The organism is Halomonas sp. McD50-4 (genome assembly GCF_022348135.1).
Lineage (GTDB): Bacteria > Pseudomonadota > Gammaproteobacteria > Pseudomonadales > Halomonadaceae > Vreelandella > Vreelandella piezotolerans.
Genome location: NZ_JAKRFG010000006.1, coordinates 112,376 through 226,571 on the forward strand (window position 1 = coordinate 112,376; position 114,196 = coordinate 226,571).

At 59.3% G+C, this 114,196-nt stretch carries 103 protein-coding genes and 2 pseudogenes (2 of these 105 cut by a window edge); 56 read left to right on the forward strand and 49 right to left on the reverse strand.

Annotated elements, in window-relative coordinates; all coding sequences use genetic code 11:
- Both MHM85_RS09420 and MHM85_RS09425 read right to left on the reverse strand, forming a co-directional pair.
- Positions 1 to 323, reverse strand: partial view of an EAL domain-containing protein gene (locus MHM85_RS09420; protein WP_219862215.1) — the 5' end (the start) only. Its footprint begins 2,167 nt before the window's first position; 323 of the gene's 2,490 nt are visible here — the first part of the coding sequence; it begins with the start codon at positions 321 to 323; the stop codon falls past the left edge of the window.
- A gap of 135 nt (positions 324 to 458) precedes the next feature.
- Positions 459 to 1,100, reverse strand: coding sequence for a nucleotidyltransferase family protein (locus MHM85_RS09425; protein WP_239285783.1), 642 nt, complete (start codon positions 1,098 to 1,100; stop codon positions 459 to 461).
- 164 nt (positions 1,101 to 1,264) lie between these two features.
- Between MHM85_RS09425 and MHM85_RS09430 the strand changes: the two genes are divergently transcribed.
- Genes MHM85_RS09430 through paoC form a run of 3 tightly spaced genes read left to right on the forward strand, consistent with a single transcriptional unit; the run spans position 1,265 to position 4,965 of the window.
- Positions 1,265 to 1,831, forward strand: coding sequence for a 2Fe-2S iron-sulfur cluster-binding protein (locus MHM85_RS09430; protein WP_219862212.1), 567 nt, complete (start codon positions 1,265 to 1,267; stop codon positions 1,829 to 1,831).
- Complete coding sequence (locus tag MHM85_RS09435; protein ID WP_219862210.1) at positions 1,828 to 2,778, forward strand: xanthine dehydrogenase family protein subunit M; 951 nt, start codon at positions 1,828 to 1,830, stop codon at positions 2,776 to 2,778. Before MHM85_RS09430 ends, MHM85_RS09435 begins: the two co-directional genes overlap by 4 nt.
- A gap of 3 nt (positions 2,779 to 2,781) precedes the next feature.
- Positions 2,782 to 4,965: an aldehyde oxidoreductase molybdenum-binding subunit PaoC gene (paoC, locus tag MHM85_RS09440; RefSeq protein WP_219862208.1), complete on the forward strand. Its 2,184-nt coding sequence runs from the start codon at positions 2,782 to 2,784 to the stop codon at positions 4,963 to 4,965.
- A 37-nt stretch (positions 4,966 to 5,002) separates the two neighbouring features.
- Here paoC and MHM85_RS09445 read toward each other — a convergent pair whose 3' ends face one another.
- Positions 5,003 to 5,419, reverse strand: coding sequence for a PaaI family thioesterase (locus MHM85_RS09445; RefSeq protein ID WP_219862206.1), 417 nt, complete (start codon positions 5,417 to 5,419; stop codon positions 5,003 to 5,005).
- Positions 5,420 to 5,663: 244 nt separating this feature from the next.
- Positions 5,664 to 7,838, reverse strand: coding sequence for a malate synthase G (locus MHM85_RS09450; RefSeq protein ID WP_153843514.1), 2,175 nt, complete (start codon positions 7,836 to 7,838; stop codon positions 5,664 to 5,666).
- A gap of 219 nt (positions 7,839 to 8,057) precedes the next feature.
- On the opposite strand from MHM85_RS09450, the gene MHM85_RS09455 reads away from it, so the two are divergent.
- Both MHM85_RS09455 and MHM85_RS09460 read left to right on the forward strand, forming a co-directional pair.
- Entirely contained in the window at positions 8,058 to 9,026 is a 969-nt protein-coding gene (locus MHM85_RS09455; protein WP_153843513.1) for an alpha/beta hydrolase, read from the forward strand.
- Positions 9,027 to 9,045: 19 nt separating this feature from the next.
- Positions 9,046 to 9,633 carry an NAD(P)H-dependent oxidoreductase gene (locus MHM85_RS09460; RefSeq protein WP_219862204.1) on the forward strand — a complete coding sequence of 196 codons (588 nt, stop codon included), beginning with the start codon at positions 9,046 to 9,048 and terminating at the stop codon, positions 9,631 to 9,633.
- A gap of 9 nt (positions 9,634 to 9,642) precedes the next feature.
- Here the strand turns inward: MHM85_RS09460 and MHM85_RS09465 are convergent.
- Positions 9,643 to 10,305: pseudogene (locus tag MHM85_RS09465) on the reverse strand (ATP-binding protein); the annotation flags it as partial.
- A 141-nt stretch (positions 10,306 to 10,446) separates the two neighbouring features.
- On the opposite strand from MHM85_RS09465, the gene MHM85_RS09470 reads away from it, so the two are divergent.
- The 4 genes from MHM85_RS09470 (at position 10,447) to MHM85_RS09485 (ending at position 16,441) form a co-directional block, all read left to right on the forward strand.
- Entirely contained in the window at positions 10,447 to 11,127 is a 681-nt protein-coding gene (locus MHM85_RS09470) for a heteromeric transposase endonuclease subunit TnsA (protein WP_022521280.1), read from the forward strand.
- Complete coding sequence (locus MHM85_RS09475; protein WP_016916422.1) at positions 11,120 to 13,048, forward strand: Mu transposase C-terminal domain-containing protein; 1,929 nt, start codon at positions 11,120 to 11,122, stop codon at positions 13,046 to 13,048. The genes MHM85_RS09470 and MHM85_RS09475 overlap by 8 nt, the downstream gene beginning before the upstream one ends.
- A 65-nt stretch (positions 13,049 to 13,113) precedes the next feature.
- Complete coding sequence (locus tag MHM85_RS09480) at positions 13,114 to 13,929, forward strand: TniB family NTP-binding protein (RefSeq protein ID WP_231125623.1); 816 nt, start codon at positions 13,114 to 13,116, stop codon at positions 13,927 to 13,929.
- Positions 13,930 to 15,535: 1,606 nt separating this feature from the next.
- Positions 15,536 to 16,441: a hypothetical protein gene (locus MHM85_RS09485; RefSeq protein ID WP_016916423.1), complete on the forward strand. Its 906-nt coding sequence runs from the start codon at positions 15,536 to 15,538 to the stop codon at positions 16,439 to 16,441.
- 126 nt (positions 16,442 to 16,567) lie between these two features.
- On the opposite strand, the gene MHM85_RS09490 is transcribed toward MHM85_RS09485, so the two are convergent.
- From MHM85_RS09490 to MHM85_RS09505, 4 genes are all read right to left on the reverse strand, one after another.
- Positions 16,568 to 17,551: a L,D-transpeptidase family protein gene (locus MHM85_RS09490; protein ID WP_227408090.1), complete on the reverse strand. Its 984-nt coding sequence runs from the start codon at positions 17,549 to 17,551 to the stop codon at positions 16,568 to 16,570.
- A 113-nt stretch (positions 17,552 to 17,664) separates the two neighbouring features.
- Positions 17,665 to 19,197 carry an apolipoprotein N-acyltransferase gene (gene lnt, locus MHM85_RS09495; protein WP_016916425.1) on the reverse strand — a complete coding sequence of 511 codons (1,533 nt, stop codon included), beginning with the start codon at positions 19,195 to 19,197 and terminating at the stop codon, positions 17,665 to 17,667.
- 4 nt (positions 19,198 to 19,201) lie between these two features.
- Positions 19,202 to 19,705: a signal peptidase II gene (gene lspA / locus MHM85_RS09500; RefSeq protein ID WP_016916426.1), complete on the reverse strand. Its 504-nt coding sequence runs from the start codon at positions 19,703 to 19,705 to the stop codon at positions 19,202 to 19,204.
- Entirely contained in the window at positions 19,702 to 21,888 is a 2,187-nt protein-coding gene (locus tag MHM85_RS09505; protein ID WP_027965783.1) for a heavy metal translocating P-type ATPase, read from the reverse strand. The genes lspA and MHM85_RS09505 overlap by 4 nt, the downstream gene beginning before the upstream one ends.
- Before the next feature lie 86 nt (positions 21,889 to 21,974).
- Here MHM85_RS09505 and MHM85_RS09510 point away from each other — a divergent pair, with 86 nt between their 5' ends.
- Positions 21,975 to 22,433 carry a helix-turn-helix domain-containing protein gene (locus MHM85_RS09510; protein WP_082051477.1) on the forward strand — a complete coding sequence of 153 codons (459 nt, stop codon included), beginning with the start codon at positions 21,975 to 21,977 and terminating at the stop codon, positions 22,431 to 22,433.
- A 28-nt stretch (positions 22,434 to 22,461) separates the two neighbouring features.
- Here the strand turns inward: MHM85_RS09510 and MHM85_RS09515 are convergent, their stop codons facing one another.
- The 4 genes from MHM85_RS09515 to MHM85_RS09530 form a co-directional block, all read right to left on the reverse strand.
- Positions 22,462 to 23,244, reverse strand: coding sequence for a ZIP family metal transporter (locus MHM85_RS09515; protein ID WP_239285786.1), 783 nt, complete (start codon positions 23,242 to 23,244; stop codon positions 22,462 to 22,464).
- 112 nt (positions 23,245 to 23,356) lie between these two features.
- The gene (locus MHM85_RS09520) at positions 23,357 to 24,346 is read right to left on the reverse strand and encodes a M23 family metallopeptidase (protein WP_239285788.1); all 990 of its coding nucleotides are present in this window, start codon (positions 24,344 to 24,346) and stop codon (positions 23,357 to 23,359) included.
- Positions 24,346 to 25,023, reverse strand: coding sequence for a thioredoxin domain-containing protein (locus MHM85_RS09525; protein WP_127062887.1), 678 nt, complete (start codon positions 25,021 to 25,023; stop codon positions 24,346 to 24,348). Before MHM85_RS09525 ends, MHM85_RS09520 begins: the two co-directional genes overlap by 1 nt.
- 112 nt (positions 25,024 to 25,135) lie before the next feature.
- On the reverse strand, positions 25,136 to 26,050 hold the full coding sequence (locus MHM85_RS09530; RefSeq protein ID WP_239285789.1) for a cation diffusion facilitator family transporter: 915 nt from the start codon (positions 26,048 to 26,050) through the stop codon (positions 25,136 to 25,138).
- Between the two features lie 204 nt (positions 26,051 to 26,254).
- On the opposite strand from MHM85_RS09530, the gene MHM85_RS09535 reads away from it, so the two are divergent.
- Positions 26,255 to 27,175, forward strand: coding sequence for a bile acid:sodium symporter family protein (locus MHM85_RS09535; RefSeq protein ID WP_239285791.1), 921 nt, complete (start codon positions 26,255 to 26,257; stop codon positions 27,173 to 27,175).
- A 110-nt stretch (positions 27,176 to 27,285) separates the two neighbouring features.
- Here MHM85_RS09535 and MHM85_RS09540 read toward each other — a convergent pair whose 3' ends face one another.
- The 6 genes and pseudogenes from MHM85_RS09540 to MHM85_RS09565 form a co-directional block, all read right to left on the reverse strand.
- Positions 27,286 to 29,055: a hypothetical protein gene (locus MHM85_RS09540; RefSeq protein ID WP_239285793.1), complete on the reverse strand. Its 1,770-nt coding sequence runs from the start codon at positions 29,053 to 29,055 to the stop codon at positions 27,286 to 27,288.
- 80 nt (positions 29,056 to 29,135) lie between these two features.
- Positions 29,136 to 29,984, reverse strand: a pseudogene (locus MHM85_RS09545) (magnesium chelatase domain-containing protein); the annotation flags it as partial.
- Between the two features lie 117 nt (positions 29,985 to 30,101).
- Entirely contained in the window at positions 30,102 to 30,971 is an 870-nt protein-coding gene (locus MHM85_RS09550) for an ABC transporter substrate-binding protein (RefSeq protein WP_139526013.1), read from the reverse strand.
- Positions 30,972 to 31,089: 118 nt separating this feature from the next.
- Positions 31,090 to 33,186, reverse strand: coding sequence for a TonB-dependent siderophore receptor (locus tag MHM85_RS09555; RefSeq protein WP_139526012.1), 2,097 nt, complete (start codon positions 33,184 to 33,186; stop codon positions 31,090 to 31,092).
- 137 nt (positions 33,187 to 33,323) lie between these two features.
- Positions 33,324 to 34,259: an AraC family transcriptional regulator gene (locus MHM85_RS09560; protein WP_139526011.1), complete on the reverse strand. Its 936-nt coding sequence runs from the start codon at positions 34,257 to 34,259 to the stop codon at positions 33,324 to 33,326.
- Between the two features lie 134 nt (positions 34,260 to 34,393).
- On the reverse strand, positions 34,394 to 34,750 hold the full coding sequence (locus tag MHM85_RS09565; RefSeq protein ID WP_219862197.1) for an accessory factor UbiK family protein: 357 nt from the start codon (positions 34,748 to 34,750) through the stop codon (positions 34,394 to 34,396).
- Positions 34,751 to 35,108: 358 nt separating this feature from the next.
- On the opposite strand from MHM85_RS09565, the gene MHM85_RS09570 reads away from it, so the two are divergent.
- From MHM85_RS09570 to MHM85_RS09580, 3 genes are all read left to right on the forward strand, one after another.
- Complete coding sequence (locus tag MHM85_RS09570) at positions 35,109 to 35,447, forward strand: P-II family nitrogen regulator (RefSeq protein WP_058579766.1); 339 nt, start codon at positions 35,109 to 35,111, stop codon at positions 35,445 to 35,447.
- Positions 35,448 to 35,534: 87 nt separating this feature from the next.
- Positions 35,535 to 36,782 (forward strand): ammonium transporter, encoded by a 1,248-nt coding sequence (locus MHM85_RS09575; protein WP_139526009.1) that lies wholly within the window; start codon positions 35,535 to 35,537, stop codon positions 36,780 to 36,782.
- Between the two features lie 263 nt (positions 36,783 to 37,045).
- Complete coding sequence (locus MHM85_RS09580) at positions 37,046 to 37,384, forward strand: P-II family nitrogen regulator (RefSeq protein WP_139526008.1); 339 nt, start codon at positions 37,046 to 37,048, stop codon at positions 37,382 to 37,384.
- Between the two features lie 178 nt (positions 37,385 to 37,562).
- Here MHM85_RS09580 and MHM85_RS09585 read toward each other — a convergent pair whose 3' ends face one another.
- Positions 37,563 to 38,339 carry a ferredoxin--NADP reductase gene (locus MHM85_RS09585; RefSeq protein ID WP_139526007.1) on the reverse strand — a complete coding sequence of 259 codons (777 nt, stop codon included), beginning with the start codon at positions 38,337 to 38,339 and terminating at the stop codon, positions 37,563 to 37,565.
- Between the two features lie 192 nt (positions 38,340 to 38,531).
- Here MHM85_RS09585 and MHM85_RS09590 point away from each other — a divergent pair, with 192 nt between their 5' ends.
- Positions 38,532 to 39,458 carry a LysR family transcriptional regulator gene (locus tag MHM85_RS09590; RefSeq protein ID WP_044629892.1) on the forward strand — a complete coding sequence of 309 codons (927 nt, stop codon included), beginning with the start codon at positions 38,532 to 38,534 and terminating at the stop codon, positions 39,456 to 39,458.
- 3 nt (positions 39,459 to 39,461) lie between these two features.
- On the opposite strand, the gene MHM85_RS09595 is transcribed toward MHM85_RS09590, so the two are convergent.
- The 7 genes from MHM85_RS09595 to phnD form a co-directional block, all read right to left on the reverse strand.
- Complete coding sequence (locus MHM85_RS09595; RefSeq protein ID WP_239285795.1) at positions 39,462 to 41,567, reverse strand: methyl-accepting chemotaxis protein; 2,106 nt, start codon at positions 41,565 to 41,567, stop codon at positions 39,462 to 39,464.
- 143 nt (positions 41,568 to 41,710) lie between these two features.
- Positions 41,711 to 43,579, reverse strand: coding sequence for a methyl-accepting chemotaxis protein (locus tag MHM85_RS09600; RefSeq protein ID WP_139526005.1), 1,869 nt, complete (start codon positions 43,577 to 43,579; stop codon positions 41,711 to 41,713).
- Between the two features lie 102 nt (positions 43,580 to 43,681).
- Positions 43,682 to 44,113, reverse strand: a complete 432-nt coding sequence (locus MHM85_RS09605; protein ID WP_139526245.1) for a host attachment protein — start codon at positions 44,111 to 44,113, stop codon at positions 43,682 to 43,684.
- 91 nt (positions 44,114 to 44,204) lie between these two features.
- Positions 44,205 to 45,014 carry a phosphonate ABC transporter, permease protein PhnE gene (gene phnE, locus MHM85_RS09610; protein ID WP_139526004.1) on the reverse strand — a complete coding sequence of 270 codons (810 nt, stop codon included), beginning with the start codon at positions 45,012 to 45,014 and terminating at the stop codon, positions 44,205 to 44,207.
- The gene (phnE, locus tag MHM85_RS09615) at positions 45,008 to 45,814 is read right to left on the reverse strand and encodes a phosphonate ABC transporter, permease protein PhnE (protein ID WP_139526003.1); all 807 of its coding nucleotides are present in this window, start codon (positions 45,812 to 45,814) and stop codon (positions 45,008 to 45,010) included. The genes phnE (MHM85_RS09610) and phnE (MHM85_RS09615) overlap by 7 nt, the downstream gene beginning before the upstream one ends.
- Positions 45,801 to 46,607: a phosphonate ABC transporter ATP-binding protein gene (phnC, locus tag MHM85_RS09620; RefSeq protein ID WP_139526002.1), complete on the reverse strand. Its 807-nt coding sequence runs from the start codon at positions 46,605 to 46,607 to the stop codon at positions 45,801 to 45,803. Before phnC ends, phnE (MHM85_RS09615) begins: the two co-directional genes overlap by 14 nt.
- Before the next feature lie 57 nt (positions 46,608 to 46,664).
- Positions 46,665 to 47,654 (reverse strand): phosphate/phosphite/phosphonate ABC transporter substrate-binding protein, encoded by a 990-nt coding sequence (gene phnD, locus MHM85_RS09625; protein WP_139526001.1) that lies wholly within the window; start codon positions 47,652 to 47,654, stop codon positions 46,665 to 46,667.
- A 158-nt stretch (positions 47,655 to 47,812) separates the two neighbouring features.
- On the opposite strand from phnD, the gene MHM85_RS09630 reads away from it, so the two are divergent.
- A complete protein-coding gene (locus tag MHM85_RS09630) occupies positions 47,813 to 48,406 on the forward strand; it encodes a histidine phosphatase family protein (RefSeq protein WP_139526000.1) in 594 nt (197 codons plus the stop codon).
- Here the strand turns inward: MHM85_RS09630 and MHM85_RS09635 are convergent.
- The 8 genes from MHM85_RS09635 to hemE all read right to left on the reverse strand — a co-directional run bounded on the left by MHM85_RS09635 (position 48,403) and on the right by hemE (position 56,425).
- Positions 48,403 to 48,795 carry a Rid family detoxifying hydrolase gene (locus tag MHM85_RS09635; RefSeq protein WP_139525999.1) on the reverse strand — a complete coding sequence of 131 codons (393 nt, stop codon included), beginning with the start codon at positions 48,793 to 48,795 and terminating at the stop codon, positions 48,403 to 48,405. The two genes, MHM85_RS09630 and MHM85_RS09635, sit on opposite strands and share 4 nt — an antisense overlap.
- A 97-nt stretch (positions 48,796 to 48,892) precedes the next feature.
- Positions 48,893 to 49,669 (reverse strand): amino acid ABC transporter ATP-binding protein, encoded by a 777-nt coding sequence (locus MHM85_RS09640; RefSeq protein WP_269202181.1) that lies wholly within the window; start codon positions 49,667 to 49,669, stop codon positions 48,893 to 48,895.
- 38 nt (positions 49,670 to 49,707) lie between these two features.
- Positions 49,708 to 50,808, reverse strand: coding sequence for an amino acid ABC transporter permease (locus MHM85_RS09645; RefSeq protein ID WP_139525998.1), 1,101 nt, complete (start codon positions 50,806 to 50,808; stop codon positions 49,708 to 49,710).
- A 20-nt stretch (positions 50,809 to 50,828) separates the two neighbouring features.
- On the reverse strand, positions 50,829 to 52,019 hold the full coding sequence (locus MHM85_RS09650; RefSeq protein WP_139525997.1) for an amino acid ABC transporter permease: 1,191 nt from the start codon (positions 52,017 to 52,019) through the stop codon (positions 50,829 to 50,831).
- An 84-nt stretch (positions 52,020 to 52,103) separates the two neighbouring features.
- Complete coding sequence (locus MHM85_RS09655; RefSeq protein WP_139525996.1) at positions 52,104 to 53,129, reverse strand: amino acid ABC transporter substrate-binding protein; 1,026 nt, start codon at positions 53,127 to 53,129, stop codon at positions 52,104 to 52,106.
- 213 nt (positions 53,130 to 53,342) lie between these two features.
- Entirely contained in the window at positions 53,343 to 54,365 is a 1,023-nt protein-coding gene (locus tag MHM85_RS09660) for an amino acid ABC transporter substrate-binding protein (protein ID WP_139525995.1), read from the reverse strand.
- Positions 54,366 to 54,452: 87 nt separating this feature from the next.
- Entirely contained in the window at positions 54,453 to 55,313 is an 861-nt protein-coding gene (speE, locus tag MHM85_RS09665) for a polyamine aminopropyltransferase (RefSeq protein ID WP_139525994.1), read from the reverse strand.
- On the reverse strand, positions 55,313 to 56,425 hold the full coding sequence (hemE, locus tag MHM85_RS09670; protein WP_139525993.1) for a uroporphyrinogen decarboxylase: 1,113 nt from the start codon (positions 56,423 to 56,425) through the stop codon (positions 55,313 to 55,315). The genes speE and hemE overlap by 1 nt, the downstream gene beginning before the upstream one ends.
- A gap of 221 nt (positions 56,426 to 56,646) precedes the next feature.
- On the opposite strand from hemE, the gene ribA reads away from it, so the two are divergent.
- The 3 genes from ribA (at position 56,647) to MHM85_RS09685 (ending at position 59,174) form a co-directional block, all read left to right on the forward strand.
- Positions 56,647 to 57,282, forward strand: a complete 636-nt coding sequence (gene ribA, locus MHM85_RS09675) for a GTP cyclohydrolase II (RefSeq protein ID WP_139525992.1) — start codon at positions 56,647 to 56,649, stop codon at positions 57,280 to 57,282.
- A 165-nt stretch (positions 57,283 to 57,447) separates the two neighbouring features.
- The gene (locus MHM85_RS09680) at positions 57,448 to 58,617 is read left to right on the forward strand and encodes a zinc-dependent alcohol dehydrogenase (protein ID WP_239285797.1); all 1,170 of its coding nucleotides are present in this window, start codon (positions 57,448 to 57,450) and stop codon (positions 58,615 to 58,617) included.
- Positions 58,618 to 58,637: 20 nt separating this feature from the next.
- Positions 58,638 to 59,174 (forward strand): hypothetical protein, encoded by a 537-nt coding sequence (locus tag MHM85_RS09685; protein ID WP_231125645.1) that lies wholly within the window; start codon positions 58,638 to 58,640, stop codon positions 59,172 to 59,174.
- Here MHM85_RS09685 and MHM85_RS09690 read toward each other — a convergent pair whose 3' ends face one another.
- The 5 genes from MHM85_RS09690 to MHM85_RS09710 form a co-directional block, all read right to left on the reverse strand.
- A complete protein-coding gene (locus MHM85_RS09690; protein ID WP_139525990.1) occupies positions 59,175 to 59,804 on the reverse strand; it encodes a glutathione S-transferase family protein in 630 nt (209 codons plus the stop codon). It lies immediately after the preceding gene.
- Positions 59,805 to 59,872: 68 nt separating this feature from the next.
- A complete protein-coding gene (djlA, locus tag MHM85_RS09695) occupies positions 59,873 to 60,634 on the reverse strand; it encodes a co-chaperone DjlA (protein ID WP_139525989.1) in 762 nt (253 codons plus the stop codon).
- A 43-nt stretch (positions 60,635 to 60,677) separates the two neighbouring features.
- Positions 60,678 to 62,612: a 1-deoxy-D-xylulose-5-phosphate synthase gene (gene dxs / locus MHM85_RS09700; RefSeq protein WP_139525988.1), complete on the reverse strand. Its 1,935-nt coding sequence runs from the start codon at positions 62,610 to 62,612 to the stop codon at positions 60,678 to 60,680.
- A 2-nt stretch (positions 62,613 to 62,614) separates the two neighbouring features.
- Complete coding sequence (ispA, locus tag MHM85_RS09705) at positions 62,615 to 63,508, reverse strand: (2E,6E)-farnesyl diphosphate synthase (RefSeq protein ID WP_139525987.1); 894 nt, start codon at positions 63,506 to 63,508, stop codon at positions 62,615 to 62,617.
- Complete coding sequence (locus MHM85_RS09710) at positions 63,502 to 63,777, reverse strand: exodeoxyribonuclease VII small subunit (protein ID WP_139525986.1); 276 nt, start codon at positions 63,775 to 63,777, stop codon at positions 63,502 to 63,504. The genes ispA and MHM85_RS09710 overlap by 7 nt, the downstream gene beginning before the upstream one ends.
- 275 nt (positions 63,778 to 64,052) lie before the next feature.
- Between MHM85_RS09710 and serA the strand changes: the two genes are divergently transcribed.
- Positions 64,053 to 65,297, forward strand: coding sequence for a phosphoglycerate dehydrogenase (gene serA, locus MHM85_RS09715; protein WP_139525985.1), 1,245 nt, complete (start codon positions 64,053 to 64,055; stop codon positions 65,295 to 65,297).
- A gap of 99 nt (positions 65,298 to 65,396) precedes the next feature.
- On the opposite strand, the gene MHM85_RS09720 is transcribed toward serA, so the two are convergent.
- Positions 65,397 to 66,086: a pirin family protein gene (locus MHM85_RS09720; protein ID WP_139525984.1), complete on the reverse strand. Its 690-nt coding sequence runs from the start codon at positions 66,084 to 66,086 to the stop codon at positions 65,397 to 65,399.
- 225 nt (positions 66,087 to 66,311) lie between these two features.
- Between MHM85_RS09720 and MHM85_RS09725 the strand changes: the two genes are divergently transcribed.
- The 5 genes from MHM85_RS09725 to ybiO all read left to right on the forward strand — a co-directional run bounded on the left by MHM85_RS09725 (position 66,312) and on the right by ybiO (position 72,132).
- Positions 66,312 to 67,271: a rhodanese-related sulfurtransferase gene (locus MHM85_RS09725; protein ID WP_139525983.1), complete on the forward strand. Its 960-nt coding sequence runs from the start codon at positions 66,312 to 66,314 to the stop codon at positions 67,269 to 67,271.
- A 107-nt stretch (positions 67,272 to 67,378) separates the two neighbouring features.
- Positions 67,379 to 68,179 (forward strand): enoyl-CoA hydratase, encoded by an 801-nt coding sequence (locus MHM85_RS09730; protein WP_139525982.1) that lies wholly within the window; start codon positions 67,379 to 67,381, stop codon positions 68,177 to 68,179.
- A 112-nt stretch (positions 68,180 to 68,291) separates the two neighbouring features.
- On the forward strand, positions 68,292 to 69,116 hold the full coding sequence (locus tag MHM85_RS09735) for an IclR family transcriptional regulator C-terminal domain-containing protein (RefSeq protein WP_139525981.1): 825 nt from the start codon (positions 68,292 to 68,294) through the stop codon (positions 69,114 to 69,116).
- 19 nt (positions 69,117 to 69,135) lie between these two features.
- On the forward strand, positions 69,136 to 69,567 hold the full coding sequence (locus MHM85_RS09740) for a YqaA family protein (RefSeq protein WP_139525980.1): 432 nt from the start codon (positions 69,136 to 69,138) through the stop codon (positions 69,565 to 69,567).
- A gap of 201 nt (positions 69,568 to 69,768) precedes the next feature.
- Positions 69,769 to 72,132, forward strand: a complete 2,364-nt coding sequence (ybiO, locus tag MHM85_RS09745; RefSeq protein ID WP_139525979.1) for a mechanosensitive channel protein — start codon at positions 69,769 to 69,771, stop codon at positions 72,130 to 72,132.
- A 55-nt stretch (positions 72,133 to 72,187) separates the two neighbouring features.
- Here ybiO and MHM85_RS09750 read toward each other — a convergent pair whose 3' ends face one another.
- Entirely contained in the window at positions 72,188 to 72,970 is a 783-nt protein-coding gene (locus MHM85_RS09750; protein ID WP_139525978.1) for an SDR family oxidoreductase, read from the reverse strand.
- Positions 72,971 to 73,203: 233 nt separating this feature from the next.
- Between MHM85_RS09750 and folK the strand changes: the two genes are divergently transcribed.
- Together folK and MHM85_RS09760 are read left to right on the forward strand one after the other, a co-directional pair.
- Positions 73,204 to 73,650, forward strand: a complete 447-nt coding sequence (gene folK / locus MHM85_RS09755) for a 2-amino-4-hydroxy-6-hydroxymethyldihydropteridine diphosphokinase (RefSeq protein ID WP_168444476.1) — start codon at positions 73,204 to 73,206, stop codon at positions 73,648 to 73,650.
- Positions 73,651 to 73,764: 114 nt separating this feature from the next.
- The gene (locus MHM85_RS09760) at positions 73,765 to 74,586 is read left to right on the forward strand and encodes a flagellin (protein WP_139526241.1); all 822 of its coding nucleotides are present in this window, start codon (positions 73,765 to 73,767) and stop codon (positions 74,584 to 74,586) included.
- Positions 74,587 to 74,600: 14 nt separating this feature from the next.
- On the opposite strand, the gene MHM85_RS09765 is transcribed toward MHM85_RS09760, so the two are convergent.
- On the reverse strand, positions 74,601 to 76,160 hold the full coding sequence (locus MHM85_RS09765; RefSeq protein WP_139525977.1) for a BCCT family transporter: 1,560 nt from the start codon (positions 76,158 to 76,160) through the stop codon (positions 74,601 to 74,603).
- A gap of 411 nt (positions 76,161 to 76,571) precedes the next feature.
- On the opposite strand from MHM85_RS09765, the gene MHM85_RS09770 reads away from it, so the two are divergent.
- The 3 genes from MHM85_RS09770 to MHM85_RS09780 are packed head-to-tail and all read left to right on the forward strand — an operon-like array spanning position 76,572 to position 79,203.
- Positions 76,572 to 77,639 carry an ABC transporter substrate-binding protein gene (locus tag MHM85_RS09770; protein WP_139525976.1) on the forward strand — a complete coding sequence of 356 codons (1,068 nt, stop codon included), beginning with the start codon at positions 76,572 to 76,574 and terminating at the stop codon, positions 77,637 to 77,639.
- On the forward strand, positions 77,639 to 78,421 hold the full coding sequence (locus tag MHM85_RS09775) for an ABC transporter ATP-binding protein (RefSeq protein ID WP_153843744.1): 783 nt from the start codon (positions 77,639 to 77,641) through the stop codon (positions 78,419 to 78,421). Before MHM85_RS09770 ends, MHM85_RS09775 begins: the two co-directional genes overlap by 1 nt.
- 11 nt (positions 78,422 to 78,432) lie before the next feature.
- Entirely contained in the window at positions 78,433 to 79,203 is a 771-nt protein-coding gene (locus MHM85_RS09780; RefSeq protein ID WP_239285800.1) for an ABC transporter permease, read from the forward strand.
- A 13-nt stretch (positions 79,204 to 79,216) separates the two neighbouring features.
- Here MHM85_RS09780 and MHM85_RS09785 read toward each other — a convergent pair whose 3' ends face one another.
- Positions 79,217 to 79,855, reverse strand: a complete 639-nt coding sequence (locus MHM85_RS09785) for a DUF481 domain-containing protein (RefSeq protein WP_343218332.1) — start codon at positions 79,853 to 79,855, stop codon at positions 79,217 to 79,219.
- Positions 79,856 to 80,091: 236 nt separating this feature from the next.
- Between MHM85_RS09785 and MHM85_RS09790 the strand changes: the two genes are divergently transcribed.
- The 12 genes from MHM85_RS09790 to MHM85_RS09845 all read left to right on the forward strand — a co-directional run bounded on the left by MHM85_RS09790 (position 80,092) and on the right by MHM85_RS09845 (position 94,183).
- Positions 80,092 to 81,786 carry a sensor histidine kinase gene (locus tag MHM85_RS09790; protein ID WP_139525973.1) on the forward strand — a complete coding sequence of 565 codons (1,695 nt, stop codon included), beginning with the start codon at positions 80,092 to 80,094 and terminating at the stop codon, positions 81,784 to 81,786.
- Positions 81,787 to 81,817: 31 nt separating this feature from the next.
- On the forward strand, positions 81,818 to 82,549 hold the full coding sequence (locus MHM85_RS09795; protein WP_139525972.1) for a response regulator: 732 nt from the start codon (positions 81,818 to 81,820) through the stop codon (positions 82,547 to 82,549).
- Positions 82,550 to 82,793: 244 nt separating this feature from the next.
- The gene (locus tag MHM85_RS09800; protein WP_139525971.1) at positions 82,794 to 83,789 is read left to right on the forward strand and encodes a tripartite tricarboxylate transporter substrate binding protein; all 996 of its coding nucleotides are present in this window, start codon (positions 82,794 to 82,796) and stop codon (positions 83,787 to 83,789) included.
- A 107-nt stretch (positions 83,790 to 83,896) separates the two neighbouring features.
- Complete coding sequence (locus tag MHM85_RS09805; protein WP_139525970.1) at positions 83,897 to 84,379, forward strand: tripartite tricarboxylate transporter TctB family protein; 483 nt, start codon at positions 83,897 to 83,899, stop codon at positions 84,377 to 84,379.
- Between the two features lie 48 nt (positions 84,380 to 84,427).
- The gene (locus tag MHM85_RS09810) at positions 84,428 to 85,927 is read left to right on the forward strand and encodes a tripartite tricarboxylate transporter permease (RefSeq protein ID WP_139525969.1); all 1,500 of its coding nucleotides are present in this window, start codon (positions 84,428 to 84,430) and stop codon (positions 85,925 to 85,927) included.
- A gap of 379 nt (positions 85,928 to 86,306) precedes the next feature.
- Positions 86,307 to 87,659: an urea ABC transporter substrate-binding protein gene (gene urtA / locus MHM85_RS09815; protein WP_139525968.1), complete on the forward strand. Its 1,353-nt coding sequence runs from the start codon at positions 86,307 to 86,309 to the stop codon at positions 87,657 to 87,659.
- Positions 87,660 to 87,755: 96 nt separating this feature from the next.
- Positions 87,756 to 89,366, forward strand: coding sequence for an urea ABC transporter permease subunit UrtB (gene urtB, locus MHM85_RS09820; protein WP_139525967.1), 1,611 nt, complete (start codon positions 87,756 to 87,758; stop codon positions 89,364 to 89,366).
- Between the two features lie 3 nt (positions 89,367 to 89,369).
- Positions 89,370 to 90,515, forward strand: coding sequence for an urea ABC transporter permease subunit UrtC (urtC, locus tag MHM85_RS09825; protein ID WP_139526239.1), 1,146 nt, complete (start codon positions 89,370 to 89,372; stop codon positions 90,513 to 90,515).
- Positions 90,512 to 91,348 (forward strand): urea ABC transporter ATP-binding protein UrtD, encoded by an 837-nt coding sequence (urtD, locus tag MHM85_RS09830; RefSeq protein ID WP_139525966.1) that lies wholly within the window; start codon positions 90,512 to 90,514, stop codon positions 91,346 to 91,348. The genes urtC and urtD overlap by 4 nt, the downstream gene beginning before the upstream one ends.
- Positions 91,348 to 92,055: an urea ABC transporter ATP-binding subunit UrtE gene (gene urtE, locus MHM85_RS09835; RefSeq protein WP_139525965.1), complete on the forward strand. Its 708-nt coding sequence runs from the start codon at positions 91,348 to 91,350 to the stop codon at positions 92,053 to 92,055. The genes urtD and urtE overlap by 1 nt, the downstream gene beginning before the upstream one ends.
- A 175-nt stretch (positions 92,056 to 92,230) precedes the next feature.
- Positions 92,231 to 93,604, forward strand: coding sequence for a diguanylate cyclase (locus tag MHM85_RS09840; RefSeq protein WP_139525964.1), 1,374 nt, complete (start codon positions 92,231 to 92,233; stop codon positions 93,602 to 93,604).
- 45 nt (positions 93,605 to 93,649) lie between these two features.
- Positions 93,650 to 94,183, forward strand: a complete 534-nt coding sequence (locus MHM85_RS09845; RefSeq protein WP_139525963.1) for a copper chaperone PCu(A)C — start codon at positions 93,650 to 93,652, stop codon at positions 94,181 to 94,183.
- A 29-nt stretch (positions 94,184 to 94,212) separates the two neighbouring features.
- Here the strand turns inward: MHM85_RS09845 and MHM85_RS09850 are convergent, their stop codons facing one another.
- Positions 94,213 to 95,574, reverse strand: coding sequence for a PepSY domain-containing protein (locus MHM85_RS09850; RefSeq protein WP_139525962.1), 1,362 nt, complete (start codon positions 95,572 to 95,574; stop codon positions 94,213 to 94,215).
- A gap of 126 nt (positions 95,575 to 95,700) precedes the next feature.
- The gene (locus tag MHM85_RS09855) at positions 95,701 to 96,072 is read right to left on the reverse strand and encodes a DUF2946 family protein (RefSeq protein ID WP_176558217.1); all 372 of its coding nucleotides are present in this window, start codon (positions 96,070 to 96,072) and stop codon (positions 95,701 to 95,703) included.
- 341 nt (positions 96,073 to 96,413) lie between these two features.
- Between MHM85_RS09855 and MHM85_RS09860 the strand changes: the two genes are divergently transcribed.
- The 8 genes from MHM85_RS09860 (at position 96,414) to MHM85_RS09895 (ending at position 103,931) form a co-directional block, all read left to right on the forward strand.
- A complete protein-coding gene (locus MHM85_RS09860; protein WP_139525960.1) occupies positions 96,414 to 97,298 on the forward strand; it encodes an urease accessory protein UreD in 885 nt (294 codons plus the stop codon).
- Positions 97,299 to 97,332: 34 nt separating this feature from the next.
- Positions 97,333 to 97,635 carry an urease subunit gamma gene (ureA, locus tag MHM85_RS09865; RefSeq protein WP_139525959.1) on the forward strand — a complete coding sequence of 101 codons (303 nt, stop codon included), beginning with the start codon at positions 97,333 to 97,335 and terminating at the stop codon, positions 97,633 to 97,635.
- Between the two features lie 23 nt (positions 97,636 to 97,658).
- A complete protein-coding gene (locus MHM85_RS09870; protein ID WP_139525958.1) occupies positions 97,659 to 97,967 on the forward strand; it encodes an urease subunit beta in 309 nt (102 codons plus the stop codon).
- Between the two features lie 111 nt (positions 97,968 to 98,078).
- Positions 98,079 to 99,794 (forward strand): urease subunit alpha, encoded by a 1,716-nt coding sequence (gene ureC, locus MHM85_RS09875; protein WP_139525957.1) that lies wholly within the window; start codon positions 98,079 to 98,081, stop codon positions 99,792 to 99,794.
- A gap of 148 nt (positions 99,795 to 99,942) precedes the next feature.
- A complete protein-coding gene (ureE, locus tag MHM85_RS09880) occupies positions 99,943 to 100,473 on the forward strand; it encodes an urease accessory protein UreE (RefSeq protein WP_139525956.1) in 531 nt (176 codons plus the stop codon).
- Positions 100,463 to 101,176 (forward strand): urease accessory protein UreF, encoded by a 714-nt coding sequence (locus MHM85_RS09885; RefSeq protein WP_139526238.1) that lies wholly within the window; start codon positions 100,463 to 100,465, stop codon positions 101,174 to 101,176. Before ureE ends, MHM85_RS09885 begins: the two co-directional genes overlap by 11 nt.
- A 27-nt stretch (positions 101,177 to 101,203) precedes the next feature.
- A complete protein-coding gene (gene ureG / locus MHM85_RS09890; protein ID WP_139525955.1) occupies positions 101,204 to 101,836 on the forward strand; it encodes an urease accessory protein UreG in 633 nt (210 codons plus the stop codon).
- Between the two features lie 307 nt (positions 101,837 to 102,143).
- Entirely contained in the window at positions 102,144 to 103,931 is a 1,788-nt protein-coding gene (locus MHM85_RS09895; protein ID WP_139525954.1) for a methyl-accepting chemotaxis protein, read from the forward strand.
- On the opposite strand, the gene MHM85_RS09900 is transcribed toward MHM85_RS09895, so the two are convergent.
- Genes MHM85_RS09900 through MHM85_RS09910 form a run of 3 tightly spaced genes read right to left on the reverse strand, consistent with a single transcriptional unit; the run spans position 103,928 to position 108,070 of the window.
- Positions 103,928 to 105,892 (reverse strand): aconitate hydratase, encoded by a 1,965-nt coding sequence (locus MHM85_RS09900; protein WP_139525953.1) that lies wholly within the window; start codon positions 105,890 to 105,892, stop codon positions 103,928 to 103,930. The two genes, MHM85_RS09895 and MHM85_RS09900, sit on opposite strands and share 4 nt — an antisense overlap.
- Positions 105,893 to 105,952: 60 nt before the next feature.
- Positions 105,953 to 106,861 (reverse strand): hydroxymethylglutaryl-CoA lyase, encoded by a 909-nt coding sequence (locus MHM85_RS09905; RefSeq protein WP_139525952.1) that lies wholly within the window; start codon positions 106,859 to 106,861, stop codon positions 105,953 to 105,955.
- Between the two features lie 12 nt (positions 106,862 to 106,873).
- A complete protein-coding gene (locus MHM85_RS09910) occupies positions 106,874 to 108,070 on the reverse strand; it encodes a CoA transferase (RefSeq protein ID WP_139525951.1) in 1,197 nt (398 codons plus the stop codon).
- A 182-nt stretch (positions 108,071 to 108,252) separates the two neighbouring features.
- Between MHM85_RS09910 and MHM85_RS09915 the strand changes: the two genes are divergently transcribed.
- From MHM85_RS09915 to MHM85_RS09940, 6 genes are all read left to right on the forward strand, one after another.
- Positions 108,253 to 109,164, forward strand: coding sequence for a LysR substrate-binding domain-containing protein (locus tag MHM85_RS09915; RefSeq protein ID WP_219862193.1), 912 nt, complete (start codon positions 108,253 to 108,255; stop codon positions 109,162 to 109,164).
- The gene (locus tag MHM85_RS09920) at positions 109,161 to 109,886 is read left to right on the forward strand and encodes a haloacid dehalogenase type II (RefSeq protein ID WP_239285802.1); all 726 of its coding nucleotides are present in this window, start codon (positions 109,161 to 109,163) and stop codon (positions 109,884 to 109,886) included. Before MHM85_RS09915 ends, MHM85_RS09920 begins: the two co-directional genes overlap by 4 nt.
- Positions 109,883 to 110,791 (forward strand): LysR family transcriptional regulator, encoded by a 909-nt coding sequence (locus MHM85_RS09925; RefSeq protein ID WP_219862188.1) that lies wholly within the window; start codon positions 109,883 to 109,885, stop codon positions 110,789 to 110,791. Before MHM85_RS09920 ends, MHM85_RS09925 begins: the two co-directional genes overlap by 4 nt.
- Before the next feature lie 202 nt (positions 110,792 to 110,993).
- Positions 110,994 to 111,971, forward strand: coding sequence for a TAXI family TRAP transporter solute-binding subunit (locus tag MHM85_RS09930; protein WP_139525947.1), 978 nt, complete (start codon positions 110,994 to 110,996; stop codon positions 111,969 to 111,971).
- 98 nt (positions 111,972 to 112,069) lie between these two features.
- Entirely contained in the window at positions 112,070 to 114,025 is a 1,956-nt protein-coding gene (locus MHM85_RS09935; protein WP_219862186.1) for a TRAP transporter fused permease subunit, read from the forward strand.
- Positions 114,025 to 114,196 carry the beginning of a D-2-hydroxyacid dehydrogenase family protein gene (locus MHM85_RS09940; protein ID WP_219862184.1) on the forward strand. Its footprint extends 779 nt past the window's final position, so the window shows 172 of its 951 coding nt (coding positions 1-172); it begins with the start codon at positions 114,025 to 114,027; its stop codon lies beyond the right edge, outside the window. The genes MHM85_RS09935 and MHM85_RS09940 overlap by 1 nt, the downstream gene beginning before the upstream one ends.

A 114,196-nucleotide genomic window follows, 5' to 3' on the forward strand; every position in this document is an offset into this window, starting at 1 on the left:
GCCACCAGACTGCCGACGATGGCTGGCAGAACGGAGAGGAGCGTCAATAAAGGGCTATGGCTGACGTGGAAATCCAAGCGATAAGCGTGCATGCCGACGAAATGCATGCTCCAAACGCCAGTGCCCATGACGCTAGCGCCAGCGATAAGCCACGTGCGTCGCCACAAAGTTGATGACGTACTGCCCACCAGGCGAATGATTTCCAGGCTAGCAAACGAGGCGGCCAAGGCGACTAACCACGATAAAACGACCAGCGGGATATCGTGTTTTCCCTGCAGAGCACTCAGCGCCTGCGGTTCCAATAACAGGTTGGGCAGTATCATGGGTTAGTCGCCGTGTGGCAGTGGCATGCATACAGTACTTTATAATGTTTATTAATGTCTTGCTCTTAAAATCGGGGGAGGTTTAAACGCCCTGCGGCCGGAAGGCTATCGATACTGTGAGAAAGATGCGTTGATCTACAGGGAGTCCTTGAGGCTGGCGAGTGCGTCTGGCGTATCAACATCGAATACCACCCCGGCATCGCCCACGTCATGGGTACGGTAGTGTGAAGCATGTTGCCGAATCAAAGACGCTGCCCCTGACTCGCCGTCGATGCCTGCCAGGGCTGGCCAAAAATCCCGCCCAAACAGTACCGGATGTCCAGGTTGGCCGCGGAAGCATGGCCGCCAGATGGTGTCTCGGGTGATGCACTGCTGCAGCGTTAGTAGCGTTCCGGGCTGAAAGCGAGGCATATCGCCTAGCAGCACCGCGACGGCCTGAGCGTCTTTTAGGCGGCAATCACGACTCAACGCCGCCACCGCTTCGGCAAGGCTCGCACCCAAACCCAGTGGCGCCCGATGCAGTCGAATCAGCGGCGTGCTCGGCGCCAAGCCGAGCTGAAGCGCGTCGTCTTCCTCTCGAATCGCAACCCTTACCTGGAGAAACGCCTGCTCAATGCGTGCCACCGTCGTGGCCAACAGCGTTCTGCCATCGGCAAGACGCGCTTGGCGCTTATCGGCGTCGCCATAGCGCCGTGAGTAACCTGCTGCCATCACGAGCGCGACGACGTGATGAGCGCTCGCCGCGCACTGCCCTTTTTGCCGAGTATGTTCAATCACCTGCCGATCCCGCCGTTGTATCCATGTCGTCTCCTGTCCTGAGTCGTCTTGCTAGCCTAGCGCGGGTCGCTGCGTTACGTTAGGTCGCCGCCGCTGATTTATGACTATGCTGAAGGGCGAGACCGTCGATAAGCAACAGCAATGATCAGGGAAGGCACCGAGTTATGAACGCTCAACCTAGCGCTGAACAGCGCCGCGATCAGGCATCGCAAAACGTACCGCGCTCGACCGTGACGCTGATGGTCAATGGCACCCGGCACACGCTGACGCTCGATAACCGCACCACACTGCTGGATACCCTGCGGGAGCACTTAGCGCTCACCGGCTCCAAAAAAGGCTGCGACCACGGCCAGTGTGGCGCCTGCACCGTGTCGGTGAATGGCGAACGCATCAACGCGTGTCTTACTTTGGCGGTGATGCACGAAGGTGACGAGATCACCACCATCGAAGGCGTGGGCACGGTAGAGCAGCTAGACCCCATGCAGCAGGCGTTTGTGGATAACGACGCCTTTCAATGCGGCTACTGTACGCCGGGGCAGATCTGTTCGGCCAACGCCGTACTGCAGGAGATCGCCGCCAATATTCCCAGCCATGTTACGGCGGATCTTACCGCACCCATCGAGATCACCGATGCCGAGATTCGCGAGCGGATGTCGGGCAATCTCTGCCGCTGTGGCGCTTACGCCAACATTCTCAAGGCCATTACCCAGGTTGCCAAGGAGCGCGCATGAGAGCCTTTTCCTACGAGCGTGCTGCCAGCCCTGCCGAAGCGGCGGCCCGTGCGGCTGAGGTGCCGGGCGCGACCTTCATTGCCGGGGGCACCAACCTGCTGGATTTAATGAAGCACGAGATCGAAACCCCGCTGCATCTCATCGATGTGCGCAGCACGGGGTTGGACGACATTACGGCCACGGAAGAGGGCGGCCTGCGGGTGGGGGCGATGGTCAGCAACAGCACGCTGGCGGCCGACCCCCGTGTGCGCGAAGCGTATGGCGTGTTGAGTCGGGCGCTGGTCGCGGGGGCGTCTGGCCAGCTGCGCAACAAAGCCACCACCGGCGGCAACCTGCTGCAGCGCACCCGCTGCCCCTACTTTTACGACACCGCCATGCCCTGCAACAAGCGCTCACCGGGCGCTGGCTGCGCGGCGCTGGGAAAAGGCGCGACCACCCGGCATCTGGGCGTGATTGGTACGTCCGATGCGTGCATTGCCACACACCCCTCCGATATGGCCGTGGCCCTACAAGCGCTGGATGCTCGCGTGGAAACCGTCACCCCCGAGGGCGAGACTCGCAGCCTGACGCTGGATGCGTTCTATCCGCTGCCTGGCGACACTCCCGAGGTGGAAAGCACACTGGCTAAAGGCGAGATGATTACCGGGGTGGTGCTGCCCGCGCCGATGGAAGGGCGCCATGCCTATTTCAAGGTGCGCGACCGCTCTTCGTACGCCTTTGCGCTGGTCTCGGTGGCACTGATTCACGCGCCGGACGGCACGGGGCGAGTGGCGCTAGGCGGTGTGGCCCCCCGGCCCTGGCGTTGCGATGCGGCAGACGCCGCGCTGCCCCAGGGCGCAGCAGCGGTGATGGCCAAACTGCTGGACGGTGCTCGCCCCACCGACGAGAACGCCTACAAGCTGACCCTGGCAGAGCGAACGCTCGCCGCGCTGCTGGCCGAGGAGTAACCGATGGATTTCAATCAATCGACCGACGATAACCTGTTCGATCACGCCCGTATCGTTGGTAAGCCCCATGCGCGCATCGATGGCGCGCTCAAAGTGACCGGCCAAGCGCCCTATGCCTACGAGCGCCATGACGTAGCGGCTCACCAGCTGGTGGGCTATCCGCTGTGCGCCACGATTGCCAAAGGGCGCATTACCCATATGGATGCCACGGCCGCCCGCGCCGCACCTGGGGTGGCAGCGGTGGTCACCACCCTAGATATAGCACCGCTGGCGCAAGCTAAAAGCAACGTGGCACGCCTGTTTGGTGGCGATACCGTTGCCCACTACCATCAAGCCATTGCCGTGGTGGTAGCCGACACCCTAGAGCAAGCGAGAAGTGCCGCCGCGCTGATCGAGGTGCGCTACCAAGACGAGCAAGGCGTGTTTGATTTAGACGCCGCCTGGGAGCAGCAAACACCCGACGAGCCGCTCTCTGATGTGGGCGATGTGGATGAGGCCTTTAAAAACGCCGCAGTAACGCTGGATGAAGTTTACCGCACGGCCTCCCAAAGCCACGCGATGATGGAGCCCCACGCCTCCATCGTGGATTGGTCGGATGGCGGCCAAATGACGGTTTGGACCTCCAACCAGATGATAGCCTGGACCCGCGAAGCGCTGGCCACCACCTTGGCGATCGACCCCGAGACCATTCGCCTAGAGAGCCCCTACGTGGGCGGTGGCTTCGGCGGCAAGCTCTGGCTGCGAGCAGATACCGTACTGGCCGCGCTGGGTTCGCGGGCGGCCGGGCGGCCGGTCAAGCTGGCGCTACCGCGCCCGCTGGTGTTCAACAACGCCACCCACCGCTCTGGCACTGTCCAGCGCCTGCGTATCGCTGCCGATACCGACGGCCGGATCACCGCCTTCGACCACTCGGCGTTCTCCCATACGCTGCCCGGCGGCAGCGGCGAGAACCCGGTCAACCAAACCCGCGCCTTTTACGCCGGTGCAAGCCGCCGCGTGGCCCACACGGCCATCGAGATGGACTTGCCTGAGTCGGCGGATATGCGCGCCCCCGGCGAAGCCTCTGGCCTTGCCGCGCTGGAAATCGCCATGGACGAAATGGCCGAGAAGCTGGGCATGGACCCGGTAGAATTTCGCATCCTCAACGATACTCAGGTCGACCCAGAAGACCCCAGTAAACCGTTTAGCGACCGCCACTACGTGGAGTGCCTGCAAAAAGGGGCCGAGGCGTTTGGCTGGGAGGCGCGCAACCGCACCCCAGGCGGCCAGCGGGAAGGGCAGTGGCTGATCGGCCACGGCATGGCCGGTGCTTATCGCGGCGCGCCCACCATGGATTCCGGCGCGCGGGTTCGCCTGCAGGCTGGGCGCCTGGTGGTAGAGACCGATATGACCGATATCGGCACCGGCTCGTACACCATCATCGCTCAAACCGCCGCGGAAGCCATGGGCTTGGCGCTAGAGGACGTAGAGGTACGGCTGGGCAACAGCGACTACCCAGTCTCGTCGGGTTCCGGCGGTCAGTTTGGTGCCGCCAGCGCGACCGCCGGTGTTTACGCGGCCTGCCTGCAGCTTCAAGAGGAGATTGCCCAGCGCCTTGGTATGAACTCGCCACGATTTGCGCAGGGCCGGGTGATCGCAGGCACCACCGGCGTGACGCTAGCCGAGGTAGCGAACGGCGAAGAGCTGGTGGCGGAAGACACCATTCACTTTGGCGACTTCAAGGACACGCTACAAATTGGCACCTTCGCGGCGCACTTTGTAGAAGTAGCGGTACACGCCCACACGGGCGAAACCCGTGTACGCCGCATGCTGGCGGTGTGTGACGCAGGGCGCATTCTCAACCCGGTTACGGCGCGCAGCCAGGTGATTGGAGGGATGACCATGGGGGTGGGCGCGGCCTTGATGGAGGGGCTCACCCCCGATGTGGAGCGCGGCTTTTTCGTCAACCACGACCTCGCCAGCTACGAGGTGGCGGTGCATGCGGACATTCCCGAGCAGGAGGTCATGTTTCTGGACACCACCGATGCCGCCTCGACCCCGCTCAAAGCCAAGGGCGTGGGGGAGCTAGGCATCTGTGGCGTGGCGGCGGCGGTGGCCAACGCGATCTATAACGCCACCGGCATTCGTGTGCGCGACTATCCGATGACGCTGGATAGGCTGATCGACCAGCTCCCCAAAGTGAGTTGAGCGCGTTGAGACGTGAACGGCCCCGCTGTTGGGCCACCTAGGTGTTATCCGGCAGCGCATAGCTGGCGGTGACATGCACCACGGGACGCGTGTCATCGCTGGCGGAGAAAATCTGTACCTCTCCCACCGCCAAGCGGCGGCCCAGCTTGATCAGCTTGGCGTGGGCGATGATGTCGTGATCGCCTGAGGCCGCGCGAAGAAAGTGGCAGTTCAGATCGCTGGTCACGGCCATCGCTTCGGGGCCGATTTGGGCCAGTATGGCCACGTAGAGCGCCACATCGGCAAAGCCCATCATGGTAGGGCCGGACACACGGGGGCCGGGGCGCAGATGCTCATGGCCAATGCTTAGGCGCATGGTGGCGCACATTTCACCCACGCTCTCTATTTTGCCCATCCGTTGGGGAAAGACCTCATCTAGAAAGTGCTCGATCTGCTCGACGGTCATCACGGTCATTGTTGTTATTCACTCTGACAGGCTGGGAGTCTGCTGCCAGTAGGCCACCGAGAGGGCGCTGTGAACCCATCCCTGGGCGCTACTTATGCCATCCCTGGCATAAGACCCTCTCGGCAACCTACTGCCAGCGCATCTAATTGCTGCATAGCTTGCTGTGTGTTTCTTTTACGTCAACGTAAATCAGCATAAATAAAAAAGCCCCAAGGCGCGAGCCTTGGGACTGGGGGCCATTGAGCGATGAGGCTTATTTGGCTTTGTGCACCTGGCGCCATTCGTGCAGGAGCGGCTCGGTGTAGCCAGACGGCTGCACGCGGCCTTTGAACACCAAGTCAGAAGCGGCTTTGAACGCGGTAGAGCCTTCAAAGTCGGCGCTCATGGCGGTGTAGGTGGGGTCGCCAGCATTCTGCTCATCAACCACTTTCGCCATGCGCTTGAGCGTTTCCTCGACACGGGGCGCATCGACGATGCCATGGTGCAACCAGTTGGCAATGTGCTGGCTGGAGATACGCAGCGTGGCACGGTCTTCCATCAGACCGACGTTGTGAATATCCGGTACCTTGGAGCAGCCGACACCGTGCTCTACCCAGCGAACCACGTATCCCAAAATGCCCTGGCAGTTGTTGTCCAGCTCTTGCTGAATTTCGTCATCGGACCAGTTGGCGTTTTCGGCCACCGGCACGGTGAGCAGGTCGTCCAAGAAGTCCGGCTCGCCCTGGGCTTCCAGCTCGCGCTGAACGTCGGCAACGCTGACTTGGTGATAGTGTAGAGCGTGCAGGGTCGCGGCGGTGGGGGAAGGGACCCACGCCGTATTGGCACCGGCTTTCGGATGGCCGATTTTCTGCTCCAGCATGCTGTGCATCAAATCGGGCATGGCCCACATGCCTTTACCAATCTGGGCGCGGCCGCGCAGGCCACAGGCCAACCCAACCTGCACGTTGTTCTTCTCGTAGGCGGTGATCCACGCAGCGCTCTTCATGTCGCCCTTGCGAACCATCGGGCCTGCTTCCATGGCGGTGTGCATTTCGTCGCCAGTGCGGTCCAGGAAGCCGGTATTGATGAAGACCACGCGCGAGGTCGCTTCGGCGATACATGCCTTGAGGTTGACCGTGGTACGGCGTTCTTCATCCATGATGCCCATTTTCAAGGTGTCACGGCTCATGCCAAGAATGTCTTCCACGCGGCCAAACAGTTCGTTGGCAAAAGCGACTTCTTTTGGCCCGTGCATCTTCGGCTTGACGATGTATACCGAACCTGCGCGGGAGTTGCGCGGCTGGTCGGCGTCTTTCTTCAAGTCGTGCAGCGCCAGCAGCGAGGTCACCACTGCGTCCAGAATGCCTTCCGGCAGCTCGTTGCCGTTTTCGTCCAGAATCGCCGGGGTGGTCATCAGATGGCCCACGTTGCGCACGAACATCAGCGAACGGCCCGGCAGCGTGACGGTGTTGCCGTCAGTGGTTTGCCAAGTGCGGTCGGCGTGCAGCTTACGGGTAAAGGTTTTACCACCCTTTTCGATGTTCTCTTCCAGGTCGCCCTTCATCAGGCCGAGCCAGTTGCTGTACACACCGACTTTATCTTCGGAATCCACCGCCGCGACGGAGTCTTCGCAGTCCATGATGGCGGTCAGCGCGGCTTCCACGACCACGTCTTTGACGTGGGCCGGGTCGGTCTTGCCGATGGGGTGGTTGGCATCGACCTGAATCTCCAGGTGCAGGCCGTTATTGGCCAGCAGAATCGAGTCGGGCGCAGCGGCGTCGCCGTTAAAGCCAATCAGCTTGCCAGCGTCTTTCAGGCCGGTTTCACGACCGCCCTCCAGGCTGACGACCAAGTGGCCGTCGCGGATAGCGTACTTCACCGCATCCCGGTGCGAGCCAGTGGCCAGCGGAGCCGCGCGGTCCAGCACGCCGCGGGCGTAAGCGATGACTTTCTCACCACGTTTCGGGTTGAAGCTGGTGCCTTTTTCCGCGCCGTCCTCTTCGGAGATGGCGTCGGTGCCATATAGGGCGTCGTACAGGCTGCCCCAGCGGGCGTTGGCCGCGTTCAGGGCGTAACGGGCATTGCTCACCGGTACCACCAACTGCGGGCCTGCTTGTGTGGCGACTTCGCGATCGACGTTGGCCGTGGTGGCTTTGACGCTGTTTGGTGCGTCCACCAAGTAGCCAGCCTCCTTGAGGAAGCTACGGTAGGCGGGCATGTCGCTGACCGGGCCGGGGTTTTCACGGTGCCAAGCGTCCAGCTTCTCTTGCAGCGTGTCGCGCTCTTCGAGCAGTTGGCGGTTTTTTGGGGTCAAATCGTGGAACAGGGCATCGACACCGGCCCAGAAGGCGCTTTCGTCGACGCCGGTGCCCGGCAGAGCCTGCTCGTTGATGAAACGATCTAGGTCGGCTGCCACCTGTAAACGGTGACGCGTGATACGCTCGCTCATGGGGTTCTCCTGTGAAGGTGCCCGTGGTGGGTTGAAGTGCCACGGTCAGGGTGAATGGTGATTTATGGAAAATACTTCCACACCTGCGTTGGCATGTAAACAGCGTAGACCCTAAAGCGGTAAAATGCTCGACCAAATGATAAGAGCGGGCGGCACCGCCGCTGTTATTTTGTGCTGTTACTCAGCCCATGGAAGTGTGGTGTTCACGGAGAGACGTCAATGCATAATTTCCAGCACTTGGAAGACCTGTTCCGGCAGGCGCAAGGGGAGTCGTCGCTCTCCCGCTTGACGCCAGGCGACGCGCTAACGGACGCTGTGCATGACTACTTTCGCCACTACGGTCTGGAGGCGCTGCTCAACGACACTAGCGAAGTGCATGCCGGATTTGTCGATACCGGACGGTTCGCGCTGTGGTGCCAAGTGTGGAGCCCACCCAAGCCCACCGGCACCGCGTTCGTGATTCATGGCTATTTCGATCATTTGGGCCTGTACCGCCACCTGCTCAGTTGCCTGCTGGCCAAAGGCTGGCGCGTGGTGCTGTGGGATTTACCCGGCCACGGCCTTTCCAGCGGCCCCCGGGCGGAAATCGAAGACTTCGATGATTACCAGCACTGCCTAGCGCACCTGCAAAAGACGCTGCAAACGCTCAACATGGCACCCACACCGTGGCTGGGCGTGGGGCAAAGCACCGGCGCGGCGATTTTAGCCACCGATGCGCTCACCCGCCGAGAAGCCGCCCATTGGGCCGGTATCGTGCTGCTGGCACCGCTGGTGCGCCCTTGGCGCTGGAGCCAAGCCAGCTGGCTGCATTTGATCGCCAGCCCCTTTGTCAAAGAGCTGCCGCGCAAGTACCGCCCCAACTCCACCGATGAAGCGTTCACCGCCTTTCTACGCGACCAGGATCCGCTACAGCCCGAGCGCTTGAGCGTGGCCTGGATCACCGCCATGCGCCGCTGGATGCCGCGCCTCTTGGCGCTCGAACCCAATCCGTTGCCTACCCTGATTCTGCAGGGCGAACAGGACCTCACCGTGGATTGGGAGTGGAATCTGACCATTTTGGCGGAGAAATTCCCCAATGCAGAGGTTCATCGTCATCCGGAAGCGCGGCACCATTTGGTGAACGAAGCAGAGCCGATTCGTCAACAGCTGTTTGAAGCGCTCGACCATTTCGTCGAGAACGTGCATTGACCCCAACGAAGGAGAGGCCATGACCGCCATTCAACCACCCAAAGTACTGGTTTTTGCTGGCAGCGCCCGTGAAGGCTCGCTCAATAAACAGCTCGCCAAGCTAGCTGCCCAGCGCATCGAGGCGTTAGGTGGCAAAGCCACGTTCATCGATTTGAAAGCGTATCCCTGCCCGCTGTTCGACGAAGATATCGAAGCCCAAGGCATGCCGGAGAACGTGCTGAAACTGCGCGAAATGCTGGCGGACCACCAAGCGCTAATGATCGCTTCGCCGGAGTACAACGGCTTTATCACGCCGCTGCTGAAAAATACCCTGGACTGGCTTTCACGCCCCTACGGTGACACGCCGGGCTTGGGGCTCTTTGCCGGTAAGTGGGCGGCGCTCGTAGCCGCTTCCCCCGGTGGCCTGGGCGGTATTCGCGCGCTGCCGCTGGGCCAGCAGTTACTGGCCAACTTGAGCCTCACCGTACTGCCCCAGCCGCTCTCGCTACCTAAAGCGGGCAGCGCCTTCAACGACAGCGGCGCGCTGCATGATGACGCCACGGGGCAAAAGCTGGATGCGCTGTGCCAGCGCTTGGTCGATGCCCTTGCAGCAACGCACGCCCAATGACGAAGGGGCTTATGCCCCTTTCAACAGTCGATCCAACTGCCGGTAACCGATCGCTTCGATAAAGTGCGGCTGTGAGGGCTTGGATTCGCCTTGCAGGTCGGCCAGGGTGAGCGCGACGCGCAGCACGCGGTGGTAGGCGCGGGCGGAGAGCTTGAGCTTTTCAAGCACGCCAGCGAGCCAGGCGCGCTCCTCTTCATTGAGGGCGCAGGCGGCTTCCAGCGCTTTACCGCTGAGCTGGCTGTTGAGTGCGCCCCGGGCCATTTGCCGCTCACGAGCCGCCATTACCCGCTCGCGCACCGCGCTGGAAGGCTCGCCTTGCGTTTGTGCGGTGAGCTGCTCGGGGGGCAGAGCGGGCACTTCCACTTGCAGGTCGATGCGATCCAACAGCGGGCCAGAGAGGCGTGCCTGATAGCGCTGAATTTGGCTGGCGCTGCACTGGCAGCGTTGGCGCGGGTCGCCCAGGTGGCCACAGGGGCAAGGGTTCATCGCGGCAACGAGCTGAAATTGGGCGGGGTAGCGACGTTCGTGGCTGGCGCGGGAGAGGTGGATTTCGCCCGTTTCCAGCGGTTGGCGTAATACTTCCAAGACGTTACGAGAAAACTCCGGCAGCTCGTCCAAAAACAGCACGCCGTGATGCGCAAGCGATATTTCACCCGGTTTGGGTTTCGAGCCACTGTCATTTTCAGCAATTAGTGCGACCCTCAGGGCGTAATATCGGGCTATTATGGTAGTCTGTACAGGATTGAGTGCGACAGAATTAATAGCAATTGATGCGACAGGTCTTGTTTTATTCAACATTTGGTGCGACTGCCCATGCCACTGCCTACATCCGTTCGTAAAATCGGCCCTACCCGACGAAGTGTGTCTGGCTACTATGCCTTTCGCGGGGAGGAGTCTATTGCGTTCGAGTCGACGCTCGAACGTGATTTCCTCATCAAGGCTGACTTTGATGTGAGCGTCCTTGGTGTGATATCCCAGCCGTGCGAGATCCCGTTTCATCATCCCGTGACCGGTAGGCGCTACACCTACACACCTGACTATTTGGTTTATTACCGTCTCGGTAACCGTCATTACAGGGATTACCCAAAACCTCTCCTGGTGGAGGTCAAACCACGGGAAAAGTGGCAAGCACATTGGCGTGAATGGTCGCCTAAATGGAAGGCGGCGATACGGCATGCCAACAATGAGGGCTGGGCGTTTCGCATTCATGATGAAAGCCGCATTCGTGATAAGACCTTGGACAACATTACCTTCCTAGCGCGCTACAAGCGGATGGTGTTTCCCTCTGTCGAAAGCCAGGCAGTCCTCAACACGGTGAGGGAAATGGGGGTGGCGACCTTGGATTACCTGCTTTCTCGGCACTTTATGGGCGATATTTACCGGGCAGAGGGGATTGCGCATTTATGGCATCTACTGGCGACTCGGCAGTTAGATTGCGATATGGCCCAATCCTTCAGTCCTCTATCGGAGGTATGGGTACCCGATTATGAATAACCATCGTGGCAGCGCAACTGAACCCAATAACGGCGTCGCCCAAACACGCCAACACTTGCAGATTATGGTGGGTGAGCAGGTTCAGAAAGATGGCACCGTTTACCGAATTTCCCAGGTGCTCGATTTTGAGACAGTCATTGGCATTGCCGTTGAGTCCGGGCGTAGTTGCCCGCTTCGCATCAAAGAACTAGCGCCTCTCAATAGCGGGTCCGTATCCCCTGAGCAGGATATGTCCGAGATTGGGGATGCCGATTGGCGGGAGGCCGAGCATCGCTTTTCCATCATTAAGCCCTTGGTGGATCGCCATACGGTGGGGCGGGATGCAGCGGAGGAGCGTGCGAAACAAACGGGGGTTGATACGGCTACGATCTACCGTTGGTTGAAGCGGTATAAAGCGACGGGCTCGGTGCTCGCATTGATTCCTCAAAAGCCAGGGTGGAAGAAGGGAAAGTCGCGTATTCCCGCGCATGCCGAGGCAGTGATTCAGGAAGTCATCAAAGAGGTGTATTTGACGCTGCAGCGTCCGTCCGCACAAAAAGCGGTACAGGAAGTCATGCGGCGCTGCCATGAACGGCGCATCGACCCGCCGAGCCCTGGTACCGTTCGTGCTCGTCTGCGTGATATCCCAGAGCGTGACCGGTTGCGTGGCCATGGTTTTAGAGACAAAGCCATTAACAAGTTCCAGCCGGCTGCCGGAAAATTTCCCAATGCGGACTATCCGTTAGCCGTTATGCAGATTGACCACACGCCTGCCGATATTATTTTGGTCGATGACGTGTATCGCAAGCCGATTGGTCGCCCATGGATTACGTTGGCCATGGACGTGTTTACTCGCATGGTCACGGGGTATTACTTGTCGTTTGACCCGCCCTCTGAAACATCTGTCGGCATGTGTGTGGCGCACTCCATGCTTCCTAAAGATGAGTGGTTGCTACTGCATAATGTGGAGGCTGAGTGGCCGGTATGGGGCACACCCGCCACGATTCATGTCGATAACGGCCCAGATTTTCGCTCTGAGACGTTTCGGCGCTCATGCCTAGCCTATGGGGTCAACCTTGAGTTTCGGCCTGTTAAGCAGCCTCGTTATGGTGGCCACATTGAGCGGGTACTGGGCTCTCTTCTAAAGGAAATCCATAACCTGCCTGGGACGACCTTCTCCTCCATTAAAGAGAAAGAGGGATACGATCCAGAGAAGCACGCGGCCATGACGAAAAGCGAGTTTGAAGAGTGGCTGGTGACGTTGATTTGCAAGGTTTACCACCAGCGCCTTCATTCTGGGATTGGTATGTCGCCGATGAAAAAGTGGGAAATTGGTGTGTTTGGCAATGCGGATGTGCAGGGAGTGGGATTAGCGCCGAGGCCTGCTGACAGGCTCTCTGTATTGCTCGATTTTTTGCCCAGCTTTCAGCGTACGATCCAGACCTTTGGTGTGACCATCGATGGCATAAACTATTACGATGAAGCGCTAAGACCTTGGATCAATGCCAAAGATCCAGACATGCCAGACAAGAAACGCACCTTTGTTTTCCGGCGCGACCCTCGCGACATTAGTGTCATTTGGTTCAAAGACCCGGAGCTCGGGCACTATTTTCGCGTGCCCTTTGCCAATCTTGCCCTCCCCTCGATGAGTGTTTGGGAGTATGCCCAAGCTAAAGCGCGCCTTCGGCAGGAAGGAAGAAACTCGGTCAATGAGACTGAAATTCTACGCGCTATTAGTGAGCTGCGAACCCATGTGGAGGAGTCGCAAGCACGTACTAAGCGAAGTCGCCGTCAGGCACAACGACGTAAAGAGCATGAGAAGAAGGTGACGCCTGCAGATCCCCTTTTACATGCGCCCTCAACTGCGGCCCCTAAAGAGACACCCGCTCAAGGGGACGGTCTTTTAACGGGTGATATCGATGTGAACTGGGACATAGCATGAGCACACACCTTCATCCTGATCTTCGTCACGTCTTGGGGCTGTCCGCTAAAGAGCGAATGGAGTTTATGGATCAACCGCGCTGGTTGGGCTATCCATTGGCCAATCGTGTCATTGAGGTCATGCGTGGGTTGATGGAGAAGCCCAGTCGTCCTCGTATGCCTAACCTCTTGCTCGTGGGTGACTCCAACAACGGAAAGACAACCATCGTTCAACGGTTTCGTAAGCAGTACGGTGAAGGCTACGTGAATGAAGACGTAGAGCCCGTGAAGCCTGTTGTTGTCACTCAGGCTCCCCCGAGTGCCGATGAGAAAAGTCTGTATATCGCAGTGCTAGAGAGTTTCTGGGCTCCCTACCGGCCTACAGATCCTGTTCCCAAGCTGCGCTACCAGGTGATTCATCAACTGCGTGCTTGCCATACGCGCTTACTGATCATCGATGAGTTTCACTCTCTGTTAACCGGTGGTGCTGTTAAGCAGCGCGAAACGATGAATGCCATTAAGCTTTTATGCAATGAGCTAATGATTCCCATCGTTGGTGTGGGGACGCAAGATGCTGTGCGTGTGCTGCATTCAGACCCACAGCATGCGAGTCGCTTTGATGTGGTCGCGTTACCAAAGTGGGAGCTCAATCAGGAGTTTCAGAAGCTGCTCGCTGGCTTTGAGAAGATATTACCTCTCAAACATCCTTCCCAACTGCATGAGCCCCAATTGGCGACCCAGCTCCACGCGATTTCTGGCGGTAATTTGGGTGACCTGCACCGGCTGCTGATTGAGTGTGCAAATGCCGCTATTTTGTCTGGAGCTGAGTGCATCGATGAGAAAATTATTCAGAGTAAATCATGGGTGCGGCCCACCCGTGGCATTAGGGAAGTGATGCTGTAATGACCTGGGCGCTGAGTGTGCCCCTGCTGCCTGAGGAGTCCCTTTCATCATGGCTCGTTCGGGCGGCGTTGCGACAGGGGTGTGATCCTTTGTCGCTCACCGGGGCTATTTGGCCAACATGGCGTATATGGACGAGGGACATTGATAGGGAAATACCCCTCGCAAGAATGCGCCCATTAGTGAATGCCTCGGGGATATCTTCCGCTAAGTTTCAGAAAGCGGGGATGCGGGACGATTGTGAGAAAGTGGTCGGTTACTCGTTACCGGAAACCCGGACTTGGCCCTGGTTGTTGGCACTCGGCAGCCGAAATCGAACCCGCCATGGAGGACAACAGGTATGCACGTTGTGCTTGGCAGAGGACTCAACCCCCTACTTGCGCCGGCACTGGCGATTCGCTTGGCACACTGGGTGCCGCTTTCATGGGGTGCAGCTGGTAGATGAGTGCCCAGCATGCAAGGCCCCTATAGAGCCCCATCGCCTGACAGCGGAAGATCAACATTTAGCTCAATGCAGCCGGTGTCATAACGATTTTAGAAAGGCGGTATGCACGTCGCCTTTACCTGAAGCGTTCAGTGTTCAAGTGATGGCTGATCGTGTGTTAGAACAGGATAAGGTGACGTTTAGGCAGGCCTCTATCGCACCCGCCGATTGGTTTTCTATGGTGGCCTTTTTTATTGGCGTTATACGGCGTGCAAGTCGGCGGCCTGTGTCACCCCTGGCCGATGCGCTTCTTTCATTGGGCATTTCGGTTACGGATTGCCGAATGCCTGTGTCTGGCCTGGCGTTTGAGCTGCTGGCTGTCAGCGAGCGTAGTGCCTTATTGGTAGCGTTGGAACGCTTGCTCAGTATGGGCCTTGAAGAAACGTTCAGCGTTCTGGTCGCGTGCAATGTCAAAACGAGCGCGCTTCATGATCCCCGAAGGTCGCCCCCCGTTGTGTTGTTGCCGCTGCTATCACGGTTATCTCACCACCCTCATGGGCCGCATCGCCGCCGTGTTCCCCCGGCTTGTCGCCCCATGTCGGAACGCGCTGTTAGAGCCTCATGGGCGCGTTTAAAACGCAGAATGAAAGCGGAGCCAACCTCTTGAATCAACACCAAACGGTCGACTGCGATGAGTGTGGCCGAGAAGTCTCCAAATTGTGGCGACGCCATAAAGGGCACGGCTACTGTTCAACTTGCTATGCTCGTGTGTTTAAGCGGCGGATGTGCCCACGATGTGGTGAGTTAGCCCGTCTGCCTAAGAATGACCCAGACGCCGTCTGTCGTCAGTGCAACGTTGACAAACCGTGTGCACGATGTGGAAAAGCCAGTTCAGACTACAACATCGGCAAGGTCACTCCCTACGGCCCTGTCTGTATCGCCTGCGCTCCCTATTTCAAAGAACCAGAGCCCTGCGAGGCGTGTGGGAAAGCATCTCAACGTCTTACCCGAGTGGCGCGTATGGGGCATGATCATCGCTTATGTCCACGCTGTTCGACAGCAGACCACGGTACCTGTTCTGCATGTCGTCGACATCGTTTATTGGTGGTGGCACCCAACGGGGATGCGTTGTGCAAAGCCTGTAATGAGCAAGGGGAAATTGCCTGCCCATCGTGTGGTAATCCCATGCCAGCGGGTCGAGGTGATGCCTGTGAGCCCTGCTATTGGACGCGAACATGCCGTAAACGCATCACCATTGGCCAAGCCGGTATCACTACCAAAGCGTTAAGTGAGGCCTTTGGGGAATTTGGTGAATGGCTGATTCGTATCACTGGGCCGCATAAGGCTGCCCTCAAGATCAATCATTTCTTCTCGTTCTTCCTTGAGCTCGACCAGGCATGGTCACGGATACCGAGCTATTCGGAGCTACTTCATCACTTCGGGGCGGAGGGCTTGCGGCGTGTGAGGCTTCCCATGCGATGGTTGCATGAAGAGCAAGGGGTAGAGCCGGATCACCAAGCAAAGCGGATCGACTCAGAGAAAAGACGTATTCAAGCGTGTCTCAGTTCTATGCCGTTCGCTTCGCTATCAGACCAAGTGCTGCAAGCCTATTGGCTGCAATTGGAAACCCGTATAGAGGCGGGCAAAACGTCCCACACCTCCGCACGACTTGCACTAAGAGCGGCAGCCGCATTGCTACTCGCTACTGACCGGGAGGGGCAGCGACTGCCTCAACAGGGCGATGTGGACAACTATTTGCATGCGGTGCCCGGACAAGCAGCCTCGGTCACGGGGTTTACTAATTTCTTAAATCGCCAACATGCCACCACGTTGGCTCCTCGGGTGGATGTAAAACGGGCAAGAAAGCGGCGAAAAGAAACACTAGCCCGCACCCTGATGACGATGGCCCGGTGTGCTGATCAAGGAGAGGCCTGGAGGGAGGCATGGATCGTTGCTGCCATGGAGTATTTCCATGACACAAAATTAACGCAGAAAATGCTTCGACAACAGACCGTAGAGCGGACGACAGACGGGATACAGGTGGTAGTGGGTGGCGTTACCTACTGGCTGCCTCTGGATATTGAGTGCTAAGACACTGATAGCGCGCAGTCACTTGGAGGGCCCCGCGACTCTGTAGGCGAATGTCGCCCCGCCGTTTGGACGGGGCTATGGCTCTCTACCTATATGCCAGGGCTCAACGGGGTGCCAAAAGGCGTGTCATGACCGTTGAGATGACGTCAAAACCAGGTCTTCATAAATGCCCTTGATAGCCTTCTCTTCTGGGCTGTGGCGCTGTGGCTCCTGTTCCTGCTTTGGATGTAGTGGGGTTATAAGCCCGTTAGAGAGTGACAGGACATCGCTGAGCTGCTCGTAATCGAGGTTTACGTTATCGACATTGTATTGGTTAAGGCGTGTCATGGTCTCTGTGAGTGCGGTCATACTGTGCTCTTCTTCTCCAAGCGGCGGAAAGGCTTGAATCAGCGGCTGACCGCCTTCCCAACCTATCTTGATCGGCTGATTGATGATGTTGACTTGGGTGCCGGGTGGAATGCGGTCAAATATAGATTCGATGTCTTTGGGTAACATGCGGATACAACCTCGGCTTGCGCGCATGCCAATGCCATCGGGCTGGTTGGTGCCGTGAATCAAATAGCCATCGAAGCCTAGGATGATGGCATGGTCTCCTAGCGGGTTATCGGGGCCGGGCGGTACAACGCTTGGTGCGGTTTCGCCGCGTGCTTCCGCTTCACGTTTTACCGACTCAGGCGGGTACCATGCGGGGTTTTTAATGTTCATGGTGGTCTCGGTCACACCAAGGGGTGTATCAAACCCTTCGCGACCGATGCCGATAGGATAGGTCTCAACGCGCGGTGTCTCACCGGTTTTGACATCTGGGTAGTAGTAAAGCCGCAGCTCGGCGATATTGATGACGACCCCAGTACGCTCGACATTCGGCAGGATGAAGCGTCCTGGAATGGTTACTTCAGTACCCACTCCGGGCACCCAAATACTGACCTCTGGGTTAGCACGTACAATCTCCTGGTAGCCAAGGTTGTGACGTCTGGCAATATCAATCAGAGTATCCTCGTAATTCTTCACGATGAAGGTGTCAGCCTCTCCGATAATATTGCCTTCCTCAGGTAGCGGGTAATGCCCCTTGGGCCATTCCGTCTCCTGGGCAGTGGAAGGTTGTGCCGCCATGGCGACAGGGAGCCATGCCAGAAACGAAACCATCACACTCACGATGAAGCCGATCTGCATTGGCCATGGGAGGAATCTCTTAAGTATTGCTGCGTTCTTTGCCAAGAGCATCGCTAGGTTCCTTTTTCATCTAATGCGTCGTTTTTTGATCGAGATAAGTTCAGTTGTAACCCGAGCAGTGTCAGCACCGCAGCGAGTATCCAAGCGGGGCCACTACCGGTGCGTGTGAAAGGAGTTAGGCCCTGCATCGGGGTCACCTCGCCCGTTAAACTGGCCTGTTCAAACTGTGGGGCACGGGCTGTGACGTGACCTTGTGAATCGATGATGGCCGTCACGCCATTACTGGTAGCTCGAAGTAGGTGACGACCATTTTCTAAGGCACGTAGACGCGCCATTTGAAGATGTTGGTGTGGGCCAATGGAGCGCCCAAACCACGTATCGTTGGAAACCGTTAATAGCAGCTCGGCATTACGCGCCTGTTGGGCGACATGGTCGGCAAAAATGATTTCGTAACAAATGGCATTGCCAATGGTGGCTCCAGCCACGTGTAACGGAGCCTGTTCGCCTGACCCTGGGGTCAGGCGAGGTACTGGCAAGTCGAAAAAAGCAAGGGTGCCAGCGAGGAGACTTTGGAATGGCAAATACTCGCCAAAGGGCACCAAGTGCGCCTTCTGGTATTCGCCCTGCACATCATTTAGCCCTATGACGCTGTTATAAGAGCGCCCTTCACTGTCGCGTTGCAAAATGCCGGTCAACAAGGCGGTGTCAGGCCCCAGGTCGGACGCTACTTGCTCAAGTATTTGCTGTGCTTCCTGCTCAAGCATGGGAAGGGCTGCCTCAGGCCAAACGATGAGATCGATATCCCTTGCTTGCTCCCGTGTCATCGTCGTGTAGATACTGATCGCTTCGCGCTGCCCTTGGGCAGTCCACTTAATGCGCTGGTCAAGATTCCCTTGCAGCAATGCCACCCGGATGGGCTTGCCAGCCGGGGTTGTCCATTGGGCGGGCAATAGGAATGGAACGATCCACAAGGCGGCCATTGGGACAAGGAAACTCCAGCGGCGACGCAGTACCTCTACCCCTAACGTACCTGTCAGCGCGGTCATGAGTGACAGCAAGTACACACCACCAACGGGCGCCCATGGGGCTAGTGGAGAATCAATCTGAGAGGTGCCCAGCAATAACCAGGGAAAGCCGGTGAGCATCCAAGTGCGTAGCCATTCGCTCACCACCCACATACCGGCAAAGCTAAGAAAGGCGAACCGTGGCCCCGTGATGCGTCGATAGAGCCCAAAGGGGACTGCAAAGAAGAGCGCCAGGACGCTGACAAAAAGAGTGGTGAGGAGCATCGCCACCAAGGCCCCGGTGCCACTGAAATCGTGAATAGCAACGAAGACCCACGACGTGCCTGAACCGAACAGGCCTACCCCATAGCACCACCCACGCAGGGTGGCCATGGCGGGCGTTAGCGACGCTATTCTCCAATAGACCAGTGCCACGCTCACTGGGCCAAGCCACCATAGGGAAAAGGGGGCGGCACTCAAGGTGGTCAGCACCCCAGCGGCGAGCGCTACAACGCAATCGACTATTGGTGAGGAGCGCCCAGCAAAAAGCGTATATTCTTTATCTTTATCGACCACATCCATAGCGTTACTCAGAGCGCTTAAAAGCAGGACTTTCACGCCATAACGCCACCGCGAACATCAATACACCGGCAAATAGCGCGATATCGGCCATGTTAAAGGCGGGCCAATGCCATTCGCCCCAGTAAATGTCCAGATAGTCGACGACGTACCCTCGCGCTAAGCGATCAACAGTATTACCGAGCGCGCCGCCAAGAATCAGGCTGTACGCACAGGCCTCCAAGCGCGACAGGGGTTTGCATAGCTGCACAACCAATACGACGACCACCACCAACGCTAAACCAAGAAAGAGGTAGCGCTGCCAACCCCCTGCTTCTGCGAGAAAGCTGAAAGCGGCTCCTGTGTTCCCGGTATAAACCCAGTTAAAAAACGGCGTTAGCGGAATGACTTGGCCAAACGACATCTGGGCATGCACAATTTCCTTGACCAGTTGATCGGCTAGAGCCATCACGCAAGCTAATGTGAACCATGGCCAGCGACGTGAAGGGCTATCGTTTGGCGCTGTTCTCATGACGTTGTTTTTCCTTGTGACAGGCCTGTCATTGCGGTACTGGGCGAAAAGCGGTAACCCAGCAGTCGCATGGCGTTCAACGTCACCAGGACGGTAGCACCGGTATCGGCCATCACCGCAATCCACATGCCGGTAATACCCAGCGCCGTTGTAACTAGGAAAATGGCTTTTAAGCCAAGGGCGAGAACAACGTTGGTTTTCACATTGCGCAGCGTGGCACGAGAGAGGTCTATCAGCTCAGCGATGCCGGTAACGCGGTTCTTGAGCAAGGCTGCATCGGCGGTTTCCAACGCCACATCCGTGCCACCCCCCATCGCGATACCCACATCTGCTGCCGCGAGTGCCGGTGCATCGTTGATGCCATCGCCTACTTTACCGATGGGGCCACGGCCTGCCGCTTGCCAGTCTCGAACATACGCTGCCTTGTCTTCAGGCATTAGTTCGCCGTACGCTTCAATGCCTAAGCGACCCCCCGTGGCAGCGACGGTGCGGGCATTATCACCGCTGAGCATGACCGCCTGTACGCCTAAACGGGATAGCGCCGCTAGGCCTTCCATGGCATCTTCGCGTGGCTCATCGCGAACCGCGATCAAGCCCAGTAAACGCTCGCCTTCGACGAGGAGAGCGAGGCTCTTACCGGCTTCTTCTAACGCGACAATCCGAGCACTGAGACTTTCCTCAAGGATGACTTTCTCGTGAAGGTGACGAGGCGTCATTAAGCTCAGCTCGCGACCCTCCACCTGGCCGGAAACACCGCGCCCCGCCAGAGCGCGGCCGCCGGTGACGGTGGGGAGGTTGATGCCCGACTGTCGGGCATGCTCAACGATAGCCGTGGCGATAGGGTGACTGGAATCCCGCTCTATTGCGGCGGCGAGCCGCAATACGCTGTTATCGTCTTCCTCAGCAATCCAAGACTCCACATCTGTGACTCTTGGGGTACCCGCAGTGAGGGTGCCCGTTTTATCTAATGCCACCAAGCGAAGCTTACCTAACTGTTCAAGAACGGCTCCCCCTTTGATCAGTAGTCCGCGCCGAGCTCCCGCCGAGAGACCGGCGGCGATGGCGGCAGGGGTGGAAATGACTAACGCGCAGGGGCATGCGATTAACAGCAATGCTAACGCACGGTAAATCGACTCCGACCATGCCATGGTCGATACCAGCGGTGGCACTATCGCCATCAGTAGGGCGAGTAAGACGACGGCGGGCATATAGTAATACGCAAAACGATCAATAAAGCGTGCTATCGGTGCCTTGGCGGCCTGTGCTTCTTCAACCAGACGAATAACGCGTGCGATCGTATTGTCATCAGCGCCTCGTGTTACCTCCACCTCCAGGGCGGCATCAAGATTCACTGTGCCAGCAAAAATGTCATCACCAGGCGCTCGCGAACGAGGTATGGACTCGCCGTTTACCGGCGACTCGTCAATGTCGGAGGTGCCCACCAGGATGCGTCCATCGCAGGGTACGCGATCACCGGGCCGCACCAGCACACGCTGACCGGGTTTAAGTGACTCCGCCGAGACATCACGCAGATGGCCGTTGTCCATCAGCCTCGCCGTTGAGGGTGTTAAGTTTGCCAAGGCTGAGATACTGCGGCGCGCCCGTGACGCAGCTACCCCTTCGAGTAGCTCACCTACGGCGAACAAGAACACGACCATCGCAGCTTCAGCAGCAGCATTGATGGCCAATGCGCCAACCGCAGCGATGCACATCAGCATCTCGATGGTAAAGGGGTTGCGCATTTTGAGGGCGCCCCAGGCACTCTGCGCAATGGGCATTAAGCCGACCAGCGTGGCCAGAATGAACGGCACATTACCCAGCGCAGGCCATGCTAAACGAAGCGCGAAGGCTACGATCAGCAGATTTCCCGTGATAATGACCAAGCGCCCTTTAGCGGTTTGCCACCAAGAGGATGAAGCACCAGATGCGCGTGTTTGGCCAGCAGGGGAAGTCACTTGATAGCCTAGTTCGTTCAGGATGCCCTCAATGGTCTGTTGCGAGGGGCCTCCATGATCGCGCTGGTGAATCTTCACCGATCCTGTGACGGAGCTTGCCGTGACTTCCTCAATGCCGTCCAGCCGCTCTAGCGCCGACACAACCTTGCGCTCACAACCGCCGCAGTCCATGCCTTCAACACGCAGTGTCAAGACGGTAGGCGCTGTCGCCTGCGTTGATGTTTTCATGGTGCCTCTTCTCCCAATGAGCTATGGTTTTGAAGTGTAAACCTTGTAGCAACTACAGCTTCAAGCCCTGCGTAAGGAGTTTTACCATGTCGATGATGGGGCAAAGTATCAGCATTGGTGAGTTAGCACGACGAGCCGATTGCAAACCTGAAACGGTTCGCTATTACGAGCGTATTGGGCTGTTGCGCGATGCGACACGAACCGGCGGAGGACAGCGCCGCTATGGAGACGACGCTGTGCGGCGCTTGACCTTTATTCGTCATGCCCGTGACTTTGGCTTTTCGGTGGAGTCAGTGCGAGAGCTTTTGGCCATGTCAGATCAACCTGATATGCCTTGCCAAGAAGTCGATGCCATCGCCACGCATCACCTAAAGAAAGTGGAGTCCCGCCTTCAACGACTGTCCATACTGCGTGAGGAGCTTCAACGGATGGTCACACAGTGTGCCGGTGGTAAAGTGGAAAGCTGCCGAATCATTGAGGTCATCAGTGATCATCAGCTCTGTATCACTGAAAAATCGCACGGAGGGGCTCACGACTTGGGTTAGCACTAACGCTACGCCCCACGCCCAATGGTTAGCCCAGCGAAACATCCAAAAACAGCATGAGTACCAATCCGATGGAGAGGCCCAGCGTGGCCTTTTTTTGGTGCCCGCTCCGATGAGTTTCGGGAATAATCTCATGACTGATCACATACAACATCGCCCCCGCTGCAAAGGCCAACCCCCAGGGCAGTAGCGCTTGTGACATGCTGATGACTCCAGCGCCTAATAAGCCACCCAACGGCTCAACAAGCCCCGTAAGGGCGGCAATCGTCCATGACCGCCAACGTGAATAGCCCACGCTTAGCAGTGATACTGCTACGGCCAGTCCTTCTGGGGCATTCTGAAGTCCAATGCCAATCGCTAGCGGCATGCCTCCTTCGCTTCCCCCTGCGCCAAAGGCCACGCCAACGGCCAGCCCTTCTGGCAGGTTGTGTATCGTAATGGCAATAATAAACAACCAGATACGACGTAGTGAGGCAGCCTCTGGCCCTTCTCGCCCCTGTTCGAAGTGCTCATGAGGTAAGAGTTCGTTCAGTAGTGCGACCATTCCAATCCCTAGCAAGATGGCCGCACAGGCAATGGCAGCAGGTACCACGCTACCTCCGTAACGCAGCTCCGAGGCTTCTAAGGAGGGTATGATCAGTGAGAAGAAAGAGGCCGCTAGCATGACGCCAGCGGCGAACCCCAACGCTAAATCGCGAACACCACGATTCGGTGTTTTGGTAAACAAGACGGGAAGCGCCCCGACAGCCGTCATCAAGCCCGCGGCAAGGCTTCCCAATACCCCCATGGTGACGAGAGAAACCTCTTCCATACCGATTACCTGTCTTGTGGTAGATGAGTGATCACAGCGCTAGGGTTCCATAACGAGGCAAGCACACGTTCACGTTACTAACAATCCATGCAACGTTGCTAAGCACGGGTGGTTACGGCTCGTTAAACGAGATCAAGTCATAAATGGACGCCGTGCCGATAGCTTGTTCCAAGCGATCTCTTGCCTCGTAAAGTGACGCTTGATATTCACCTTGAGTCGGCTGCTCACCCAACATGATGCGTTGACCTTGACCAAGGGGATCAACAGGCTGGTCATTGACTCTCACTTCGTAATGCAGGTTGGGACCCGTGGCGACCCCGGACGAACCTACCTCTCCGAGCGACTCTCCCGCATTAACTAAATCCCCAACCACTAGCTGTGGAGAGAATCGGCTAAGGTGTGTGTAGCGACTAATGGCCCCTGTGTCGTGTTCCACCTCGATCACCTGCCCGTATCCCCCTTGGCGCCCCATAAAGGATACGCGCCCAGGTGCGGTAGCAATGACTGGCGTTCCCGTTGGTGCAGCCAAATCAATTCCATTATGAGGGCGCACCCCTCCATACACAGGATGTCGCCGATTCCCAAAGCGAGACGTTAAGCGAGCACTAAGCACAGGCAAACGCAACGTGCTTAGCAGGGTATTGCTTTTGAAAAGAGCAACGTCCCCCTTTGGAGTGACCGGCCATATAACCTCTAAGGGCTCTGCCTGATCAGGCAGAGCGGCATAACTGAGGCGTGGTGGCCCAACACGGGTGCCGTCCTGGCGTCGATCTTCCTCCCACACTAATTGAATACGTTCCTTGCCTGAAAACTCCAGCGGTGCTGCGATAAACTCGCTGAGCAGTGTTTCCAGTTTACTGGCGAAACGCGTAGGGACACCTTCTGCTGCTAAAGCCTCGTAGAGGGTGGTATCAATGATGACATCACGCCCAAAGGTTAGGGTATCAACGCTATCAAGCGGTAATGTGCCTTCTTGCTCGCTAGCCGCCTGTAACTTGACAGGGCTAAGTTCAGACGGAGGCAATGACAGATGCGTTTGCCAATTGGCTTCGGCTAGCAAGGGGTAAAAGCCCACCAAGCCTAGTAACCACCAGCGCTGCATCACTGGCCATCCTCTTCCCCAGAGATCTCCGCTACTTCACTCTCGACGGCATCAATCAGCTCTTGCATACCAAAGGGGTCTAAAGGCTCGCCATTGACAAAAAAGGTAGGTGTTTGGCGAATCTGATTGGCTCTGACATCCGCCATGTCTTGGTCAATCACCGCCTGCACTTCAGCAGAAGTCAGTTGCTCTTCGGCAGCCGCTAGATCAAGGCCCCCTTGGCTCGCGATATCAAGGATAGCGGATTCATCAAAACTGCCATGCGAGGCCCATTGATCCTGGCGAGCCAGCAGTCTCTCCAGTACCGGTTCAAAGACGCCCTGACGACGAGCGACTTCTAATACTCGAATGGCCTTATCAGATACGTCGCCGTGGAAAGGAGTGTAGCGCACGATGAGCCGCACTTTTTCTGGGTAAGTTTCCAAAATACTTTTTGTCAGGGGGTAGAAAGCACGGCAGGCTTCGCAAGCCGGATCGAAGAATTCCACAATCGTCACCGGCGCGTCTTCTCGACCCAAAATGGGGGAGTGTGAACGTACCAGTGAGTCCTCGGCCTGGACACCATTCTCTTTTGCTGCCTGAGCCTGCATGTCCAGGAGGGCAGGTTTTGATACGGCGACGATCGCAGCGGTCAGCAATAATGTACCGGCCAATATAAAAGACGCTTTTTTGAACATGTTTCACTCTCTGTCTCAATGATGGGGTGGAAAAGTCGGGTTGAAAAACAAGCCAATCGCTATGGGAGTAAGCCCCCACTACCAACCTGAGCCGGGAGCCGGCCTCGGTCTGTCACTCATGCCCATATAGATTGGCATTTTGATGCGCGTGGTCACTATGCTCAAACTCTAGGCTGGAATGAGCAATATTGAAGCGCATTTTAAGCTGCTCCTTGATCTCTGCTTTGACGGATTCAAGCTGCTGCCAGCCGGTTTCTGTCAGAACCACGTGGCAGTCAAGGGCTGCCATGTTTTCCTGCATCTGCCATAGATGCACATGGTGAATATCATGGACTCCCTCGATATCTCGTACGGTCTCAACGACTACCTGCCCGTCAATATCCGGGGGAGATCCCAGCATAAGCGTACGGATAGGGCCACCAATTTCAGAGAAGGCAAGGTAAAGAATATATAGCGCAATCCCTATCGTGATCGCGGGGTCTACCCAGCGCATGTCGTACAGTAAAATAAGCGAACCACCGATAATCACAGCGATGGAAGCAAACGCATCCGATAAGTTATGCAGAAAAAGGGCGCGGATATTGACACTCCCTTTTTGCATTGACCACGTGAGCATGGCGGTTAGGGCATCGACGACAAGCGCGACGCCACCAATAATCACGATCGTCCATCCCTCTATCTCAGGAGGATCGATCATCCGCATAGCGCCTTCGTAAATCAGGTAGACGCCGACAATAATGAGGGTTGTGTAGTTGATGAGTGCTGCCACTATCTCGATCCGGCCATAGCCAAAAGTCATGTGCGCATCGGCGGGCCGCCTGGCGATTTTACGAGCGGCAAAGGCAATGACTAACGCAGCCATGTCAGAAAAGTTATGTAACGCATCAGCGATCAGCGATAGGCTTCCCGCCATAATACCACCGACGATTTGAGCGATGGTTAAGAGCCCATTGGCCCAAATGGAAATACTGACGCGCCGGTCGCCAGAGGCAGGATCAATGTGGGGATGATCATGATGATGTCCCATCTGTTAGCTCCTCTCGAATTATCTGTTCTTGGTACTATAAAACCTCTAGCAACTAAAGCTTCAACCCTTGAGCATTGTCTATTTGTATCGCTGGATTGGGAAGCACGTCCCTTGCTCCCAAGCAAGTCATGGCGTGCTGGGCCGAAGTGATCATGTTTTAGGTACGGAGCTCAATCCACTTCTACCGGTAACGTCCAATCCACCATGAGTAGATTCATTTATTTTGTCGAGGCGCACCTTGTCTGGTTTGTAATCGTCGTCGCGGGGGGAGGCTTACTCTTTCCGGCCACCGGAATAATGCTTAAGTTCGCGATTGGGCCATTACTGGCATTACTGATGTTGATTATCAGCCTCACATTCGATGCGCATGCAGTGCGCATCGTGTTCCGAAAGCCGTCACGGCAGTTGTTGGCATTGGGGCTGGTCTATGGGCCTATGTCGATTGCCGGGTGGCTAACGGGCCGTCTATTTTTTGGAAGCGGCCCGCTGGCTGCTGGCCAAACCTTGCTCGGCACGCTGCCGACAGATGTGTCCTCTCCTCTTTTGGTACTGATGGCAAAAGGCAATGTGGCGCTTGCCGCTGTTTTCAACGCAGTCAACACCGCGTTATGTCCGTTTATTGTTCCCTTCCTGTTTTTATGGCTCACCGGCCTTCAGTTAGACGTGCCGCTTGGATCAATTATTCTTGAATTAACACTAATCGTGCTTCTTCCTACCGTGATTGGGGTCAGCTTGCGTACAAAGTTCTCGGCTTTCTTTGCACGGCATGATTCAGCGTATGCAGGGATAGGGTCGATTCTGTATCTGCTGATCCTACTCGCCGTGGTCGGGCCGAATGCCACCACGATCATTGGCTATGGCTGGTATGCGTTTGTGATTGCGGGCGCGGCCCTGTGCCTCAATTTGATTGGGTACCTGGTAGGTATGTCCTCACGGTTACTCACCTCTGATCGCAAAGAGGTGATTACCTATCTTTTCACGGTCAGTAAAAAGGAATTCAGCATCGCTGCAGCGTTTGTCGCTGTTTCCGGCTTGCCATCAGAGATCGCGATTCCAGCCGCTTTTTTTGCCGTGATTCAAATGATCACTTCGCCCATCGCAGCGAAGATCCTCGCCCGCCACTGAAGGGATGGCCGTATCGGCTCTTCGTCAGAAGAGCAACCTGCACACGGGGTGTACAGGTTGCTCTTAGCGACAAAACAGACACCGCTACTCATAAAGGTGGCAAATAGTACCTATGCTAAGTCACTGCGACCAATACTGACCTTGCTAAAAGCATTTAACACAGAGGCTTCGCAGGGTATCTGTTCCTTTTTGGATTTAGGGTGCTTGAACGTATCGGCGAATCCTGGGCAGTGACCAACTAGTTTTTGGACAACACCTTCTACGTGCCGCACGTTAGACAGCACTTGGCGTAACCACTGCTCGAAGCTGCCTTGGTGGCTCAGCGTGAAGACTAAACCTTTATAGGAAGGAGGCTTGGATGCCTCCTCGCTACCGCCAGCTCTGGGTTTTGGAGGGCGTCGTTGGATCTCCATGAGATAGAGCGTTTGATCTAACACATGCACCCGAACGACGAGCACCCCGCGAGGTACCTTGGTCTGAGTATCAATGTAAACCCAATTAGCGACTGACGTTTCCACCTCCTCGTCTATTTCGAAAGGTTCGAGGCTGATCAACCGAGGGTCGGGGGAAGTGCTAAAGCCGTCTTCAAAGGTAAACCAGCTAACGCCACGAATCGTTTCGGGATAGGCCGATTGCAAATAGAGAAGCGCATTCCACATATCACGTAGAAAGCCCTGTGATTCCAGTGTAATAGGAGCATGAATAGAGGCCTGTCCGACCCCTTTTCCTGATCCATGCGGCTCCCCAGTGGAGAAAATAGTTTCGTCACCCGGAACGGGGACGCCTCGTGTATCGGGCACATTATTTCGAGTATATCGTTTATCCAAGACGGCGCGAGGCTTACCTAAAATAACGAATTCGTCCTCAGGAAGGTCTAGCCAAGAAGAGCCATGGTCGGGCTCTTCATCATCCGTCAGGTCAATGACATCGGGGATGTCTTGAAGCTGATGATAGGGAAATTGAGTGGGAGCATCATCGCCATCGGTGGCTGGTACTGTCGTTGACTTCTCTCTTTCGCGGTGGATCGTGGCACCATCGGGCTGCGTACAGCCTAATATCTGCAAGCCTAGGAATGTGTTGCCACCATCAATTGGAACGCCAGAAACAGAGATTTCCCCGCTGCCTTGAAACCATGGGGTGGCTTTTAAAAGCATCTCATCTGGCGTGGAGCTGGTTTCAAATTGTGAATATATATATTTTGCAGCGCGCTTGGCATACGGATCGTACAACATATGCGCGAGCAAAATGGCATCGTGTTTATGAACATGATAGGTAAATTTGACAGGCCACGTACCTGGGGATGCAGGCGCATCAAGCGGTCGATAAAGACGTTTTTTGACTTCTTCCCAAGGGTAAGTGGCGAGCACTCGCTTGATTTCAGAAGATCGGCCGTAAACGCGAATAAAAAATTCTGTGCAAGGGATGAGCAAGTGTTTGCCATCTGGAAGGTCAAATTCAATCAGGTATGTTTTGTGCTGATTTTTCTGGGGTAAGTAGTTCGAGTCATGAAAAGCGGTATAGAGGCTTCGTCCTGATTGTCGTAAATCATCTAAGGTGACAATTCGCCAGCCGCCTGGAGAAAAAGAAACGGAGAATTTTCTTTCCTCGTAGGCAATACGCGAGCTACTCACGCCCTTTTCCCATACTGACCCTATTCTCAATAGCCCAAGATGCGTTAAGACAGTCTCACGTCTCATCACGCCTCCTAAGTTATTTTCATGGTCGATGGTTCTTAAGAAGATATGGATTTTAGGGACGCTTCGTAAGCGATTGTTCTTAAATATAGGCCCGTACCACCAAACGACCAAGCGCTCTGCCTCGTTTTTTAGGGTGCCATCATGGAAGCTAAAGGTTCTGGATTGTTTAAGAGAAACGGTCACAAAGGCGCACTCTATGTAAACTCAACATAGAGATTGTCGCAGCAATTATTGTTTAGTCGCAACAATTGTTGGAAATGACAGCCACCGCCGACCAGCGCGGCGGCGCTCGCGCTGTGGTGGGGTTGGCGAAAGGGCCGTTGGCCCCAGTCGGCTTCCAGCGGCAAGCCGCATACCGAGCGCACGGCTGCCACTTGAAGCGCATCATCTTCTGACAGCGGCGGCAGAATGCCGGGCAAGCGGCTGGCGAGCATAGTTTTGCCGGTGCCGGGTGGGCCTGCCAGCAATAAGTTGTGGCCCCCTGCCGCGGCTACTTCCAGCGCCCGGCGCGCCTGATGCTGGCCGCGCACGTCGGCTAAGTCCGCCACCGGGGCGGTGGATTTGACGGAGGCGGAGAGCTGATGGGGCGGGAGCTTTTCCTGGCCCAACAGGTGGGCGACGACTTGCCAGAGAGAGTCGGCGGGCAGCACCGGTAAGTCGCCTGCCAGGGCGGCCTCATCGGCGCAGGCGCGGGGGACGATCAACGCTTTATTGGCGCGGCGGGTCGCCAGGGCAAACGGCAGCACGCCGGGCACTGCACGCAGCTTGCCATCCAGGGCCAGTTCGCCCGCGCACTCCATGCCTTCTAACGCATCTACCGGGATTTGGCCAGAGGCGGCGAGGATGCCCAGCGCAATCGGCAAATCAAAACGGCCCCCCTCTTTGGGTAGATCCGCCGGGGCGAGGTTGAGGGTAATGCGCTTGGTATTGGGGAAGTCAAAGCCCGCGTTGATCAAGGCGCTGCGCACGCGTTCGCGGCTCTCTTTCACGGCGGTTTCCGGCAAGCCCACCAGGGTTAATCCCGGCAAACCGTTAGCCAAATGAACCTCTACATGTACCGCCGGTGCTTCCAACCCCACGCCTGCCCGCGTGGCCACAATCGCTAGTGTCATGGCGCTCCCTCGCAACGTCTCTCAATCGGCTCACTCAGTTTAATGAGCCTGCTTGTTGGCTAAGCCTACTTTATTTCAAGCGTTGAGCGCTACTGAGGCAGTAAGGGCCGGTTGGGACTACCCAGCAAAATGGGCGTTCAGCGCAGTGGTCAGTTCGCGGGCAAAGCGCTGGGCGGAGGGGAGAGCGCCAAAGCTCCACACCGGGGGCAGGCGCAGCAGGTTGCCGTTTTGAATACTCGGCAGGTGCTGCCAGAGGCCGCTCCCTTCCAGCTGCTCTTCCACGCCTGCGGGGAGTGGGTCGACGACCACCAGCGTGGCATCGGGGTAGCGTGCCAGCGCTTCGATACCGGCCAGTGAAAATCCCCAGGCGTTGGTGGGCTGATCCCAGGCGTTGGGCAATTCGAGCTGTTCTAGCACGGCGTTGTAGAGGCTGTTCTCGCCAAACACGCGCACATGGCGGGCATCCATGAACTGCACCATCAGCAGTGGGGGCGAGTCGCTGCGCTGGCGACGCAGGTCGGCCATCAGCTGCTGGGTGTTCTCGATCAGCGCATCGGCCTCGGCGTTGCGGTCGGTCAGCTCGCCCAGTTGGCGAGTGAGGCTCTGCATCTCTTGCCACGTATCCGCACCCGGTGAGTAGAGGGCGAAGGTGCCCACTGGGGCGATTTTCTCCAGCCGGGGAATGAGCCCGGTAAACATGGGCGAGAGCAGCGTTTGCTCGGGGGGCGATTGGGCCAGCAGCTCGAAGTTGGGCTGGGTGCGCAGGCCAATATCCATCACGCCCTCGGGAATGCGCGGCTCGCCCACCCAGTCGTGGTAGGCCGGTTGCTGCGCAATGCCGCTCACGGGGGCATCAATGGCTAGCAGCGTTTCAGCAATGGTCCAGTCGATGGTGGCCCACTGGGCGTGGCTGGCGGTAGACAGCAGCAGGCTTGCCGCGAGAAGGCCGTGGCGAGCCAGGATAAGCAGTCGGGGAAAACGGCGCATGGCATTAGTACCTAGCAATAAGCGCCTTATTTAAACGAGTCTATTTATCAATTGCAAATAGAAACACCCAGGCAAGCGCAGGTTGCGTAGGCCTGGGTGTGGGCTTGGTGGGCGCTGCTCAGAAGCGGTAGTGAACGCTGGCAGTGATACCGCGTTCGGCACCGAAGTAGCAGTACTCCAGTGAGTTACACGATGCCACGTACGCTTTGTCCAACGCATTGTGCACATTCAGGCGGGTTTCGACGCCGTTCAAGCCTACTTGGCGCCAGTCGTAGCCCAGCGTGGCGTCAACCAATGTGTAATCCGGCACCGTGGCGGTGTTGGCGCGGTCGGCGGCAATGTCTGCGTAGTGGCGCACGCCTATGCCAACATCCACACCGCTCAGCCAGCCTTCCTGCACGGCATAGTGACCCCACAGCTGCACTTGGTGGCGGGGTGAGTAAATGGCGTGATTGCCCTGGTTGCCGTCGTCGCTCTTGGCGTAAGTAATGTCGGTAAAGCTGTAGCCCGCCTGAAGCGAGAGCGCCTCGGTGAGCTGCGTTTGGGCCTCCAGTTCGATACCTTGCGACTCGATCTCGCCTACAGCGCGGTAGGGGTCGGTGGGCTGCTCTTTGGTCGCCACGTTCTCCTGGCTGATGTGGAACAGCGCTGCGCTGTACTGCTGCTGTTCGTTGGGCTGGTATTTCACGCCGGTTTCCCACTGCGCGCCTTCCATGGGAGAAAGCAGGTCGCCGTTGGCATCCACAAAGCTGGTGGGGGTAAAGGCCGTCGAGTAGCTGGCATAGGGTGCGATGCCGTTATCGAACAGGTACACCACCCCGGCGCGGCCGCTAAACTGGGTGTCGCTGAGCGCGCTGGTCGCGCCGCTGTCGCGGTTGGTGTTGTCGATATTGACCCAGTCAAAACGCCCGCCCAGCGTCACGCGCCACTGGTCAATGGCGATCTGATCCTGCAGATAGACCCCGGTTTGCTCCAGCTCGTGGTTCTCCCGAACGGGCGCGTAGAACACCAGCGGCTCGCTACCGTAGACTGGGTTGAAGGCATCCAGCGAGGGGAACGCGCCGGAAGGCCAAGCAACCTCGTTCTCGCGCTGCTGGTAATCCGCGCCGAGCAGCAGGGTGTGCTCCATGAAGCCGTTGGTCAGTCGGGCTTCTAACTGATTATCCACCGTCAGGGCCTGAAGCGACTCCTCGCTGCCGGAGTAGTAGCGGGCCAGTTCGTTGGAGGTCGGCGATGCCCAGCCAAAGCCGTACACCTGATTCAGCGTCACGTCTGAATTGAGATAGCGCAGCAGTTGGCGGGCGGACACGCGGTCGTTAAAGCGATGTTCGAGGGTATAGCCAAGCATGCGCTGGGTGCGCTGATAGGCGTCGTAGTCGGCTTCGCCATCGAAGAAGTTATTGCTTATTTGGCGGCCATTGCGAGCGATCACCGCGCCTTCATAGGGTACGCCGGAGTGGTAGCCGCCCTCTGGTTCGTCTTGCAGGTAGGCTTCTACGGTGAGGCTGGTAGCGTCGGTCATGTCCCAGGTCAGCCGTGGCGCAATGGCGTAGCGCTCCTCCTCGGCTGGGCCAAACTGGGTATCGGCGGCGCTGGCAATGCCGGTGAGCCGAAACGCGACGCGCTGCTCTGCCCCCAGCGGGCCCGTGAGATCGAACGCGGCACTGCGCTGGTTATTGTTGCCGACTCTGAAGCGCAGCTCGCCGCCCGGCTCGAACTCGGGGCGTTTACTGTTAAGAGCCACCACGCCGCCCGGTGAGGCACGGCCATACAGCACGGACGCCGGGCCGCGCACCACCTCGATGCTGTCTAGAAACCAGGGGTCGATGCGCATGCTGCTATGGGAGTTGGCGTCCCCCATCACCTTCAAACCATCTAAAAAGGTGTTGCTCAAGCTGCCATCGGAGAAGCCGCGCAGCACCAGGTAATCAAAACGGTTGGAAGCCCCTATTTGATTGCTGTACACGCCGGGCGTGTAGTCGGTAGCGCGTTGCACCGTGGTGACACCGCGCTGTGTCATCTGCGTGTCGGTGATGGTTGAGACGCTCTGCGGCGTTTCAATAAAAGGCGTGGCGACTTTGGTGGCTGCTTGTTGAGCCGTCACGGTAACCGTGGCCAAGGGCGTGCTGGTTTGTGCCGCCACGGGTGACATCAGCACCATCAGCAGCGTGCTAGTGAGTGGAGCCAATAAGAACGGACGATGGGGGGAGGCCATAAGTGATCCTGAGAGGAAGTGGAATCAGTTTTATTGAGCAATGAGAATTATTACTTTTTATGGCATCGTAAAGGTATGCGTTGTGCCAAGCCAGCTATGCGCGCTGTCATAAGTGATCGCATCAAGGGAACGATGGCTTATGGCTTGTCTCGTTGAAGCTCGTGAGGGGAAATACCGAAGTGGCGCTTAAAGGCGCTCGAAAAATTGCTGGCATGGCGGTAACCGCAGCGGTGGGCCGTGTGTTGAACGCTGTGGCCTTGGCGCAACGATGCGTGCGCCTGCTCCAGGCGCGCTTGGCGAATGTAGTCGAACAGTGTGCAGCCGTAGTAGGCACGAAATTTCTGCCGCAGGCTGCTGGCGCTCATGGCGGCCTCTTTGGCTAGAGCCGCGAGGCTATAGGGCTCGGCGGGATGCTGAGTGATGCGCGCGTGCAGCGCTGCTAGGCGGCGTCTGTCTCGGGTGGAGAGGCCGTGATGCTTGGGGAGTGCGGGCGTCGTTTCCGGTAGTCCCAGGCCAATCAGTTGTATCGCGAGACCTTGCCACACGAGGGGCTGGCGCCAGGTGGTGGGTGGTTGCTCACTTATGGTGCAAAGGTGCTGGTGTAAGGCACTCGGCAGCCGCCAACGGTGCAAGGCCGGTTGGCTGCCGGGAGCGGGAAGCCCTAACGGTGCGGTCGTACGCACCGCAATATTCACGGTACTCAGGCGCGGCTGAGCCGGTTGGTGCACCGTTAGCGGTTGGTGGGCATCAAAGTGAGCGCACACTCCCTCCCCGGCACCTAGCTGCAGGTGCTGCTGGCCTATTTGTAGTTGAATCGTGCCTTCCAAAATAATGCTAAAGAACCAGGGGACGCTTTGGTAAGACGTGGAGGTATAGCCGCGCTCTACTTGCAGATTAGACAGCGTTAGGTGCAGCCCTTGGGGTAAGCCAACATCGTGCACATGGCCCAGCGCGACCGGCTGGTGTTGTAAAGGGGTGCCGTCCACGCGGTAGTGAATGCCAAATCGTTGGCCAAGCTGGACCAGCGAGCGGTGGGTGATTTCGGGCGTGATGAGGCGTTCCTGCGGGGGCATCTGAGCCGTCGCTATCGTGAATGAGGCAGCCAATCAACGCACGATAGCACTATCGCGACGGGAGTCAATGATAGTGATTCTTGTTCGCTAATTTGGGGCAGCTCAGCCTGCCCCATTCTGAGCACAACGGCGGCTTACTCAGTATCGCCAGTGGACGGTTTATCGGACGTTGGTTTCGTCGTCCCGGAGGGGTGCACAGGGGCGGGCGGCACTTCGGCTTCTACGGGCGTGGACGCGGTGTTGCTAGAGGCTTCTACGGCCGCTTCCAGACTGGCCACTTGGCGCTCTAAGGCTTCAACCCGCGAGCGCGTGCGCTGCAGCACATCCATCAAAATATCGAAATCTTCCCGCGATACCAGCTCCAGGCGGTCAAAGGCGCCGCGTACCACCTGCTGGACACCTTTTTGAATATCTTCCGGGGCTTGCGACGCATTCTGCAGACGGTCGCCGATCTGCTGGGCTAAGCGGCTAATGCGATCTTGGGGCGCCATGGCTCTCTCCTTGAAAGGGCATGCATGAATATGAACTGCTTGTCAGTAAGGATACGCAACCCGACGCCGATTCGCATGCGCCGCGTGTGAATTAAGCGTGGTGAGCGGGAAGAATCAATGCATCGAAATGGAGCGGCTAGCTTTTATTAATGTTCATTAATGGTGCAAAGCCAGGGTGAGCCTCATTGGGTAGCACGTCTAAGCTACCGTGAATTGCTTATATAATTATTTTAAGTAATTGAAAGTTAATAATAAAAAAGCGGGTGGCACGGTATGCGCATTAGTAGGGCAAGCACTAAATTCGGGCGGCCATGCCGCTTTTCACCGAGTGGGACTGATCCAGCAGGGGAGATCCGGGATGAAACTCATCACCGCTATCATCAAGCCATTCAAGCTTGACGACGTTCGTGAAGCACTCGCCGACAACGGCGTTCAAGGGATTACGGTAACCGAAGTGAAAGGCTTTGGCCGCCAGAAAGGTCATACCGAACTCTACCGCGGCGCGGAATACGTGGTCGATTTTCTGCCAAAGGTGAAAGTGGAAGTCGCCGTGGACGATGCACGCCTGGAAAGCGTGCTGGACGCCATCTGTAACGCAGCGAATAGCGGCAAGATCGGCGACGGCAAAGTGTTCGTCACGCCGTTGGAAGATGTGATCCGTATTCGTACCGGTGAGCGCGGTGCAGATGCCGTGTAAGGGTAATGCTGGGCGGCTGATGATGTCGCCGCGCTGCCACGTACATCTTCCAAGTACCTCTTCTTAAGTACCAACGGGGAACACCTCATGAATGAGTTAGCTGATTTGAGCTATGCGCTCGATACGTTCTACTTCTTGATCTGCGGCGTGCTGGTCATGTGGATGGCCGCTGGCTTCGCGATGCTGGAAGCGGGCTTGGTTCGCTCCAAGAATACCGCCGAAATTCTGACCAAAAACATCGCGCTGTTTGCGATTGCTTGCACCATGTACCTGCTGGTGGGTTATTACATCATGTACTCCAGCAGCGCAGGCGGTTTCTTGCCGAACTTGGGCTTCTTGATCGGTACCGAGAACAGCGTCGATGCGGTGCTGGCCGGTGGCGACGATGCGCCTTACTACTCCATGCGTTCTGACTTCTTCTTCCAGGTGGTGTTCGTTGCCACCGCCATGTCGATTGTCTCGGGTGCGGTTGCTGAGCGTATGAAGCTGTGGGCCTTCCTGGCTTTCGCCGTGGTGATGACGGCGTTCATCTACCCGGTGTCGGGCTACTGGACCTGGGGCGGCGGCTGGCTGTCTGAAGTGGGCTACTCTGACTATGCCGGTTCTGGCATCGTCCACATGGCGGGTGCGGCCGCCGCGCTGGCAGGTGTACTCGTCCTGGGCCCGCGTAAAGGCAAGTACGGTAAAGACGGCTCTATCCACGCAATTCCCGGTGCCAACATGCCGCTGGCCACGTTGGGTACCTTCATCCTATGGATGGGCTGGTTCGGCTTCAACGGTGGTTCCGAGCTGAAAATGTCCGATATCGGCTCTGCCAACAACGTTGCGCAAGTATTCGTCAACACGAACGCTGCGGCAGCAGGCGGTGTGATTGCCGCTCTGGTGCTGGCTAAACTGTGGTTCCGTAAAGCAGATCTCACCATGGCGCTGAACGGTGCGCTGGCTGGCCTGGTCGCCATCACGGCGGATCCGCTCTCTCCCTCGGCGCTGGGTGCCGCCATCATCGGCGCAGTAGGTGGCCTGATCGTCGTCGCTGCGATCGTCACGCTGGACAAGCTGAAGCTGGACGATCCGGTGGGTGCGATTTCCGTTCACGGTGTGGTCGGTATCTGGGGCGTGCTGGCTGTGCCGCTCACCAATGGCGATGCCTCTTTCGGTGCACAGTTAATCGGTATCGTGGGCATCTTTGGCTGGGTCTTCATCGCAAGCCTTGTGGTATGGCTGGTGCTGAAAGCGGTCATGGGCATTCGCGTGAGCGAAGAAGAAGAGTATGAAGGCGTCGATATCGCTGAATGCGGTTTGGAAGCCTATCCCGAGTTTAGCGTCAAGAAATAAGCTTGCGCTAATCATGTGAGCTGGCGTGCTCCTTGTGGCCTCCCCGAGTGGGAGGCCTTTTTGTCGTTGATGGATACGCGGTACGTCGGTGGTTATGAGCTAGTGACGTTCGGGTTTTTTATTCTCCGCCCTTGGCGGTGTATGCTTAATCGACTGGGTAACGGGCTTGGCTACGTGAGCGCCCCGCTAACCTCGATGGTTATGACAATCGGTTAATAACGCTGTCTGCATGACAGCGGGCCACCAAGCTAGAGGATGTCGCAATGAAATTGATCTCAGCCATTATCAAGCCCTTCAAGCTTGATGACGTACGCGAATCGCTCTCGGATATCGGCGTGCAAGGCATTACGGTCACGGAAGTGAAAGGCTTTGGCCGCCAGAAGGGCCACACGGAGCTCTACCGTGGCGCAGAGTACGTGGTGGATTTCCTGCCCAAGGTGAAGCTGGAAGTCGCCGTCGACGACGTTATGGCCGAGCAGGTGATCGACGCGATTACCCAGGTCGCCAATACCGGCAAAATCGGGGACGGTAAAATCTTCGTGATGCCGCTCGAGCAGGTCATCCGTATCCGGACCGGCGAAACCGGTAAAGACGCTGTCTAACCACGGTGAATGGTAAGGCGTGAACAGTGAGTCGCGCTGAATCGACAAAGCCCCTGTGGATAATATCCACAGGGGCTTTGTGCATAAGGCGACGATGACACGGGCTACAATTTTCTATTCACCCTTCACCCTTCACCCTTCACCCTTCACCCTTCACCCTTCACCCTTCGAACGGGGCTCACTTCTCAACGAAGGCGCGTTCGATGACGTAGTCGCCCGGCTCGCCCATACGCGGGGAGATGTTCAGGCCCAGCTCATCGAGCAGGGCGCTGGTGTCGTCCAGCATCGCCGGGCTGCCGCAAATCATCGCGCGGTCTTGGCGCGGGTCGATGGGCGGTAGGCCGGTGTCTTCGAACAGCTTGCCGGTGCGAATATGGTCGGTCAGGCGACCCATGGTGTGAAACTCTTCGCGAGTCACCGTGGGGTAGTACACCAGCTTCTCGGCGATCTCCTCGCCCAGGTATTCGTGGGCGGGCAGCTCTTTGGTGATGAAGTCGGCGTAGGCCAGCTCGGAGACTTCGCGCACGCCGTGTACCAGCACGACTTTCTCGAAGCGCTCGTAGACTTCCGGGTCCTGAATCAGGCTCATGAACGGCGCCAAGCCGGTGCCGGTCGAGAGCATGTAGAGGTTACGACCTGGCAGCAGGTCGTCGCACACCAGCGTGCCGGTCGGCTTGCGGCTGACCATGATCTGGTCGCCTACCTGCAGGTGCTGCAGGCGCGAGGTGAGCGGGCCATCCGGCACCTTGATGCTGAAGAATTCCAGGTGATCTTCGTAGTTGGGGCTGGCGATGGAGTAAGCGCGCATCAGCGGTTTGCCGTCCACTTCCAAGCCGATCATGACGAACTGGCCGTTCTTGAAGCGCAGGCTGCGCTCGCGAGTGGTGCGGAAGCTGAACAGGGTATCGTTCCAGTGGTGAACGCTTAGCACTTCTTCCAGGGCAAACTTGCTCATGCTCACTCCTCCAGAGGCGGCGCAGCCTAAGCCTTGCTCGCCATATTCCAAAAAAGAATAAAAATTATCTCTATAGGTTGCTGCTAATTCTAAATAAAGGGTGGTATATCTGTTAAGCAAATTATCTTGATAACGCTTATCTTTAAAATCGATATAGCCCTTCGCCGCTCACTCGACAGAGAGGTTTTGGTCATGCATTACACCCTGCGGCAGCTAGAGGTCTTCGTGGCCGTTGCCCAGCACGAGAGCGTTTCCCACGCGGCGCGTGCGCTGGCCATGTCGCAATCGGCCACCAGTACGGCGCTGGCCGAGCTGGAGCGCCAGTTCGACTGCCAGCTGCTCGACCGCATTGGGAAACGGCTGAAACTCAACGCGCTCGGCTTTCAGCTACTGCCCAAGGCGGTGGCGCTGCTGGACCGCGCCGAGGAGGTCGAAGAGTTGCTGCGGGGCCAACAGGGCGTGGGAGCTTTGGACGTGGGGGCCACGCTCACCATCGGCAACTATCTCGCCACGCTGCTGATCAGCGATTTCATGCAGCGCTATCCCGGCAGTCGAGTTCGGCTGGCGGTGCGCAACACGCGGCATATCATCGAAGGCGTGCGCCAGCACTCGTTGGATTTAGGGCTGATCGAGGGGCAGTGCGATGACGACATGATCATCAGCCAGCCCTGGGTCGAGGATGAGCTGTGCGTGTTCTGCTCGCCGCGTCACCCGCTGGCGGGACGCGAGCACCTGGAGCTGGATCAACTGCTGCGCGAAGACTGGATCATGCGCGAGGAGGGCTCGGGGACACGCATGACGCTGGAGCATGCCGCCCGCCACCGCCGCAGCCGGTTCAATACCCTGCTGGAGCTGGAGCATACCGAGGGCATCAAGCGCGCGGTGGAATCGGGGCTGGGCATTGGCTGCGTTTCGCGGCTGGCGCTGCGCGATGCCTTCCGGCGCGGCAGCCTGGTGCCGCTGCCCACGCCGGAGTTGGATTTAAAACGCCAGTTCACGTTCATCTGGCATCGTCACAAGTACCTGACCACCGGCGTGCGCGAGTTTTTACGTCTCTGTCGCGAAATGACCGCCGGGGCCAAGCGCAGCGACGATATCCCGCTGCCGCCGATTCCCTAGCGGCTAAACCTTGGCCTCGTCAGGGCTTGGCAGCGTCTGGGCCGGTTGCTGTGATGCTTCTAGCGTAAAGCCTCCCACCAGCGCGGCCAGCCTGTCCGCCTGGTATTTGAGCTGCTCCGCTGCGGTGGTGGACTCTTGCACTAGAGCGGCGTTTTGCTGGGTCATTTGGTCCAGATCGCTCACCGCGATGCTGACTTGATTGATGCCATCGTTTTGCTCACCGGCGGCGGTGCTGATATCGCCGAGCATGTGGGTGACGCGCGTCACGCTATCGGCCAGCTCGTGCATGGCGGCCTCGGCATCGCGTACTAGTTGCGTGCCGCTTTCGACCTTGTCGGCAGACGCATCGATGCGCTGGCGGATATCCTTAGAGGCGTCGCTGCTGCGCGAGGCCAGCTTGCGCACTTCATCGGCCACCACGGCAAAGCCGCGCCCGTGCTCGCCAGCTCGCGCAGCTTCCACTGAGGCGTTGAGCGCTAGCAGGTTGGTTTGAAAGGCAATGCCGTCGATCACGCTGACGATGCTTTGAATCTCTGCCGAGGTCGCACGGATGTCATCCATGGTCGAGACTACCTCAACAAACGCTTTGTCGGTACGGGAAGCTAGCTGCGAGGCGGTGTTGGACAGCCCGCTGGCCTCTTGGGAAGCGTGGGTGGTGTGGCTGACGGTGCTGCTGATCTCTTCCATCGCTGCCGACGTTTCTTGCAGGCTGGCAGCGGCTTGCTCGGTGCGCCGTGAGAGGTCATGGCCGCCCTGGGTGATCTCGCTGGCCGCGTGGTTCACGGCCTCACTGCTGCGCCGCACGTCCAGAAGGATGGCCTGAATTTTTTCGGCAAAGGCGTTGAACTGCTCGGCCACGGCGGCGCTTTCATCGCGGCCATGCACGGGCAGGCGCTGAGTGAGATCGCCATTTCCAGAGGCGATCTCTTCCATTCTGTTCGCTAAGCGCTTGAGCGGTCGGGCAATGCGGCCACCAATCCACCACAGTGCGGCGATGCCGATGGCTGCCACTAGCAGCCCCACCAGCGTCATGCCCAGGGTGTTTTGCTGGCGCTGGTCGCTCAAAACGTTCTGTAGCGCGTTGAGTTCGGCGAGCACGACGGACTCGGGCAACTGTAGTACCAGCACCCATGGCTGTTCGGTATCGCCAATGGTCAGCGGCTGGTAACGCTGAAACATGCCGTTGGCCATGCTGCTGTAGAGGCTGCCTTGTGTCGTGGCTTCGGCAATGCCGTCAAGCGCCGTGTCGCTCAGTGCGTTGCTGGCAGGCAGGCCCAGGGCCTCTTCACCGTGGGTGTCCGCCACCAAGCCGCCGCGCCCGGCAACCAGCGCCATCCGGCCTGCGCCGTCATATAGCGCGGCGTTAGCGTCGCTCAGCAGCGTTTGGATGAAGTTCAGCGAGAGGTCGACCCCAGCCACGCCGCGAAATTCGCCATTCACCAAAATCGGTGCGTTAAACGAGGAGACCAGCTGTGTCTCGCCGTCGTAATCGTAGGCGGCTGGGTCGATCACACAGGGGGCGAGCGTTTCGCGCGGGCAAAGGTAGTACTCTCCCTCTCGCACGCCGCTGGCTAGGCGGGTGTCGCTCTCCATGGTGTCACCCAGTGGCAAGACGTCGAGCGAGCCATCCCCGGTGCGGTACCACCAGGGCATGAAGCGGCCGCTGCCATCGTGGCCGTAGCGCTCGTCGCCAGCAAAGCGGGCATCGTCACCAAAGGCGTTGGGCTCCCAGCCGATGAAGGCATCCAATAGCGCCGGGTTGTCAGCCACCGTTTGCCGCACCAAATTGGAGAGCTGACGGCGGCTCAGATAGAGCGCGCGCTGGCCTTCGGCATCTTCCACGCCCATGAGGGCGTTGGTGGTGGCGAGCTGGCTGGCCAACGTCATGGCCTTGTCCAGCTCGCGTTGAATCCGCTCCCCTTCTGCTTGGGCAATGGCATCGAGTCGCGCGTCCAGTGCGCTTTGCATGAGCGTTTGGGTGTGCTCTTCGACGGTTTGTTGGGTGCGGGCGGCCGCGATGAGGTTATAAACCACCAGCGCGGCAACAACGGCGAGCAGGCAAGGGCCTGCCAACGCCAAAACGAGAGAGCGAAGGGAGCGAAAGTGCATAGAAGCGCGGTCCTGTTTCAGCAAACGGCGAAAGAGCCTATCGGGTGCCATCTTCGAATCAGTAGAACAAAGATTCATGGCTAACGCGTGACATGGCCGCCTCCGCAGACGTGAGGGCGGAAGCGGCCATGAGTGACTAACGGTTAGAAACTCTCTGTAGTGCGCGGTAGGCGATCCTGCGGCGCTTGTAGCGTGGGTGATGCCGCTTTAGAAAGTTTGAAACTGCTGATCGTGCCGGTTAGGTGATCCGCTTGCTCTTTCAACTGCTCGGCGGCGGTGGTTGACTCTTCGACCATGGCGGCGTTCTCTTGGGTCATCCGGTCCAGTTCGGCGACCGCAATATTGACCTGTTTGATGCCGTCGCTCTGCTCGCTGGTGGCCGCGTTGATCTCTTCCAGGACGTCGGTGACGCGGGTGATATGTGCGACGATATCCTGCATGGTGCTGCCAGCATTACGCACCAAGGAGGTGCCGTTATTCACCTTGGCTTGGGAGTCCTCGATCAATTGCTGGATATCGCTGGCTGCATCGCTACTACGGCCTGCCAATTTGCGCACTTCATCCGCCACGACGGCAAAACCGCGACCGTGTTCGCCTGCGCGGGCGGCTTCGACCGAGGCGTTGAGGGCCAGCAGGTTGGTCTGGAAGGCGATGCTGTTCATCAGCGTGACGATCTCGCCAATCTTATGGGAGGCGTTGGAGATGTCTTCCATGGTGGTGACTACGTTCGACACGACCTGCCCACCCTCTTTGGCGACTTCGGTGGCCGCGTGGGAAAGCTTGTTGGCTTCCTGGGCCGAGGCCGCCGTATGCGCCACGGTGCTGGTGATCTCTTCGACTGACGCCGAGGTCTGCTGCAGGCTCGAAGCGGCGTTATCGGTGCGGCGGGAAAGATCTTGTCCACCCATGGCAATCTCGTTGGCGGCGTGGTGCACCGATTCGCTGCTGGTACGCACGTCGATCAAGACTGCTTCCATCTTGCCCACGAAGCGATTGAAAGCACTGGCGATTTGGGCGACTTCGTCGGTGCCTTCTTCCGGCAAGCGCTGAGTCAGGTCCCCTTCACCCGAGGCGATGTTATCCATCGCATTGCGGACGCCTAGTAGACGACGCAGCAGCAGTGACAGCAGCATGCCAAACACGACGGCCGTGATGGCCGCAACGATCAGCAGCGTCACGATGGACGTTGTCGCAATGGCGCGTAGACCTGCCGTGGCTTCTGCGTCATCCAGCGCCACGACCAACTGCCAACCGCTGTTGCCACCTACACTGCTGCCCATCAGGAGTTTGTCGTTGCCTTGTAGGGTGAGCGGTTGCGGGGTGTCCGCTTGCACGATGCGTGTCAGGTCGGAAGGGGTGAGCGCATCGCTAAGCGCGCTTGCAGGCTCCAGCGTCAGTGACGCGTCGGGGTGGGCGACCAGAGTGCCGTCGCTCGTCGTTAGAAAGCCGAAACTGGATGGGGTCGGCGCGATACTAGCGACGATATCGATGACGTCGGCAATCGTGATGTCGGCGCCTACCACGGCGGTGAGGTCACCATTCTGATAGAAAGGCCGAGCGAAGGTCACGATCAAACCGCCTGTTTGCGCATCGACATAAGGGGCAGTAATGATGGTGTCCTGTGCGCTCACGGCACCTTGGTACCAAGGGCGCTGGCGCGGGTCATAATCGCTGGGAGGTTGCCAGCCGTCTGAGAAAATCCCTTCTGAGGTAGACGGGTACGCGATGTAGGCGGTCATAAAGTCGCCAGAGTCGGCTAGCTGCCGCAGCGCTTGTAGCGGTGCCTCGCTACCAACGGCATGCTCCATGCTGGCCAGCATCGTAAAGCGAGCGTTGAACCATTCGTTAATGGCCTGTGTGTTTCCATTCACAACAGCGCTGAGATTGCGGTTTACCTGTTCACTATTATGATGCTTAACGGTGGTGTAGCTGGCAATACCATTGGCCGTCAAAGCCAACACGATAGCCATGAGGGCCGCCAGAAGGATGCGTGTACGTAGGGAGGAAAACATGGTCGCTCTCGGGATCATCAGGATTCATGATGGGTATCGGCGAGAGCGACGCTGTCTTTAGCAAAAAGCAGGAAAATAGTAAGTAAGTGCTAACTGCGTTGACTAACGCAAATCGCTGACCGCCTGTTGGATGTCGGCCAACGAGGCCTTGCTAAAATCTTTCGATAGCGTATGCGTGACCAGCTTTTGCGTGGGATTATCGAGTTTTTCTTTGAGCAGACCCAAGAACTTGGGAGGCGCGACCATGATCAGCTTCTCCATGCGGTTGTCTACCCGGGCAGCATAGAGTCGCTGGGCGACTTCTTTGGCAAATAGCTCGTTTTCATGTTGAGAGGCTGCGCCCTCTTCGCCAGAGGAGCGTGATGACGTCGACGTCGACTCGTGGACGTCGGCACCGCGACGGTCCGTGATCAAGTCGCCTTCATGCAGTCTGCCTGCGGCGTGTACCAAGCTCTCCTGCTCGGCGAGATGGAGCGCATCACGGGTGAAGATACGTGCGCGTGCGGCATCGGCTACCACGATATAGGTGGTCATTGTCATACGTCCTCCATGTCGTTGATTACCCTTTAACCATGGCAAGCGTTTAGGGTTTGGTCAAACGCCTGCCCATTTGCCCCAAGGCCCGTTAAAGTACCTTACTGCGCAGCAGGCTGGTCACCGCTTCGCCGAGCAGTACCAGCACGATAATGGCGATGAGAATGGTCGCCACGGTTGGCCAGGCAAAGGTATCGATCGCGCCTTGCAGAATGACCCCAATGCCCCCTGCGCCTACCAAGCCCAATACCGTGGATTCACGAATGTTGATATCCCAGCGCAGCACCACGATGGCAAAAAAGGCAGGCATCACCTGGGGCACGATGGCGTAGGCCACGACTTTCGCTTTCGATGCTCCCGTCGCCTCCATGGCTTCCACGGGGCGGCGGTCGATCTCTTCGATGGCTTCGCCCATGAGTTTGCCGATAAAACCAATGGAACGAAAGACGATGGCCAGAATGCCCGCCAGCACGCCGGGCCCAAAAATGGCCACGAACAGCAGGGCCCAGATGATCGTATTCACCGAGCGGCTAGAGACCAAAATGAAACGGCCTAACCACAGGCAAGCGCGGTTAGGTGTGGTGTTTTGGGCCGCCATGTAGGCAACAGGTAAGGCTAGAAAAATCGTCAGGAACGTCGCCAGCGTGGCGATATGCACGGTTTCCATGAGCGCATTGAGAATACCGCTGAGTCCGACCGCGCTTGGCGGCCACATGCGCGCCCCGAGGTTCGATATTTGGTTGGGAGCATCCCACACCCAGGGCCAAAAAATATCGATATCACGCACGGCCCAAAACACCAGCATCAGCGTGGCGAGCAGGGCGGCGTAACGGATCAGCCGCTCTTTGCGGTCGTAACGCTGCCAAATACGGTCAGCGAGTAGCTGTTCGCGATCTACCATATTTTTTTCCTCACCCAGCCGCTGATCCCTTCGCTGAGCAGAATCACCGCGATAATGACCAGTAAGATGGCAAACGCAAAGTCGTAATCGTAGCGCCCAAAGGCATTCATCAAGGTGCCACCAATGCCGCCTGCACCGACGATGCCCACGACGGCAGAAGCACGCAGATTACTATCGAGCTGGTACATGGACAGACCGACTTGGCGTGGCAGAATTTGTGGGAACACCGCATAAAACAGCGTAACGAGATAGCCAGCCCCGGTCGAACGCATGGCCTCTACTTGGCCCCAGTCGATCTCCTCTATCTCTTCAGCGAGCAGCTTACCGACAAAGCCAATGGAGTAGAGTGTCAGCGTGAGTATTCCCGCCAGCGGGCCAAATCCCACGGCGGCAACGAACAGGATGGCGACAATCACGGGGTGAAAGCTACGCGAAATAATGATGATGCTGCGCCCTAACAGGTAAACAGGCAGCGGCGCGATATTACGGGCAGCCATCACCGCAAATGGAATCGAGAGCAACACCCCTAATAGCGTGGCGAGAATGGCAATTTGAAAGCTCTCTTTAAACCCGGTGAGCAGTAGCTCATAGCGCTCTAGGTTCGGCGGAAAACCGCCGCTAAAAATGCGCGCCGCGCGGGGGAGACCCTCCGAAATACGTTCCCAGTTAAAGGGCAGCGAGCCAAACGCCCACACCAGATACCCTACTGTCATCACGAGTAATCCGTAGCGCAGCAGTGGGTTGGCGATAAACGGTGGCTTTTTCCAGGCTCTAGGCGTGGGCGGGTTAGACGGCGTCATGGCGTGCCCCCTCCACGGCGGTGCCCGGCGTCTCGGTGATGGCATCGTCCGGCGCTTCGATGCCGCCATAAATGGCGTCCAACGCGTCTTTATTGAAATCCCCAGGCTGGCCGTCAAAAATCATCTTGCCGTGACGCAGGCCCACGATGCGCTCGGTATAGGTTTTGGCTTGGGCGACGTTATGGATGTTGATCAATACCGGCAGCGACAGCTCGTTCGCCAGGCTCTGTAGCAGCATCATGATTTGCTCGGAGGTGCGCGGGTCCAGCGAGGCGGTGGGTTCATCTGCCAGCAACACGTCCGGCTCTTGCATCAAAGCACGTACAACGCCCACCCGCTGGCGCTCGCCACCAGACAGCTCGTCTGCGCGCTTGTTAGCGTAGTGGGCAATGCCTACGCGTTCCATGAGCACAAACGCACGCTCGATATCGGCGGGTGGGTAGCGGCGTGAAATGGCTTGGTAAAAGCTGACGTAGCCTAGCCGCCCTGCCAGCACGTTCTCCATCACGGTTAACCGATCAAGTAAGTTGAATCCTTGAAACACCATGCCAATTTTACGGCGTGCCCGGCGCAGTTCGGCCCCTTTCAGGTTCACAAGTTCGGTGCCATTGAGTTTGATTGAGCCAGAGGTGGGCTCTACCAAGCGATTGATACAGCGCAACATGGTGCTTTTACCGGCGCCGGAGGCACCTACGATAGACACCACGCTGTTGCCCTCCACCTTCAAATCGAGGCCTTTCAGCACGGCCTCGCTGTGGCCATATCGTTTGACCAAATTCGTGATTTCCAGCATGTGTCCGCATCCATCGAAAGACGAAGAACCGCGCCGCGACAAGCGGCGCAGCACGCGTTACTCCAGGTTGTCAGGCGTGTAGGTCACGCCATTGGCGGCCTGAATGGTGCGAATCACCTGCCAGTTGTCTTTGTAGGTGATGGGGATGAACTTCTCGACGCCTTCGAATTCGTCACCTAGCTCGGTGCCCACGAAATCGAAAGTAAAAAACGCTTCTTCGATTTTCTCTACTAGGTCAGGATGTAGGTTATAAGCGTAGTTATACGAGGTAGTGGGGAAGCGATCGGATTCGTAGATCAGTCGAACATCGTCGGTATCGTAAAGGCCACGCGCGGCCATGCGCTCGACGACTTCAGAGGCGACCGGAGCAGCATCGTAATCTCTGGCTACCACGCCCAGCATGGATTGATCGTGGCTACCGGAGTAAACCACCTCGTAATCCTTTTCCGGCGTGATGCCCAGCTCGGGCAGGAGCGCTCTCGGCGCTAAGTTGCCCGAGTTCGAAGTGGGCGAGGTATGCGCCACGCGCTTCCCTTTCAAGTCTTCCAGCGTCTCGATGTCCGAGTCGACGTGGGTAAATAGCTGCAGGGTGTAACCGAACTGGCCGTCATCAGAGCCCATCAGCGCAAAGGGCACGGCACCGGCTAGGTTGACCGCAAACGGCGTTGGGCCAGTAGAGAACCCCGCGATATGAAGACGACCGCTGCGCATGGCTTCTACCTGGGCGGCATTCGACTGCACCGCAAAGAAGCGCACATCGCGCCCGGTGACGTCCGATAAGTGGTCGATAAAGGGCTGCCAGATATCGGAATAAATGGCGGGATCTTCCACTGGGGTATAGGCAAAAATCAGCGTGTCGGGGTTGGCCCATTCCGACTCATCGGCCGGGCGGTCGGCGACCATGTCACCATTTTCATCGCAGTAAAGGGTGTCCAAGTCGCCCCGCTCGCATTCGGCGTAGGCAGGGCTGGAGAGTAACGCAAGGGGAAGTAGCGAGATAGCCGTGAGCATGGCAAGCGGACGCTTGCGCAGATGTAGCGTTTTCATAGTCAGCCTCTTACGTGCATTATTGTTGTCGCGTATGCCCACTGCTGCGTCGCAAGTGTGTGCTTCGATCAGCGTCTGTTTCGCAAATGGACATTTAAAAGCGCAGATGTTTATTTTTCGAAAACGAGCATCTTCAATCTAGGGTTTGTTACAAAGATATGTCAAACACTTTCCTGACCCCCTCCTACCATTGGCGAAACCGCTATCTGCTGATGCGCCATGGCCATAGCCAGGCCAACGCTCAGGGGAAAATCATCAGCTCTCCGGAGCAGGGCCTGGCGAACTACGGGTTATCAGAGCAGGGTGAACAGCAACTCGCCGAAGCGCTGGCGCAGTGGTCCTGGCCGGTGCCGACACAGATCGTGCATTCGGACTTTTTACGTACGACACACACCGCCGCCCGAGTGGCCGCCGCGTTTGGGGTGGGAATGCAGCAAGAGGCGGGCTTGAGGGAGCGCCACTTTGGCGAATTGGAGGGGCAGGCGGATAGCCACTACCCAGACGTGTGGGCCTTCGATGCCAAGAGCGCCGAGCATACCCAGTGGCAGGTAGAGCCGGTTAGCCGAGTAGCAGCACGGATGTGTGCCGTGCTGGAAGCCTTGGAGCAGCGCTTTACTAACGAAACGGTGCTGATCGTCAGCCACGGCGATCCGCTACAAATTCTGCTCACGGCGCTGGCGGGCAAGCCGCTGACACAGCATCGGGAGCAGCCTGCGCTGCTACCCGCCAGCATTACCCTCGTCGGCGGTTAAGCACCCTCTTTGGGAGGAATCCAGGCGATCATATCCACCTCCACATCCGCGCCGCCCGCAAGCCCAGTCACGCCAATGCAGGTGCGGGTGGGCAGCGGCTTGTCGAAATAGCTGGCGTAGACCCGGTTCACTTCATCGAAGTGCCCCATATTGGTGATGAACACCCGCGACTGCACCACGTACTCGAAGCGGCTGCCCACCTCTTCCAGTACGATGGCCAGGTTCTGCATCACCCGGTGCGTTTGTTCGGTAAAGGTGCCTAGCAGCATCTCATTGGTTTCCGGCACCGTGGGCATCTGGCCGGTGATGAACACCAAATCCCCCACGCGGCAGGCGTGTGAAAACGGCGCAATGGGTTGCGGTGCACGATCGATAAATAGCTTTTCCATGATGACTCGCTCGTTGTGGTGTTGTGGCGTAGAAAACCCATAAAAATGGGCCTCATAGGAGGCCCAGGTTCAGCACTGTGGGGCGCTGTAAGCTGACTTAATGCCCCAGAATCTGGCTCAAGAAGAGCTGGGTACGCTCGGACTGCGGGTTGTTGAAGAACGGCTCCGGCGCGTTCTCTTCGATGATTTGTCCTTGGTCCATGAAGATCACGCGGTCGGCCACGGTCTTGGCGAAGCCCATTTCATGGGTCACGCAGAGCATGGTCATACCCTCTTCGGCCAGTTCGATCATCACGTCCAGTACTTCCTTGATCATCTCCGGGTCGAGGGCCGAGGTGGGCTCATCGAACAGCATCACGTCCGGATGCATGCACAGCGAGCGGGCAATCGCTACCCGCTGCTGCTGGCCGCCGGAGAGCTGGCCGGGATACTTCTTGGCCTGCTCGGCAATACGCACCCGCTCCAGATACTGCATGGCCATGGCTTCGGCCTCTTTGCGGGGCTTCTTCTGTACCCACATTGGCGCGATACAGCAGTTTTCCAGCACCGTGAGGTGAGGGAACAGGTTGAAATGCTGGAATACCATGCCGACGCTGCGGCGAATCTGCTCGATGCGTTTGACGTCTTGGGTCAGCGGTACGCCACCCACCACGATCTCGCCTTTTTGGTGCTCTTCTAGGTGATTGATGCAGCGGATCATGGTGGATTTGCCCGAGCCAGAAGGCCCGCAAATGACGATCCGCTCGCCGCGTTTCACTTCCAGGTAGATATCCCGCAGCACGTGGAAATCGCCGTACCACTTGTTCACGCCGCGCATTTCGACCATTAGGTCAGAGGGGCTGGTGCCAGGGGTGTTGGTCGCTGCTTGAGTCATGTCACTATCCTGCTAAAAAATCGTTGATAAAAGCGGCGTTAGCGCTTGTGGCCGGTATGCAGCTTGCGTTCTAGGTACTGGCTGTAGCGCGACATGCTGAAACAGAAGATCCAGAACATGAAGGCGGCAAACACGTAACCTTCCAACGAGAAGCCGAGCCAGCGTGAGTCGGCTAGAGCCGCTTGCACGATCCCCAAGAGGTCGAAGAGGCCGATGATCATGACCAGGGTGGTATCTTTGAACAGCGAAATGAACGTATTCACGATGCCTGGAATCATCATCTTCAACGCCTGGGGAAGGATGATCAGCCCCATGCGTTTCCAGTAGGTCATGCCGAGAGCCGCTGCCGCCTCTTCCTGGCCTTTAGGGATGGCCTGTAAGCCCCCGCGAATGACCTCCGCCATGTAGGCGCTTTGGAACAGCGTCAAGCCGATCAAAGCGCGCACCAGGCGGTCGACGCTCATATCCGAAGGAAGGAACAGCGGCAACATCACCGAGGCCATGAACAGCACGGTGATCAGCGGTACGCCGCGCCAGAATTCGATAAATACCACGCAAAAGCTTTTGACGATCGGCATGTTCGAGCGACGTCCCAACGCCAGTACGATGCCGATCGGTAGCGCGCCTACCATGCCCACAGTGGCCAGCAGCAGCGTTAGCATCAGGCCGCCCCAGCGGTGCGTAGGCACCTGGGGAAGGTCGAAGTAGCCGCCGTAAAGCAGTACGAACGAGATAATGGGGAATGCCACCAGCGCAAAGATGGCCACCCAGCGCTTGAAAGGCAGCTTGGGAATCGCCAGCCAGCCAATCAGCGTAAAGAACATGGCGAACACGATATTGGCGCGCCAGATCTCTGAACTGGGATATAGGCCATAAATAAACTGCGTCAAACGTGCGTTGATGAAGACCCAGCAAGCGCCTTCCCGTGAGCAGTCGTCGCGTGTGGTGCCTACCCAATCGGCGTTGATGAACGCCCACTGCACGGTAGGCACGACGAGCAGATAGAGGATATAGAGGCCGATTAACGTGAAGATCGTATTGATCGGCCCGTTGAATAGGTTCGTTCGCAGCCAAGCAATCGCGCCAACGGAGTTGCTGGGCGCTGGCCGCTGTTCGATCATCGTTTGATTATGAATCATGTGTGGCTCCTCGCCTCAGCCTAGCGTTCAACCAGCGCCACGCGGGCGTTGAACCAGTTCATGAACATCGACACCAGCAGGCTGATCGTCAGATACACCGCCATGGTCATCGCGATGACCTCGATGGCCTGGCCCGTCTGATTCAGCGTGGTGCCTGCAAACACCGACACGAGGTCCGGATAGCCAATGGCCGTGGCCAGCGACGAGTTTTTGATCAAATTCAGGTATTGGCTGGTGAGCGGGGGGATGATGACCCGCAATGCCTGAGGAATGATGACGAGGCGCAGCACCAGGTTGCGCGGCAGACTCAGTGCCTGCGCCGCTTCGGTTTGGCCATGTGAAATGGCCTGAATACCGGAGCGCACGATCTCGGCAATGAACGACGCCGTGTAGATCGAGAGTGCGAACCACAGCGCCAGAAACTCAGGAATCACCGTGATGCCGCCGCGGAAGTTGAAGCCACGCAGCTCGGGCATTTCCCAAGTAATGGGTACGCCAGTGGCCAACATGACCAACAGGGGCAGCCCAAAGATCAGTACAAAGGAGATCCAGTAAGCGGGAATTCGCTGCCCCGTGGCTTCCTGACGGCGTTTTGCCCATATCACCAGCGCAATACTGGCCGCGATGGCGATCACGAAGGTGACAGGAATCAGCCCGAAGCCCGATTCGAACAGCGGCTCAGGTAGATAAAGCCCGCGTACGTTAAGAAACACGGCCTCGCCGAACGCGAGGCTTTCTCGAGCGCTGGGGAGCGCCCGCAGCACGGCAAAGTACCAAAAGAAAATCTGCAGCAGCAGCGGAATGTTACGAAAGGTTTCGATATACGCGGCGGCTAGCTTGGCGATCAGCCAGTTGGGCGATAGACGAGCGATACCGACGATAAAGCCAATGATGGTGGCGGCAATAACGCCCAACCCACCCACCAGCAGCGTATTCAGCAGGCCAACGAAGAAGGTGCGGCCATAGGTGCTTTGGGAAGAGTAGTCGATCAGACTCTGAACGATCCCAAAACCGGCGGTATTACTCAGGAAGCCAAAACCTGTGGTGATACCCCGTGAGGAGAGGTTGTCTTGCACGTTGCCGACGATATAGAACAGAAAAGCGATGACAGCGGCAATCAGCAGACATTGAAAGATGAGCGCACGTTTGGCGCGGTCTCGCCAGAACGGTGGCTTTTGGCCAACGGGGCGAGCGTTAGGTCTTACGGACATGGGTGGCGTCTCCGCGATACGGAAGGTCAATCAAATGGCCCGCCATGACCAAAAAGGGTGGCGGGCCGGGGTCAAGCGAGACGCTTAGCGAATCGGCGGTGCGTACTGGAAGCCGCCTTGGTTCCACAGGGCGTTGACACCGCGTTCGATTTCCAGCGGTGAACCCATACCTACGTTGCGCTCGAAGCTTTCACCGTAGTTACCCACTTGGCTCAGGATGTTATAGGCCCAGTCGGCGTCAAGACCCATGCCTTCACCATAGTTGCCGTCCTGGCCGAGTAGACGCGCTACGTCCGGGTTATCGGAGCTGAGCATCTCTTCTGCGTTCTCGCTGGTCACGCCGTACTCTTCACCGTTGATCATGGCGAACAGCGACCACTTCACGATGTTGAACCACAGATCGTCCCCCTGACGTACGACCGGGCCCAGCGGCTCTTTGGAAATGACGTCGGGCAGAATCATCGCGCCCGACGGGTCGTCGAGCTGAATGCGCAGGGCCGCCAGCTGAGAAGTGTCAGACGTCAGAACGTCACAGCGGCCAGCCTGGAAGCCACCTACGGTTTGCTCGGAGGTATCGAAAACGATGGGGTCGAACTCCATTCCGTTGGCACGGAAGTAATCAGCCAGGTTCAGCTCGGTAGTGGTGCCTGATTGAATACAAATCGCCGCGCCATCCAGCTCGGCCGCGCTGGTGATACCCAGGTCGCGAGAGACCATGAAGCCCTGGCCGTCGTAGAAGTTAACGCCGGTGAAGTTCAGACCCAGGGTAGTGTCGCGGGTCGTGGTCCAGGTGGTGTTACGAGACAGAACGTCCACTTCGCCGGACTGCAGCGCGGTGAAACGCTCGACGGCGTTCAAAGAGATGTAGTTGACGGCATCGGCGTCGCCCAGTACCGCAGCGGCCACGGCACGGCATACGTCAACGTCGAGGCCCTGCCAGTTACCGTTATCGTCCGGGGCGGAAAAACCTGGCAGGCCGTCGCTGACGCCACACTGTACGGCACCACGTTCGCGGGTATCTTCCAGCGTATCGGCTTGGGCGGTCGCCACGCCCGCAAGAGAGATGGCGCCTGCGGAGGCCAGAAGTACCAGGTGTTTCTTATTGATCATGTTGTGTTCCCCTTCCTCGATTTAGTGTCGTTATGCATGGTGATGCATCACTAAAAGCTAGCAAGGAAGGTGCCAAAAAAGATATGTCGTCAAATTCAGCGCTTTTCAACGTAAAATCAGCGAATTTAACGAAGGTCTTGGTGCAAAAAAGTGCGCCAGCGGCTACGCACTGCGCCTTTTTGGTGCGCAGCCGCTGGCGAGTGACCGAGCGCACTAGCGAATGGGCGGCGCGTACTGAATGCCCCCATCTTTCCACAGGGCATTCAGGCCACGGGCAATGTTGAAGTCGGAGTGGGTGCCCACGTTGCGTTCATAAATATCCGCATAGTTACCGACCTGTTTGACGATTTGGTAAGCCCAATCTGATTGTAGGCCCATGGCCTCACCAAAATCACCGTCTTGCCCAAGCAGGCGCATCACATCGGGATTTTCTGAGCTTAGCTGCTCATCCACGTTGGCTTGGCTGACGCCCAGCTCTTCGGCATTCAGCATGGCAAACAGTGACCACTTCACGATGTTGAACCACTGATCATCGCCTTGGCGTACGGCGGGGCCTAGCGGCTCTTTAGAGATGATTTCCGGTAGGACGACGGCCATGTTGGGATCGGCCAGTTGAATGCGCTGGGCGTAGAGCTGCGAGGCATCCGAACTCAAGACGTCGCAGCGGCCTGCTTCGAAGCCCGCAATCGACTGCTCGGGTGAATCGAACACCACCGCATCGTAGGTCATGTCGTTGATACGGAAGTAGTCGGAAAGATTGAGTTCGCTGGTAGTGCCCGACTGCGTACACACCGCCGCGCCATCCAGCTCTTGCGCGCTCTGCACGCCCAAGTCGCTGGCCACCATGAAGGCTTGGCCGTCGTAGTAGCTCACACCGGTAAAGTGCATGCCCAGTGTGGTGTCGCGGCTAGACGTCCAGGTGGTGGTGCGAGAAAGGACATCTACTTCACCTGATTGCAACGCGGCAAAGCGCTCCACCGAATCCAACGGCACGAAGTTGACCTTGCTGGCATCACCCAGCGCGGCGGCCGCCACGGCACGGCACACATCGGTATCCAGACCGCGATACTCGTCGTTATCGTCTAAGGACGAAAAGCCGGGCTGAGCCGCGTTGACGCCGCAGCGCACGCTGTCGCGCTCTTGCACCGTTTGTAGCGTATCGGCCATGGCCGTGGGTACCCATAGGGCGGGCGCTAACAGGGTGACTCCCCATCCAAACCAACGCGTGGTGTTCATTTGTTATTCCTTAACGTGGCGCGCACGATGATTGGCGCATAAAAAAGCCGGGCAGAGCCCGGCCAGATACCTAGCGTAGCTGCCCGCTTATGCGAAGGCTTTACGCATAAAGGGCGGCAGCGCCAGGGCACCCCGGTGGGCATCTACTGTGTAGTACTGTAGCGGCATTTCATGATCGGCGGCAGCCTCTTCGCGGAAGCTTTCAACGCTGGTCGCTTTACCGGCCAACGTCACGCTCCACCAACCCGAGGGATACACCGGTTGGGGGAAGGGTAGCGTGGCGACGCTATCGAAGCCTGCTTCGCGCATGTCGTTGCGCAGTTCGCGGATGATCGAACCGCTATGATAAAGCGGCGATTCGCTCTGCTGTACCATCACCCCGCCGCTTTTCAGAATACGGTGGCAGCGTTTCAAGAAGTCGGTCTTGAACAGGCCTTCGGCAGGGCCGACCGGATCGGTGGAGTCGATGATCAGCACGTCGATGCTCTCGTCGGCGGCGTCGTCGACCCACTTCACGCCGTCGGCAAACAGCAGCTCGGCGCGGGGGTCGCCGTTGGCTTCCACCAGCGACGGGAAAAAGCGCTCAGCCGCCTTGGTCACTTCTTCATCAATATCGATCTGGGTGACCTTCTCGACGCCCGGATGGCGCAACACTTCTTTCAAGGTGCCGCAGTCGCCGCCGCCAATGATCACCACCCGCTTGGGGTCTTGATGGGTGAACAGCGCCGGGTGGGCAATCATTTCGTGATACAGGAAATTATCGCGATCGGTCAGCATCACGCAGCCATCCAGCACCATCAGGTGGCCGTAGGTCTCCGTGGCGTAGACTTCCAGGTGTTGGTAGGGGCTCTGTACATCCAGCAGTTTTTCGGTGACTTTCAGCGAGAAAGCGCTGCCATGGCTATCGAAGACTTCGGTAAACCACTGGTCGTCGCGTAGGTCGCTCATTACTTGGCTCCTGGGCATTGATCGTTCGTTTGGGTCGGAATGCCCTGATGGTACTGCGGGCTTAGGTCGTGCAGCGCCTCCATGAAGGCGGTGACGTGATCGGGGTTGGTGAACTGGCTGATGCCGTGGCCCAAGTTGAATACATGACCCGGACCGTGGCCGTAACTTTCCAGCACGCGTGCCACTTCGGCGCGAATGGCCGAGGGGCGGGCAAACAGCACGTTGGGGTCCAGGTTGCCCTGCAGGGCGACTTTATGGCCCACGCGTGCACGAGCATCGGATAGCTCGGTCGACCAGTCGATGCCTAGGGCATCGGCACCGGCACAGGCGATATGCTCCAACCACTGTCCGCCGTTTTTGGTGAACAGGATCACCGGCACGTGGCGGCCGTCATGCTCGCGGATCAACCCGGAGACGATCTGCTCCATATAGCGCAGCGAGAACTCTAGATACGCCGGCGTGGAGAGCGCGCCACCCCAGGTGTCGAAAATCTGTACGGCCTGAGCGCCCGCACGAATCTGCGCATTCAGATAGTCGGTGACCGCCTGCGCCAGGGTATCCAGTAGCTGGTGCATGGTGTCCGGCGTGTCGTACAGCATGGTTTTCAGATGACGGAAATCCTTGCTGGAGCCGCCCTCGACCATATACGTCGCCAGCGTCCAAGGGCTGCCGGAGAAGCCGATCAGCGGCATGCGGCCATTCAGCTCGCGGCGGATAGTGGACACCGCGCGCATCACGTAGTCCAAATCGCGCTCGGCGTTCGGCACGGTCAGTGCCGCTACTTCTTCCGGCGTGCGCACGGTCTTCTTGAATTTGGGGCCTTCGCCGGTTTCGAAGTAGAGGCCCAGCCCCATGGCGTCGGGGATGGTCAAAATGTCCGAGAACAGAATCGCGGCGTCGAGCGGGTAGCGCTCCAGCGGCTGAAGGGTGACTTCGCAAGCCAGGTCATGATTGCGGCACAGGTCCATGAAACTACCCGCGTCGGCGCGGCTGGCGCGGTACTCCGGCAGGTAGCGTCCTGCTTGACGCATCATCCACACCGGAGTGCGGTCAACGGGCTGGCGAGCCAGCGCGCGAAGAAAACGGTCGTTTTGCAAAGGTGTGGTGGTCATAAACACTTGCTCTTGAGAAATTTGCCCGCATTGTAAGGGAGTCATTCTACCTGAAGATAGGAATTGTACGTGAAGATCGCCGGGGATGGCGGCGCAAACCGTGGCCAACATCGTCGTACCCTGCGAAGACCGTGAGGCCCGCGCGGCTTCCTGATAAACTGTCCGCCCACTTCGCCAACACTGGTGTGGTTAACTGGTTTGGTTAATCAGCGAGGAAACCTGTGACCATTCGCTTCATTGCTGCCTCTCGGCTGCCCACTCCCTGGGCCACATTCACTATGCATGGCTTCGAAGACGACGCCACGGGTAAGGACCACATCGCCTTGACGTTGGGCGATGTGAGCGGCGGCGAGCCGGTACTAGGGCGCGTACACTCCGAGTGCTTGACGGGCGATGCGCTGTTTTCCATGCGCTGCGACTGCGGCTACCAGCTGCAAGAAGCGCTGAAGCGCATCGCCGAAGAGGGGCGCGGCGTGCTGCTCTACTTGCGTCAGGAGGGGCGGGGTATTGGGCTGCTCAATAAAATCCGTGCCTATCATCTGCAAGACCAGGGGGCCGATACCGTAGAGGCCAATGAGCAACTCGGTTTCGGTGCCGACATGCGCCGCTACGACCTCTGCGTCCCGATGCTCGACCACTTGGGCATCACCGCGCTTAAGCTGATGACCAACAACCCTCGTAAGGTGGATGCGTTGAGTCGCGATGGGGTAAACGTCGTCGAGCGGCTGTCGATCACCACTGGCTTGAATCCCCACAACGAGCAGTATCTTTCCACCAAGGCGGGAAAGCTTGGCCATATGATGGCGCTGGACGACTTTACCCAAGCCAGCGATGTGGATATCGAGCGCAAAGGCTAAGTAGCTAACCTTTATTGATCGCGTTTTTAATCTAAGTTGCCCGTTAAAAGCGCGTTTTTCTTCGAACGTGCAATAACCTGCTTTTCTTAACTTTGGTTGTTGGGTGTCTGAGCTATGGTGATACGTAGCAGGACGCTATATGCACCTTAGTCAGGAGAAGCCGTCATGAAAGCATTGTGCTGGCACGGTAAGAACGATGTTCGTTACGACACCGTGCCCGACCCCGCAATCGAACATCCCCGCGACGCCATTATCAATGTGAGTAGCTGCGCCATCTGCGGCTCTGATTTGCACCTTTACGACCATTATATGCCCGGTATGTCCTGTGGCGATGTCCTCGGCCACGAGTTCATGGGCGAGGTGATGGAGGTGGGCAGCGAGACGAAAAACCTCAAGGTAGGCGACCGGGTGGTGGTGCCTTTCACCATTTTTTGTGGCGAATGCGAGCAGTGTCAGCGCGGTAACTACTCGGTTTGCGAACGCTCCAATCGTAACAAGTCTCTGGCAGATAAAGTCTTTGGCCATGGCGGTGCTGGACTATTTGGCTACTCTCAACTCACTGGCGGCTATGCAGGCGGCCAAGCCGAGTTTGTGCGGGTGCCCTTCGCCGAAACCACCCACATTAAAGTGCCCGATACGCTCACCGATGAGCAGGTGCTGTTTCTAGGCGATATCTTTCCCACCGGCTGGCAGGCCGCCGTGCAGTGTGACATTCAGCCCACCGATACCGTCGTGATCTGGGGCGCAGGCCCGGTTGGTCAGTTCTGCGTTCGCAGTGCGGTACTGTTGGGCGCCAAGCAGGTCGTGGTCATTGATAACGTGCCCGAGCGACTCTCGATGGCTGCTGCCGGCGGTGCGATTCCGCTCAATTTTGCCCACGAGAGCGTACTCGGCCGATTGCAGGAGCTGACTCACGGTAAAGGGCCTGAAAAGTGCATCGACGCGGTGGGGCTAGAAGCCCACGCCACGCGCTCGCTGGACTCGGTCTACGACCGGGTAAAGCAGGCCATGTGGTTAGAAACCGACCGCGCTCACGTGTTACGTGAAATGATCTACGTCTGCCGTCCGGCCGGTATTCTATCCATTCCCGGGGTGTATGGCGGGTTGGTCGATAAAATTCCTATGGGGGCACTGATGAACAAAGGCCTCACCGTGCGCACCGGGCAAACCCACGTCAACCGCTGGACGGACGATCTGTTACGGCGTATCGACGAGGGACAAATCGATCCTTCGTTTGTGATTACCCACGCGGTGGATTTGGCCCAGGGGCCTGAAATGTATCAAACCTTTCGAGATAAACAGGATGGCTGCGTCAAAGTCATACTGAAACCGTGATGCTACCCAGGGAGGAGTGCATGAACACACCGATGAAACGCCATTCCCGCTCATCAACACGCTCGATGTCACCAGCGGACAAGCTGGCCAGAGGTTTGGGGTGGTTAAGCCTAGGGATGGGGTTGTATCAGTTAGTGGCGCCGCGTCGGCTAGGCCGAGCGCTGGGAATGCCGCAGCGGCACAATAAAATACGCGCGTGCGGTGCCCGCGGAGTCGTCAGCGGCATCGGCGCGCTGTCTGATAATCCGACCCGCGCGATATGGAGCCGCGTGGTGGGGGATGTGCTCGACTTTTCAGCGCTTACGTTTGCCTTGAAGCGTCACCCGTCGCATAAAGAGAACCTTTATTTGGCACTCACCGCCGTAGGCGTGCTGACGATAGTGGATTATGGCTGCGCCAAAGCGCTGAGCCAACGCCATGCCTATCAAGGCGGTATCACCCCAGATTATAGCCAGCGAAGTGGTTTTCCGGGGGGCTTGAAGAGTGCCTGGGGTGCCGCCCGCGCCGAAGAGGGTCAGGCGCAGTTGCCACCCCGGCTTCCTGCGCCTCATGCGTGATTATTGGTTCGCTTGCGCCGCTGCTTGCTCTTTTTCGGCGGCGCGGGCAAGCGCTGGGCGATTGGCGTGGCGGGCGCGATAGGCCACCAGCGGCTCCGGCAAGCGATGTTTCATGCTTGTGGCCCAAGTGAGCGTGTGCGTTAAGAACAGATCCGCCAACGTGAAGGTATCGCCCACCAGATTTTCCTGGCCACGATAGCGGCGCTCGAGCGCGAGCAGGGCTCGCTGGAATTCCCAAGCGGCGGTGGGTAGCACTGAAGGGACGCGCTTGTCTTGAGGCAGGGCGAATTTGTGCTTGGCTTGCAGCCACAGTGGCTGCTCGATCTCGGTAACGATGAAACTAAGCCACTGGTCGACCTGTGCGCGTTCGGTCTCGTGCTGTGGCAGCAGTTGCCCCTCGCCATATCGCTCGGCGAGGTAGCGGCAGATGGGGGCTGACTCGAATAGCGTTAGCTCCCCGTCTTCCAGTACCGGTACTTTGCCATCCGGATGGCGGGCGAGATGCTCGGTGCTTTGCCCTTCGCCTTTATCCAGCGCAACGTGGTGGCACTGGTATGGCAGACCCAGCTCTTCAAGCGTCCAGGCGGCTCGTAAAGAGCGGGAGTTGGGAAAGCTGTATAGCGAGATCATTCGTCGGCTCCAGGCAGTACCGTGAAGCTTTCAATGTAGCGACTCCCTTGCCGTCTGTCACGGACCGACTATTGGCCGCGGGCTGCGCGGATACGTTCGTAAGCGTTGCCGATTTCGCTAGTGCGTGCCTGGGCGACGTCGCGCATGCTCTCCGGCAGCCCTTTGCCGGCCAGTTTGTCCGGATGGTTTTGGCTCATCAGGCGACGATACGCTTTCTTGATCTCGGCGTCGCTGGCATCTTCCGATACCCCAAGCACGCGGTAGGCATCTTTCAACGCCTCCTCGCTGGCGCCTTGAGAATTGGCCGCCGCACCGTGCAGCATGGCTTCGATTTGCTGCACCTCGGCATCGCTACAGCCAACGCCGCGAGCCACACGCAGTATCATCTCGTGCTCGGCAGGGTGCAGCACGCCATCGGCGGCAATGGCGCTCAATTGAACCTGCAAAAAGACTTGACGAAGTACCGGCTGGCGCTGGGTCAGGCGGTTGACCTTGGCCAGCTCCGCTTCCAGATCGAAATCATCGGCGCGGCCACGCTCGAAGGCCGCGCGCGCTTTGGCGCGGTGTTCACCCTGCAAACGCATCTGATCGAAGAGCTTTTCGGTCACGCCGAGCTCGCCTTCGGTAACCTTGCCGTCCGCTTGGCACAGGCAGCCCATCACCGAAAAGATCGACTCCAAAAAGCCTTCTTGAAGCTGCATGCGAGCTGCGTGCAAGCGACGACTAATGCGCCGTCCCAGCCACCAACCTAGGCCCCCACCCACCAGGAGGCCAATGGGGCCCCCGATGGCGAGGCCAATCAAACCAAACACAATGATTAGAAATAACATAGAGATCTCGATAGTTTATATTCACGTGGGGTGCGCATGAACGTTACGGCAGCCGGGCACGAATGGCGCGCTCGATACCTTCCGCGTCCAGGCCACAGTCGCGCAGTAGCTCGGCGGGCGTGCCGTGCTCTACGAAGGCATCTGGCAGGCCTAGGTTAAGGACTTCCACTTGAACGCCTTCGGCGTTGAGCAGCTCGTTGACTGCGCTGCCTGCACCGCCCGCAACGACGTTCTCTTCCAAGGTGACCAGCAGCTCATGTTCGTCCGCCGCGTGAAGCACCGCGTCGCGGTCCAGCGGCTTTACGGAACGCATGTTGATATGGGTGGCATTGAGCTTCTCAGCCACGTCGGCGGCGGCACTGTTCACGCTGCCAAAGGCCAGCAGCGCGATGCGCACGCCGTCGCTGGTGCTCTCGCGACGCACCTGGGCCTCGCCAATCGCCAGCGGCTCTAGGTGCTCTGGAATGACGGCCCCAGGACCGGTGCCGCGGGGGTAGCGCACGGCGGCTGGTCCAGGATGGTAGTAGGCGGCGCTGAGCATGGCGCGGCATTCGGCTTCATCGGCAGGCGCCAGAATCACCATGCCCGGCACGCAGCGCAGAAACGAAAGATCCATGCTGCCGTGGTGGGTGGGGCCGTCTTCGCCCACGAGACCTGCACGGTCGATAGCGAACGTCACGTCCAGATGTTGCACCGCCACGTCATGAATCAGCTGGTCGTAACCGCGCTGCAGAAAGGTGGAATAGATCGCCACCACCGGTTTCATACCTTCACAGGCCATCCCTGCGGCGAGAGTCACCGCGTGCTGCTCGGCGATCGCCACGTCAAAGTAACGCTGGGGATACGTTTGCGAGAAGCGTATCAAGTCCGAGCCCTCACCCATGGCAGGTGTAATGCCCATCAGGCGTGGGTCGGCGGCGGCCATATCGCACAGCCAGTCGCCGAACACGTTGCAGTACTTTTTCTTGGGGGCGTTCTTCGGCGCGCTGGGGCTGGCCGGTTTGCTCACCAGCGGGGCGCTCACGGTTGCGCTGGTTTTTTCCAGCTTCGTGATCGCATGGTAGCCAATCTGGTCCGCTTCGGCGGGCAGGAAGCCTTTCCCTTTGACCGTTTTGATATGCAGAAACTGCGGCCCTTTCTGGTCGCGCAGGTTACGCAGCGTTTGGGTCAGCGCTTCCAAGTCGTGACCGTCGATGGGGCCGACATAGTGAAAGCCCATCTCTTCGAATAGCGTGGCGGGACTGACCATGCCTTTCATGTGCTCTTCGGTACGTTTGGCAAGCTCCAGCGCGCCGGGCAGGTGCGAGAGCACCTTTTTGCCCTCTTCGCGCATTTTGAGGTAGGGCTTGCTGGAGAGCACCCGAGCAAGGTAGGTGGCAATGCCGCCGACGTTTTCGGAAATCGACATTTCGTTGTCATTGAGCACGACCAACAGATTGGCATTGACGTGGCCTGCGTGAGCCAGCGCTTCGAACGCCATTCCCGCGGTCAGCGCGCCGTCGCCAATGATGGCGCATACCTTGCGCGGGTCTCGCTGCGCTTGGGCGGCCAGAGCCATGCCTAGCGCGGCAGAAATCGAGGTGCTGGAGTGGCCCACGCCAAAGGTGTCGTACTCGGACTCGGCTCGACGTGGAAATGCCGCCAAGCCGCCGTGCTGGCGAATGCTGAGCATGGCATCGCGCCGCCCAGTGAGGATTTTATGCGGGTAGGCCTGATGGCCCACGTCCCATACCAAGCGGTCTTTCGGTGTGTGAAAGGCGTGATGCAGCGCGACGCTGAGCTCGACAACGCCTAGCCCGGCACCAAAGTGGCCGCCGGTAACGCCGACACTGTAGAGCAAGTAGGCACGCAGCTCGTCGGCGAGCTGGGCGAGCTGCTTGGCGTTCATGGCCCGCAGCGCGGCGGGGTGGTCAAAGGAGTCGAGCAGTGGCGTCGCCGGGCGCTCGCGGGGTATCTCGTCGAACAGCTTCATAGGCATCGTTAGTGGTCGCGCTCGATCATATAGTGGGCAAGGTCGGCCAGGGGTGCGGCCTGCTCGCCTAGCGGGGCGAGGGCGGCAATGGCCTCGTCAATAAGCGTGTTCGCTTTACGCTGCGCCCCTTCCAGACCCAGCAAGCTGGGATAAGTAGGTTTGGCGCGGGCAGCGTCAGCGCCGGACATTTTGCCCAGCGTGGCGGTGTCACCCGTCACATCCAGGATGTCGTCATGAATCTGGAAGGCTAGCCCAATGGCGCGGGCGTAGCGAATCAGCGCCGCCAGGCGCGGATCGTGGTCATCCACGGCGACGAGCCCCCCTAGCCGGACGGCAGCGACGATCAGCGCGCCGGTTTTATGGGCATGCATGTGGGCCATGGCCTCGGCATCCGGGTGGCCGCCCACGGCGGCCAGATCCAGCGCTTGCCCCGCCACCATACCGTCACGGCCCGAGGCGACTGCCAGGGTAGTGACTAGTTGGCTCAGGCGAGGAGATGGGCGACTCGCGAGCACTTCGAATGCCAGCGCTTGCAGGGCATCGCCCGCCAAAATGGCGGTGGCCTCATCAAAGGCTTTGTGCACCGTGGGCTGACCGCGCCGCAAGTCGTCATCGTCCATGGCAGGCAGGTCGTCGTGAATCAGCGAGTAGGCGTGAATCAGTTCGATGGCGGCCGCTGGCGCGTCAAGGTCGTCGTCGCTCGCCCCGAGGGCTTGGCCCGCTAAATAGACCAGCAGTGGACGTAGGCGCTTACCACCGACCAGCAGGCCGTGGCGCATGGCGGCTTCCAGGCGCGCATCGACGGCGGGGCGAGCGTCGAACAGAGCGGCAAGCGTCGCGTCGACACGGCGGCTGCTGGCGTGGCGCAGCGTGGTAAGCCGGGAAGCTTGAGCCGTTACCATGGCGGCGTCTCCTCGCTGTCATCGCCTGCTTCCGAGGTGCTGGCAAAGGGAGCGACGTCGAGTTTGCCGTCGGCATCTTCGCTCAGCGCCCGGACCTTCAGCTCGGCGCTGTCGAGCCGCTGCTGGGCGTCGCGGGTGAGTCGTACGCCTTGCTCGAAGGCGGTCAGCGCATCTTCCAATGAGAGTTCGCCGGACTCCAGGCGTTCCACAATGGTCTCGAGTTGGGCCACCGTTGCGGCAAAATCGTGTGGGGGTGTCGTGTCGCTCATCGGGCAGTGCCTACCGTTTTCCGGGCGCCCTAGTGTCCGCCAGGGCGACGAGTGTGGCTGCGTGCTGTCAAATAAACGCACAGTATACACCGAGGCGAGGGGGCGGCGTCTGCCCTCACCATGGGTTGATTGATCGACTTGCGCTGCGTTCATCTTGAAAGCGCACACTTTTCATCACACCAGGCCGCCGAGAGCGCCAGCGGCTGTGCTACCATATGCGCCTCCCGTGAACCGATACACGGCGCATGCCGCCGACCATAGAGGTTGATTCAGCCATGGCCAAAACGTCCCTGGAAAAGAGCAAGATCAAGATCCTGCTACTCGAGGGCGTCCACCAAAGCGCGGTGGACAATTTTCACAACGCCGGTTACGAGAACATCGAGCTTCTGCCGACCTCGCTGGATGAAGAGGCGCTGATCGAGAAGATTCGCGATGTTCACTTCATCGGTATCCGCTCCCGCACGCAGTTGACTGAGCGCGTGTTCGAGGCGGCCGAGAAGCTGGTGAGTGTGGGCTGTTTCTGTATCGGTACCAACCAGGTCGACCTGGATGCGGCGCTCAAGCGCGGTATCGCGGTCTTCAACGCGCCGTACTCCAACACACGCTCGGTGGCTGAGCTGGTGCTGGCCGAAGCGATCATGCTGCTGCGCGGTATCCCCGAAAAGAATGCCCGTGCTCACCAGGGGGGCTGGTTGAAATCGGCGAAAAACTCCCACGAGGCGCGTGGCAAAACCCTCGGTATCGTGGGGTATGGCAGCATTGGCGCGCAGCTCTCCGTATTGGCCGAATCCTTGGGCTTCAACGTCATTTACTACGACGTGATTACCAAGTTGGGTATGGGGAACGCTAATCAGGTAGGCAGCCTGGAAGAGCTACTCGGCCGCGCTGACGTGGTCAGCTTGCACGTGCCGGACTTGGCCTCGACCCGCTGGATGATCGGTGCCAAAGAGATCGCGGCCATGAAGGACGGAGCGATTCTGATCAACGCCGCCCGCGGCAGCGTAGTTGAGATCGAGCCGCTTGCCGAGGCGATCAAAGCGGGCAAACTCAATGGCGCGGCCATCGATGTCTTCCCAGTCGAGCCGAAGGGCAACGACGAAGAGTTCCAAAGCCCGCTGCGTGGCCTGCACAACGTGATTCTGACGCCACACATCGGTGGTTCGACGTTGGAGGCTCAGGAGAATATCGGTATCGAAGTCTCCGAGAAGCTCATCACTTACTCGGACAACGGTACCACGGTCACCTCGGTCAACTTCCCCGAAGTGGCGTTGCCCGCCCATCCGGACAAGCACCGTCTGCTGCACATTCACGACAACGTGCCCGGCGTGCTTTCTCAGATCAACCGCGTGTTGTCGGAAAACGGCATCAATATTTCGGGCCAGTATCTGCAGACCAACGATAAGGTCGGCTACGTGGTCATCGATGTCGATAAAGCCTACGGCCCGCAGGCGCTGGAAGCGCTGAAGGAAGTGGAACACACGCTGAAGATTCGTGTGCTCTACTCGGCGCAAAATAGCTAAGCAAGCAAAATAGCTAAGTAAATAGTGAGTTAGCGCTTGTCACCAAAACGGCCCCGCAGGGGCCGTTTTGCGTTTCATCAATGACCTAACAAGACGTTATCAGGCTAGATCGAACAGCAGCACTTCGCTGGCGTCGCTGCTGGTGAGCTCGACGTGCTCATCCGGCGTAAACGCAGCGGCATCGCCGGTGGTGAGCCGTTCGCCGTTCACCTCGATGGTCCCTTTCACCACATGTAGCCATGCGTAGCGTGAGGGCGGTGTCGTGAGGTGGTCCCCGGCGCTTAGCAGGCTGGCGTAAAGGTTGACGTCTTGGTTCACGCTCACCGAGCCATCACGGCCATCGGGGGAGAGGACCAAACGCCACTGGCCCTGCCGCTCGGCGCTGGGGAAGTGCTTCTGTTCGTAGCTGGGCCGAATGCCACGCTGGGCGGTTTCGATCCAGATTTGCAAAAAGTGAAGGCCGTTTTCCTGGGAGTGGTTGAACTCGCTGTGCAGGACGCCGGTACCCGCCGACATGCGCTGCACGTCGCCAGGGCGCATGACTTCGCCATTGCCCATGTTGTCTTTGTGCTCCATCTCGCCTTCGAGCACGTAGGAAATGATCTCCATATCCCGGTGGGGGTGGGCACCAAAGCCGTGGCCGGGTGCGACGCGATCTTCGTTGATCACCCGCAGCGCACGGAAGCCCATATGGTTGGGATCCATATAGTTGGCGAAGGAGAAGGTGTGGTAGGAGCGCAGCCAGCCGTGGTCCGCGTAGCCCCGCTCGTTGGAACGACGAATCTTCATGAAAGCACCTCAATGACGGAGTCGAGTTGCCGTCTACTATACGACCGAGTGTGTGCGTCGTGGGATGAAGCTTTCTCAATGATGGCGTCGAAATAATCGACGATTGACACGTCTTTGATCTGGGTCAGCCTCGCCGAGATGCGCCGAAGGCGCACTTTTTGCTATCATACGCGCGTTCATTTAACCCGGTCCGCCCTTTGCGAGGGCGACTACCAGGAGCACGCCATGACGACCCCGACCCCAACGCCGCCCATCGTGGTGGCGGCGCTGTACAAATTTGTTACTCTGAACGATTTCGAAGCGCTGCGCGAGCCGCTGCGTCAAACGATGGTCGATAACGACGTAAAAGGCACGCTGCTGCTCGCCAAAGAGGGCATCAACGGCACCGTGGCTGGGAGCCGCGAGGGCATCGACGCCCTGCTGGCCTGGCTGACCGCCGACCCGCGCCTGGCCGATATCGACCACAAAGAGTCGTTTTGTGACGAGCCGCCGTTCTATCGCACCAAAGTAAAGCTCAAAAAAGAGATCGTGACGCTGGGCGTGCCGGGTATCGACCCGAACGACACCGTGGGCACCTATGTCGAGCCAGAGCACTGGAACGCTATTATTTCCGACCCGGACGTACTGGTCATCGATACGCGCAACGACTACGAAGTGTCGATTGGCAGCTTCGAGGGGGCGATCGACCCAAAAACCACCACCTTCCGCGAGTTCCCGGAGTATGTCCGCGAGCACTACAATCCGGAACAGCATAAAAAAGTCGCCATGTTCTGCACCGGCGGTATCCGCTGCGAAAAAGCCTCCAGCTTTATGCTGAAAGAGGGCTTCGAAGAGGTCTACCACCTGAAAGGCGGCGTGTTGAACTATCTGGAAAAAGTACCGGAAGAGCAGTCGCTGTGGCGGGGCGAGTGCTTCGTGTTCGATAACCGAGTCACCGTGCGTCACGATCTTAGCGAAGGCGAGCACGAGCAGTGCCACGCCTGCCGGATGCCGATCTCCCAGGAGGATATGCAGTCGTCGGCCTACGAGCCAGGCATCAGCTGTCCCCACTGCATCGACTCGCTGCCCGAGAAAACCCGCGCCGCCGCCCGCGAGCGTCAGCGTCAGATCGAGCTGGCCAAAGCGCGCGGCGAACCTCACCCGCTGGGTTACAACCCTCGCCAGGACGCCCGCGAGAAGGCGTAACCCAGAGGTGGCCTGCCGCCGACCGGGAGGCCACTTTGGTCGTAGCGCGCCCTCGGCGGCCCCAGCAAGCGCTAGACTGGGTAGCCACATCTGCCCAGGAGCCTGCCATGTCGCCCACTCATGCATCCCCATCCAACGACTGCCTAATGCGCACCGCGCAGGAGGGCGTCGTCACCCTCACGCTCAACCAGCCCGAGCGCTTCAATGCGCTCTCAGAGGCGATGCTGGACGCGCTGCAAACGGCGCTGGATGACATTGCCCAAGACGATCGGGTGCGCTGTGTGGTGCTAGCGGCCAACGGCAAGGCGTTTTGTGCAGGCCACGATCTGAAGCAGATGCGCGCGAACCCCGACGAAGCATACTACCAAGCGCTCTTCGCGCGCTGTGGCCAGGTGATGCAAAGCATTGTTCATTGTCCTGTCCCTGTGATTGCCAAAGTACAGGGCATCGCGACCGCCGCCGGCTGCCAGCTCGTCGCCAGCTGCGACTTGGCCGTGGCCGCCAGCAGCGCCCGCTTTGCCGTCTCCGGCATTAACGTGGGCCTGTTTTGCTCGACGCCCGCCGTAGCGCTCTCGCGTAATGTTCCCCGTAAACGCGCCATGGAGATGCTATTGACCGGTGACTTCATTAGCGCCGACACCGCCGCCGAGTGGGGGCTGATCAATCGTGTTGCCGAAGAGGGCGAGCTAGACAGTGCCGTGGCGTCGCTAACGGCCAGCATTGGTGGTAAAAGCGCGGTGGCGGTGCGTACCGGCAAAGCGATGTTTGCCCGCCAGCTCGCTATGCCGCTGGAAGAGGCCTATGCCTTTGCGGGCGACACCATGGCGTGCAACATGCTGGCCGAGGATGTGGCAGAAGGCATCGATGCGTTTATCGAAAAGCGCGCGCCTCGCTGGCAGCATCGCTAGTACACGCTGCTAGCCATTGGTGGAATTTGTTTCCGTAAACGCGACAGCGCCCCCTGCGGCGCGTTATCCTGCTGGCTTTTTACGTATTGAGCGCCGTCAGGAGAGTAGTCAGGTGAGTGAAGCCAAGCGCAGATCAGTCGGACGTCCGGCGGGAGCCACGAAAGCGAGCGGAGGGCATAGCCAATCGTTGGTGCGTGGCCTCACGCTGCTCGAATACCTATCCGCTAGCCCGCTGGGCCTTGCACTCTCGGAGCTGGCGGAGATGGCCGACTTGGCCCCTTCGACCACCCATCGCCTGCTGCAAGCGCTACAAGGCCAGGGCTTCGTGACCCAGGAGAGTGACCAGGGCCTGTGGCGTATCGATGTCAAAACCTTCCGTATTGGTAACAGTTTTCTAGAGGCCCGCGACGTGGTGGCTAAAAGTCGCCCCTTTTTACGCCGCCTCACCGCGGAGACCGGTGAGACGGCCAATCTAGGTATTCGCGACGGGGCCACGGCGGTCTTTCTTGCTCAAAACGAGTCTCCGCAGATGATGCGCATGATTACGCGCTTGGGCTCCCGCGCCCCACTGCACGCCTCCGGCGTGGGCAAGGCGCTGCTAGCGTGGACGAGCGAAGAGGAGCGTAGTGCACTGCTGGAAGGCGGCTATGAGCTGGCACGCGTCACGGAGAACACCCTCTACCGAACGGACTCGCTGCAGACAGAAATGGCCGACATTCGTGCCCAGGGCTTTGCCTGTGATCGAGAAGAGCACGCCATTGGCCTGCACTGTGTGGCGGCCTGCATCTTCGATGAGCACGCCACGCCGCTGGCCGCCATCTCTGTCTCGGGCCCCATGGCGCGTATCCCCGAAGAGCGCCTGCTCGTGCTCGGTGCGCTAGTGCGCCAGGTCGCGTCAGAGATCACGCAACAGCTGGGGGGGCAGTTGCCCCGCTGAGCGAGAGAGGACGCGTAACGTGTTCAGCCTGTTTTGGGTGGCGCTGGCGAGCGCCACGCTGCTACCCGGTGGCTCGGAAGTGTGGCTGGCGCGGCTATGGTGTGTGGGCGAGCCTGCGCTGGCGTTGTGGGCTGTGGCTACCGTGGGTAACACGCTGGGCAGTTTGATCAATGTGGCCCTGGGCCGCTACGCTCGTCAGTTTCAAGATCGCCGCTGGTTTCCGGCGTCGCCTGAGGGGCTGGCCCGCGCCGAGCGCTGGTATCACCGCTTTGGTGAGGCGAGCCTGCTGCTGTCTTGGTTACCCGTGATTGGCGATCCGCTCACCGTGCTGGCAGGGGTGATGCGCCTTGCTTGGTGGCGGGCGATGTTGTGGATCGTATTGGCCAAAGGGGCGCGTTACGCTCTGTTGATCACCATGGCTCAGCAGTGGTTAGCCCCTTACTGCCACTGAAGGTTACCTTGTCTTATATGGCGCGCAAAAAACAGTCGCGTTAACGTCTCTTTCTTCGAGTCATGTTACGCTAGTCACTTTGGATCGAGCGTTATACAAAGCTTGCATTTCCATTGGATGCACTATCCTGTGTTTAACATTCTTAGGTTGAATTTTAACGAGGGCAGGATGGCAAATACTCACCCAAAAGGAGGTTATGGTGTGACGTCACTACGTTTACTCCCCTGGCTCAGCGTCTGGATGCTGGCGCTGTTCGCCATGCTGGCCGGGCCAGCCATGGCGCAAACCACGTTAAGCGCCGAGAGCGATGCGTCCGTCGCTGAAGAGCAGCCCTCTTATGCGGCGCTGGCCGACCTGCTGGAAGACGAGCAGGCCCGCCAGGAGCTCATTGAACTGCTGCGTAATCAAGCGTCTGAGTTGCCTGCTGGCGTTGCGGCCGAGCTGTCGCCGGAAGCCGCTGCCGCGGGGGGCAACGTAGCGCCCGAGGACGTCTCACTACCCCGCCAGTTGGCAGAGTTGACCAGCCGTGTAGTAGGTGATGTGGGCGGTCAGATCGAGCAGGCTGCGGCGATCGTCGGCAATATGTTCACCGGCCAAGGCACGGGCAGCAGCTTCGATATGGCGGCCTTCATGAGCGCAGCCATCAACCTGGGCATCGTGATCGTGGCGACCTTCGCCATTTTTATGGTGTTCCGCCGGTTGGCAAAATCATTGTTCACCAAAATCAGCGGCTGGTCACAGCAGGGCACGGGACTGACGCCGGTGCTACGTTTAGTGCTGTGTGTCGCGGTCGCCGCGGTCGTCGATATTCTTTTGATCGCCCTGGCGTACGTTGGCGGTAACTTGGTGGCCACCTTTGCCGTGGGAGAGACCGGTGAACTCTCTACCCGCGCGTCGCTCTTTTTAAATGCCTTCTTGATCATCGAACTGCTCAAAGCCGGTGTACGAATGCTCTTCTCCTCGCGTTACGAGGGTCTTCGCTTATTACCGATTTCAGCTCAAGAAGCCTCGTATTGGAACCGCTGGCTGGCGCGCCTGATTGGCATGGTGGGGTACGGCCTGATGGTCGTCGTGCCGCTGGTCAACTTCTATGTGGCCGCCACCCTGGGACAAGCGGTCGGCACGCTGATCATGCTGCTGGCGTTTATCTATGCGGTGGGCGTGGTGCTCAAAAACCGCGTGCGCCTGCGCGATAATCTAAATCAAATGAGCGCGCGCTCGACGCTGACGGCGAGCCGTGTGTCGCTGCAGCTGTTTGCCCGGACGTGGCACCTGTTTGCATTGATCTACTTCCTGATGGTGTTCGTGCTGACCCTGACCCGTCCAGGCGATGCGCTGCCCTTCGTACTTTACGCGACACTAAAAACCTTGGGGGCCGTGGTCGTAGGCCTGCTGCTCTCTGCGTTTCTGACGCAAACCATTGGCCGTCGTATCCAGCTCTCCGACGATCTGCGCCGCAAACTGCCGCTTTTGGAAGTGCGTTTGAATAGCTACGTGCCCAACGCGCTGCGCGTGCTGCGCACGGTGATCGTCGTCGCGGTAATCATGGTCGTGCTGGACGCCTGGGGAGCCTTTAACCTCGCCGCTTGGTATGCTTCCGAGCGTGGCGCCAACCTAGTGGGTAACCTGATCAGCGTGGCCGTCATTCTGATCGTGGCTCTCGGTGTCTGGCTGGGGCTGGCGAGCCTGATCGAGCACAAGCTCAACCCGGAAACCGGACATGGTGAGCCGTCGGCTCGCGCCAAAACGCTGCTGAGTTTATTCCGTAACGCGCTGGCAATTGCCATGGTGACCATCACCGGCATGATCGTGCTGTCGGAAATCGGCATCAACATCGGGCCGCTGATTGCCGGTGCCGGTGTGCTGGGTCTGGCGATTGGTTTTGGTGCGCAGAAGCTGGTGCAGGATGTGATCACCGGGGTGTTCATTCAAGTAGAGAACGCCATGAACACCGGCGACGTGGTCACCGTGGGCGGCGTGACCGGCACGGCCGAGCGTTTGAGTATCCGCTCGGTGGGCATTCGTGACCTGTCCGGTACCTACCATATCGTACCGTTCTCCAGCGTCGATACCGTCTCCAACTACATGCGTGAGTACGGCAACCATGTGGGCGAGTACGGCATTGGTTACAACGAAAGTATCGACGAGGCGATCGAGCAGCTACAGCTAGCCTTCGAAGATCTTAAAGCCAGCGAAGAGCATGGTCATAAACTGTTGGCGGACATGACCGTGGCGGGTGTCACCGCGCTGGCCGACAGCTCGGTCAATATCCGTGTCGTGATCAAGACCACGCCAGGCGATCAGTGGGCCGTGGGCCGCGCTTACAATCGTTTGGTCAAGCTGCGCTTCGACGCCGCGGGCATCGAGATTCCGTTCCCGCATACCACGCTCTACTTTGGCGAAACCAAAGGGGGCAAGACGCCGCCCGCCAACGTGCGTATTTTGGAGGCGAAAGCCGAGAAAAAACGGACCGAAACGGCGCCCTTGTCAGAGCGCAGCGAAGACGCACTACAGCATAACCCGGAGCATCACAAGCCGGATCATGACGATGTCGATGAGACCTAAGCATTGATATCGTGACCTACGAGAGGCCGCCTCCGGGCGGCCTCTTTGCGTTGGGTCAGCGGTCGCCGGGTTGGTTTTTGGAGTGATGGTTTTTGGGATGATAGTTCTCGGAGTGGCGACCTTCGAGGTTGATCGACTCGCCGCCGTCCACGAACAGGATTTGTCCGGCGACGAAGGCGTTGTCCAGTAGATAGTGCAAGGCTTGTACAAGGTGGGCTGGATCGCCCTGGTGATCCACCGGAATCCCGTCGATGCGCCACTGGATATAGTCGCTGGTGCGTTGAGAGGCGGGTAACACCACTCCCGGCGCAATACCGTTGATGCGCAGGCGTGGAGCAAACTCCAGCGCGGCCATCCGCGTCATCTCGGCCAAACTCTTTTTGGAGAGCAAGTAGGCCGCATACGGGTACTGGTGATAGGCCACCTTGTTATCGATGATGTTGATCACCTGGCCCTGCGCTACCGCATCGGCAAAATGGCGTGTGAGAAGCAGCGGGGTGAACATATTGACCCGAAATTGGGTCTCCAGCATTGCCAGCTCGGTCTTTGCGATGGGCGCGGGCTCGTAGGCCGAGGCGCTATTGAGCAGCACGTTCAAGCCGGGGAAGCGTGTTACCGCCTGTTGTATCAGGCTCTCCAGCGAGTCGCTCAGAAAGTTACAGGGTAGTATCTCGCACTCCCTCCCTTTGCCGCGAATCACCGTGGCGACCTCTTCAGCCTCCCCGCGTGAGCTGTTCACGTGCAGAGCAATATCGAAACCTTTGTCGGCCAAGGCTTCTGCAAAGTGGCGACCAAGCCGTGTGGCGCCGCCGGTGACGAGTGCCGCAGGTGTCGGCATGACGAATCCCTCGCTGTCGATAGGAAGTGAATGGTGGTGGAGCAATAACGAAGACTCTCTGCGTGAGCGCAGCGTTTGTCAATAACTTGTACAGAGCTTGAACAAAATGACCCACGTTCTACTCTGTGAAAACGCAGCCTGCTTGCGTCTATCGGCCTTTGGATGAGTGCATGGCCGTGTGAAAGCGTTTTGACCTCGTTACACCATCATCGGCTTATCTATGGAATGTCGCTATGTCATCAACGTCGTCGCATGCAACAACCGGCAGCATGCACCATGAGTGCGTGATCTCAGTGGGGTCCAATATCGAACCCGAACACCACTTTTCTCAAGCGCTGGAGATTTTGAGCAGCGAGTGCGAGCTGGTGGCCCGCTCGTCCGCCGTCCGTACGTCGCCGGTGGGCTTTCAACATCAGCCCGATTTTCTCAATGCCGCGCTGGTGGTGCGCACTGCGCTGGATCGGGACGCCTTCAAAGCCTATCTGAAAGAGGTCGAGGATCGCTTGGGACGGGTGCGCGGGCCGATCAAATCCGGTCCTCGAACCATGGATCTAGACATCGTGGCGTGGGACGGTGAAATCGTCGACGACGGTTACTTCAAGCATCAGTACGTGCGTGGCCCGGTCGATGCGGTATTGAGCGCCAGCGGGCGCTCCATAAGCGCAGGCCCCGTCTCGTAGCCCTGCCATCGCCAGCATGTGAGGTGTCGTCGATGCTGCAGGCCTCATGTTTTTTGGCCATTGGCCGATAACGATGCTAACGGCGCCTTCGCGCTTACCGTCGAGGTCACTTATGTGATCAGCCTTGCGACCAATATCACGTCGCTACTGGTAATGAACCATTTGCGTACGAGCCAACAAGCGATGCAGACCTCCATGGAGCGTCTGTCGTCTGGGCTGCGTATCAATAGCGCCAAAGACGACCCTGCGGGTCAGGCCATCGCTAATCGCATGGGCGCGCAGATCCGCGGCATGAACCAGGCGATCCGTAATACCAATGACGGAATTTCCATGGTGCAAACTGCCGAAGGTTCGCTGAACCTGATCAACGACAGCCTGCAGCGTATTCGCGAGTTGAGCGTTCAGGCGCTCAATGGCACCAATTCGTCAGACGATCTTGCCTCTATTCAGTTGGAAATCGACCAGCGCCTGGAGGAGATCGATCGCGTCGCTGGGCAGAGTAATTTTAACGGCATCAGGCTGGTCGAGAGCGATAAAACCCTCAACATTCAGGTGGGCGCCAACGCCGGAGATGTGATTGGCGTGCGCTTTTCGGGAATGGGGCGCCAGGCCTTGGGCATGGACGGTTTCAGCGTATTGGACGATGGCTCGGCCACGCCCAACCCGATGGATGTCGTGGATGAGGCCATGAAGCAGGTCGATCGTCAGCGTAGTTATTTTGGCGCGGTACAGAACCGTTTCGAGAGCGTCATCGACGGCCTCAATACCAACATCATCACCACCTCCGCCGCCCAGTCGCGTATCCAAGACGCCGACTACGCGCAAGAAGTCTCCAATCTGATTCGTGCCCAACTGCTACAACAGGTGGGTATCGCCATGCTGACCCGGGTCAACCAGCAGCCACAGCTGATTCTGCGGCTGCTGGAGGGGCTATAACGACGAGCCGCCGATCAGCGTTCGTCGATGATGCCCTGTTCCCGTGCCATGGCATAAGCCGCCTGCGGCCCGTTCCATAACGAAGGCAGCAGTATCAGCGACACCGGGATCGCGGTGATCACGATGAACTGCTGCAGCGCGCTGATTTGCCCTGCGCCCATGTACAGCAGCACGGCCGCCATCAGCGCCATGGCAATGCCCCAGAAAGCGCGCATGTAGGGACTGGGGGCATCGTGTCCCGCACCGACGACGGCAATGGCATAGCTCATCGAATCGCCGGTAGTGGCCACGAAAATCGTCGTTAGCAGCAGAATCGCCAGCGCCATCCAGGTGCCGCCGGGCAGCGCCTGGGCCACCGTGAGCGTCGCCACGTCGAATTGGAAGTTGTTGAGCGCTTCGCTGAGGTCGATCACACCGGTGAGCTGGTAATAGATGCCCGAACCGCCCAGCAGCGTAAACCACACGGTGGTGGCAATCGGGGCGAGCACCGCCACGGCCACGATCATCTCGCGAATGCTGCGGCCCCGTGAAATGCGCGCCACGAAGATCGCCATCAGCGGCGCATAGCCAATGAACCAGGCAAAGAAGAACACCGTCCACCACTGCATCCACCACGCCGGGGCGGTTTCAGCGGTCATCGTCGCCATGGTGAAAAACTCGCTGATATAGGCCCCCATACTGGACAGATAGGTATTGACCAAAAACAGCGTGGGGCCGAATACGATGATGACGGCGCCGATGGCCAGCGCCAGCAGCACGTTGAAACGGCTCAACAGCTGAATGCCCTTGTGGACGCCGCTCATGGAAGAGAGCACATAGATAACGCCCAATACGCCTAGGATGATGAGCTGGCCCGTGTAGCCCTCCGGCAGACCAAACAACTCATGCAAGCCAAAGCTCACCTGCGTGGCCAAAAAGCCGATGGGGCCGACCGTGCCCGCCACCAGAGCAATCACACAGCAGGCATCCACGATGCTGCCCAGCGGGCCACGCATCAAGCGCTCGCCCAACACCGGGTAGAGCAGCGTGCGCGGCTGAAGCGGCTGGCCTTTTACGTAGTGCGCATGGGCCAGCACCACGGCGGTGAGCGAGCCCAGCACGGCCCAGGCCATGAAGCCCCAGTGCATGAACGATTGACCCAACGCACCGGCAACGGCGTTGGCGGTGCCCGGTTCGGTATCGAACGCAGGCGGTGTCACGACGAAGTGATACACCGGCTCGCCTGCGGCAAAAAACACGCCGCCACCGGCTAGCAGGGTACACAGAATGATCGAAAGCCACTTGAACGTGCTCATTTCGGGTGCATCGAGGTTACCGATCTTGGCTTTCGCCGCGGGCGTCAACGCCACGCCCATCGCAATGAAAAACGTCAGTAACAGCAGGAGTTGGAAATAGCTGCCCAGGACGAGGGCCGTCCAGGCGAAGCCTGCGCTAATCGAGCTGGCGACTCGTTCGATGTCATAAAACGAGAGCCCAAGAAACGCCACGATAAAGCCGATGCTGAGCAGCAGCACGATAGGATCGCCGAGGGAGAAACGCGAAGACCCCTCGGCGTGTCGAGGAGGTTGGTTCATGATGAACACCTATGGATGGGAGTGGCAGGGAGAAATGCGGAAGCAGAACCACGAGTTTAACAAACCGCTGCGTGAGCCGACTTAACGGCCCAGGAGCATTGGATGCGATACCCGTCGTCGCCGCCCGTTTTCAGGACAAATTTTCAGGACAAAAAAAAGCGCCATTCAATGAATGGCGCGAGGACAGGAAACTGAGCACAGTGTACCGATGAATTAGACCAAAGTCTAACGATTAGAGCGGAAATGTTTAAAAATGGTGCGTGCCGCAAAGTGATTGCACCATTTTGAACGTTTACGGAGCGCCTTCCGCTATCGGCAGCCCTATAACGCTATGAAAAAATAGTAAAAATCGAAAAATGGCAGTATTGCTGCAACGGGCAGGGCATCATTGTATACAAGGTGCCTCACGCCATGACACAACGCCCTGGTTCTGCTTCACCCCGCTCAATCTCCAGCACGATCTCCAGCACGCTAGGCGGCTTAGCGCTATCGCTGCTGCCGATGGGCGCTCTGGCAGACATGACCCCTATCCGTTTCCAGCTCGACTGGCGATTCGAAGGCCCCGCTGCACCGTTCTTGATGGCGGCTGAAAAGGGCTATTTCGCCGAAGAAGGCCTGGACGTGCAGATCGATTCCGGCAGCGGCTCGGCAGGTGCGGTGAATCGGGTGGCGTCAGGCGCCTACGAAATGGGCTTTGGCGACCTGAACGCGTTGATCGAGTTCCTGGCCGAAAATCCCGAAGGCCCTGGCATCCAGGGGGTCTACATCGTCTATGACGGCACGCCAGCGGCGGTATTTGCCCGCAAAGAGAGCGGCATTGAAAGCCCCGCCGATCTTGCAGGCAAAACCATTGCCGCGCCCGCCTTCGATACCGGCTACCGCGCCTGGGGCATTTTCGCGGCTGCCAACGGGCTAGAAACCGATGCCGTGGAGTGGCAAAACGTCGACCCCACGCTACGGGAAACCCTGCTGACCCGTGGCGACGTAGATGCCATCACCGGGTTCTACTTCACCAGCCTGCTGAACCTGGAAGAGCGGGGAATGAGCGAAGAGGATCTGACCATCATGCCGTTCCCTGACTATGGCGTGCCGCTCTACGGCAACGCGATATTGGCTAGCGAAGCCTTTGCCCAAGACAATCCCGAGGCGGTTCAGGGATTTTTGCGTGCTTTTAACCGTGCGCTAGGAGAAACGCTGGCCGACCCAGACGCCGCCATCGAGTACGTGAAAAACCGCGATGGCTTGATCGATGTGGAGATGGAGACCCGCCGTTTGAAACTGGCGCTGGAGAGCGTGGTGGACACCCCGGATGCCCGCGAGTTTGGCGTAGGCGGCGTGGATGACGAGCGCTTGATGCAGGCGATTCAACTGGTCGCTGATGCCTATGATTTGCCGACGCTGCCGTCGCCCGATCAAGTGTTCGATTCCCGCTACCTGCCGCCGGTAGAAGAGCGCATGCTGCTATCGGAGACCGAGTGATGTCGGCAGCGTTTGTCCGTTTCGATGACGTAAGCCTGGCCTATGATGGCACCGGCAACGCCATCGAGGATATCAATCTCGCTATCCACGAAGGCGAGTTCGTCGCCTTCGTGGGGCCCTCCGGGTGCGGTAAATCCACCTTCATGAAGCTATGTACCGGGCTGCACGCGCCGACCCAGGGCAGCGTGCGCGTGGACGATGCACCCGTGACCGGACCGCTGAAGATCTCGGGCATGGCGTTTCAGAACGCCAATCTACTTCCCTGGCGTACTACCCTGGATAACGTGCTGCTGCCGCTGGAGATCGTCGAGCCGTATCGGCGGCAGTTTCGGCAGCGCCGCGAGGAGTTCAAAGGCTGGGCGCGGGCGTTGCTTGCCACGGTTGGCTTGGCCGAGCACGAAGATAAGTATCCCTGGCAGCTCTCGGGGGGTATGCAGCAGCGGGCCTCCATTTGCCGCGCGCTGATTCATCGGCCGCGCCTGCTGATGTTGGACGAGCCCTTTGGCGCGCTAGACGCTTTTACCCGCGAAGAGCTGTGGTGCGTGCTGCGGGACTTATGGGAAGCCCAGCGCTTTACCGTCGTGCTGGTGACCCACGATCTCCGCGAAGCCGCGTTCCTGGCCGACACGGTCTACGTCATGAGCCGCCGCCCCGGCCGCGTCATCGAACGGCGCCGTATCGAACTGCCTCGCCCGCGAGCGCTGGAAACCACCTACGAAAAGCCCTTTATCGACCTAGTGCAGGACTTACGCGCCCAGATTGGCGACGTGCGCAGCACCTAACGGATATGAACATGACCCATAACAGCAAGCTGATTGAACGGCTCGCGCCCTGGATCGCTGTGGCCGTTCTCGTGGCCGTCTGGGAAGCCTCCGTACGGCTCTTCAACGTACCGAGCTTCATTTTTCCCAGTGCGCTGGACACCCTGCATGCGCTGATGACGTATTCCGGGCCGATTGCCATGCACTCCTGGCAAACCTTTTGGACCACGCTGATTGGTTTTGGGTTGGGGGTCGTGGTGGGGCTGGTGCTGGGTTTCATCGTGGGATCGTCACGCTTTCTCTATAACGCCTGCTACCCGCTCTTGGTGGGTTTCAACGCCATCCCAAAAGTCGCGTTCGTGCCCATTCTGGTGGTTTGGTTTGGGATCGGTTCCGTGCCCGCCATCCTCACCGCGTTTTTGATCTGCTTCTTTCCCATCGTGGTGAACGTGGCGACGGGGCTGGCGACGCTGGAGCCGGAAATGGAGGACGTGTTGCGCGTATTGGGTGCGCGGCGTATCGACGTGCTGCTCAAGGTGGGCCTGCCGCGCTCGCTACCGTACTTTTTTGCTTCGCTAAAAATCGCCATCACCCTGGCGTTTGTGGGCACGGTGGTGTCGGAAACCGTGGCGTCTAACCAAGGCATTGGCTACTTGATGATGAGCGCTGGCTCACAGATGCGCATGGGCTTGGTGTTCGCCGGATTGCTGGTGATCAGCGCCATGGCGATGGTGATGTACGAGCTGTTCGCGCTGTTGGAAAAGCGCATGACCGGTTGGGCTCACCGAGGGCAGAACCGCTAGCAGCCACTGCTGTTTACCAGCTATATAGCAGCGAGGCGCTGGTGGTGGTATCGGTGCGCTCGCTGGCGTCTTCGGGCGGTTGAGAGTTGTGCTTCACTTCGTAAGAGAGTCGCAGCGACAGCTTGGCATTCAGCCGGGCAGTGAGAGAGGTCAGCGAGCGAGCGGTGGTGTTGGCTTCGGTGTACTCCACCGACATCTCCTGGGCGAGATCGGCGAATTCAGAGAATCGGTAGCGGTAATCCAGCGCGGTATAGGCGACGGCGAGCTGCTCGTTATCCGTATCTCGCAGGCGGTCGTTGCGATAGCCGGGCCCTGCTTCTAGCGATAGCGTATGGCGCTTACTCTCCAATAGCTGTCGCCCATAGCCGCCAATCACCGAGAGCTGCTGGTCGTAACCGGCAAAACGGTCCTTCTCCCAGCGGGCAAAGCCAAACAGGTAGTGCGGCCCGCTAAAGTCGTAGCGTTCACGCCCTGCGAGCAGATATTGCTCCGCGCTGGTTTCGCCATCCTTGCTGACGTTACGCACTTCCCCTCGCAGCGAATGGGTCAACTGACCGGTCAGCCAGGTCAGACGCGATTTGCCGATCAGTGTTTGGCTATCGGTGTTGCCCGACAGGTGGGTAAAGCCGAGCTCGGCGTCGCCGCTGAACACCGGCGAGTCCTCTTTGGGCGGTGGCGGAGCGTAGAACGGAAAGCTATGGCCCCGGTTGTCCACAGGAGCGTGGTGCCAAACATCAGGGAGCAAAATAGGTGTCGCACGACACTCCTCCTTGAGCGTAGAGTCGTTAAGAGGCTGCTATATAAGCACAGTGAGGCAGCAGCGCAACGACTAACGGCCATTAGGCGCTGCGTGCCATAATGACGCGGTCGCGCACCATGAGTTCCGTTATGACTGCTCCTCGCCCCCGAACACTGGCCGAATTACAGCGCTGGCGCCGCACTCGTGCCAAGCGCCGCTGGTACAAACGCAGTTTTCGCCTGCAAGTCATGATGCTGGTGGGGCTGCTGCTGGCGGGGATGTTGCTGGCCCAGGGCACGTATCTCAACCACCGCAAAGCCGAGATCATCACCCATCAAATGGGCGAGCGGGCGCTGGCGGTGGCCAAGACCGTGGCCGGGATGCCGCAGATCGTCAACGCGTTTGCGACGTCTGACCCCTCTGCCATCATTCAGCCGCTCGCCGAGCGCGTGCGCCATGAGACCGGCGCGCGCTATGTGGTGGTGGGCAATGCCCAGTCTATCCGCTACTCCCATCCCGTTCCCGAACGGATCGGCCAGCCCATGGTAGGCGGCGATAACGAGCAGGCGCTGATCTATGGCCAGTCCTATGTCTCGGAAGCGACCGGCACGCTCGGCACGGCCATGCGTGGCAAGACACCGGTATGGGACGAAGAGGGCAATATCATCGGCGTGGTATCGGTGGGCTTCATGCTCGAACGGGTCGATATGGACGTTGCCCGCTACACCAGTCTGGGCTGGGCCCTCGTGGCGCTCATGATCGTGTTGGGCTTCGCGGGTGCTTATTGGCTTTCACAGCATTTGAAGAAGATCATTTTAGGCTTGGAACCCTATGAAATCGCTCGCTTGGCCATGGAGAAAGAGGCCATTCTGCAGTCGATTCACGAAGGTATTCTTGCGGTGAATCGAGAGGGCCATATCACCCTGGTCAATCAGCAGGCACGGCGCTTTTTGGCGCTGCCCGACGAGCATGTGCTGTTAGGCCAGCCCATTCGGGAGGTGGTGCCCAACTCGCGGCTACTGGAAGTCTTGAAGCGCGGTGAGCAGGAGTTCGACCAGGAGATGTGGCTCGGCGATCATCCGGTGGTGGTCAACCGCGTGCCGATTGTGCATGAAGGCGAAATAGAGGGGGCCGTCGCTACCTTTCGCAGCCGTCGGGAGATCATCGACCTCTCTCAAGCGTTGACCCAGGCGAGCCGCGATGTGGACATGCTACGCGCCCAGGCCCATGAGTTTTCCAATAAGCTCTACACCATTTCGGGACTGCTGCAGCTTCAGCGCATCGAGGAGGCGCTGGCGCTAATTCACCAGGAAACCGAGCGTGCCCAGGCGCAAATGAGCTTTTTAATGCGCCACGTGGCGGATGCCGTACTGAGCGGTACACTGCTGGGCAAGCTCACCCGTGCCCGCGAGCTGGGCGTTGCGCTGGAGATCGACGAGCAGAGTTCGCTCTCCTGTCCGCTGACCCCAACGGGCCAGGAAGTGATGATGAGCGTGGTCGGCAATCTGTTGGATAACGCCTGCCACGCCGCCCTCAACGGGCCGCACGGTGACCAGCCCCAGGTGCGGCTATTCTTTACCGATCTTGGCGAGCAGTTGCTCATCGAAGTGGAAGATAACGGACCCGGCGTGCCCGCCGAGCATGCCGAGTCGATCTTCGTCGACGGGTTCTCCACCAAGACCGGCAAACACCGGGGTATTGGTCTCGCCCTGGTGGCCAGGCTTTGCCGTCAGCATGGCGGTGCGGTGACGCTGGAGGAGAGTGAGCTGGGGGGGGCGTGCTTCATCGCCGTGCTGGATCGCGCGCTATGCGCAGACTCCGCCAACTCTTCCCTGACTTCATGACGAGCACACGACGATAATAAGAGGACACCGCATGTCTACGACGCAATACGGCATTTTGGTCGTCGAAGACGATTTTCGCATTGCCGATATCCATCGCGCCTTCATCGAGCAGAGCGAAGGGTTTTACGTGGTCGGCATGGCGCGCAACGGCAGCGAAGCCAAGGCGCTAATGGCACAGCACGCCGCCGATATTCAGCTCATTTTGCTCGATGCCTACTTGCCCGACGTGGAGGGGCTCGAACTACTCTGGGCTATCCGACGGGATCATGTTCATGTGGACATCGTCATGGTCACCGCCGCCAAAGAGGTGGAAACCATCAGCGAAGCGCTGCGTGGCGGCGTGTTCGACTACCTGATCAAACCCATCGAAGCGACCCGCATGAACCAGATGCTGGCCCGCTTTCGCCGTGAGCGTGAGGCGCTGGCCAATCGCGCGGAAATGAGCCAGGACGAACTGGATCACGTGCTGTCCCGGATGACGCCCAGCGAGCCCACGCGCACGGCAAGCCGAACGCTGCCCAAAGGTATCGACCGCTTGACGCTGCGTCGGGTCGTAGACGCGCTGGCCTGCGAGTCCGATTCGCTCACGGCCATGCAGGTGGCGCGCACCATGGGGGCGAGCCGCTCGACGGCGCGTCGCTATTTGGAGTTTTTGGTCGCCGAGCAGGCCGTCAGTGCCGAGCTGGGCTATGGCGATGTAGGCCGTCCCGAGCGGCGCTATCGGCTATTGAGCGCCGCCAAAGGATGGCTGGAAACGCTATGAGCAGCACAGCGTGAACAAAATGAACAAAACGCACAAAAAGAACAGTTTGTCGTTAATGGCCATAAGCTTGTCGAGGAGGGTGGCACTCTTCTAACGTTCAGGGCGTAACCACACAAAGCTAATCATCGAGTGCCAAGCGCTGCTGGTTAGCCGTGCTTTTGGTTCGTTCGGCGCACACAACAAACCGCGCCCACCAAAACACCGTTTGAACAATAACGCCTGAACAAAAACGTGGAGAACGCCAATGACTACGCTTTCCTTGAAGCGCATCGCCGTGCTGGCCCTGCCGATGGCGGCCCTGGCCATGACGACCGCTGCCCAAGCGCAGGAGTGGACGCCGAGCAAGTCCATCGAATTCATCGCCCCCGCCAACCCCGGCGGCGGTTGGGATACGCTGGTACGCACCATGTCCCGCGTGATTCAGCAGGAGTCTCTGGCAGACGAAAGCTTCGCGGCCATCAACGTACCCGGCGGCGGCGGCGCAGTGGCGTGGGCCCAGGTCGCCCGTGATAGCGGCAACCCGCATAAACTGTTTGCCACCAGCCCGCCGATGATTCTGGTGCCGCTGGCAGGCGCTTCCCGCTATGACCACACCGACTTTACGCCGATCGCGCGAATCAATACCGATTACTCCATCATCCTGGTGGCGGCGGACTCCGAGTACCAAACCCTCGATGACCTGTTCGAAGCACTCAAAGCCAACCCCGGCCTGAGCGTAGGCGGCGGCAGTGCGCCTGGCTCCATGGATCACATTTCAATGGCGGGCCTGGCCTCGGCAGCGGGAATGGAAGCGTCTGCAGTGAACTACATTCCGTTCTCCGGCGGTGGCGATGCCATGACCAACCTGATGGGCGGCCACATCGAAGCGGTGATCGGCGGTGCCGGTGAAGCGGTGGGTCAGTTAGGCGAAGGCAGCCAACTGCGTGCGCTGGGCGTCTCCTCCGAAGAGCGTCTGGGCGGCGGCTTGGCCGACGTGCCCACCTACCAAGAGCAGGGCTACGACTACACCTTCGACATTTGGCGCGGTGTGATGGGCGCGCCAGAAATGCCGGAAGAGGCGGTCGAATATTACGAAACGCTGTTTGCTGACATGCTCGAAACCGACGCATGGCGCGAAGCCAGCGACCAGCTGGGCTGGATCGATGCGTACCAGAATAGCGAAGAGTTCGGCGCCTTTCTGGATGAGCAGCAAGAGCAGTTCAGCAGCGTGCTGACCGACCTGGGCCTGCTGCGCCAATAAGCGCCAACACCCGTTAGCGATACGCCGGCGGCCAAGCGCCGCCGGATGCGTCTATCTGTTACCGCGAGAGCCAGCGCGTCAGCGCTGGTGTCTTCGGAGAAATCCCAATGACTCGATTGAATATCAACCAGTGGCTAGCGCTCGTGCTGGCGCTAGTGGCGGCTGTTTACTTGGCCATGGCCTGGCAAATTCCGACGTTCCCTCTGCCGCGCCCAGTGGATTCGGACCTCTTCCCCAAAGTGCTGGGTGTGTCGCTGCTGATTCTGGCTGCGCTACTGTTTTTCGAGAAGCCGAGTGCCATCGCTGGGGCCGATGAGATCGACCATGAGGCCACCCGAGGTCCGCTCCTATTCACTCCCTGGGCACGCGTCATCGTGACGGCACTGGCCATTGCCGCCTATGCCTTCTTGCTGGTGCCGCTGGGTTTCGTGCTGGCCTCCACGCTGCTGAGCGTGGGGTTGACCGCCTATTACGGCTATCGACGCCATGGCGTCAACCTGGCGGCGTCGCTGGGCGTGGTACTGGCCCTTTACCTGACCATGACGCGGGTAATGGATGTTTATCTGCCCACCGGCTTACTGCCGTTCTAAGCAGGTGTGCAAGCGCACGCTTAGCAGGCTTTAACGAGAGACACTCCCATGGATGCCTTGAACAATCTGATGTACGGCTTTGGCATCGCGCTAGAGCCCATCAATATCGCCTACGTATTTGCCGGTGTGTTTGCCGGTACCATCATCGGCATGCTGCCCGGCCTAGGGCCGATCAGCGCGCTGGCCCTGATGATTCCGATTACCTTTGCCATGGAGCCCTCCTCCGGGTTGATTCTGATGGCCGGGGTCTACTACGGCGCCATCTTCGGCGGCTCGACCTCCTCCATCCTACTCAACGCCCCGGGCGTGGCGGGCACGGTGGCTACCTCCTTCGATGGCTACCCGATGGCCAAGCAGGGCATGGCGGGTAAGGCGCTGGCCATTGCCGCTTACGCCTCCTTCATCGGCGGCACGGTGTCGGTGATCTTTTTGATGCTGGTGGCCCCGCTGCTTTCCAAAGTGGCGGTGAGCTTTGGCCCGGCTGAGTACTTCGCCCTGATGGTGCTGGGCTTGACGGCGGTCGTATCACTGTCGGACAAGTCGCTGGTCAAAGGCCTGATTGCGGCGGTCGTCGGCGTGATGATTTCGATCGTCGGGATCGACACGCAAACCGGCACCGAGCGCTTTACCTTCGACTCGATCCAGCTGCTCGACGGGATCGACTTCCTGGTCGTGGCGCTGGGTATCTTCGCCCTGGCGGAAGTGTTCTACATGCTGCTACGCGGCGGCGGTGGTAAAGAAGTGCCACGCAACGTGATCGGCTCGCTGAAGCTGAGCCGTGGCGAAGTGAAGAAGATCGCTGGCCCCATCAGCCGCAGCTCCGTACTGGGCTTCTTTACCGGCGTATTGCCGGGGGCGGGCGCCACCATTGGCTCCTTCCTGGGCTATAGCATGGAGAAGCGCCTGGCGAAAGATGGCGACACCTTTGGTCAAGGCAACATCAAAGGCGTGGCCGCGCCGGAAGCGGCCAACAACGCCGCGTGTACCGGCTCGTTCGTACCGCTGCTGACGCTGGGGGTGCCGGGGTCCGGCACGACGGCGGTGCTGTTGGGCGCGCTGCTGGTGATGGGCGTCACGCCTGGCCCGATGATGCTGGAGCAGCGCCCAGACGTGTTCTGGGGCGTGATTGCCAGTATGTACATCGGCAACATCTTCCTGCTGGTACTCAACCTGCCGCTGATTCCGCTGATCGCCAAAATCCTCGACCTGCCGCGCCCGCTGCTGCTGTCGATGATCCTGATCTTCTGCATGATCGGCGTTTACGGCATGAGCTTCAGCGTGTTCGATCTGCTGCTGCTACTGGGCTTTGGCCTGTTGGGCTTGGGTATGCGTCTGTTTGGCTTCCCCACCGCGCCGCTGATTCTGGCGCTGATCCTCGGCAACATCATGGAAGAGTCCATGCGCCGGGCGCTGCAGATCTCCGGCGGTGACTGGACCACCTTCATCGACAAGCCCATCTCGCTGGCGCTACTGGTGATTGCGGTGCTGTCGCTGGGGCTGCCGCTGCTCAAAAAGCGGCGCAACAAAGCGGCCACCGCTGCTAACTGACCCGCTATGGCGGAACCCTAAAGCGTCCTCGCGTCTGCGAGGACGCTTTTTTTTATGCTATATCACCGCCTGTGGTGCAAAGCATCTTGTTGGTGCATGACAACCGTGCATGCGCGCTACTGTATTGCGCTATTTTGGTGCTAAGTGGCCTGGAGCATGTTTTTTGTATACGGCTAAGTGGTTGATTGTGTTTTTAATCATGGTCTTTGTTCCACATTGGCGCACCCCTTGCAGTGTGTAGAGCGACGTGTGAAGAACGAGCAGCAACTCGCTACCCACGAGTGGACGCACCAAGTGCTCCGTCGCCTCGATAACGACAACGCTTGGCCGCGGTACCCCAAACACGAGCCCCAACCATAAGGGGCGCAAGGAGGTTCAAGTGACCACACTGCAGCGCAAGACACACCCTCGTACCCTTAGCCGTTTCGCTACTGCCTTGATCACCGCCGCCGTTATAAGCGCGAGCGCCCAAGCGGTCGCCCAAGATGACGACCCCATCAAAGTCGGTATTCTGCACTCGCTCTCTGGCACCATGGCCATCAGTGAATCCACCCTGAAAGACACCGTGGAAATGCTCATCGAGCAGCAGAACGAGGCCGGTGGCCTGTTGGGCCGTCAGATAGAGGCCGTGGTGGTCGACCCTGCGTCCAATTGGCCGCTGTTTGCCGAACGCGCCCGTGAGCTGCTGGCCCAGGAAGAGGTGGATGTGATCTTCGGCAACTGGACCTCCGTCTCCCGTAAAGCGGTGCTGCCTGTGGTCGAAGAGCTCAACGGCCTGCTGTTCTACCCGGTGCAGTACGAGGGCGAAGAGTCGTCGGAAAACGTCTTCTACACCGGGGCTGCCCCTAATCAGCAGGCCATTCCTGCCGTGGAGTATTTGATCAACGAAGTGGGCATCGAGCGCTTCGCGCTGATCGGTACCGACTATGTCTACCCGCGCACCACCAACCGCATCTTAGAAGCCTTCCTGAAAGATGAGCACGGTGTGGCGGAAGAGGACATCATGGTCAACTACACGCCCTTCGGCCACTCGGATTGGCAGAACATCGTCTCCGAAATCCGCCGCTTTGGCGAAGAGGGTAAGCCCACCGCCGTGATCTCTACCATTAACGGCGACGCCAACGTGCCGTTCTACCGCGAGCTGGCTAACCAGGGTATCGACGCCGCCGACATTCCGGTCATCGCCTTCTCGGTGGGCGAGCAGGAACTGTCCGGTATCGATACCGCGCCGTTGGTGGGCCACCTGGCCGCCTGGAACTACTTCATGAGCGTGGATACCGACGCCAACTACGACTTCATCGATGCCTGGATCGAGCATACCGGTGACGAGATGTCGGTGACCAACGACCCCATGGAAGCGCACTACATCGGTTTCAACATGTGGGCCGAAGCGGTGCGTAAAGCGGGTACCACCGACGTGGACGCGGTGAAAGACGCGATTATCGGCGTGACCGTGCCGAACCTCTCCGGCGGCTATGCGGCGATGATGCCCAACCACCACATCACCAAACCAGTGCTGATTGGTGAAGTTCAGGATAACGGGCAGTTCGATATCGTTTGGCAAACGCCCTCTACCGTGGCCGGTGATGCGTGGTCGGACTACCTACCGGGCTCCCGCGACCTGATCGCCGATTGGCGCAAGCCCATGGAGTGCGGCAACTTCAACGTTGTGAACGGCTCGTGCGGGGGTAGCACCGCCGCAGAAGAAGCCGAAGCAGCGCTCGCCGAATAACGCTCGCCGGGCAATCCTTGCCCCTACTGTGCCTGTTTATCGGTGCAGTAGGGGAGCACGCTATCTCCCCTCTTCGATCACCAAAGGAAGAACCCCATGAGGCGTTTCCTTTCCTTGGGGCTACTGTGTCTGATGCTACTCGGCACCGCCTTGACGGCGCAGGCACAAAGCAGCTCCTCGACCCCCGATGACCAAGCAGCCCTCGCGCTGTTGACAGCGCTGGATGTGGACTCCTACCGCGATAAAGGCGACGCCATTACCGCCATTTTGCAAAGCGACGACGAGCGCGCCCGCGACTGGCTGCAGGCGCTGCTGGATGGCCGCCTGCAGCGCACCGACGATGGCCGCTTCGTGCTGGTGCTGGATAATCGCGGCCGCGACTGGCCGGTGGCCGATGCGCTGACCAACGAGCCGCTGGGCGACATGTCTCGCCGCGACTTGGACCGCATCGGCATCAACAATGCGCTGCGTAACCAGCTGCGTAGCGCCATTGCCGTGGTGGATCTCTACTCCCCCAACGTCGAGCGCCGCCGCACCTCCGCCGACCGTCTGCTGGGTGAAGTGGACGGCGAGCTTGCCGAGACGTTGGCACCGGTGATTGCCGACGCAGAAGATGAGTACGTGCGCACACGCTTGGCGCAAGCGGTGGCGATATACCGCGCGGAACAGGGTGAGATGGCAGGCGTAGAAGCCCTCACCGGCAGCCTACACCCGCGAGCTCGCGTGGCGCTGGGCCGTGCGGCGAACAGCGACGACGCTGTTGTTGCCGATGCAGCAACAGCGGCGCTGGCTGGCATTGAGCAGCAACTCAAGATCAACCGCGGCCTGGAGACGCTCTACTTCGGCTTGAGCCTGGGCTCGGTGCTGGTGCTGGCAGCCATTGGCCTGGCGATTACCTTTGGCGTTATGGGCGTGATCAACATGGCCCACGGCGAGCTGATGATGCTGGGCGCTTACACCACTTGGATGATGCAGCAGCTGCTGCCGGGCCAGCCGGGGCTGGCGCTGATTCTATCGATTCCGGCGGGCTTTATGGTGGCCGCCCTGGTAGGCATTGCCATCGAGCGGGGTGTGATTCAGTTCCTCAAAGGCCGCCCGCTGGAAACCTTGCTGGCCACCTTCGGTATCAGCTTGATTCTTCAGCAGCTGGTGCGCACGGTCATTTCACCGCTCAACCGCACCGTGGTGACGCCGGAGTGGATGAGCGGCTCGCTGGTGATCAACGACGCGCTCTCGCTGACCCTCAACCGTATGTACGTGCTGGGCTTTGCGCTGGTGGTGTTTGCCGCGCTGATGCTGATCATGCGCCGCACCCGACTAGGACTCGAAGTGCGTGCCGTCACCCAGAACCGCGCCATGGCACGCTCCATGGGCATTCGTGCCACTCGCGTGGACATCATGACGTTTGCGCTGGGCTCGGGCGTGGCGGGGTTGGCGGGCGTGGCGCTCTCCCAGCTCACCAACGTGGGACCCAACCTCGGCCAGAACTACATCATCGATTCGTTCATGGTGGTGGTATTCGGCGGCGTGGGTAACCTGTGGGGCACGCTGGTGGCGGGGCTCTCGCTGGGCGTGATCAATCAGGTGCTGGAGCCCTGGGCCGGTGCCGTGTTGGCCAAGATCATCGTGCTGGTGTTCATCATTCTATTCATTCAAAAACGCCCGCGTGGACTCTTCCCGCAGAAGGGCCGGGCTGCGGAGGGCTAAGTGATGACGATGCAATCGACGTCTAGTCAATTCTGGCTGACACGCCCGTTCGGTGAGCGGGCCACGCAACTTTTCCTCGGCGTCCTGTTGAGCGCCCTGGTGCTGGTCACCGTGCTGCATTTGGCGGTGCCCCAGGGGCATCCGCTGCATGTGAACGCTTACACCGTCAACCTGTTCGGTAAGTACCTGAGCTACGCGCTGCTCGCGGTGGCGGTGGATTTGGTGTGGGGCTATTTGGGCATCTTGAGCCTGGGCCACGGGGCGTTTTTCGCCATTGGCGGCTACGCCATGGGCATGTATCTGATGCGCCAAATCGGTGACCGAGGCACCTACGGCCATCCGGTCCTGCCGGACTTCATGGTGTTCCTCAACTGGGACAGCCTGCCCTGGTACTGGCACGGCTTCGACATGGCCTGGTTCGCCTTTGCCATGGTGCTACTGGCACCGGGGATGCTGGCGCTGGTGTTCGGCTTTTTGGCCTTCCGATCGCGGGTCACGGGGGTGTATCTCTCGATCATCACCCAGGCGCTCACCTTTGCCCTGATGCTGGCCTTCTTCCGCAACGAGATGGGCTTTGGCGGCAATAACGGCCTGACCGATTTCCGCGAGCTGCTGGGCTTCAACCTGCGTAGCGACGCCACCCGCTTGGGGCTATTCATTGCCACCGGCGTGGCGCTGGCGCTGGGCTATATCCTCTGCCGCGCCATCGTCACCAGCAAGCTGGGCCGGGTCTGTGTGGCCACGCGGGATGCCGAGGCGCGCACGCGTTTCATAGGCTATCGCGTCGAGCGCTTCCAGCTCTTCGTGTTCGTGGTCTCGGCCATGCTGGCAGGCCTTGCCGGGGCGCTTTATGTACCGCAGGTGGGTATCATCAACCCCAGCGAGTTCTCGCCGCTGTTCTCCATCGAAATCGTGCTGTGGGTGGCGTTGGGTGGCCGGGCCACGCTGTACGGCGCGGTGATCGGCGCGATTTTGGTCAACTACGCCAAAACCATTTTCACCGGCATCATGCCCGACGCCTGGCTGTTCGCCCTGGGTGCGCTGTTCGTGCTGGTCACGGTGCTGCTGCCGAAAGGTGTAGCGGGGCTGTTAGGCCACCTAAAGCGCCGTAAAGAGGAGGATCACCCACCCAAGGAGGCCACCGCATGAGCCTATTACAATCGCTAAAAGCGCGGGATAGGGTGTTCGATTTCATGGCGACCCAGTCCTCGCCGGTCGACGTGCGCCACGGCCCGATTCTGTATATGGAAGACGTCACCGTCAGCTTCGATGGCTTCAAGGCGATCAACAACTTGAACTTGACCATCGACGACGGCGAGCTGCGCTGCATCATCGGCCCCAACGGGGCCGGTAAAACCACCATGATGGATATCATCACCGGCAAGACGCGGCCTACCGAGGGCAGCGTGTGGTTCGGCAGCCGCCACAACCTGCTGCAAATGAACGAGCCAGACATTGCTAGCCTCGGCATTGGCCGTAAGTTCCAGAAGCCCACGGTGTTCGAAGCGCTCAGCGTGTTCGAGAACCTGGAGCTGGCGATGGCCGCTGACAAGCGCATCTTCCCCACGCTGACCGCCCGCATGACTGGGGAGATCAAAGACCGCATCGACGACGTGCTGGAAACCATCGGCCTGACCGAGCTGCGCTTTCAGCCCGCCGGGATCCTCTCCCACGGCCAAAAACAGTGGCTGGAGATCGGCATGCTGTTGATGCAGCGCCCGCGTCTGCTGTTGGTGGATGAGCCGGTGGCGGGCATGACCGAGCAGGAGATGGAGCGCACCGCCGAGCTGCTCACCGGCTTGGCGGGCAAGCAGTCGGTGGTGGTGGTAGAGCACGACATGGGCTTCGTGCGCTCGATTGCGCGCAAGGTGACCGTGCTGCACCAGGGCAGCGTGCTGGCCGAGGGCAGCATGGATCAGGTCTCCAACGACCCTAAAGTGGTCGAGGTGTATCTAGGGTCGGATGAAGAGGAGAGCGCCTGATGCTAGCCATTGAAAAGCTCAACCAGTTCTACGGCGAGAGCCACACCTTGTGGGACTTAGACCTAGACGTGCCCGCCGGGCAGTGCACCTGCGTGATGGGCCGCAACGGGGTGGGTAAAACCACCCTGATGAAAGCCATCATGGGCGAAGTCGCGGTGAAAAGTGGCCAGCTGCGCTACCAGGGCGACGGCAGCGAGATCGAACTCACCAAAAAAGCCGTGGAAGCGCGCTCGCGACTGGGCATCGGCTTCGTGCCACAGGGGCGGCAGATATTCCCGCTGCTCACGGTGGAGGAGAACCTGCGCACCGGCTTGGCCGCCCGAGGCGACGGGCTGAAGAAAATTCCCGAGCGCATCTACGAGCTATTTCCAGTGCTCAAGGAGATGAAGCACCGCCGTGGCGGTGACCTATCCGGCGGGCAACAGCAGCAGCTTGCCATTGGCCGCGCGCTGGTGATCGAACCGAAGCTGCTGATTCTGGACGAGCCCGGCGAGGGCATTCAGCCCAATATCGTCGCCCAAATCGGCCAGGTGATTCGCCAACTGATCAAAGAGGACGGCCTGACGGTGCTGCTGGTCGAGCAAAAGCTGCCCTTTGCCCGCAAATACGCCGATCGCTTCGTCATCATGGACCGCGGCCGTCCGGTGGCCAAAGGCGAGATCAGCGAACTCTCCAACGAGCTGATCAAGCAGCATTTGACGGTTTGAGTTATCCACACCCCCTTTAACCTTTCTTTTCCTGTTTACTGAGCACACTCTAATAGCCCTCTCGTTTCATGTAGAAAAGAGGGGGCTTTTTGCTTAAAACCCTGCGCTGAGTAGGTTTTGGCGCTGCGTTTTATGTGTAACATGGCCAGTTTCAACAACAATCGTTGGGTGGGGTATGCGTTATAAAGACAAACATCAGCTCGCTGCCGAGTGGCAGGCACTCCTGGAGCGCACGCCGGTGGCGCTTCGCCAGGCGGTGGAGACGCTGGTGGAATCCCGCCGCGATATCTTTGCCGATCATTTTTATCAAGTGATGTTGGAAGACCCCCACGCGTCGCTGTTTCTCTCCAATGAGCAGGTAAAAAACCGGCTGCACCCCTCCATGCAGCGCTGGCTCAGTGCTATGTTTGCCGTCGAGCATGCGGATTTCGAATCGCTGGTCGAGCAGCAGGAAAAGGTTGGCCAAGTGCATGCGCGTATCGATATTCCCGTGAATTTAGTGCTCAACGGCGCGCGACAGTTGAAGCAGGCGCTGTATGCGCACATTCACGCTACCCTGGGGGCGGAACTCTCCTCCGGCGAGGCGGCGGTGTATGTGTCCGATCATATCGATATGGCGATGGAAATCATGAGCCACGCCTACTCCGTGGCCAACAATCGCAATACCCGCACCGAAGAAGCCTATAAGCTGTTCTCTTTGACCCAGAGCATCGGCGATGAGCGCGAGCGGCAGCGTTCGGCGCTGCTCGATTGGGAAAACGCACTGATGTTTGCCGTCGCTGCGCAGCAGGCAACGACGGCTTTACCCCGATTAGCCAGTTCCGAGTTTGGGCTTTGGTATCACCACAAGGCGTGTCACGCCTTTGAGGGCGCGCCGGAAATTACCACCATTTCACGGCATGTTCGCCGCGTGGACGAGGAGTGGCTCGCCCAGCTAGGCGACTCAGACAGCCAGCGTCGCCTGACCGCGTTGAGCAGCATTCGCGATGCGGCTCGCACGATCTTGATGCTGTTGGATGACGTTCTGGATCGCGCCTCGGGGCTCGAAGCAGGCCGCGATAGCCTGACGCGTTTGCTCAATCGCAAGTTCCTCTCGGTGGTGCTGAACCGTGAAATAGAGATCGCGCGCCACTCGGAAAAGTGTTTTGCGCTTCTCATGGTGGATATCGATCACTTCAAGGCGATCAACGATACCCACGGCCATGACGCGGGCGACCATGTGCTGCAGCAGGTGGCCAGCATTCTCGACCGCTCGACCCGGGGCGGTGACTACGTGTTCCGCATGGGCGGTGAAGAGTTTTTGATCGTGCTAGTGGATACGGACCAAGACGGTAGCCGCCTGTTTGCCGAGCGGCTGCGCCACGCCGTGGCCAAAGAGCCGATGTTGGCCGCTGCCGATACGCTGCTGAACGTCACGGTGAGTATCGGTGTCACGCTGCACGATGGTCACCCCGATTACCAGCGCTCGATGCAGCGTGCCGACCAAGCGCTGTACCAAGCGAAACGCAGTGGGCGCGACCGGGTGGTGGTGGCCGCTGCCACTGAGTAATATCGCTGTCTGCCTTGTTTCGGTCATTTATCTACGGAGAACACCATGTCGATGCGCGCTACGCTACTTACAGCACTGTTGATGATGAGTACCCCGCTGTTGGCGGCCCATCACGGTGGCGATTCCTCTGAGGCGATGGCAGGGCACTCCGCTATCGAAGCGGAGCAACCCTGGACCCGTGCCACGCCGCCGGGAGCGGGGGCGGGCGGTGGCTTCGTCACCCTTACCAATCACGGCGATGGCGACGACATGCTGATAGGAGCGACCAGTCCGGTCACCGAGCGTGTCGAGATTCACATCATGGAGATGGACGGCGATGTGATGCGCATGGCCCCCCTGCCCGGTGGCATCGAGTTACCGGCAGGTGGGAGCGTGACGCTCGCGCCGGGCGGCTTGCACTTGATGTTGATGGAACTGGACTCACCCATCGTCGAGGGTGAGCCCGTCCCCGTGACGCTGGAGTTCCAACACGCCGAGCCGATGGAGATCGAGCTTCGGGTGCTGCCCGTAGGGGAGTCTCCAGAGGGTCACCACCATGAAAGTGGTCATAGTCATGGCCATAATCACGCGGCGCACTAAGCAGCCCGCCGCGTCAGTCTACCGCCCCGCTAGCCTTGGCGAGCGGGGCGGCGCTCTTGCAATGGCCGCACGATCAGCCAGTCGATGATCAGCATCACGAGCAGCGACGCCCCAACGAGCGGAAACAGCACGCCGCCTATCACTAACATGGCGATCAGCCCACGAAACACGCGCTTATCAGTGGGCAAGGGCGGCACGCCCATGCCCCCCGAAGGACGGCGTTTCCACCACATCACACCGGCCGCCACGCACATCACGATGATCGCGATACACACCGCCAGCAGCACGAGCTGATTGATCAGCCCAAACTCCTGCCCCAAATGTACATTAATTCCAAACTCCAGCCAGCGACCGAGCGGGCCGTAGTCGGCGTAGCGCATATCGATTAGCGGCTTGCCGCTGTACTGGTCGAGGTGGACCACGCGCTGCTGGGACAAGTCATCGGGATAAATCGAGCCGGTGTACACCCCGGCGGCCGTGGTAGGTAGGTTGACCGTGTAGCCCTGCTGCAAGCCCAGCGCTTCCAGCTGCGCCACGGCGTTGTTCAACCCAATGCGCGGGGTGGGCGCGGCGGGCGGTGTCGATTCCGGCACTTGCGCCTGCTCCAGCGACCAGCTCGTGCTGCCCTGGTCGCTCAGGTAGGCGTTGGACATCGGCACTTCAACACGCACGCCGGACGGGTAGCCAAAGTTATTGCCGTTGGCCCACTCATTCACCTGCGCGCCCCACACCCCCGACCACGGCATGCCGGTAATGGCCAGAAAGACGATAAACCCGCCGACAAAGAGCCCCAGCACCGCGTGCAGGTCGCGCCAGAATACGCGGCTTTTGGGCTTGCCGCGCACGCGCACCACGCCGCCGCTACCTTTGCGTGGCCACCACAGATAGATGCCCGTGGCGACCAGCAAGATCGACCAGCCCGCGGCCATCTCGATCAGCTTGCGCGGCGTTTGCCCGAAAAATTTAAAGCTATGCAGGTAGCGCACGGTCCACATCACCGTGCCCCGGTCATCCAGCGAGCCCAGCACCTCGGCAGTGTACGGGTTCACATAGACGGCCAACCGTTCTCCGCTAAGGGCATTGACGGTAATTTCAGCCGAGCTTTCCGGCGTGGTGGGGGAGGTGTACTTCACCGCCGTGCCGGGGTGCGCCTGCAGCGCGGCGCTCACGAGCGTTGCGGGTAGCTGCACGTCCTGCTGTGCCTCCACGCGCTTGAGATCGGAGTGGATGAGGCCATCCAGCTCGTCATCGAACAGGTAAAGCGCTCCGGTCAGCGACAGAGTAATCAAAAAAGGCAGGACTAACAGGCCTGCATAAAAGTGCCAGCGCCAAACGGCGCGATACAGATCGAGTGACGCTTTGCGCGCCACCTGGGAAGACGGCATCGTCATACAACGCTCCAAGTGCCCGTGGCGCCGCGCCGGGCGTACCAGCGACGTCACGGGCAAAATAAGTGGTTAGCCACACCCGTTATGGGGTGGCCCGTCATGGGGTGGCAAAGGGGAAAGATCGGTGCGTTAAATGAGGCGTGGCGACGGTGGGGCGCGGGAGTGAGCGTGGGGATAGTGACGTGACACTGCAGCGCGCGAAGCGAACACCGAGGGCAGGGGTGTACGCGATGGAAATGCCGTGCTGCCAATGGCGGGTAAGTGTTGAGGGGCGGTCGGCGTATGCTGCCATAAGCCGCAATAATCACAGGGGTGATACCAGCGGTGGAGCGGATCATGGTCGTGCGGCGACGGGGCGGGCGACGTCGTAGAATGCGTGGCATGCTGGCCATGGGCATGCGCGGTAGCGTGGCCCTGCGCTTGAAACTGCGAGAGGAGCGGCCCGGCAAATACCAGAAAGAGCGCCGCGAACGCCAAGTAGAGCGCTACACGGTACCCCATGGAATTTGCCGAGCGGAAAGGTCGCATCTCACACTATGCTTTGTAAGCGGCTTAAAGAGAGAGAATTGTACAGCTTGACGCGTGAGCAGCGCACTCAGTGCCGTATATGAACGCTGTGGTGTATTGCCGCGAAGGACGCCTTCGGTCATTGAGACTATTTGGTGCAATATCGGATGGCGGTGCTCTTTTTTGGTGCTTGAGAGCGGTAATGAAACGCATGTCGGTAGAGGTAGACCGCGATGTGGGTGGCTGCGCAGCGCCGATACCACGCTTTCACCATTTTGGCGCACTCTTTGCATTCGTAAGGCAATGATGTATCCACAAGGAAGCGATAGCGCCCCATGATGCTGAGCGAACTTGCCCCACCCGCCGCCGATTCAGGCCACCGTTTCGATGCCGAGCGCCGCTGGGCCGCCTCGCTGGCGCTACGCTTTGCCCATCGCGATGGTGTTACCCGGCTAGTGCAGGCGCGCCACCAAGGACCGTTACGGGTGCAGCGCCCGTTCTATCCAGAGGGCAGCCATGAGGCGTGCCACGTATACGTACTACACCCGCCCGGGGGGCTGGTGAGCGGCGATGCGCTGACCATTCGTGCCCATGTCGAGCGCGGCGCACACGCGCTGCTCACCACCCCCGCTGCCAACAAGCTCTACAAAGCTGACAGCCAAGGTGTGGCTTGGACCCAGAACACCGAGCTGACGGTCGAAGAGGGCGGCGCCTTGGAGTGGCTGCCCCAGGAAACCATCGCGTTCGATGGCTCAAAGGGCACTCAGCGCACCCATATCGCGCTACAGGGCCGAGCCCGCTGCTTAGGCTGGGAGGTAATGGCCCTCGGCCGCCCGGCAAGCGACCTGCCCTATGTCTCCGGGCGCATCGAGCAGCACTTTCGCTTGACTCTGGATGGCAAACCGCTGTGGCTTGAACGCCAGCCGCTCGACCCCGGGCACCCACGCTTTGTGGGCCGCTGGGGCCAAGGCGGCGCAACGGTGCAGGCCACGCTCTGGGCGGTGGGCATCGACGATGCCGCTGCGGCTATTGAAGCATTGCGTGAAGCGCTGCCGAGCAACTCCCGCTGGGCGGTGACCGTTCGCCATGGCGTACTGCTATTGCGCTATTTAGGTGCATCCCGAAATGAGGCCTGGGCGCTGTGTGAGCAGGCCTGGCACCTACTGCGGCCCCGTTGGATCGAGCGCAAGGCGCACACGCCGCGTATTTGGCTAACCTGAATCTATCTTTCGAGCACTGCTGGAGAGCAGCCCTATGGAGTTAACCCCACGAGACAAAGACAAGCTGATGCTGTTTACCGCGGCTCAGCTTGCCGAACGCCGCAAATCGCGCGGCCTGAAACTCAACTACCCCGAAGCCGTGGCGCTGATCAGCTTCGAGATCATGGAAGGCGCACGGGATGGCAAGAGCGTGGCCGATTTGATGAGTTACGGCCGCGAGATCCTGACCCGCGACGACGTGATGGAGGGCGTGGCGGAGATGGTCGATGAAGTGCAGGTGGAGGCCACCTTCCCCGACGGTACCAAGCTGGTCACCGTTCACACCCCAATCAATTAACCGTCCACCGCTAGGAGAGCGCCATGATTCCCGGTGAGTATCAGTTGCAAGAAGGTGATATCGAGCTGTGCGCGGGCCGAGAACGCATCACCGTCGAGGTGGCCAACACCGGCGACCGCCCCATTCAGCTGGGGTCCCACTACCACTTTGCCGAGGCCAACCCGGCGCTGGTGTTCGACCGCGACAAGACCCGTGGCTACCGGTTGGACGTCGCCGCCGGCACCGCCATCCGCTTCGAACCTGGCCAAACCCGCGACGTCACGCTGATACCGTTCGTCGGCAAGCGGGAAATCTACGGCTTCCGTGGCGATGTGATGGGGCCGCTCGATTAGCCAACGGATTAATAAAGAACAACCGTCGGTAGGGCGGGCATCGGCTGGGTGACTGTTCACACAGCCGATGACCGCCCAGCACTGGACTCAACGCTTGAGGCAGAGGCAAATATGAAATCGGTAAACAAGATCAGTCGGCAAGCCTACGCCGATATGTACGGCCCCACGGTAGGCGACCGCGTGCGCCTAGGCGACACCGAACTCTGGATCCAAGTCGAAAAAGACGCCACCCACTACGGTGAAGAAGTGAAGTTCGGCGGCGGCAAGGTGATCCGCGATGGCATGGGCCAAAGCCAGCGCCAGGATGCCTCGGTGATGGACACCGTGATCACCAACGCGCTGATTCTGGACTGGTGGGGCATCGTCAAAGCCGATGTGGGGCTGCAAAACGGCCGCATCGCCGCCATCGGCAAAGCCGGCAACCCCGACACCCAGCCCGATGTTGAGATCGTGATCGGGCCTGGCACCGAAGTGATCGCGGGCGAAGGCAAAATTCTCACTGCAGGCGGCATCGACGCGCATATCCACTTCATCTGCCCCCAGCAGGTGGAAGAAGCGCTGATGAGCGGCGTCACCACCATGCTCGGCGGCGGCACCGGCCCCGCCACCGGCTCCAACGCCACCACCTGCACCCCCGGCGAGTGGCACATTGGCAAGATGCTGCAAGCAGTGGACGATCTGCCCATGAACATCGGCCTGCTCGGCAAGGGCAACGCTAGCCTGCCGGAGGGGCTCGAAGCGCAGTTGGAAGCCGGTGCCATGGGCCTCAAACTCCACGAAGACTGGGGGACTACCCCGGCCTCTATCGATAACTGCCTGAGCGTGGCGGAAAAGTACGACGTGCAGATCGCCATCCACACCGATACGCTCAACGAATCCGGCTTCGTGGAAGACACCCTGGCGGCCTTCAAAGAGCGCGGCATCCACACCTACCACACCGAAGGCGCAGGCGGCGGTCACGCCCCGGACATTCTCACCGCCTGCTCCAAGGAGTATGTGCTTCCGTCCTCCACCAACCCCACACGTCCCTACACGGTGAACACCATCGACGAGCACTTGGATATGCTCATGGTGTGCCACCACCTGGACCCCAATATTCCCGAAGACGTGGCCTTTGCCGATTCACGTATTCGTCGCGAAACCATCGCCGCCGAGGATATCCTGCACGACCTGGGCGTGATCTCGATGATCGCTTCCGACTCCCAGGCCATGGGCCGGGTGGGCGAAGTCGTCTGCCGCACCTGGCAAACGGCGCACAAAATGAAGGTGCAGCGCGGCCTGCTGCCGGAAGACGAGGCGATGGGGGCCGATAACCTGCGCGCCAAGCGTTACATTGCCAAGTACACCATCAACCCTGCGATTACCCACGGCATCGCCCATGAAGTGGGCTCGATTGAGGTAGGTAAACTGGCGGATTTGGTGCTGTGGAAGCCCGCGTTCTTCGGCGTGAAGCCATCGCTGATTTTGAAAGGCGGCATGATTGCGGCTGCACCCATGGGCGACCCCAACGCCTCGATTCCTACACCGCAGCCGGTGCACTACCGCCCCATGTTCGGCACCTTTGGCCGCGCGGCCAGTCAGGTAAGGCTCAACTTCGTCAGCCAGGCCGCCATCGATGCGGGCATCCAGGAGCGGCTTGGCCTACAAAGCACGTTGTCCGCCTGCAAGAACGTGCGCGGCGTGCGTAAAAAGGACATGAAGCTCAACGACGCCTGCCCAGAGCTCACCGTCGACCCGCAAACTTACGAAGTGCGCTGCGACGGCGAACTGCTCACCTGCGAGCCCGCCAACGAACTGCCGCTGGCGCAGCGGTATCACTTGTTTTGATTGAGTTGTTGCCCGGGGCGCCGGGGGTAGGCCTACGAGAGGGCGCTGTAAATACGTCCCTGTACGCTACTTTTGCCATCCATGGCAAAAGACCCTCTCTACGGCCTACCCCCGGCTCAGCCTTCAAGGATCGAGAAAGGATGAGAGCATGCTGAAATTAATTGAGCGCTTAGGGCCGATAGACGAAAGCACCGCCAGCGACACGCTGACACTGCCCTTCGAGCTGCGCATTCGTGGCCGCTTGAAAGCCGAGAGCGATAGCGGCCGCGAGCTGGGGTTGTTTCTGGATCGCGGCCCGGTATTGCGCGATGGCGATGGCCTGAAGGCCGACAATGGGGAGGTCGTCCGCGTGTGCGCCGCGATCGAGCCTGTAGTGACCGCGCGAGTGAGTACTGGCTTACCCCTGGCCCGGCTGGCGTACCACCTCGGCAATCGCCATGTGCAGCTGGCACTGGGTGAAGACGAGCAGGGCGGCTGGGTACGTTTTCCACCCGACCACGTCCTCGAAGAGCTGGCCGAGCTGCTAGGCGCGACGCTCGAGCACCACAACGCCACCTTCGACCCCGAACCCGGCGCCTATAATCAAGTGGGTGGTGGGCATTCGCACAGTCATCACCACGCTCATTCCCACGACCACGACCACGACCACGACCATGTGCACCACCACCATGCCCACTGAGCCGCCATCCGACCTCGCGCTGCTCGGGCTGATGCAGCTCGTTAGCCCCGCGCTGCCCATCGGTGCCTTTGCCTTCTCGCAAGGGCTGGAGAGCGCCTTTGAGCTGGGCTGGGTGAGTGACGAGCAGAGCCTAGCCGAGTGGCTCTCCGGCGTGCTGGACGATGGCTTGAGCCGCTGCGAGCTGCCCGTGATCGAGCGGCTACATCGCGCTTTCGAACAGCAGGATGGCACCGCCGTTGCCGAATGGGATGACTGGCTGGCCGCTACCCGTGAAACCGCCGAACTCGCCGCCGAAGATAGCCGCCTTGGCGCCTCGCTCAAGCGGCTGCTGGGTAGTCTCGACCTGTTACCCCAACATGAACGGCTGCCTAGTGAAGACTCACTCACGCCCTTGCTGCCGCCTCAGGCAGGCTATGTCACGCTGTTTGCCTGGGCGGCCTACCAGCGTGGCATTCCGGTGCGTCAAGCGCTGCTGGGGTTTGGCTGGGCGTGGCTGGAAAACCAGCTTGCGGTGGCCTGTAAGGCATTACCGCTGGGCCATACGGCGGCGCAACGCATCATCGAACGGTTACGGGGAGAGCTGGTGACGGCGGTCGACCAAGCGCATCAACTCGACGATGACGAGCTTGGCCCCGCTCTGCCAGGCGTCGCGCTCGCCAGCGCTCTACACGAAACCCAATACTCCCGCCTGTTTCGAAGTTAGCGGGCGTTATCCATTAGGAGAAACATCATGACTCACTGTTTACGCGTTGGCGTGGGTGGCCCGGTCGGCTCCGGCAAAACCGCCCTGCTCAAGCAACTCTGCTCGGCACTGCGCGACCACTACGATATCGCCGTGGTCACCAACGATATCTATACCCGCGAAGACGCCGATTTCCTGCTCAAGCACGATGCGCTGCCCGCCGACCGCATTCTCGGTGTCGAAACCGGCGGCTGCCCGCACACGGCGATTCGGGAAGATGCCTCCATGAACTTGGCGGCCATCGATGAGTTACACGCCCGTCATCCTAAGTTGGAGCTGGTGCTGGTCGAATCCGGCGGGGATAACCTCTCTGCTACCTTTAGCCCCGAGCTTTCCGACCTGACGCTCTACGTCATCGATGTGTCCGCTGGCGATAAGATTCCCCGCAAAGGGGGCCCGGGCATCACCAAATCGGACCTTCTGATCATCAACAAGATCGACATCGCCGAGCAGGTACACGCCTCGCTGGAGGTGATGGAGCGCGACTCGAAGAAAATGCGCGGCGAGCGGCCGTTCGTGTTCACCAATCTCTACGACGGCGTGGGCCTCGAAGAGATCATTCGCTTCATTCTCGATAAAGGCATGCTGGAGGAGCGACGCCCGCAGGTGGCCACGGCCTAACTGCTCACGACGCTCGACGCATAAAAGACGCATAAAAAAGCTGCCCAGCCCGGGAAACCCGGTGCTGGGCAGCGTTGTTTCGTGGCTGGCACCGCGCCAAAACGGGCCGTCCCTGGCCACCACTTCGACACCATGAACCGATAATCGATCGATAACCTTAACCCATGTTATGAAACGGCTGTTCATACGCTAATTTACTGTCCATAAACTAAAAAACGCATCCCAAGCTAAAGCTGATGGCAAGTAGGTCGATAATGAATTTACAAAAATTCAAATATCTGACCACGACTCCATTGGAAGAAACGTCATGACGAGTAATCCCCCCTCCACGCTGAAAAAGCGCCGTTCGAGTCTGCAAACCAAAGTACTGATGTTGGTGCTGCTTCCTTTGCTGCTGGTCACCGTTGCGCTGGTGTCGTTTGATGCGTATAGCCGCACGCAAGATACTCAGGAGATGTTGGCCGAACAGCGCAACATGTTGATCGAAGAGCGCCGAGCAGCCGTCCAAGACATTGTCCAAGTGGCCATGACGGCCATTGCCCCGATCTATGAGGCAGCAGGGCCTAACGATGAAGCGGCGAAACAAGAAGTGGCCAGTATCATCCGTGCTATGCGGTTTGAAGATAACAACTATCTCTTCATTTATGACTTCGACGGTAACAATATCGTCACGGCACCCGCTCCAGAGCGAGAGGGAACCAATATGATCGATGCGCAAACGCCCGATGGCACCTATTTGATTCGTGACATCATCGAGCTTGCTCGTAGCGGAGGTGGTTATTATAGCTACGTATGGGATCACCCCGGCACGCAAGCCATGGAAACGAAGCACTCGTTCGTGGGGCGCCTCGAAAAGTGGGATTGGCTGATCGGTGCGGGGGTCTATGTGGTGGATATGGAAAACGCCTTGGCCGAGATCGAAACACGGGCAATGAGCGATTTACGTGACTCTATCGGGATCACTGTCCTGATGGCGGCTGCCTTGTTCATCGCGATAGCCATGCTGACGTATGCTTTCGTTCGTCGTTTGGTAGGCCCGATTAAACGCGCTGCTGATGCCATGCTTGATATTGCCCAGGGTCGTGGTGACCTAACCCGTCGTCTTACCATAGAGAGCAACGACGAAGTGGGGAATCTCGCTGTCCAGTTCAACGCCTTTGCTGGCCGCATGCAGGATACCCTGCGCGACGTACGCCGCAGCACCGTAAGCGTCTACCACTCGGCGGGCGACATTTCCCACAGCTCGGAAGAACTGGCGACGCGCACCGAGCAGGCAGCGGCCAACTTGCAAGAAACCTCGGCTTCCATGGAAGAGATCACGTCCACCGTGAACCACAGCGCCGATAATGCCCAGCAGGCCAACAAGTTAGTGCAGTCCACCGCCGAAGTGGCGCACCAAGGCGAAGAGGCCATGGGGCAGGTCGAGCGCACCATGCGCGATATCAACGACTCCGCCTCGCGTATCAGTGACATCATCACGATGATCGACGCGATTGCCTTCCAGACCAATATTCTGGCGCTTAATGCCTCGGTCGAAGCCGCCCGCGCAGGGGAGCACGGTCGTGGGTTTGCGGTGGTGGCTCAGGAGGTTCGCACGCTAGCCAGTCGCTCCAGTAACGCGTCGAAAGAGATCCGCGAGCTGATCGATGCATCCGTACAGCACACCCACACCGGTGCGGAGCTGGTCCGCAGTGCAGGGGCCACCATGCGTGACATCGTCGAAAGCGTCTCGAAGGTCACTGACGTGATCGGTGAAATCAGCGCGGGGGCCAAAGAGCAGAGCAGTGGCATTGGTCAGATCAACACCGCCGTGGCCGAGATGGACACCATGACGCAGCAAAACGCCGCCATGGTGCAAGAGGCCACCACCGCCGCAGCGGACATGCGCCGCCACGCCGAGCACCTGAACGAACTGATCAACTCGTTCGTGCTAGGAGAAGACAGCGCCTCAGCGCCGTCACGCAGCGGGGCGCGCCAAGCGTTGCCCGCCAGCGGCGCCAACGGCACGGGGGCGGGCCAGGAGCTCAAGCGTCCAGCCCTGGCCGCCAAGCCGTCGTCTGCCGAGCATAGCGCAGACGACTGGGAAGAGTTCTAAGCGTGACGCTGGCGCAGGTGGTTGATCACGCCACCTTGCGCGATCAGCTCCCGCTGGCGGGGGCTGAGACCATGATGTAGCGTCAGCTCGCCTTTACCGGGGACATGCGCGGTCAGCGTGTCCCCGCACTCCAGTTGCTCATAGAGATCTTCGATCACCAAGCGGTCGCCCTCTGCGGGTAGGGCATTGTCTTGCTCGCGGGTAAACGTCAGTGGTAGAGCCCCGAAGCAGATCAGGTTTTGCCAGTGAATCCGCGCAAAACTCTTCGCGACCACCACCTGTAGCCCCAAATAGCGTGGCACCAGTGCGGCATTCTCGCGGCTGGAGCCTTGCCCGTAATTCGCCCCGCCAATAATTGCGTGCCCGCCCTGGGTGCGGGTGCTGTCTGCGCGCTCGGCGTAGGTCGGGTCGACCGCCTCGAACGTGAACGGCGCCGACGCATACACGCTGCTCCAATACGGCAGCACCCGCTGTCCGGCGGGCATGATGTCGTCGGTGGAGATATTGTCTCCCGTGACCAGCAGGACGGGAATGTCGAGACGATGGGGCAGCGGGCTGAGTTCTGGCAGCGCGGGGGTGTTGTCGGTTTTCTGCAGCGCTTTCAACCGGGCTTCTTCAAGGGGAAGCGGAGCCTTGAACATGTCACGGTCCACCTTGACCTGGACGGGCTCCTGGGGGCGGGGGTAAGGCATGTCGAGGGTTCGCGGGTCGGTGATGACACCCTGGATGGCCGAGGCCGCCGCCGTTTCAGGGCTGCACAAGAACACGCTGTCTTCCCGCGTGCCGGAGCGCCCGGGAAAATTGCGCGGCACGGTACGCAGACTGTTGAGCCCCACGGCGGGTGCTTGGCCCATCCCGATACAGCCATTACAGCCCGCCTGGTGCAGCCGAGCGCCGCTGGCGACCAGGTCGGCCAGGTAACCCTGCTCGATGAGCGAGGTCAGCACCTGGCGGGAAGAGGGATTGATATCGAGCGAAACTCCGTCGGCCACCTGCTTGCCGCGTACAATCTCGGCCACCACGGCAAAATCTCGAAACCCCGGGTTGCCCGACGACCCGATGTAGGCCTGATGCAGCGGCTGGCCTGCTGCCTCGCGCACGGTGACGACGTTATCGGGGCTAGAAGGTAGCGCAATCATGGGCTCCAACTGGCTGAGGTCGAGCGTTTCGTGCAGGTCGTAGTGGCAGCCGGGTTCGGCGGCCAGCGCCACCCAGTCGGCTTCCCGGCCTCGGGAGGCTAAAAAGCGCCGGGTCTCTTCGTCACTGGGGAAGACCGTGGCCGTGGCGCCCATTTCGGTGCCCATGTTGGCCAATACATGGCGGTCCATGGCAGAAAGATGCGCAAGCCCCGGTCCGTAATACTCGATCATGGTGTTTTTGCCACCCGCCACGCCGTGGCGTCGCAAAAGTTCCAGCACGATGTCCTTCGCCGAGACCCAATCGGGCAATTGGCCTTCCAGTTTGATGCCCCAAATTTTCGGCATGGTGACATACAGCGGTTCGCCGGCCATCGCCATGGCTACTTCGATGCCGCCCGCACCAATCGCCAGCATCCCGAGCGCACCCGCCGCCGTGGTGTGGCTGTCGCAACCGACGATGGATTGGCCCGGCACGCCAAAGTTTTCCATATGCACCGGGTGGCTAATGCCGTTACCGGGGCCTGAATACCACACGCCAAAGCGCTCGCAGGCGCTTTTCAAAAACAAGTAAGTTTCGGCGTTCAGGTTATCGGCCTGCACCAAGCCGTGGTCGATGTACTGCACGCTGGGCTCGGTATGCACACGATCGAGCCCCATGGCTTCTAGTTCTAACATGACCAGCGTGCCTAGCACGTCTTGCAGCAGGGCTTGGTCGATGCGAAGGGCAATTTCACTGCCCGGGGTTAGCTCACCGCTGACGAGATGGCGTTGGAGCAGTTGCTGGGCAAGATTTAACGGTTGAGCAGAGGAGGTTGAGGTCATGGTCAGTTATCCGATTGTCGTTGTTATCGAAAGCTCAGAGGAGGTAGGGGAAAAACGTATTCAAGGCAGGGCGTAACGACGATCTGCGCTGCCGGCTTTCACCACTTGTCCGGGCGTTTCATGGCCAATCAATGCCGGTAGCGTGGCGGATATGTCCAGCAAGGCAGGCAAATTCACGCCGGTGGCAACGTCCATTTGCTCGAACATATGCACGAGGTCTTCGGTGCAAACATTGCCCGTGGCACCAGGGGCAAACGGGCAGCCGCCCAAGCCGCCCAGCGAGGCATCGAACCGGGTAATGCCCGCTTGCCACGCCGCTAAGGCGTTGGCCAGCCCCATGCCGCGGGTGTTGTGAAAATGCAGCGTAAACGGCACGCCGGGAAAGCGTTCGAGCACTTGGCGGCAAAGCGCCTCTACCTGGGCGGGGTTTGCCACGCCGGTGGTATCGCACAGCGTGACGCCCTCGACGCCCAGCGCTAGCTGCTGCTCGACGAGGGAGAACACGCGTGCCTCGGGCACGTGCCCCTCGAACGGGCAGCCAAAGGTGGTGGAGAGCGAAGCGTTGATGAAGACGCCGCTACCGCGCACCGCCTGAAGGATGGCGCCGAACTGTGTCAGCGACTCTTCCGGGGTCATGCGCAGGTTGGCGCGGCCGTGGGCGTTGCTGGCCGACATGACTAGGTTGATCTCGTCCACGCCACACGCCATTGCCTGCTCGGCCCCTTTGAGATTGGGCACCAGCACGGTCACGTCCACGCCCTCGCGGCGCTGGATGGCGCTCACCACGTCGGCGGCATCGCGCAGGTTGGGAATGGCTTTGGGCGAAACGAAAGACGTCGCTTCGATACGCGCAATGCCGGTGGCGGTGAGGGCATCGATCAGCGCAATTTTCTGCTCGGTAGGGATGAAGCGCTCTTCGCTCTGAAAGCCATCACGCGGGGCCACTTCGTTGATTTGTAACGTCGTCATGGGGGTCTCCACTTAGATGATGCCCGCTTGGCGTAGCTTGTCGCGGGTGGCGGCATCGATGCCCAGCTCGTCGAGTACGTCATCGGTATGCGCGCCGAGCGACGGCCCGCCTTGCCCCAGCCTGCCGGGCGTGGCACTGAGTTTGGGCAGTACGCCCGGTACCTTGAGCGGGCGGCCATCGGCGCGGGTGACGGTTTGAATCATCTCCCGGGCGAGGTAGTGGGGGTCGTTGGCGATATCGGCGGCGGTGTAGGGGAAGCCCGCCGGTACGCGGGCGTCGTCCAAGGCGCTGAGAATATCGTCGCGGCGGCGGGTCTGGGTCCAGGCTTCGATGGCCGCGTCGATCTCGTTGGCGTGCTGGCTGCGGCCATCGTTGTGGGCCATGGCAGGATGGTTGGCGAGGTCGTCACGGCCAATCACGCCCATCAAACGCTTGAAGATGCTGTCGCCATTACCGGCAATCAGCACATACTCGCCTTCGCAGGTACGGTAGGCGTTGGAGGGGGTAATGCCGGGCAGCGCGCTGCCGCTCGGTTCGCGCACCTGGCCGGTGGCGTCGAACTCCGGCAGCAGGCTCTCCATCATGGCGAACACGGATTCGTACAGAGCGACATCGATCTCTTGCCCCAAGCCGCTGCGCTGGCGCTCTTGTAGGGCCAGCAGTGTGCCGATGACCGCGTAAAGCGCCGAGAGCGAATCACCAATGCTCACGCCTACGCGTACCGACGGCTCGCCCGCGTGGCCGGTGAGATAACGCAGTCCCCCCATGGCTTCACCAATCACCCCAAAACCGGGCTTGTTGCGGTAGGGGCCGGTTTGGCCAAAACCGGACACGCGCACCATGATCAGTTTCGGATTGATCGTGGAGAGGGCCTCATACCCCAACCCCCAGCCCTCTAGCGTGCCCGGGCGAAAGTTCTCGACGATGACATCGGCTTCGGCGGCCAAGCGGCGCACCATCTCTTGCCCCTCTTCGCTGCGCAGATCCAGCGTGACCGAGCGCTTGGTACGGCTTTGCACATGCCACCACAGCGAGGTGCCCTCTTCGAGAATACGCCATTTGCGAAGGGGATCGCCGGTGCCGGGCGGCTCGATTTTGATCACGTCGGCGCCAAATTCGCCCAACAGCTTGGTGGCGAACGGCCCGGCGATGAGCTGGCCAAGCTCTACGACTTTAAGGCCATCGAGAGGAAGCTGGCGGGTGGTCATAATGAACGCTCCTGGTAATGCTGAGCCGTCGCGTCAGCGTGTCTGTATGCCTTGTTGTTCCTCAAGCATCTGTGAGCCTGCTGAGCATCACAATTAGGCAATCAGGAACTAGACGTTCGCCAGCGACGAACCCTTTCGCAGGCGACCGGTATGGCCTACTCCATAACGACGTGGTAAACGTGATGCTGCGATTCGATTTTGTAACGTTGAGGCTGTTCGTCGCGATTGCCGACGAAGGGCGATTGACCGCCGTTGCCGAGCGCGAACACTTGGCGCTGGCGGCCGTGAGCAAGCGGGTGAGCGATTTAGAAACGCTGGTGGGCACCGAGCTTCTCTATCGCCGCCCCCGCGGCGTGGAGCTGACCCCGGCGGGGCGCGCGTTTTTACACCACGCCCGACGTATTTTGGAGGACGTGGCACGGCTACAGGCGGAGCTGAGCGAGTATGGGGAAGGGGTGCGGGGGCATGTGCGCATTCACTCCAATACCTCGGCCATCATTGCGTTTTTGCCGCAAGACTTGAGCGCCTTTGCCATGGAGTACCCGCAAATCAAAATCGATTTGCAGGAGCGCACCAGCAGCGAGGCGATTACCGCCGTGCGCGATGGCGTGGCGGATATCGGCATCTTCGCCAGCCACGTCGCCGCCGACGAGCTGGAAGTGCGTCCTTACCGGCGCGATCAGCTGGTGCTGGTGACTCCCCACGACCATCCGCTGGCGGTGCATGACAAACTCTATTTACATCAGGCCGCTGAGTACGACTTTGTCGGTTTGCAGCAGGATGCCTCGCTGCAATCCCTGCTCCACGAGCAAGCGAGCCAAGCGGGACGCACCCTGCGCATGCGTATACAGGTGCGCAGCTTCGATGCCATTTGCCGCATGATTCATTACGGGATGGGCATCGGCGTATTGCCGCAGCGCACGCTGTACCGCGATTTGAACGATCTCAAGCTGCGCATGATACCGCTGGCCGACGACTGGGCCACCCGCGAGCTGGTGATCGGTATGCGCCACTACGCAGCGCTGCCCGTAGTGGCTCGCCACTTGGTCGATCACTTGCTCACTTCTACAGGCGCCATCGGAGAGACTCCATGACAACAACAGGCATTGCCCACGAGATTAAAGCGCTCACTTTCGATGTGTTCGGTACGGTGGTGGATTGGCGCGGTAGCGTCATCCGCGAAGGTGAACGGTTGAACCAGGCCAAAGGGCTGACTATCGACTGGGCGCGGTTTGCCGACGAGTGGCGAGCTGGTTACGCCCCCGCGATGAACCGCGTCCGCCAAGGCGAGCTGCCCTGGACCAAATTGGATGACCTGCACCGCATGACCCTCGACCGACTGCTGGTCGCCTTTGATATTGCCGAGCAGTTGGATGACGCCGAAAAAGCGCATCTCAACCGCGTGTGGCACCGCTTGAGGCCCTGGCCAGACAGCGTGGACGGTCTAACGCAGCTCAAGCAGCGCTATATTTTGGCCACGCTCTCCAACGGTAATATCTCGCTGCTAGTGAACATGGCGCGCCATGCGGGGCTACCCTGGGACTGCGTGCTCTCCTCGGAGCTTGCCGGGCACTATAAGCGCGACCCGGAGGTGTACCACATGGCGGCCCATCTACTCGACCTGAAGCCGTCGCAAATATTGATGGTCGCCGCCCATCAAGACGATTTGCAGGCCGCTCACCGGGAGGGTATGCGCACCGCCTTCGTGAAGCGCCCGTTGGAGTTTGGGCCCGATTCCACGCCGGACTTGAGCGTCGACCCCTGCTTCGATTTGGTCGCAGAAGACTTCCTCGACTTGGCGCGGCAGCTCTCATGAAACTCGATCCCACCTCGCTCAAGCTGTTCGTGAAAGTGGCCGAGCTGGGCACCATCACTGGCGCGGCGGATGCATCGTTCATGGCGACCTCTGCGGTGAGTAAGCGCCTGAGCGAGCTGGAGGCGTACTTCAATACGCCGTTGCTCAAGCGCAATAACCGGGGCATCGAGCTAACGCCTGCGGGCAGCGCACTGCTCAATCTTTCCCGAGGCGTTCTGCACAACTTAGAAGACCTCGACCTGCAGATGCGCGATTACGCCAGCGGCCAGCGAGGCATCGTGCGGGTCTTCGCCAATATGTCGGCGATCACCCAATACCTGCCTCATGAAATGCGTGCCTTTTTCGAGCGGCATCCGGATATTGGCGTGCAGTTGGAAGAGAAGGTCAGCCCGATCATCACCCGTGAAGTGATGAACAACAACGCCGACATCGGGGTCTGCGCGCAGATGCTGCACGGCTATGACCTGATCGAGTTCCCCTACCATGTCGATGATTTGGTGCTGGTGGTGCCCCAGCATCACCCGTTGGCCACGCGGGAGAGGGTGTTTTTTCAAGAATGTTTGGACTACCCCCACGTGGGTCTACACACCGCCAGCGCAATTAACTTAGAGATCATGCGGGCAGCCAGCCTAGCCAACAAAACGCTACGTATTCGTATTCAGGTGACCAGCTACGATGCGCTCTGCCTGATGGTACAGGCGGGGCTAGGCGTCGGCGTGCTGCCTCGTGGGGCGATTCGTCAGTACGTGGATGGGCTCAACGTGACCGTGTTACCGATCGAGGACGACTGGGCACGGCGCAAGCTGAGTATTTATGTCAAAGATTTAGACCGGCTTTCCATGGCGGCGCGAGTGCTGGTGGAGCATTTGACTCAGGCCGCCAACGGCGCTTCAACGACGCTTTGACGCCACGTTGGCGGCGCTGCTTTCGCGTTTGGAGAAGGCAGGTTCATCAATGACCAATGTACAGCTCTCTGGATTGGCGGTATCACTTTAGTCACCGTTAAGCGACTCCCCTTGCTGACTCGGTTCTCGGGAGAGGTGCAGTCCAGGCCTCCCACAGCACACAACATCACAACATGCTTCCCGACGCTTTGAGGACATAACAATGATGACGCTAAAATTACGCCACGTACTTCCTGCTTCTCTGCTGGCCGTCAGCGCGCTGACCGCTGCGACTGCCCAAGCGCAAACGGCACTCAACATGGGTTCGGTGCCAACGGGCACGGGTTGGTTCTTTGGTATTTCTGAAGGCGCACGGGTGATCAGCGCCAACACGCCCTACGAAATTACCGTGCGGGAAACCGGCGGCACCCGCGAAAACGCCATACGCCTCACCAACGGTGAACTGGATCTGGCCTTCACCGAGGCGTTAGTGGGCTACGAACAGTACAACGGAGAAGGCCGCTTTGCCGATATGCCCAACCCCGATGTGCGCTTGGTGTACTGGATTGCGCCTTCGACCATGCACTGGGCCGTTCGTCAGGACAGTGGCATCGAGACCTTCGAAGACCTCAACGGTGAGCGCTTCAACCCCAGCAGCATCGGCGGGGGTGGCGAGTACATCACCGAGCAGGTGTTCGGCATCCTAGGCATCGAGCCCGATTTCCAGCGCATGCGCGTCAACGATGCGGCGGAAGGGGTCACCGATGGTCGTTTAGTGGGCTTTAGCTATAACGGCGTACCGCCCATTCCGCTGTTCACCGAAGTGCACTCCTCGCGGCCGCTACAGCTGCTGTCACTCACCGATGAGCAAGTATCGACGGTGACCACTGAGCTGCCCTTCCTGTCGCCCGCCATCGTGCCGGCCGACACCTACACCGGCATGAGCGAAGCGCAGTCGCTGGGCATTTACATGGGCATTGCGGCCACCACCGACCTCGATGCCGATACCGTGTATGAACTCACCAAAGCCTACTGGGAAAATCACGACGAAGTGGCTGCTTCCTTCAAACCTGCGGGCAGCGTCGATCCTCAAACCGTGGTCGATACGGCCACCTTCCCGCTGCATGCTGGCGCGCTGCGCTACTACCAGGAATTAGGGCTGGAGATCCCCGCCGACATCATTCCGCCTGAAGCGCAGTAACCCGCCCATGCCCCCCGCTCTTCTAGGGGCGGGGTGGTTTGCTACTAGCCTGACGCGCCGCCTAGCCTCCCCTTGATAGGCGGCGCGGGAGTTCCCCCATGGAAACCGCAAAAGAATCAGTCGTCGAAAAATACCAGGAGGATGCAGGCAAGCGGCAGCTTACCGGCGCCTGGTTTATGGTGGCCCGCACGGCGGCGGTGGCAATGGCCATTTTCCACCTCTATACCGCCGTCACTGGGCCGGTGAACACCCAAAATGCGGTGCATTTGCTGTTTGCGCTGCCGTTGATCTTTCTGGCGTACCACTGCCGCGTGCGGGATACCCAGCGCATTCCGTGGTTCGATGTCATTCCGATTTTATTGAGCGTGGTGATCAGCGCCTATTACGTTTATCACTTCGATCGCATCATTTATCAGCTGGGCTACTTAATGCCCACGACGCTGGATCTTGTCTTCGGCGTGAGCGCGATTCTACTGTTGCTGGAAGCCTGCCGTCGGGCGATTGGCCTCGCGTTCCCCATTTTGGTGTTGATTGCGTTGGCCTATGCCGCCTTTGGGCAACATCTGCCCGGCGTCTGGGGGCACGGTGGGTTCCGCTGGGATGACCTCGTTGCCACCTTCTATCTAGGGCCGACCGGCATTTTCGGCAGTCTGATGCGCACCTCGTCTACCGTCATTGTCGTGTTCATCATGTTTGGCGCGCTTTTGGTCACCACCGGTGGCGGTGACACCTTCATGCGCCTCTCCAATGCCGCGACGGGCGGTATGGCAGGTGGCCCAGCCAAAGCCGCTACGCTGTGTAGCGCGATGTTCGGCAGCATCAGCGGCAGTACCGCCGCCAACGTCGCCACTACCGGCGTATTCACCATTCCGCTGATGAAGAAAAACGGCTACAGCGCGCGCTTTGCGGCCGCCACGGAGGCCTCTGCCTCGACGGGTGGGCAAATCCTACCGCCGATCATGGGCGCCGCGGCGTTCGTGATGGCTGACGTCATCTCCACGAGCTATTTGGATATCATCAGCGCCGCGCTGATTCCTGCGCTGCTGTTCTACCTTGCCATTTGGATGAGCGTTCACTTCGAAGCCAAACGCCTGGGGTTGAACCCGATCCCGAAAGACCAGCGCCCGACGCTGCGGGAGGGGCTTTTCAATGTCGAAACCCTGCTGCTGCCGCTAGTGGTGCTGATTACCATGCTGGTGCTGCGCTACACGCCCACTACCGCCGCCGTGGCGGCTTACTTCACCGCCATGGGGCTGTACCTGGTGTCGCCGCGCAGCCAAGGCACGCTCTGGGAGCGGGTGAAATCGCTACCGGCCGCGTTGGAAGCCGGGGCAATGACCGCGGCGATGATTGCGGTCATCATCGGCAGCGTAGCGATCATTGCGGCGGTGATCAGCATCACCGGGCTTGGGCTGAAAGTCTCCTCGCTGATTTTGATGGTGAGCGGCGGTGACGTGCTGGTCACACTGCTACTAGCGATGGTGGTGGCCATCATTCTCGGTATGGGCTTACCCACCGTGGCCGCCTATATGCTGGCGGCGTCAGTGGTCGCCGCTGCGTTTGTCGAGGCGGGCTTGCCGAGCCTCTCTGCTCACCTCTTCATTCTCTACTTTGCGATTTTGTCGGGTGTGACGCCTCCGGTGGCGCTGGCGGCCTACATTGGCGGGGCGATTGCGGGATCCCACTGGTTCCGTACGGCACTGACGGCGACGAAAATTTCCTTGGGCGGTTTCCTGATTCCGTTTATGTTTATCTACCATCCGCCGCTGCTCGGGCAGGGCTCCAAGCTGGACATCGCCATGGCGGTGGCCTCGGGAGTGCTGGGCATCATCGCCTTGGCGGCCTCGACGATCGGCTACTTTGCCCGCCCCTGCTCCTGGATAGAGCGCGGTTTGCTGCTGTTTGCCGCGCTGATGCTGATCAACGGTCAGGTCATGACGGACGTCGTAGGTATTGCCGTCATCGTCGGCATCTTCGCCTGGCAGCGGTTTTTTAGCCATGCCGCTAAAGGGGATCGCTCTTTAGCGCGTTCACCGAGCAAGGAGCCGCTTTGATGCACATCGTCATTCCCGATGATTACCAGGATTGCGTGCGTGAACTCGATGCCTTCGCCAAGCTGGCGGGGCACCGGGTCACCATTTACAACGACACCGTCAGCGAGGAAGACGCGCTGGTCGAGCGCTTTCAAGACGCCGACGCGCTGGTGCTGATTCGCGAGCGCACGC

Excerpts from the sequence above, each read along its gene's own strand:
- MHM85_RS09630 (WP_139526000.1), top strand. The coding sequence starts at position 47,813 with ATGTCAAACACTTTCCTGACCCCCTCCTACCATTGGCGAAACCGCTAT.
- MHM85_RS09445 (WP_219862206.1), bottom strand. The coding sequence starts at position 5,419 with ATGACCGTGATGACCGTCGAGCAGATCGAGCACTTTCTAGATGAGGTC.
- serA (WP_139525985.1), top strand. The coding sequence starts at position 64,053 with ATGGCCAAAACGTCCCTGGAAAAGAGCAAGATCAAGATCCTGCTACTC.
- MHM85_RS09570 (WP_058579766.1), top strand. The coding sequence starts at position 35,109 with ATGAAACTCATCACCGCTATCATCAAGCCATTCAAGCTTGACGACGTT.
- MHM85_RS09450 (WP_153843514.1), bottom strand. The coding sequence starts at position 7,838 with ATGAGCGAGCGTATCACGCGTCACCGTTTACAGGTGGCAGCCGACCTA.
- MHM85_RS09485 (WP_016916423.1), top strand. The coding sequence starts at position 15,536 with ATGCCAGCGGGTCGAGGTGATGCCTGTGAGCCCTGCTATTGGACGCGA.
- MHM85_RS09505 (WP_027965783.1), bottom strand. The coding sequence starts at position 21,888 with ATGAAAACATCAACGCAGGCGACAGCGCCTACCGTCTTGACACTGCGT.
- MHM85_RS09520 (WP_239285788.1), bottom strand. The coding sequence starts at position 24,346 with ATGCAGCGCTGGTGGTTACTAGGCTTGGTGGGCTTTTACCCCTTGCTA.
- MHM85_RS09535 (WP_239285791.1), top strand. The coding sequence starts at position 26,255 with ATGAGTAGATTCATTTATTTTGTCGAGGCGCACCTTGTCTGGTTTGTA.
- MHM85_RS09900 (WP_139525953.1), bottom strand. The coding sequence starts at position 105,892 with ATGACCTCAACCTCCTCTGCTCAACCGTTAAATCTTGCCCAGCAACTG.
- MHM85_RS09850 (WP_139525962.1), bottom strand. The coding sequence starts at position 95,574 with ATGACGATGCCGTCTTCCCAGGTGGCGCGCAAAGCGTCACTCGATCTG.
- MHM85_RS09885 (WP_139526238.1), top strand. The coding sequence starts at position 100,463 with ATGCCCACTGAGCCGCCATCCGACCTCGCGCTGCTCGGGCTGATGCAG.
- MHM85_RS09645 (WP_139525998.1), bottom strand. The coding sequence starts at position 50,808 with ATGATTCATAATCAAACGATGATCGAACAGCGGCCAGCGCCCAGCAAC.
- MHM85_RS09490 (WP_227408090.1), bottom strand. The coding sequence starts at position 17,551 with ATGGCGGCACAACCTTCCACTGCCCAGGAGACGGAATGGCCCAAGGGG.
- MHM85_RS09855 (WP_176558217.1), bottom strand. The coding sequence starts at position 96,072 with ATGGGGTACCGTGTAGCGCTCTACTTGGCGTTCGCGGCGCTCTTTCTG.
- MHM85_RS09550 (WP_139526013.1), bottom strand. The coding sequence starts at position 30,971 with ATGCGCCGTTTTCCCCGACTGCTTATCCTGGCTCGCCACGGCCTTCTC.
- lnt (WP_016916425.1), bottom strand. The coding sequence starts at position 19,197 with ATGGATGTGGTCGATAAAGATAAAGAATATACGCTTTTTGCTGGGCGC.
- ispA (WP_139525987.1), bottom strand. The coding sequence starts at position 63,508 with ATGGTAACGGCTCAAGCTTCCCGGCTTACCACGCTGCGCCACGCCAGC.
- MHM85_RS09925 (WP_219862188.1), top strand. The coding sequence starts at position 109,883 with ATGAAACTCGATCCCACCTCGCTCAAGCTGTTCGTGAAAGTGGCCGAG.
- MHM85_RS09460 (WP_219862204.1), top strand. The coding sequence starts at position 9,046 with ATGACCGCCATTCAACCACCCAAAGTACTGGTTTTTGCTGGCAGCGCC.
- MHM85_RS09585 (WP_139526007.1), bottom strand. The coding sequence starts at position 38,339 with ATGAGCAAGTTTGCCCTGGAAGAAGTGCTAAGCGTTCACCACTGGAAC.
- MHM85_RS09640 (WP_269202181.1), bottom strand. The coding sequence starts at position 49,669 with ATGACTCAAGCAGCGACCAACACCCCTGGCACCAGCCCCTCTGACCTA.
- MHM85_RS09860 (WP_139525960.1), top strand. The coding sequence starts at position 96,414 with ATGATGCTGAGCGAACTTGCCCCACCCGCCGCCGATTCAGGCCACCGT.
- MHM85_RS09555 (WP_139526012.1), bottom strand. The coding sequence starts at position 33,186 with ATGGCCTCCCCCCATCGTCCGTTCTTATTGGCTCCACTCACTAGCACG.
- MHM85_RS09770 (WP_139525976.1), top strand. The coding sequence starts at position 76,572 with ATGACACAACGCCCTGGTTCTGCTTCACCCCGCTCAATCTCCAGCACG.
- MHM85_RS09845 (WP_139525963.1), top strand. The coding sequence starts at position 93,650 with ATGTCGATGCGCGCTACGCTACTTACAGCACTGTTGATGATGAGTACC.
- dxs (WP_139525988.1), bottom strand. The coding sequence starts at position 62,612 with ATGCCTATGAAGCTGTTCGACGAGATACCCCGCGAGCGCCCGGCGACG.
- MHM85_RS09605 (WP_139526245.1), bottom strand. The coding sequence starts at position 44,113 with ATGACCACCTATATCGTGGTAGCCGATGCCGCACGCGCACGTATCTTC.
- MHM85_RS09660 (WP_139525995.1), bottom strand. The coding sequence starts at position 54,365 with ATGAACACCACGCGTTGGTTTGGATGGGGAGTCACCCTGTTAGCGCCC.
- MHM85_RS09575 (WP_139526009.1), top strand. The coding sequence starts at position 35,535 with ATGAATGAGTTAGCTGATTTGAGCTATGCGCTCGATACGTTCTACTTC.
- MHM85_RS09530 (WP_239285789.1), bottom strand. The coding sequence starts at position 26,050 with ATGGGACATCATCATGATCATCCCCACATTGATCCTGCCTCTGGCGAC.
- phnE (WP_139526003.1), bottom strand. The coding sequence starts at position 45,814 with ATGACGCCGTCTAACCCGCCCACGCCTAGAGCCTGGAAAAAGCCACCG.
- MHM85_RS09560 (WP_139526011.1), bottom strand. The coding sequence starts at position 34,259 with ATGCCCCCGCAGGAACGCCTCATCACGCCCGAAATCACCCACCGCTCG.
- MHM85_RS09790 (WP_139525973.1), top strand. The coding sequence starts at position 80,092 with ATGACTGCTCCTCGCCCCCGAACACTGGCCGAATTACAGCGCTGGCGC.
- MHM85_RS09435 (WP_219862210.1), top strand. The coding sequence starts at position 1,828 with ATGAGAGCCTTTTCCTACGAGCGTGCTGCCAGCCCTGCCGAAGCGGCG.
- hemE (WP_139525993.1), bottom strand. The coding sequence starts at position 56,425 with ATGACCACCACACCTTTGCAAAACGACCGTTTTCTTCGCGCGCTGGCT.
- MHM85_RS09905 (WP_139525952.1), bottom strand. The coding sequence starts at position 106,861 with ATGACGACGTTACAAATCAACGAAGTGGCCCCGCGTGATGGCTTTCAG.
- MHM85_RS09690 (WP_139525990.1), bottom strand. The coding sequence starts at position 59,804 with ATGATCTCGCTATACAGCTTTCCCAACTCCCGCTCTTTACGAGCCGCC.
- MHM85_RS09805 (WP_139525970.1), top strand. The coding sequence starts at position 83,897 with ATGACTCGATTGAATATCAACCAGTGGCTAGCGCTCGTGCTGGCGCTA.
- MHM85_RS09840 (WP_139525964.1), top strand. The coding sequence starts at position 92,231 with ATGCGTTATAAAGACAAACATCAGCTCGCTGCCGAGTGGCAGGCACTC.
- MHM85_RS09515 (WP_239285786.1), bottom strand. The coding sequence starts at position 23,244 with ATGGAAGAGGTTTCTCTCGTCACCATGGGGGTATTGGGAAGCCTTGCC.
- MHM85_RS09780 (WP_239285800.1), top strand. The coding sequence starts at position 78,433 with ATGACCCATAACAGCAAGCTGATTGAACGGCTCGCGCCCTGGATCGCT.
- MHM85_RS09720 (WP_139525984.1), bottom strand. The coding sequence starts at position 66,086 with ATGAAGATTCGTCGTTCCAACGAGCGGGGCTACGCGGACCACGGCTGG.
- MHM85_RS09730 (WP_139525982.1), top strand. The coding sequence starts at position 67,379 with ATGTCGCCCACTCATGCATCCCCATCCAACGACTGCCTAATGCGCACC.
- djlA (WP_139525989.1), bottom strand. The coding sequence starts at position 60,634 with ATGTTATTTCTAATCATTGTGTTTGGTTTGATTGGCCTCGCCATCGGG.
- MHM85_RS09480 (WP_231125623.1), top strand. The coding sequence starts at position 13,114 with ATGGATCAACCGCGCTGGTTGGGCTATCCATTGGCCAATCGTGTCATT.
- MHM85_RS09765 (WP_139525977.1), bottom strand. The coding sequence starts at position 76,160 with ATGAACCAACCTCCTCGACACGCCGAGGGGTCTTCGCGTTTCTCCCTC.
- paoC (WP_219862208.1), top strand. The coding sequence starts at position 2,782 with ATGGATTTCAATCAATCGACCGACGATAACCTGTTCGATCACGCCCGT.
- MHM85_RS09590 (WP_044629892.1), top strand. The coding sequence starts at position 38,532 with ATGCATTACACCCTGCGGCAGCTAGAGGTCTTCGTGGCCGTTGCCCAG.
- MHM85_RS09810 (WP_139525969.1), top strand. The coding sequence starts at position 84,428 with ATGGATGCCTTGAACAATCTGATGTACGGCTTTGGCATCGCGCTAGAG.
- MHM85_RS09895 (WP_139525954.1), top strand. The coding sequence starts at position 102,144 with ATGACGAGTAATCCCCCCTCCACGCTGAAAAAGCGCCGTTCGAGTCTG.
- MHM85_RS09775 (WP_153843744.1), top strand. The coding sequence starts at position 77,639 with ATGTCGGCAGCGTTTGTCCGTTTCGATGACGTAAGCCTGGCCTATGAT.
- lspA (WP_016916426.1), bottom strand. The coding sequence starts at position 19,705 with ATGAGAACAGCGCCAAACGATAGCCCTTCACGTCGCTGGCCATGGTTC.
- MHM85_RS09870 (WP_139525958.1), top strand. The coding sequence starts at position 97,659 with ATGATTCCCGGTGAGTATCAGTTGCAAGAAGGTGATATCGAGCTGTGC.
- MHM85_RS09910 (WP_139525951.1), bottom strand. The coding sequence starts at position 108,070 with ATGACCACCCGCCAGCTTCCTCTCGATGGCCTTAAAGTCGTAGAGCTT.
- MHM85_RS09510 (WP_082051477.1), top strand. The coding sequence starts at position 21,975 with ATGTCGATGATGGGGCAAAGTATCAGCATTGGTGAGTTAGCACGACGA.
- phnC (WP_139526002.1), bottom strand. The coding sequence starts at position 46,607 with ATGCTGGAAATCACGAATTTGGTCAAACGATATGGCCACAGCGAGGCC.
- MHM85_RS09920 (WP_239285802.1), top strand. The coding sequence starts at position 109,161 with ATGACAACAACAGGCATTGCCCACGAGATTAAAGCGCTCACTTTCGAT.
- MHM85_RS09655 (WP_139525996.1), bottom strand. The coding sequence starts at position 53,129 with ATGATCAATAAGAAACACCTGGTACTTCTGGCCTCCGCAGGCGCCATC.
- MHM85_RS09795 (WP_139525972.1), top strand. The coding sequence starts at position 81,818 with ATGTCTACGACGCAATACGGCATTTTGGTCGTCGAAGACGATTTTCGC.
- MHM85_RS09750 (WP_139525978.1), bottom strand. The coding sequence starts at position 72,970 with ATGCCGACACCTGCGGCACTCGTCACCGGCGGCGCCACACGGCTTGGT.
- MHM85_RS09915 (WP_219862193.1), top strand. The coding sequence starts at position 108,253 with ATGCTGCGATTCGATTTTGTAACGTTGAGGCTGTTCGTCGCGATTGCC.
- MHM85_RS09455 (WP_153843513.1), top strand. The coding sequence starts at position 8,058 with ATGCATAATTTCCAGCACTTGGAAGACCTGTTCCGGCAGGCGCAAGGG.
- MHM85_RS09710 (WP_139525986.1), bottom strand. The coding sequence starts at position 63,777 with ATGAGCGACACGACACCCCCACACGATTTTGCCGCAACGGTGGCCCAA.
- MHM85_RS09525 (WP_127062887.1), bottom strand. The coding sequence starts at position 25,023 with ATGTTCAAAAAAGCGTCTTTTATATTGGCCGGTACATTATTGCTGACC.
- MHM85_RS09430 (WP_219862212.1), top strand. The coding sequence starts at position 1,265 with ATGAACGCTCAACCTAGCGCTGAACAGCGCCGCGATCAGGCATCGCAA.
- MHM85_RS09635 (WP_139525999.1), bottom strand. The coding sequence starts at position 48,795 with ATGGAAAAGCTATTTATCGATCGTGCACCGCAACCCATTGCGCCGTTT.
- MHM85_RS09680 (WP_239285797.1), top strand. The coding sequence starts at position 57,448 with ATGAAAGCATTGTGCTGGCACGGTAAGAACGATGTTCGTTACGACACC.
- urtD (WP_139525966.1), top strand. The coding sequence starts at position 90,512 with ATGAGCCTATTACAATCGCTAAAAGCGCGGGATAGGGTGTTCGATTTC.
- ureG (WP_139525955.1), top strand. The coding sequence starts at position 101,204 with ATGACTCACTGTTTACGCGTTGGCGTGGGTGGCCCGGTCGGCTCCGGC.
- MHM85_RS09800 (WP_139525971.1), top strand. The coding sequence starts at position 82,794 with ATGACTACGCTTTCCTTGAAGCGCATCGCCGTGCTGGCCCTGCCGATG.
- MHM85_RS09580 (WP_139526008.1), top strand. The coding sequence starts at position 37,046 with ATGAAATTGATCTCAGCCATTATCAAGCCCTTCAAGCTTGATGACGTA.
- folK (WP_168444476.1), top strand. The coding sequence starts at position 73,204 with ATGTCATCAACGTCGTCGCATGCAACAACCGGCAGCATGCACCATGAG.
- ureE (WP_139525956.1), top strand. The coding sequence starts at position 99,943 with ATGCTGAAATTAATTGAGCGCTTAGGGCCGATAGACGAAAGCACCGCC.
- MHM85_RS09930 (WP_139525947.1), top strand. The coding sequence starts at position 110,994 with ATGATGACGCTAAAATTACGCCACGTACTTCCTGCTTCTCTGCTGGCC.
- MHM85_RS09595 (WP_239285795.1), bottom strand. The coding sequence starts at position 41,567 with ATGCACTTTCGCTCCCTTCGCTCTCTCGTTTTGGCGTTGGCAGGCCCT.
- ureC (WP_139525957.1), top strand. The coding sequence starts at position 98,079 with ATGAAATCGGTAAACAAGATCAGTCGGCAAGCCTACGCCGATATGTAC.
- MHM85_RS09685 (WP_231125645.1), top strand. The coding sequence starts at position 58,638 with ATGAACACACCGATGAAACGCCATTCCCGCTCATCAACACGCTCGATG.
- MHM85_RS09935 (WP_219862186.1), top strand. The coding sequence starts at position 112,070 with ATGGAAACCGCAAAAGAATCAGTCGTCGAAAAATACCAGGAGGATGCA.
- ureA (WP_139525959.1), top strand. The coding sequence starts at position 97,333 with ATGGAGTTAACCCCACGAGACAAAGACAAGCTGATGCTGTTTACCGCG.
- MHM85_RS09650 (WP_139525997.1), bottom strand. The coding sequence starts at position 52,019 with ATGTCCGTAAGACCTAACGCTCGCCCCGTTGGCCAAAAGCCACCGTTC.
- MHM85_RS09600 (WP_139526005.1), bottom strand. The coding sequence starts at position 43,579 with ATGTTTTCCTCCCTACGTACACGCATCCTTCTGGCGGCCCTCATGGCT.
- phnD (WP_139526001.1), bottom strand. The coding sequence starts at position 47,654 with ATGAAAACGCTACATCTGCGCAAGCGTCCGCTTGCCATGCTCACGGCT.
- urtC (WP_139526239.1), top strand. The coding sequence starts at position 89,370 with ATGACGATGCAATCGACGTCTAGTCAATTCTGGCTGACACGCCCGTTC.
- phnE (WP_139526004.1), bottom strand. The coding sequence starts at position 45,014 with ATGGTAGATCGCGAACAGCTACTCGCTGACCGTATTTGGCAGCGTTAC.
- MHM85_RS09725 (WP_139525983.1), top strand. The coding sequence starts at position 66,312 with ATGACGACCCCGACCCCAACGCCGCCCATCGTGGTGGCGGCGCTGTAC.
- MHM85_RS09470 (WP_022521280.1), top strand. The coding sequence starts at position 10,447 with ATGCCACTGCCTACATCCGTTCGTAAAATCGGCCCTACCCGACGAAGT.
- MHM85_RS09565 (WP_219862197.1), bottom strand. The coding sequence starts at position 34,750 with ATGGCGCCCCAAGATCGCATTAGCCGCTTAGCCCAGCAGATCGGCGAC.
- urtB (WP_139525967.1), top strand. The coding sequence starts at position 87,756 with ATGAGGCGTTTCCTTTCCTTGGGGCTACTGTGTCTGATGCTACTCGGC.
- urtE (WP_139525965.1), top strand. The coding sequence starts at position 91,348 with ATGCTAGCCATTGAAAAGCTCAACCAGTTCTACGGCGAGAGCCACACC.
- MHM85_RS09475 (WP_016916422.1), top strand. The coding sequence starts at position 11,120 with ATGAATAACCATCGTGGCAGCGCAACTGAACCCAATAACGGCGTCGCC.
- speE (WP_139525994.1), bottom strand. The coding sequence starts at position 55,313 with ATGAGCGACCTACGCGACGACCAGTGGTTTACCGAAGTCTTCGATAGC.